This is a genomic window from Streptomyces sp. NPDC017225 (assembly GCF_044331465.1).
GTDB lineage: Bacteria > Actinomycetota > Actinomycetes > Streptomycetales > Streptomycetaceae > Streptomyces.
The window spans coordinates 15,327-124,238 of the sequence record NZ_JBIRNE010000010.1 but is presented as its reverse complement, the minus strand read 5'-3'; the positions used below and the strand labels follow the sequence as shown (position 1 = coordinate 124,238).

The 108,912-nt window shown below is 70.9% G+C and carries 89 protein-coding genes, 3 tRNA genes and 4 pseudogenes; 62 read left to right on the top strand and 34 right to left on the bottom strand.

Features of this window, described 5'->3' with window-relative positions:
* Positions 1-295: 295 nt before the first annotated feature.
* The 3 genes from ACH4NX_RS22475 (at position 296) to ACH4NX_RS22465 (ending at position 2,102) form a co-directional block, all read left to right on the top strand.
* Positions 296-577 (top strand): hypothetical protein, encoded by a 282-nt coding sequence (locus ACH4NX_RS22475; RefSeq protein WP_351401989.1) that lies wholly within the window; start codon positions 296-298, stop codon positions 575-577.
* Between the two features lie 114 nt (positions 578-691).
* On the top strand, positions 692-1,252 hold the full coding sequence (locus ACH4NX_RS22470) for a tyrosinase family oxidase copper chaperone (protein ID WP_398128630.1): 561 nt from the start codon (positions 692-694) through the stop codon (positions 1,250-1,252).
* The gene (locus tag ACH4NX_RS22465) at positions 1,236-2,102 is read left to right on the top strand and encodes a tyrosinase family protein (protein ID WP_351401994.1); all 867 of its coding nucleotides are present in this window, start codon (positions 1,236-1,238) and stop codon (positions 2,100-2,102) included. The genes ACH4NX_RS22470 and ACH4NX_RS22465 overlap by 17 nt, the downstream gene beginning before the upstream one ends.
* 78 nt (positions 2,103-2,180) lie before the next feature.
* Here the strand turns inward: ACH4NX_RS22465 and ACH4NX_RS22460 are convergent, their stop codons facing one another.
* Complete coding sequence (locus ACH4NX_RS22460; RefSeq protein WP_351401996.1) at positions 2,181-2,477, bottom strand: chaplin; 297 nt, start codon at positions 2,475-2,477, stop codon at positions 2,181-2,183.
* Positions 2,478-2,768: 291 nt separating this feature from the next.
* Between ACH4NX_RS22460 and ACH4NX_RS22455 the strand changes: the two genes are divergently transcribed.
* Complete coding sequence (locus ACH4NX_RS22455) at positions 2,769-3,398, top strand: DUF2087 domain-containing protein (protein WP_351401998.1); 630 nt, start codon at positions 2,769-2,771, stop codon at positions 3,396-3,398.
* A gap of 52 nt (positions 3,399-3,450) precedes the next feature.
* Here ACH4NX_RS22455 and ACH4NX_RS22450 read toward each other — a convergent pair whose 3' ends face one another.
* Together ACH4NX_RS22450 and ACH4NX_RS22445 are read right to left on the bottom strand one after the other, a co-directional pair.
* Complete coding sequence (locus tag ACH4NX_RS22450; RefSeq protein WP_398128631.1) at positions 3,451-4,410, bottom strand: D-2-hydroxyacid dehydrogenase family protein; 960 nt, start codon at positions 4,408-4,410, stop codon at positions 3,451-3,453.
* 30 nt (positions 4,411-4,440) lie between these two features.
* Positions 4,441-4,516, bottom strand: a tRNA-Arg gene (locus ACH4NX_RS22445).
* 321 nt (positions 4,517-4,837) lie between these two features.
* Between ACH4NX_RS22445 and ACH4NX_RS22440 the strand changes: the two genes are divergently transcribed.
* From ACH4NX_RS22440 to ACH4NX_RS22425, 4 genes are all read left to right on the top strand, one after another.
* A complete protein-coding gene (locus tag ACH4NX_RS22440) occupies positions 4,838-6,445 on the top strand; it encodes a dynamin family protein (RefSeq protein ID WP_351402003.1) in 1,608 nt (535 codons plus the stop codon).
* A 3-nt stretch (positions 6,446-6,448) separates the two neighbouring features.
* On the top strand, positions 6,449-8,716 hold the full coding sequence (locus ACH4NX_RS22435) for a GTPase (protein ID WP_398128632.1): 2,268 nt from the start codon (positions 6,449-6,451) through the stop codon (positions 8,714-8,716).
* Between the two features lie 220 nt (positions 8,717-8,936).
* Positions 8,937-9,413 carry a single-stranded DNA-binding protein gene (locus tag ACH4NX_RS22430; protein WP_351402007.1) on the top strand — a complete coding sequence of 159 codons (477 nt, stop codon included), beginning with the start codon at positions 8,937-8,939 and terminating at the stop codon, positions 9,411-9,413.
* Between the two features lie 314 nt (positions 9,414-9,727).
* Entirely contained in the window at positions 9,728-11,146 is a 1,419-nt protein-coding gene (locus tag ACH4NX_RS22425) for a TQXA domain-containing protein (RefSeq protein ID WP_398128633.1), read from the top strand.
* A 207-nt stretch (positions 11,147-11,353) separates the two neighbouring features.
* Here the strand turns inward: ACH4NX_RS22425 and ACH4NX_RS22420 are convergent, their stop codons facing one another.
* On the bottom strand, positions 11,354-11,815 hold the full coding sequence (locus ACH4NX_RS22420) for a MarR family transcriptional regulator (RefSeq protein ID WP_351402011.1): 462 nt from the start codon (positions 11,813-11,815) through the stop codon (positions 11,354-11,356).
* Positions 11,816-11,935: 120 nt separating this feature from the next.
* On the opposite strand from ACH4NX_RS22420, the gene ACH4NX_RS22415 reads away from it, so the two are divergent.
* The 4 genes from ACH4NX_RS22415 (at position 11,936) to ACH4NX_RS22400 (ending at position 15,967) form a co-directional block, all read left to right on the top strand.
* Positions 11,936-12,841 (top strand): NADP-dependent oxidoreductase, encoded by a 906-nt coding sequence (locus tag ACH4NX_RS22415; protein WP_351402013.1) that lies wholly within the window; start codon positions 11,936-11,938, stop codon positions 12,839-12,841.
* Between the two features lie 365 nt (positions 12,842-13,206).
* A complete protein-coding gene (ettA, locus tag ACH4NX_RS22410; RefSeq protein ID WP_351402016.1) occupies positions 13,207-14,871 on the top strand; it encodes an energy-dependent translational throttle protein EttA in 1,665 nt (554 codons plus the stop codon).
* 2 nt (positions 14,872-14,873) lie between these two features.
* On the top strand, positions 14,874-15,284 hold the full coding sequence (locus tag ACH4NX_RS22405) for a thioesterase family protein (protein ID WP_351402018.1): 411 nt from the start codon (positions 14,874-14,876) through the stop codon (positions 15,282-15,284).
* A complete protein-coding gene (locus ACH4NX_RS22400) occupies positions 15,281-15,967 on the top strand; it encodes a hypothetical protein (protein ID WP_398128634.1) in 687 nt (228 codons plus the stop codon). The genes ACH4NX_RS22405 and ACH4NX_RS22400 overlap by 4 nt, the downstream gene beginning before the upstream one ends.
* Positions 15,968-16,060: 93 nt before the next feature.
* Here ACH4NX_RS22400 and ACH4NX_RS22395 read toward each other — a convergent pair whose 3' ends face one another.
* Positions 16,061-16,474 (bottom strand): globin, encoded by a 414-nt coding sequence (locus ACH4NX_RS22395; RefSeq protein WP_351402022.1) that lies wholly within the window; start codon positions 16,472-16,474, stop codon positions 16,061-16,063.
* Positions 16,475-16,588: 114 nt separating this feature from the next.
* Between ACH4NX_RS22395 and ACH4NX_RS22390 the strand changes: the two genes are divergently transcribed.
* Positions 16,589-17,563 carry a methyltransferase domain-containing protein gene (locus ACH4NX_RS22390; protein ID WP_351402024.1) on the top strand — a complete coding sequence of 325 codons (975 nt, stop codon included), beginning with the start codon at positions 16,589-16,591 and terminating at the stop codon, positions 17,561-17,563.
* A gap of 12 nt (positions 17,564-17,575) precedes the next feature.
* Here ACH4NX_RS22390 and ACH4NX_RS22385 read toward each other — a convergent pair whose 3' ends face one another.
* The 10 genes and pseudogenes from ACH4NX_RS22385 to ACH4NX_RS22340 all read right to left on the bottom strand — a co-directional run bounded on the left by ACH4NX_RS22385 (position 17,576) and on the right by ACH4NX_RS22340 (position 31,199).
* Positions 17,576-19,060, bottom strand: a complete 1,485-nt coding sequence (locus ACH4NX_RS22385; protein WP_398128635.1) for an FHA domain-containing protein — start codon at positions 19,058-19,060, stop codon at positions 17,576-17,578.
* Between the two features lie 48 nt (positions 19,061-19,108).
* A complete protein-coding gene (locus tag ACH4NX_RS22380; protein WP_351402028.1) occupies positions 19,109-20,455 on the bottom strand; it encodes a VWA domain-containing protein in 1,347 nt (448 codons plus the stop codon).
* Between the two features lie 138 nt (positions 20,456-20,593).
* Positions 20,594-22,042, bottom strand: coding sequence for a PP2C family serine/threonine-protein phosphatase (locus ACH4NX_RS22375; protein ID WP_398128636.1), 1,449 nt, complete (start codon positions 22,040-22,042; stop codon positions 20,594-20,596).
* Between the two features lie 3 nt (positions 22,043-22,045).
* Complete coding sequence (locus ACH4NX_RS22370) at positions 22,046-24,766, bottom strand: tetratricopeptide repeat protein (RefSeq protein ID WP_398128637.1); 2,721 nt, start codon at positions 24,764-24,766, stop codon at positions 22,046-22,048.
* 22 nt (positions 24,767-24,788) lie between these two features.
* Positions 24,789-26,126: a hypothetical protein gene (locus ACH4NX_RS22365; protein ID WP_351387768.1), complete on the bottom strand. Its 1,338-nt coding sequence runs from the start codon at positions 26,124-26,126 to the stop codon at positions 24,789-24,791.
* A 92-nt stretch (positions 26,127-26,218) separates the two neighbouring features.
* A complete protein-coding gene (locus ACH4NX_RS22360; protein ID WP_398128638.1) occupies positions 26,219-27,268 on the bottom strand; it encodes a glutamate ABC transporter substrate-binding protein in 1,050 nt (349 codons plus the stop codon).
* A 59-nt stretch (positions 27,269-27,327) separates the two neighbouring features.
* A complete protein-coding gene (locus ACH4NX_RS22355; RefSeq protein WP_398128639.1) occupies positions 27,328-28,797 on the bottom strand; it encodes a hypothetical protein in 1,470 nt (489 codons plus the stop codon).
* A 233-nt stretch (positions 28,798-29,030) separates the two neighbouring features.
* Positions 29,031-29,369 (bottom strand): annotated as a pseudogene (locus ACH4NX_RS22350) (ATPase); the annotation flags it as partial.
* A 26-nt stretch (positions 29,370-29,395) separates the two neighbouring features.
* Positions 29,396-29,896: pseudogene (locus ACH4NX_RS22345) on the bottom strand (extracellular solute-binding protein); the annotation flags it as partial.
* Between the two features lie 85 nt (positions 29,897-29,981).
* Positions 29,982-31,199, bottom strand: a complete 1,218-nt coding sequence (locus ACH4NX_RS22340; protein ID WP_398128640.1) for an ROK family protein — start codon at positions 31,197-31,199, stop codon at positions 29,982-29,984.
* Between the two features lie 214 nt (positions 31,200-31,413).
* On the opposite strand from ACH4NX_RS22340, the gene ACH4NX_RS22335 reads away from it, so the two are divergent.
* From ACH4NX_RS22335 to ACH4NX_RS22325, 3 genes are read left to right on the top strand one after another with little or no spacing between them, the layout of a single operon-like run.
* Positions 31,414-31,866, top strand: coding sequence for a hypothetical protein (locus ACH4NX_RS22335; RefSeq protein ID WP_351387778.1), 453 nt, complete (start codon positions 31,414-31,416; stop codon positions 31,864-31,866).
* 47 nt (positions 31,867-31,913) lie between these two features.
* On the top strand, positions 31,914-34,043 hold the full coding sequence (locus ACH4NX_RS22330; RefSeq protein ID WP_398128641.1) for a hypothetical protein: 2,130 nt from the start codon (positions 31,914-31,916) through the stop codon (positions 34,041-34,043).
* A gap of 41 nt (positions 34,044-34,084) precedes the next feature.
* Positions 34,085-34,573, top strand: a complete 489-nt coding sequence (locus ACH4NX_RS22325; protein ID WP_398128642.1) for a hypothetical protein — start codon at positions 34,085-34,087, stop codon at positions 34,571-34,573.
* Between the two features lie 223 nt (positions 34,574-34,796).
* Here the strand turns inward: ACH4NX_RS22325 and ACH4NX_RS22320 are convergent, their stop codons facing one another.
* Complete coding sequence (locus tag ACH4NX_RS22320) at positions 34,797-35,894, bottom strand: mechanosensitive ion channel domain-containing protein (protein ID WP_351387784.1); 1,098 nt, start codon at positions 35,892-35,894, stop codon at positions 34,797-34,799.
* A 329-nt stretch (positions 35,895-36,223) separates the two neighbouring features.
* On the opposite strand from ACH4NX_RS22320, the gene ACH4NX_RS22315 reads away from it, so the two are divergent.
* The 4 genes from ACH4NX_RS22315 (at position 36,224) to ACH4NX_RS22300 (ending at position 39,893) form a co-directional block, all read left to right on the top strand.
* Complete coding sequence (locus ACH4NX_RS22315) at positions 36,224-36,760, top strand: HNH endonuclease (RefSeq protein WP_351387786.1); 537 nt, start codon at positions 36,224-36,226, stop codon at positions 36,758-36,760.
* 361 nt (positions 36,761-37,121) lie between these two features.
* On the top strand, positions 37,122-37,427 hold the full coding sequence (locus ACH4NX_RS22310; protein ID WP_351387788.1) for a hypothetical protein: 306 nt from the start codon (positions 37,122-37,124) through the stop codon (positions 37,425-37,427).
* A gap of 9 nt (positions 37,428-37,436) precedes the next feature.
* A complete protein-coding gene (gene malQ / locus ACH4NX_RS22305; RefSeq protein ID WP_398128643.1) occupies positions 37,437-39,539 on the top strand; it encodes a 4-alpha-glucanotransferase in 2,103 nt (700 codons plus the stop codon).
* Positions 39,540-39,611: 72 nt separating this feature from the next.
* Entirely contained in the window at positions 39,612-39,893 is a 282-nt protein-coding gene (locus ACH4NX_RS22300) for a hypothetical protein (RefSeq protein WP_351387791.1), read from the top strand.
* Positions 39,894-39,992: 99 nt separating this feature from the next.
* Here ACH4NX_RS22300 and ACH4NX_RS22295 read toward each other — a convergent pair whose 3' ends face one another.
* Positions 39,993-40,514: a MarR family transcriptional regulator gene (locus ACH4NX_RS22295; RefSeq protein WP_351387794.1), complete on the bottom strand. Its 522-nt coding sequence runs from the start codon at positions 40,512-40,514 to the stop codon at positions 39,993-39,995.
* Positions 40,515-40,640: 126 nt separating this feature from the next.
* Between ACH4NX_RS22295 and ACH4NX_RS22290 the strand changes: the two genes are divergently transcribed.
* From ACH4NX_RS22290 to ACH4NX_RS22280, 3 genes are read left to right on the top strand one after another with little or no spacing between them, the layout of a single operon-like run.
* Complete coding sequence (locus ACH4NX_RS22290; protein ID WP_398128644.1) at positions 40,641-41,591, top strand: EamA family transporter; 951 nt, start codon at positions 40,641-40,643, stop codon at positions 41,589-41,591.
* A 44-nt stretch (positions 41,592-41,635) separates the two neighbouring features.
* On the top strand, positions 41,636-42,586 hold the full coding sequence (locus tag ACH4NX_RS22285; protein WP_398128645.1) for a DMT family transporter: 951 nt from the start codon (positions 41,636-41,638) through the stop codon (positions 42,584-42,586).
* Positions 42,587-42,615: 29 nt separating this feature from the next.
* The gene (locus ACH4NX_RS22280; RefSeq protein ID WP_398128646.1) at positions 42,616-43,596 is read left to right on the top strand and encodes a LysR family transcriptional regulator; all 981 of its coding nucleotides are present in this window, start codon (positions 42,616-42,618) and stop codon (positions 43,594-43,596) included.
* 3 nt (positions 43,597-43,599) lie between these two features.
* On the opposite strand, the gene pepN (ACH4NX_RS22275) is transcribed toward ACH4NX_RS22280, so the two are convergent.
* On the bottom strand, positions 43,600-46,188 hold the full coding sequence (gene pepN / locus ACH4NX_RS22275; RefSeq protein ID WP_398128647.1) for an aminopeptidase N: 2,589 nt from the start codon (positions 46,186-46,188) through the stop codon (positions 43,600-43,602).
* A 112-nt stretch (positions 46,189-46,300) separates the two neighbouring features.
* Here pepN (ACH4NX_RS22275) and ACH4NX_RS22270 point away from each other — a divergent pair, with 112 nt between their 5' ends.
* On the top strand, positions 46,301-46,816 hold the full coding sequence (locus tag ACH4NX_RS22270; protein WP_351387803.1) for a DUF1203 domain-containing protein: 516 nt from the start codon (positions 46,301-46,303) through the stop codon (positions 46,814-46,816).
* On the opposite strand, the gene ACH4NX_RS22265 is transcribed toward ACH4NX_RS22270, so the two are convergent.
* Positions 46,813-47,829, bottom strand: coding sequence for an aspartate-semialdehyde dehydrogenase (locus tag ACH4NX_RS22265; protein WP_351387805.1), 1,017 nt, complete (start codon positions 47,827-47,829; stop codon positions 46,813-46,815). The two genes, ACH4NX_RS22270 and ACH4NX_RS22265, sit on opposite strands and share 4 nt — an antisense overlap.
* A gap of 357 nt (positions 47,830-48,186) precedes the next feature.
* Here ACH4NX_RS22265 and ACH4NX_RS22260 point away from each other — a divergent pair, with 357 nt between their 5' ends.
* Positions 48,187-48,717, top strand: a complete 531-nt coding sequence (locus ACH4NX_RS22260) for a sigma-70 family RNA polymerase sigma factor (RefSeq protein WP_351387808.1) — start codon at positions 48,187-48,189, stop codon at positions 48,715-48,717.
* A gap of 1 nt (position 48,718) precedes the next feature.
* Positions 48,719-49,465 carry a hypothetical protein gene (locus ACH4NX_RS22255; protein WP_351387810.1) on the top strand — a complete coding sequence of 249 codons (747 nt, stop codon included), beginning with the start codon at positions 48,719-48,721 and terminating at the stop codon, positions 49,463-49,465.
* 74 nt (positions 49,466-49,539) lie between these two features.
* On the opposite strand, the gene ACH4NX_RS22250 is transcribed toward ACH4NX_RS22255, so the two are convergent.
* Positions 49,540-52,848: a S8 family serine peptidase gene (locus ACH4NX_RS22250; RefSeq protein WP_398128648.1), complete on the bottom strand. Its 3,309-nt coding sequence runs from the start codon at positions 52,846-52,848 to the stop codon at positions 49,540-49,542.
* 250 nt (positions 52,849-53,098) lie between these two features.
* Between ACH4NX_RS22250 and ACH4NX_RS22245 the strand changes: the two genes are divergently transcribed.
* Together ACH4NX_RS22245 and ACH4NX_RS22240 are read left to right on the top strand one after the other, a co-directional pair.
* Positions 53,099-53,584, top strand: a complete 486-nt coding sequence (locus ACH4NX_RS22245) for an NUDIX domain-containing protein (protein ID WP_398128649.1) — start codon at positions 53,099-53,101, stop codon at positions 53,582-53,584.
* 110 nt (positions 53,585-53,694) lie between these two features.
* Entirely contained in the window at positions 53,695-54,831 is a 1,137-nt protein-coding gene (locus ACH4NX_RS22240; protein WP_398128650.1) for a serine hydrolase domain-containing protein, read from the top strand.
* Between the two features lie 86 nt (positions 54,832-54,917).
* Here the strand turns inward: ACH4NX_RS22240 and ACH4NX_RS22235 are convergent, their stop codons facing one another.
* The gene (locus ACH4NX_RS22235; RefSeq protein WP_398128651.1) at positions 54,918-56,021 is read right to left on the bottom strand and encodes a hypothetical protein; all 1,104 of its coding nucleotides are present in this window, start codon (positions 56,019-56,021) and stop codon (positions 54,918-54,920) included.
* 213 nt (positions 56,022-56,234) lie between these two features.
* A complete protein-coding gene (gene pepN, locus ACH4NX_RS22230; RefSeq protein ID WP_398128652.1) occupies positions 56,235-58,823 on the bottom strand; it encodes an aminopeptidase N in 2,589 nt (862 codons plus the stop codon).
* A 186-nt stretch (positions 58,824-59,009) separates the two neighbouring features.
* Between pepN (ACH4NX_RS22230) and ACH4NX_RS22225 the strand changes: the two genes are divergently transcribed.
* Positions 59,010-59,648: a DsbA family protein gene (locus ACH4NX_RS22225; RefSeq protein ID WP_351387823.1), complete on the top strand. Its 639-nt coding sequence runs from the start codon at positions 59,010-59,012 to the stop codon at positions 59,646-59,648.
* 33 nt (positions 59,649-59,681) lie between these two features.
* Here ACH4NX_RS22225 and ACH4NX_RS22220 read toward each other — a convergent pair whose 3' ends face one another.
* The 3 genes from ACH4NX_RS22220 to ACH4NX_RS22210 form a co-directional block, all read right to left on the bottom strand.
* Positions 59,682-59,909, bottom strand: coding sequence for a hypothetical protein (locus ACH4NX_RS22220; RefSeq protein WP_398128653.1), 228 nt, complete (start codon positions 59,907-59,909; stop codon positions 59,682-59,684).
* A gap of 260 nt (positions 59,910-60,169) precedes the next feature.
* On the bottom strand, positions 60,170-60,811 hold the full coding sequence (locus ACH4NX_RS22215; protein ID WP_351387827.1) for a superoxide dismutase: 642 nt from the start codon (positions 60,809-60,811) through the stop codon (positions 60,170-60,172).
* 199 nt (positions 60,812-61,010) lie between these two features.
* Positions 61,011-62,393 (bottom strand): amino acid permease, encoded by a 1,383-nt coding sequence (locus ACH4NX_RS22210; protein WP_351387830.1) that lies wholly within the window; start codon positions 62,391-62,393, stop codon positions 61,011-61,013.
* Between the two features lie 331 nt (positions 62,394-62,724).
* Here ACH4NX_RS22210 and ACH4NX_RS22205 point away from each other — a divergent pair, with 331 nt between their 5' ends.
* A complete protein-coding gene (locus ACH4NX_RS22205; protein WP_351387833.1) occupies positions 62,725-63,333 on the top strand; it encodes a biotin transporter BioY in 609 nt (202 codons plus the stop codon).
* 100 nt (positions 63,334-63,433) lie between these two features.
* On the opposite strand, the gene ACH4NX_RS22200 is transcribed toward ACH4NX_RS22205, so the two are convergent.
* A complete protein-coding gene (locus ACH4NX_RS22200) occupies positions 63,434-63,604 on the bottom strand; it encodes a hypothetical protein (protein WP_398128654.1) in 171 nt (56 codons plus the stop codon).
* Between the two features lie 41 nt (positions 63,605-63,645).
* Between ACH4NX_RS22200 and ACH4NX_RS22195 the strand changes: the two genes are divergently transcribed.
* Both ACH4NX_RS22195 and ACH4NX_RS22190 read left to right on the top strand, forming a co-directional pair.
* Complete coding sequence (locus ACH4NX_RS22195; RefSeq protein WP_351387838.1) at positions 63,646-64,131, top strand: ribose-5-phosphate isomerase; 486 nt, start codon at positions 63,646-63,648, stop codon at positions 64,129-64,131.
* Between the two features lie 139 nt (positions 64,132-64,270).
* Positions 64,271-65,134, top strand: coding sequence for a DNA-formamidopyrimidine glycosylase family protein (locus ACH4NX_RS22190; protein WP_351387840.1), 864 nt, complete (start codon positions 64,271-64,273; stop codon positions 65,132-65,134).
* Between the two features lie 10 nt (positions 65,135-65,144).
* Here ACH4NX_RS22190 and ACH4NX_RS22185 read toward each other — a convergent pair whose 3' ends face one another.
* Positions 65,145-66,410, bottom strand: coding sequence for a GNAT family N-acetyltransferase (locus ACH4NX_RS22185; RefSeq protein ID WP_351387842.1), 1,266 nt, complete (start codon positions 66,408-66,410; stop codon positions 65,145-65,147).
* Between the two features lie 164 nt (positions 66,411-66,574).
* On the opposite strand from ACH4NX_RS22185, the gene ACH4NX_RS22180 reads away from it, so the two are divergent.
* Positions 66,575-67,762: a PP2C family protein-serine/threonine phosphatase gene (locus tag ACH4NX_RS22180; protein ID WP_351387845.1), complete on the top strand. Its 1,188-nt coding sequence runs from the start codon at positions 66,575-66,577 to the stop codon at positions 67,760-67,762.
* 238 nt (positions 67,763-68,000) lie between these two features.
* The gene (locus ACH4NX_RS22175; protein ID WP_398128655.1) at positions 68,001-68,438 is read left to right on the top strand and encodes an HD domain-containing protein; all 438 of its coding nucleotides are present in this window, start codon (positions 68,001-68,003) and stop codon (positions 68,436-68,438) included.
* A gap of 26 nt (positions 68,439-68,464) precedes the next feature.
* Here ACH4NX_RS22175 and ACH4NX_RS22170 read toward each other — a convergent pair whose 3' ends face one another.
* Positions 68,465-69,688 carry an acyltransferase family protein gene (locus ACH4NX_RS22170; RefSeq protein ID WP_398128656.1) on the bottom strand — a complete coding sequence of 408 codons (1,224 nt, stop codon included), beginning with the start codon at positions 69,686-69,688 and terminating at the stop codon, positions 68,465-68,467.
* A 665-nt stretch (positions 69,689-70,353) separates the two neighbouring features.
* On the opposite strand from ACH4NX_RS22170, the gene ACH4NX_RS22165 reads away from it, so the two are divergent.
* The gene (locus ACH4NX_RS22165; RefSeq protein ID WP_351387852.1) at positions 70,354-70,548 is read left to right on the top strand and encodes a hypothetical protein; all 195 of its coding nucleotides are present in this window, start codon (positions 70,354-70,356) and stop codon (positions 70,546-70,548) included.
* Positions 70,549-70,607: 59 nt separating this feature from the next.
* Here ACH4NX_RS22165 and ACH4NX_RS22160 read toward each other — a convergent pair.
* A tRNA-Gly gene (locus tag ACH4NX_RS22160) sits at positions 70,608-70,681 on the bottom strand.
* 162 nt (positions 70,682-70,843) lie between these two features.
* Between ACH4NX_RS22160 and ACH4NX_RS22155 the strand changes: the two genes are divergently transcribed.
* From ACH4NX_RS22155 to clpX, 5 genes and pseudogenes are all read left to right on the top strand, one after another.
* Positions 70,844-70,920, top strand: a tRNA-Pro gene (locus ACH4NX_RS22155).
* Positions 70,921-71,310: 390 nt separating this feature from the next.
* A pseudogene (tig, locus tag ACH4NX_RS22150) lies at positions 71,311-72,714 on the top strand (trigger factor); the annotation flags it as partial.
* Between the two features lie 480 nt (positions 72,715-73,194).
* Positions 73,195-73,800 carry an ATP-dependent Clp protease proteolytic subunit gene (locus ACH4NX_RS22145; RefSeq protein ID WP_031040345.1) on the top strand — a complete coding sequence of 202 codons (606 nt, stop codon included), beginning with the start codon at positions 73,195-73,197 and terminating at the stop codon, positions 73,798-73,800.
* Between the two features lie 124 nt (positions 73,801-73,924).
* Positions 73,925-74,605: an ATP-dependent Clp protease proteolytic subunit gene (locus tag ACH4NX_RS22140; protein ID WP_351387857.1), complete on the top strand. Its 681-nt coding sequence runs from the start codon at positions 73,925-73,927 to the stop codon at positions 74,603-74,605.
* 181 nt (positions 74,606-74,786) lie between these two features.
* Positions 74,787-76,073 carry an ATP-dependent Clp protease ATP-binding subunit ClpX gene (gene clpX, locus ACH4NX_RS22135; RefSeq protein WP_351387859.1) on the top strand — a complete coding sequence of 429 codons (1,287 nt, stop codon included), beginning with the start codon at positions 74,787-74,789 and terminating at the stop codon, positions 76,071-76,073.
* Positions 76,074-76,145: 72 nt separating this feature from the next.
* Here clpX and ACH4NX_RS22130 read toward each other — a convergent pair whose 3' ends face one another.
* Positions 76,146-77,129, bottom strand: coding sequence for a hypothetical protein (locus ACH4NX_RS22130; protein WP_398128657.1), 984 nt, complete (start codon positions 77,127-77,129; stop codon positions 76,146-76,148).
* Between the two features lie 137 nt (positions 77,130-77,266).
* On the opposite strand from ACH4NX_RS22130, the gene ACH4NX_RS22125 reads away from it, so the two are divergent.
* From ACH4NX_RS22125 to ACH4NX_RS22060, 14 genes and pseudogenes are all read left to right on the top strand, one after another.
* Positions 77,267-79,891 carry a valine--tRNA ligase gene (locus ACH4NX_RS22125; protein WP_351387865.1) on the top strand — a complete coding sequence of 875 codons (2,625 nt, stop codon included), beginning with the start codon at positions 77,267-77,269 and terminating at the stop codon, positions 79,889-79,891.
* Between the two features lie 197 nt (positions 79,892-80,088).
* Complete coding sequence (locus ACH4NX_RS22120; RefSeq protein WP_398128658.1) at positions 80,089-81,609, top strand: bifunctional folylpolyglutamate synthase/dihydrofolate synthase; 1,521 nt, start codon at positions 80,089-80,091, stop codon at positions 81,607-81,609.
* A 4-nt stretch (positions 81,610-81,613) separates the two neighbouring features.
* Positions 81,614-81,970, top strand: coding sequence for a DUF4233 domain-containing protein (locus ACH4NX_RS22115; RefSeq protein WP_351387870.1), 357 nt, complete (start codon positions 81,614-81,616; stop codon positions 81,968-81,970).
* A 137-nt stretch (positions 81,971-82,107) separates the two neighbouring features.
* On the top strand, positions 82,108-82,521 hold the full coding sequence (gene ndk, locus ACH4NX_RS22110; protein WP_164251073.1) for a nucleoside-diphosphate kinase: 414 nt from the start codon (positions 82,108-82,110) through the stop codon (positions 82,519-82,521).
* A gap of 319 nt (positions 82,522-82,840) precedes the next feature.
* Positions 82,841-83,860: a rod shape-determining protein gene (locus ACH4NX_RS22105; protein ID WP_087809356.1), complete on the top strand. Its 1,020-nt coding sequence runs from the start codon at positions 82,841-82,843 to the stop codon at positions 83,858-83,860.
* Positions 83,861-84,080: 220 nt separating this feature from the next.
* Positions 84,081-85,091, top strand: a complete 1,011-nt coding sequence (gene mreC, locus ACH4NX_RS22100) for a rod shape-determining protein MreC (RefSeq protein WP_351387874.1) — start codon at positions 84,081-84,083, stop codon at positions 85,089-85,091.
* 13 nt (positions 85,092-85,104) lie between these two features.
* On the top strand, positions 85,105-85,776 hold the full coding sequence (mreD, locus tag ACH4NX_RS22095) for a rod shape-determining protein MreD (RefSeq protein WP_351387877.1): 672 nt from the start codon (positions 85,105-85,107) through the stop codon (positions 85,774-85,776).
* A gap of 177 nt (positions 85,777-85,953) precedes the next feature.
* Positions 85,954-88,275, top strand: coding sequence for a penicillin-binding protein 2 (mrdA, locus tag ACH4NX_RS22090; protein WP_351387879.1), 2,322 nt, complete (start codon positions 85,954-85,956; stop codon positions 88,273-88,275).
* Positions 88,272-89,471, top strand: coding sequence for a rod shape-determining protein RodA (gene rodA, locus ACH4NX_RS22085; protein WP_351387882.1), 1,200 nt, complete (start codon positions 88,272-88,274; stop codon positions 89,469-89,471). The genes mrdA and rodA overlap by 4 nt, the downstream gene beginning before the upstream one ends.
* A gap of 102 nt (positions 89,472-89,573) precedes the next feature.
* Positions 89,574-91,523 (top strand): TIGR03960 family B12-binding radical SAM protein, encoded by a 1,950-nt coding sequence (locus ACH4NX_RS22080; protein ID WP_398128659.1) that lies wholly within the window; start codon positions 89,574-89,576, stop codon positions 91,521-91,523.
* 22 nt (positions 91,524-91,545) lie between these two features.
* Positions 91,546-91,731: a hypothetical protein gene (locus tag ACH4NX_RS22075; RefSeq protein ID WP_398128660.1), complete on the top strand. Its 186-nt coding sequence runs from the start codon at positions 91,546-91,548 to the stop codon at positions 91,729-91,731.
* Between the two features lie 321 nt (positions 91,732-92,052).
* Positions 92,053-92,817 carry a class I SAM-dependent methyltransferase gene (locus ACH4NX_RS22070; protein WP_398128661.1) on the top strand — a complete coding sequence of 255 codons (765 nt, stop codon included), beginning with the start codon at positions 92,053-92,055 and terminating at the stop codon, positions 92,815-92,817.
* A 78-nt stretch (positions 92,818-92,895) separates the two neighbouring features.
* Positions 92,896-92,976 (top strand): annotated as a pseudogene (locus tag ACH4NX_RS22065) (IS5/IS1182 family transposase); the annotation flags it as partial.
* A gap of 225 nt (positions 92,977-93,201) precedes the next feature.
* Entirely contained in the window at positions 93,202-93,327 is a 126-nt protein-coding gene (locus tag ACH4NX_RS22060; RefSeq protein WP_398128662.1) for a hypothetical protein, read from the top strand.
* Positions 93,328-93,685: 358 nt separating this feature from the next.
* On the opposite strand, the gene ACH4NX_RS22055 is transcribed toward ACH4NX_RS22060, so the two are convergent.
* Positions 93,686-96,556: an NACHT domain-containing protein gene (locus ACH4NX_RS22055; RefSeq protein WP_398128663.1), complete on the bottom strand. Its 2,871-nt coding sequence runs from the start codon at positions 96,554-96,556 to the stop codon at positions 93,686-93,688.
* A gap of 225 nt (positions 96,557-96,781) precedes the next feature.
* On the opposite strand from ACH4NX_RS22055, the gene ACH4NX_RS22050 reads away from it, so the two are divergent.
* On the top strand, positions 96,782-97,696 hold the full coding sequence (locus ACH4NX_RS22050) for a phosphotransferase enzyme family protein (protein WP_398128664.1): 915 nt from the start codon (positions 96,782-96,784) through the stop codon (positions 97,694-97,696).
* 4 nt (positions 97,697-97,700) lie between these two features.
* Here the strand turns inward: ACH4NX_RS22050 and ACH4NX_RS22045 are convergent, their stop codons facing one another.
* Entirely contained in the window at positions 97,701-99,077 is a 1,377-nt protein-coding gene (locus ACH4NX_RS22045; RefSeq protein WP_398128676.1) for a sporulation protein, read from the bottom strand.
* Between the two features lie 210 nt (positions 99,078-99,287).
* Between ACH4NX_RS22045 and ACH4NX_RS22040 the strand changes: the two genes are divergently transcribed.
* The gene (locus tag ACH4NX_RS22040) at positions 99,288-99,854 is read left to right on the top strand and encodes an ATP-binding protein (RefSeq protein ID WP_115742098.1); all 567 of its coding nucleotides are present in this window, start codon (positions 99,288-99,290) and stop codon (positions 99,852-99,854) included.
* A gap of 323 nt (positions 99,855-100,177) precedes the next feature.
* Complete coding sequence (locus ACH4NX_RS22035) at positions 100,178-100,477, top strand: hypothetical protein (RefSeq protein ID WP_359465805.1); 300 nt, start codon at positions 100,178-100,180, stop codon at positions 100,475-100,477.
* Positions 100,478-100,887: 410 nt separating this feature from the next.
* Here ACH4NX_RS22035 and ACH4NX_RS22030 read toward each other — a convergent pair whose 3' ends face one another.
* Positions 100,888-101,667, bottom strand: a complete 780-nt coding sequence (locus ACH4NX_RS22030; protein ID WP_359465803.1) for a GntR family transcriptional regulator — start codon at positions 101,665-101,667, stop codon at positions 100,888-100,890.
* 165 nt (positions 101,668-101,832) lie between these two features.
* Between ACH4NX_RS22030 and ACH4NX_RS22025 the strand changes: the two genes are divergently transcribed.
* The 4 genes from ACH4NX_RS22025 (at position 101,833) to ACH4NX_RS22010 (ending at position 105,354) form a co-directional block, all read left to right on the top strand.
* Positions 101,833-102,183 carry a hypothetical protein gene (locus tag ACH4NX_RS22025; protein WP_031038351.1) on the top strand — a complete coding sequence of 117 codons (351 nt, stop codon included), beginning with the start codon at positions 101,833-101,835 and terminating at the stop codon, positions 102,181-102,183.
* Positions 102,183-103,484 (top strand): FtsK/SpoIIIE domain-containing protein, encoded by a 1,302-nt coding sequence (locus tag ACH4NX_RS22020; protein WP_398128665.1) that lies wholly within the window; start codon positions 102,183-102,185, stop codon positions 103,482-103,484. Before ACH4NX_RS22025 ends, ACH4NX_RS22020 begins: the two co-directional genes overlap by 1 nt.
* On the top strand, positions 103,481-103,678 hold the full coding sequence (locus ACH4NX_RS22015; protein WP_398128666.1) for a hypothetical protein: 198 nt from the start codon (positions 103,481-103,483) through the stop codon (positions 103,676-103,678). Before ACH4NX_RS22020 ends, ACH4NX_RS22015 begins: the two co-directional genes overlap by 4 nt.
* A 299-nt stretch (positions 103,679-103,977) precedes the next feature.
* Positions 103,978-105,354 (top strand): replication initiator, encoded by a 1,377-nt coding sequence (locus ACH4NX_RS22010; RefSeq protein WP_398128677.1) that lies wholly within the window; start codon positions 103,978-103,980, stop codon positions 105,352-105,354.
* A gap of 162 nt (positions 105,355-105,516) precedes the next feature.
* Here ACH4NX_RS22010 and ACH4NX_RS22005 read toward each other — a convergent pair whose 3' ends face one another.
* A complete protein-coding gene (locus tag ACH4NX_RS22005) occupies positions 105,517-107,079 on the bottom strand; it encodes a recombinase family protein (protein WP_398128678.1) in 1,563 nt (520 codons plus the stop codon).
* 579 nt (positions 107,080-107,658) lie between these two features.
* On the opposite strand from ACH4NX_RS22005, the gene ACH4NX_RS22000 reads away from it, so the two are divergent.
* Positions 107,659-108,912 (top strand): S1 family peptidase (locus ACH4NX_RS22000; protein ID WP_398128667.1); only part of this gene is annotated, 1,254 nt, incomplete at its 3' end.

Sequence of the window (108,912 nt, the reverse complement as noted above, 5' to 3'; positions counted from 1 at the left end):
CGTACCCCCCCCCCCCCCCCCCCCCCCCCCCCCCCCCCCCCCCCCCCCCCCCCCCGCCCCGCCGCCCCCCCCCCCCCCCCCCCCGGGGGGCCCCCCCCCACGGCCCTTTGCCATTCCCTTCTCCCTTTTCTCTCTTTCTCACGCTCTCGCTTTCCTTTCCGTTCCCCCGTCCCATTCCGCCCTCCGGAGATCTCATATGTCTTCCCGGGCGCGGGGTTTCCGCGCCCGGTGCAGGTCGTTAGGCAGGGCGTCAGCATTTCCGCCGGTGACACCAGTCGCCGAAGAAAGGAACACGATGAAGTCCCTCAAGGCCGCCGCTGTCGTCGCCGGATCTCTGGCCATCGCCGGCTCCGCCGCGCCCGCGTTCGCCCAAGACGCCGCCGACCTCTCGCCCAGCAGCCTCGGCAACGCCGTGAACGCGCTCACCGCGGAGCCCGCCAACGTCCTGCCGTCGAAGGACCGGTCGAAGGCGCTCGACACCGAGAACAAGGATTCCGTGCTGCACACCGTGAAGAAGGCGACCACCGAGCTGAACTCCAAGGGCGGACTGCTCGGCGGCCTCCCGCTGGGCGGCTGACCCGCCGCGCCCCGGCGCCGGCGGCCGGTGCTCCGTGTGGCCCTGCGTGTAGTGACCGCGGGGCCCGCCGCCCGGTTGACGGTACGGATCACCGAACCGGACGAGGAGCGAGCCATGACGGTCGACGTGGGTGGAGCAGGGCCCTGCGCGGAGCGGGAGCCGACGGACCCCGCCAGAGGAGGACCCGGACCCGCGCCCGGACACGAGACGCGGCGCCGGATGATGCGGAGACTGCTCGCCCCGGCCCTCGCCCTGACACTGGCGCCCCTGGTCGGGGCATCCCGGCCCTCCCCGGCATCCGACGCCGGCTCCGCCGCCGAGGGCGCCGGAAGCACCGGGCCCGCGCGCCCCGAGCCGCACGCGGCCGGGCCGGCCACCAGCGCCGGGTTCGACGAGACCTACCGGGGCCGCCGCATCCAGGGCGTCCGGGCCGCCGCGGGGCACGCCGTCGGCGCGGCCGACTGGCACGTCACCGTGGACGGCCGCCCGCTGCACCTGATGCGCAGGGCCGACGGCGGCTGGCTGAGCATGGTCGACCACTACAGGTCGTACCCCACCCCTCTCGCCGCCGCCCGCGGCGCCGTCGACGAACTCGGCCCCGGCGAACACCTGCACGACGCGCCGGCCGGTGACGGCCGGCACCACTTGGGGGAGCACCATGGCGTACACGCGTAAGGACGTCAGCACGCTGACCCGCACCGAGAAGCGGCGGTTCGTCGACGCGCTGCTGGAGACGAAACGGCGCGGTGAGTACGACGAGTTCGTCCGCACCCACATCGCGTACTACGTATCCGACGGCGAGAACGGACTGCGTACGGCCCACATGGCTCCGTCCTTCCTGCCCTGGCACCGCAGGTTCCTGCTGGACCTGGAGGAGGCGCTGCGCCGGATCGACTCGTCGGTGACGGTGCCGTACTGGGACTGGACGAAGGACCGCTCCACGTCGTCCGTGCCCTGGACCGCCGACCTCCTGGGCGGCACCGGGCGGCGCTCCGACCGCCGGGTCACCACCGGGCCGTTCGCCCACGCCGAGGGCAACTGGACCATCAAGGTGAACGTCACCGACACCGAGTACCTCACGCGGGACCTCGGACGTGCCGCCAATCCCCTCGACCTGCCGGCCAAGAGCGATGTGGAGTGGGCGCTCGACGACCCGGTGTACGACACCGCACCCTGGGACTCCACGGCCCGCAAGGGGTTCCGGAACAAGCTGGAGGGGTGGGGGACCGGCCGAGGCAGCGTCTCCTGGCGCAACCACAACCGGGTGCACCGCTGGGTCGGCGGGGCCATGGTCGGCGGCGCCTCCGTCAACGACCCGGTGTTCTGGCTGCACCACGCCTTCGTCGACCTTCAGTGGTCCCGCTGGCAGGCCCGGCACCGCGACACCCGCTACCTGCCCGCCGAGCCGCCCGGCGCAGGCGGCGCGCAGCACGGCCGTATCGTCGCGCGGCACGAGAGGCTGCCGCCCTGGGACGTGACGCCGGACGACCTGGAGGACCACAGCAGGATCTACCGCTACGCCTGAGCGAGAACGCCGGCGATCGACGCGGACGCGGGAGAGCCCCGGCTGGGAAGGCCGGGGCTCTCCTGGTGACTGCGGGACTCAGCGGCCGTGGCCGCCGTTCTTGCCGTCCTTGCTGTGCTTGTCGTTCTTCTCGACGTCACCGTTCACGCAGGTGTTGCCGAAGGCCGGGTTCAGCAGCCCGATCACATTGATGGTGTTGCCGCACACGTTGACCGGCACGTTGACCGGGACCTGGACGACGTTGCCGGACAGGACGCCGGGCGAGCCGACGGCTGCGGCCTCGGCGCCCGCGTCCGCCATGGCCAGGCCGGTGCCGCTGAGCATCACGGCACCGGTGCCGAGGGCGACGCCGGCGGCCTTCGCGATGCGAGACATCACGTTCTCCTTTTGACTCGGGGAGCACGGCGGCAGGACGCGCCACCGCACTGCTGGACCAACGCGACGGGTCGAGGAGGGGTCACGGGGAGAATGTGAGAATCACCCTTTTTGGGCCGGAGGGGTGGAGTGGGAGCGTCGGGGGCGGAACCCCGCAGACGGAGGCGGAGGGGAGGCGGGAAGGGGCGCAGCGGAAGCGGCGGGGGACGGCGGCGGGGGATGGCGCCAGGGGACGGCGCCGGGGGCGGAAAGTCGTTCCCCTCCCGGCGTGGTGTCCACTAGCGTCTCGGCATGGACAACGAGCAACCCGCCGGGCCGGACCGCCTCACCGACGCGTCGGAGCCGTCCGCGCTGACCGTGCTGACCGGTCTTTCAGGTCTGTTCGCCGAGGAGAACCGGCTGCGCGCCTTCGCGGCCGTGGCGCTGGGGGCGGGCAGCGACGCGCAGGTGGCCGAGGCGGCCGGCCTGTCCGCGAAGGAGACGGCCGCCGCGCTGCGGCGGCTGCGGGAGCACGGCGTGGTGACGTCCGAGGACGGCGGCGCGCTCGTCGTCGCGCATGACCGCTTCAGGGAACTGGCCCGCGCGGGCCGTCGGGCGGCGGAGGCCGCCGACGGCGCCGACGCGGGCGACGACCGGGCCGGTGTGATCGTGCGGACCTTCGTCAAGGACGGAAGGCTGGTCCGCCTCCCCGCCCGCTGGACGCGCAAGAAGGTGGTGCTGCGGCACATCGCCGAGCAGACCTTCGCACCCGGCGTGGAGTATCCGGAACGCGCCGTCGACGAGAAGCTGCGGGTGTGGTGTCAGGACGGCGACGTCGACCATGTGACGCTCCGGCGCCACCTGGTGGACCTCGACCACCTGCGCCGGAGCGGCGGTGTGTACTGGCGGCCGGCGGAGACGGACCGGGCGGGGATCGCCTGAGCGCCTGCCCCGGGAACGGGGGAGCCCGGCGCCGTCCAGGTGCGGGCGCCCCTCAGGGCAGACGGCGTACGGGCGAGCCCGCGAGGTGGGCACGGATCGCCTCGACCGCCTGGCCGTAGTACGTGGCGTAGTTGGCGCGCGTGACATAGCCGAGGTGCGGCGTCGCGAGCAGGCGCGGGGCGTCGCGCATCGGGTGACCGGCGGGCAGCGGCTCGGTGTCGAAGACGTCCACGCCCGCGCCGGCGATCCGGCCCTCGTGCAGCGCGGCGAGCAGGGCGTCCTGGTCGACGATCGCCGCGCGCGAGGTGTTGACCAGGTAGGCGGTCGGCTTGAGCAGGGCCAGTTCGGCGGGGCCGAGCAGGCCGCGGGTGCGGTCGCCGAGAGCGAGGTGGACGGAGACGAAGTCGGCCGTCGTGAGCAGTTCTTCCAGGGAGGCGGCGAGTTCGACGCCGGCCTCGTCGGCGCGCTCCCGGGTGAGGTTCTGGCTCCACGCGCTCACCCGCATGCCGAAGGCGAGACCGACCTGGGCCACCCGGCCGCCGATCTTGCCCAGGCCCAGCAGGCCCAGGCGGCGGCCGTGCAGGTCGGCGCCCACCGTCTGCTGCCAGGGGCCGCCCTCGCGCAGCGCGCCGCTCTCCTGGACGATGCCGCGGGCCAGGCCCAGGAGCAGGGCCCAGGTCAGTTCCACGGGCGGGGTCGACGAGGAGGCCGTACCGCACACGGTGACGCCGTGCGCGTCGGCGGCGGCGTAGTCGATGACGCTGTTGCGCATGCCGGAGGCGACGATCAGTTTCAGCCGGGGCAGCCGGGCGATCAGCGAACCGGGGAAGCGGACGCGTTCGCGCAGGGTGACCACGATGTCCGCCTCGGCGAGCGCCTCGGCGAGAGCGTCCTCGTCGTCGAAATGGGTGTCGAAGGACACAACGTCCACGTCGTCCGCGACCGGGGACCAGTCGGCGATCCCGGTCGCCACCTGCTGGAAGTCGTCGAGCACCGCACAGCGCAGTCGCACGTCGTCCGGTCCCTCCCGCCAAACGGGCAGTGGCGCCCCCGGCAGGACTCGAACCTGCGGCCAAGCGCTTAGAAGGCGCCTGCTCTATCCACTGAGCTACGGGGGCCTGGTGTGGTGGCCTCGGTCGTGGTGCCCGGGTGTGGGCTGATCCGTGACGCTGCCGGGGACAAGGATAGGGCTCCCGGCTCCATGTCCCTGATGCTTCGCCTCCGTGGCTCGATGTGGAGGTTCAGTGAAGCGGTCCTGATAATCGCAGGCAGGTACGAATCGTGCATCGCTTTTGGCGTCTCGCGCATCGGGTGTTGTGCACTCGTTATGCCTGGAGTCGCGTCGTGTCCCAGTAGTCCCTTCCGTCCGGAGTGTCCGGTCGGCGCGCAGACATGCTCATATGCTTCAGAATTCCCCTAAAATTGGGCATTCTTCACATGTGGTGACCTTGGACGTACGGCCTCAGCTGCTCGACGCACTCTCCGCCCTGCGCGACCGTGTCGCGGCCGCACGCTTCCCGCTGCCCCTGGCGGGGGCCCCACGCGCGCGTGCCAACCGCGACGAACTGCTCGCACAGCTAGACGACTACCTGGTGCCCCGCTTGAAGGAGCCCGAAGCGCCCCTGCTGGCCGTCGTCGGCGGATCCACCGGCGCCGGGAAGTCCACGCTGGTCAACTCCCTGGTGGGACGGCGGGTCAGCGAGGCGGGGGTGCTGCGGCCCACCACCAGGACGCCGGTGCTGGTCTGCCATCCGGAGGACCACCACTGGTTCAGCGGCATGCGGGTGCTGCCCGACCTCACGCGCGTGTGGGTGCCCCACCGGGAACCCGACGACGACCTGCTCCTGCCGGGCGAGAACCCCGCGCGCGTACTGCGCGTCGAGACCGCCGACACGCTGCCGCCCGGCATCGCCCTCCTCGACGCGCCCGACATCGACTCCCTCGTCGCCGACAACCGTGTCCTGGCGGCCGAACTGCTCTGCGCCGCCGACATCTGGGTGATGGTCACCACCGCCGCCCGGTACGCCGACGCCGTGCCCTGGCATCTGCTGCGCACCGCCAAGGAGTACGACGCCACCCTGGTCACCGTGCTCGACCGGGTGCCCCACCAGGTGGTGTCCGAGGTGGCGCGGCAGTACGGCGCGCTGCTCACCAAGGCCGGGCTGGGCGAGGTCCCCCGCTTCACCGTGCCCGAACTGCCCGAGTCGGCCTGGGGAGGCGGGCTGCTGCCGGCCACCGCCGTGGCGCCGCTGCGGTCCTGGCTCGTGCACCGGGCCCAGGACCTCGAAGCCCGGCACCACGCCATGGCCCGTACGGCCAACGGCATCCTGGACTCCCTCAAGTCCCGGATGCCCGAACTGGCCGGCGCCACCGCCGCGCAGTACGCCGCCGCGCTGCGCCTCACCGCGGCCGTCGACGGCGCCTACGACGGCGAGCACGCGCGCGTACGGGGGCGGTTGCAGGCGGGGGCCGTGCTCGCCGGGGACGCGCTGAAGCGGTGGCGGGCCTTCCCCCTCGACTGCTCACCCGAGGAACTCCTCGACTCGCTGGTGGAGAGCCTGGGCGCGCTGCTGCTGTGCGCCGTCACCGCCGCCGACGAACGCGTCGACGAGGCCTGGCGGCGCGAACCGGCGGCCACCGCACCGGAACTCGCCGACCGGGACCCGGCCCCGGAGAGCGCCGAGCACCGCATCGGGATGGCCGTACGGCGGTGGCGGCGGGAGCTGGAGGAGTACGCCGAGGAGGAGGTGGGCCGGCTCGACCGGAGCATGGCCCCGGACCCGGGAGTGGTCGCCGCCCTCGTCGCCACCGTGCTGCTGGGCGGGCGACGGGCGCGGGTCGCCGGGGAGCGGCTCGCCGAGCGGATCGGCGCCCACGGCGCGCTGCGGCTGCGCGACCGGGGCGGACGGCTGCTCGACGAACACGTCGACCGGGTCGTGCACGTCGAGCGCGAACGCAGGCTGGCGCCGCTCGACCGACTGGAGGTCCATCCCGAGCCGCAGGCCGAACTCATCGCCGCGCTGTCCGTACTGCAGAAGGAGAGGTGACCGGTGACCGCCGTCACTGACCAGGACCCCACCGAGCACACCGACCACACGACGGAGGAGGCGGGCCGGGGAGGTCCGGGGGACCAGGGAGACCAGGCGGGCCCCCGGGGCGGCCGTGGCCCGGAGCGGGCCGCCGAGGAGGACGCCGCGCGGGAGGCCGCCCCCGGTGACGCCGGGCAGGGGGCACGCCCGCAGGAACGCCCTGGCGGACGCGCACGCGACCCCCACGCGCGCGTGCCGGACGGCGGGGCGCCCCGCCGTCCGGACCGGGACCGGGCCCAGGACCGAGACCGAGACCGGGGGGGCGAGCGCAGGGATCGCGCGGAGCGCCTGGGCCGGACGGGGGACCCGGGCAATACGTCGGACCGGGGCCGTGGGGCGGACCGGGGCCGTACGGAGGGCGCGGTCGACCGGGAGCGCGCGGCGGGTCGGGAGCGCGCGGCCGGCGGTTCGTCCGTGTCCGGTTCTTCTGCCGCCTCCGGGCACGGTTCCTCATCCGCGTCCGTACCTGCCTCCGCGTCCGTGCCTGCCTCCGCCTCCGTGCCCGCGTCCGGTTCCGGGGACGCTGAGGGCGCCTGGGGTGACGGGCTGATCGCGCGGCGGGTGGACGAGAACGGCGGGCCGGAGCAGTTCGCCGTCCTGCCGAGCAGGCCCGCCTCCTCGGCCGCCCTGATGCCGCTCGCGTACGACGGACAGCTCAGGTCACGGCTCGACGCGCTGCGCGAGCTGGTGGGGCTCTCCCGTACCCGGCTCGACAGCGGGACACTGGCCGAGGCGGGCCGGGTCCTCGACGAGGCATCCGCGCGGCGCAGGCTGTCCGGGCAGCACACCGTCGTCGCCATCGCGGGCGCGACCGGCAGCGGCAAGTCACAGCTGTTCAACACACTCGCCGGGGTGACGATCTCCGAGACGGGCGTCCGCCGCCCGACCACCGCGGCACCCATCGCGTGCAGTTGGAGCGACGGCGCGGCCAGCCTCCTGGACCGGCTCGGCATCCCCGGCCGGCTGCGCCGCCGCCCGCTGCAGCACCCGGACGCCGACTCGCCGCTGCGCGGGCTGGTCCTGATCGACCTGCCCGACCACGACTCGGCCGCCGTGCAGCACCGCGAGCAGGTGGACCGCATCCTGGCGCTCGTCGACGCCGTCGTCTGGGTCGTCGACCCGGAGAAGTACGCCGACGCCGTGCTCCACGAGCGCTATCTGCGGCCGATGGCCGGCCACGCCGAGGTCACCTTCGTCGTCCTCAACCAGGTCGACCGGCTGCCCGGGGAGGCCGCCGAACAGGTCCTGGACGACCTGCGGCGGCTGCTCGACGAGGACGGCATCCCCCTCGGGGAGTACGACGAGCCCGGCGCCACCGTGCTCGCGCTGTCCGCGCTCACCGGGGAAGGCATCGCCGAACTGCGCGAGGTGCTCGGCCAGTTCGTCGCCGAGCGGCAGGCCCCGGCCCGCCGTATCGCGGCCGACGTGGACGCCGCGGCCTGGCGCCTGCGCCCCGTGTACGTCACCGGTCGGCGGACCGGGCTCAGCGAGGAGGCGCGGGAGGAGTTCGCGGACCGGCTCGCGGACGCGGTGGGCGCCACCGCGGCCGGCGAGGCCGCCGAACGCGCCTGGCTGCGCAACGCCAACCGCGCGTGCGGCACGCCCTGGCTGCGCCTGTGGCGCTGGCACCGCGACCGGCGCGAACCCCCCACGGGACGGATCTCACTGCGCGCCCAGGCGGACGAGGAGGCCACGGCCCGGCAGCGCGTCGAGCAGGCGGTGCGTACGGTGTCCGACCGGGCGTCGGCGGGCCTGCCGGCCCCGTGGGCGCAGGCGATGCGAGAGGCGGCCGTCCGGGGCGCCCAGGGGCTGCCGGAGGCCCTGGACGAGCTGGCGGTGCGCACCGGGCTGCCGCCGGGGCGTCCGCCGCGGCCGGGCTGGTGGCCGGTGGCCGTGCTGGCCCAGGCGTCCATGACCCTGCTGCAGGTGGTGGGCGGCCTGTGGCTGCTGGGCCAGATCATCGGCTTCCTGCCGCCGAACCTGGGCGTGCCGGTGCTGCTGATGGTGGCCGGCATCATCGGCGGACCCCTCATCGAGTGGAGCTGCCGCATCGCGGCACGCGGACCGGCACGGCGCTACGGCCACGAGGCGGAACGCCTGCTGCGGGAGGCCGCCGCGGGGTGCGGCCGGGCCAGGGTGCTGGATCCGCTGGCGGCGGAACTGCTGCGGTACCGGGAAGTGCGGGAGCAGTACGGGCGGGTCACCGGGGCGGGAGCGGCGGCGAGGTAACGGCGGGTGCGGGTCTCCCGCCCGAAGGGGTGGCGGAGTTCTCCACAGGCCGGGAGCCGGTCCACAGCCCTCAGCGGCCCGGCCCGGACGGAGGCAGTCTGGCCTCGCGGCGATCGCGACGGACGCGGTCGTCACGGGCAGCGGCGGCGTACGGGATCGGACGCGCGCCGCGCCGGAGGCAGCCGTACGGGAGACGCCCGTACGGGAGGGAGGACTCGCGATGAACGAGACGATGATCTGTGCCGTGGGCAACGTGGCGACGCAGCCGGTGTTCCGGGAACTGGCGAACGGACCGTCGGCGCGGTTCCGGCTGGCGGTGACCGCGCGCTACTGGGACCGGGAGAAGAGCGCGTGGGCGGACGGCCACACCAACTTCTTCACGGTCTGGGCCAACCGGCAGCTCGCCGGCAACGTGTCCGCGTCGTTGGCGGTGGGCGAACCCGTCGTGGTGCAGGGCCGTCTGAAGGTGCGCACGGACGTGCGCGAGGGGCAGAACTGGACCTCGGCGGACATCGACGCGGTGGCGATCGGACACGACCTCTCGCGCGGCACGGCGGCGTTCCGGCGCACCGGCAGGACGGAGACTGCGGCCTCCCCTCCGCGCCCCGAACCCAACTGGGAGACGGACGCCGGAGAGCCGCCCGCCACGGACACCGCCGAACAGCGGCCGGAACCCGCCGCCGCGGCGGCGGTGTGACACCGGCGGACAACCGGGGCTGACCACCGGGACCGGCGGCCGGGGCGGACCACCGGGACCGACCACCGGAGATGACCGAAGTGCGGCTTATCGATGAACCCGTCCCGAACAAACCCGGGTGGATTTGTCGATAAGCCCTGCTCACAGGCCCGTGAGCGATAACGATTCCGATTCGGATCACTGTGCGGACCAACATCACCCGCAAGCGCGGTGTGTCACGTCCTTAGGATGCCGAACGAGCCCTACGGGGCTGGTGATTCTGCTGGTGGGACCGTGCCCCCCACGTCAACGGGTCCTGCTCGAAGGGGAATTTGGTGTTTTCTTCGCTCACTGCGCTGTCTCTGCCCGGCCGGAAGGCGACGCGACTGGCCACCGCGGCACTGGTGTCCGCGCTCGCCGCCGCGGGCGTGGTGACCGGTGCCGGCCCGGCAGCCGCCGCCCAGGACGCGGCGGCGCGGGGGCAGGGCGGGGCGACGGCCACCATAGGCGGCCTCAAGACACACGGCCTCGCGGTCATCCACGGGGCGGACGGCGACCACGAGGTGCCGGCCGGCCTGTTCGAGATGTCCGTGGAGGGCGGCGGGATGCTGCAGACGTACTGCGTCGACATCCAGAACCCGACGCAGAAGGACGCCAAGTACCAGGAGACGCCCTGGAGCGGCACGTCACTGGGCACCAACAAGGACGCCGGCCGCATCCGCTGGATCCTTCAGAACTCCTACCCCCAGGTCAACGACCTCGCCGCGCTCGCCAAGAAGGCGGGGGTCCGCGGCGGACTCACCGAGCAGGACGCGGCGGCCGGCACCCAGGTGGCCATCTGGCGCTACTCGGACGACACGGACGTCGAGGCCGTCGACCCCCAGGCCGAGCGGCTCGCCGACCACCTCGAGAAGAGCGCCCGCGGCCTGGCGGAGCCCGCGGCGTCGCTCACCCTGGACCCGCCCGCGGTCTCGGGCCGCCCCGGTGAGCGGCTCGGCCCGGTGACGGTGCGCACCAACGCGGGCGGCGCGACGGTGACCCCGCCGGTGGACGCCACCACCGGCGGGGTGCGGATCGTCGACAAGAAGGGCGAGCCCGTCACCTCCGTCACCAACGGCTCCCAGATCTTCTTCGACGTGCCCGAGGACGCGGCGGCCGGCACCGCCGAACTGACGGTCCAGGCCTCGACCACCGTGCCGGTCGGCCGCGCCTTCGCCTCGGCGAGCCGCAGCCAGACCCAGATCCTGGCCGGCTCCAGCGAGTCCACGGTCTCGGCGACGGCGAGCGCCACATGGGCCGACCAGGGACCGATACCCGCCCTGTCCGCCACGAAGAACTGCGCCGAGGGCGCCCTGGACATCACCGCGGTCAACAAGGGCGACGAACCCTTCACCTTCGAGCTGCTGGACACCGACCACACCATCGCGGCCGGCGAGACCCGGACGGTGACGGTCCCGCTGCCGGAGGACCGGCCCTACGACTTCACCATCCGCGGCCCGGCCGGCTTCGAACAGCGCTTCACGGGCGTCCTCGACTGCCGCACCCAGAGCGCCGCACTGGCCGACACCCGCCCCCTCGGCGAACCGGCCCCCACCAAGGTCGTCACCCCCACCCCCACCCCGAACCCCAACCTCGCCGAAACCGGCAGCTCGGGCGCGACGCCCCTGATCGGCGGCGCGGCCATAGGCCTGGTCGTGATCGGCGGCGCGGTCCTCATCTTCCTCCGCAGGAAGAACGAGAAGAGCGAGCAGTGACAACGGAGTGACCCTCCGCGCGACGGGTCGCCGTATGTGACGGAGTCGAACCGCGTGTGGGCCGGAAAACCCTGGTGCTGCTGAAGAGGCTGAGGGCCGGATCCGCCGGGAACGGGCGCGACGACATCCACGGAGCCTTCCTCGGCCCGTCACCCACCTCATCGCACACCGCCACGTCCAACGCCCCTGAACGCCCTGTCGGGCCTCTCAGCCTGCGCGGGGATCGAGGGACTGCGCGATACGCGCGGTGATCCCGCGGAGCTGCCTGGTTTGCTCCTCGGTGAGCCGACCGAAGAGGTGTTCACGCAGGGTCGCGTAGTACCCCGGGGCCGACTCCGCGTACTTCAGGGACCCCGCCTCGGTCAGCGATGCGATCGTGACGCGGGCGTCCGAGGGGTCCTGCTCACGCACGAGCCAGCCCTGTTTCTCCAGCCGGGACGCGATACGGGACAGATGTGACGGGGTGACGCGGGACAGCTCCGCGAGTGAACTCATGGTGTGTGTGCGGTCCCGATGCTGCGTCAGGCACCACAGGATCAGAAACTCGTGGTGACTCAGGCCCTGCTGCTTGAGCCGCCCGTCCAGTGCCGCCGGAAGCCAGAGGAGCACCGACAGCAGCGACTCCCACGTTTCCACCTCGATCGGGGCAAGGTCATGATCCGCTTCCACGCGCGCAATCGTAACACGAAACACTTTCCATGGAAAGTGACTCACGGATACTTGCCACGGAAAGTAACTGGGCCTAGTTTAGTTTCCGAAGCAAGTAATCGCCCGATCAAGGAGCAACCCATGCGTGCTGCCCGCTACCACGACTACGGCCCCGCCGACGTGCTCGTCATCGAGGACATCCCGGAGCCGCACGCCGGTGCAGGCGAGATCCGCATCCGGGTCACCGCGGCCAGCGTCAACCCCGTCGACTGGAAACTGCGCTCGGGGGAGGTCCGCGAGCATTTCCCGGTCGACTTCCCGGCCGTCCCCGGCCGCGACGCCGCCGGTGTGGTGGACCAGGTCGGAGAGGGCGTCACTGGTGTCACCCTCGGTGACCGGATGTTCGGCCTCGGCGGCATATTCGGAGCGAGTGCGCAGTACGCCACGCTGACTGCCTGGGCCCCCGTGCCGGACCCGTGGACCCTGGAACAGGCAGCCGGTGCCGGCCTGGCCATCGCCACCGCGGGTCGGGGGCTCGACGCGCTCGGAGACCTGTCCGGCAGCACGCTGCTGATCGAAGGAGCCGCCGGCGGTGTGGGCAGCGCCGCCGTCGCGATGGCGGTGGCCCGCGGCGCCACCGTCATCGGTACGTCGAGCGCGGGCAAGCACGCCTATCTGCGCACGCTCGGAGCCCTGCCCACCACATACGGCCAAGGACTGGCCGATCGAGTCCGCGAACTTGCCCCCGCGGGAGTGGACGCCGTGCTCGACCTGGCAGCCTCCGGCTCACTCGCCGACCTCGTCGCCGTTGCCGGAGACGCGGACCGCGTCGTGACGGTCGCCGACGCGGCCCGCGCGGGCGAACTCGGAGTCCGGCATCTCTACGCGGAGAACGACTCCAACGTGCTCGCGGACGGTGCGGCACTGGGCAGCCGGGGGAAGTTCACACCCCACCTCGCCGCGACGTATCCGTTGGACAGGATCGCCGAGGCGCACCGGGAGGCCGAACGCGGACACACCCAGGGAAAGATCGTCGTCACCCTGTGACGACAGCCGCGGCAGGGCGGCGCCGCCCCGCCGCCGTCCCGTGGGTCGAGCAGGGCGAGCGACTGTCGCGGTGGCTTCCGCTTTGACTCCAGCACCTTGGACTGCCTCTCGTCGTCGATCACGTGGTGGGCGGCGAAAGCGGCATCCACGCGGTCACCCGGTAAAGCCAGAAGCGCGGATCGACGACGCGGCCGGGTGTCCGAGGCAGGCCGATGGCGACCGGCAGGGACAGGCGAGGTTCCGGCGGCACCGGGGAAAGCCCAGGTCAAAGGCCCCGCGCCGAACGCGTTTCCTCCCAGGGGTGGCGGTGCGGCAAGATGGGGTGTATCTGCCCACTGCCTGATCAAGCTGCCGGACGGTTTCTCTTGGCTGAGTACATTTACACCATGCGCAAGGCGCGCAAGGCGCACGGCGACAAGGTGATCCTCGATGACGTCACCCTGAGCTTCCTGCCCGGCGCGAAGATCGGTGTGGTCGGACCGAACGGCGCCGGTAAGTCGACCGTTCTGAAGATCATGGCGGGGCTGGAACAGCCTTCCAACGGCGACGCGTTCCTGTCGCCGGGTTACACGGTCGGCATCCTGCTCCAGGAGCCCCCGCTGAACGAGGAGAAGACCGTCCTGGAGAACGTCCAGGAGGGCGTCTCCGAGGTCAAGGGCAAGCTCGACCGGTTCAACGAGATCGCCGAGCAGATGGCGACCGACTACTCGGACGCCCTGCTCGAGGAGATGGGCAAGCTCCAGGAGGAGCTGGACCACGCCAACGCCTGGGACCTCGACGCCCAGCTCGAGCAGGCCATGGACGCGCTCGGCTGCCCGCCCGGCGACTGGCCCGTCGTGAACCTCTCCGGTGGTGAGAAGCGGCGTGTGGCGCTGTGCAAGCTCCTGCTGGAGGCCCCCGACCTGCTGCTGCTCGACGAGCCCACCAACCACCTCGACGCCGAGTCGGTGAACTGGCTGGAGCAGCACCTCGCCAAGTACGAGGGCACCGTCGTGGCCGTGACCCACGACCGGTACTTCCTGGACAACGTCGCCGGCTGGATCTGCGAGGTCGACCGCGGCCGGCTGCACGGCTACGAGGGCAACTACTCCAAGTACCTGGAGACCAAGCAGACCCGCCTCAAGGTCGAGGGCCAGAAGGACGCCAAGCGCGCCAAGCGGCTCAAGGACGAGCTGGAGTGGGTGCGGTCGAACGCCAAGGGGCGGCAGGCCAAGTCCAAGGCGCGTCTCGCGCGGTACGAGGAGATGGCCGCCGAGGCCGACAAGATGCGGAAGCTGGACTTCGAGGAGATCCAGATCCCGCCGGGCCCGCGCCTGGGCAGCGTCGTCGTCGAGGTCAGCAACCTCACCAAGGGCTTCGGCGACAAGGTCCTCATCGACGACCTCTCCTTCACGCTGCCGCGCAACGGCATCGTCGGTGTCATCGGCCCCAACGGCGCCGGCAAGACCACCCTCTTCAAGATGATCCAGGGCTTCGAGGAGCCGGACTCCGGTTCCATCAAGGTCGGCGAGACCGTCAAGATCTCCTACGTCGACCAGAGCCGCGCGAACATCGACCCGAAGAAGACGCTCTGGGCGGTCGTCTCCGACGAGATGGACTACATCAACGTCGGCCAGGTCGAGATGCCCTCGCGGGCGTACGTGTCCGCCTTCGGGTTCAAGGGACCGGACCAGCAGAAGCCGGCCGGCGTGCTCTCCGGCGGTGAGCGCAACCGGCTCAACCTCGCGCTCACCCTCAAGCAGGGCGGCAACCTGCTCCTCCTCGACGAGCCGACCAACGACCTCGACGTCGAGACCCTCAGCAGCCTCGAGAACGCCCTTCTCGAGTTCCCCGGGGCGGCCGTGGTCGTCTCCCACGACCGGTGGTTCCTGGACCGCGTCGCCACGCACATCCTCGCCTACGAGGGTGACTCCAAGTGGTTCTGGTTCGAGGGCAACTTCGACTCGTACGAGAAGAACAAGATCGAGCGGCTCGGCGCCGACGCCGCGCGTCCGCACCGCGCCACCTACAAGAAGCTGACCCGGGGCTGATCTTGCGGCACATCTACCGCTGCCCACTGCGCTGGGCGGACATGGACGCGTACGGCCACGTCAACAACGTGGTCTTCCTCCGCTACCTGGAGGAGGCGCGTATCGACTTCCTGTTCCGCCCGGAGAAGGACTTCAAGCAGGGGTCCGTGGTGGCGCGCCATGAGATCGACTACAAGCGGCAGCTCGTCCACCGGCACCACCCGGTCGACATCGAACTGTGGGTCACGGAGATAAGGGCCGCCTCCTTCACGCTCACCTACGAGGTCAAGGACGGCGACCAGGTCTACGTCCGCGCCTCGACGGTGATCGTGCCGTTCGACTTCGAGGGGCAGAGGCCGCGCCGGATCACCGAGGAGGAACGGGAGTTCCTTCAGGAGTACACGGACGACAAGGAGGGGGCCGTCGCCGCATGACGGTCCTCCACCTGGCCGACGAGGGGGAGGCCGCGGATCTCGCGGCCTTCCTCTCCCGCCTGCTCCACTACGACCGTTCGGCCGCGGTGCGGCTGCAGGCGGCGGGCACGGCCCTCGCCGTCTTCGGCCGGCCGCCCTCCTTCGAGGTGCTGGCCGTGCGCGCCGCGCGGCTGGCCAAGCCGTACGAGAACGGGCTCGACGCCACGCTGGACGTGACCGTGTCCGCCGGTGAGCTGCTGGAGACGGTGGACGAGGCGGCGGCCATCGCCGGTGTGCCGGGAGCGGTGACCGGGCCACCGTGGGCCGGGGTACTGCCCCCGCGCGGCGGCTGGCGGCCCGAGCCGGGGCTGCCCGCCCCGGACGCCCTGCGCGCGCTGGTCGCCGCGGCGGTGGCGGAGTTCCGCTCCCGCACGGCGGAGCTGGCGCCCGAGCGGCGCACCCGGAGCGAGCTCGACCGGATCGGCGGGGAGATATGGTCCCGGACGGCCGGGGACACCGGGCTGCCGGTGCGGGCCGTGCACGCGGCCCAGTCACTGGGGTTCCTGCGGGCCCCGGGGGGCTTCGACGCGGACGCGCCGAAGCTGTTCTCCTCGGGAGCGTGGCTGCGGCTGCGCACGCCCTACGGGTCCGTCGCCCTGCGCCGGGCGGGGGCTGCCGGGGCACTGGGCATCAGCGTTCGCTGAGCCCGCCGGGACGCCCGCGCCTCACCCCGGCCGCCCCGGTGCACCGCCGGGGCCGGTCGGCTCCGGTCGGGTCCGGTCCGGTGTGCCGGTCGGTCAGTCCGGCGCGTTGATCATCGAGGCCGCCGCGTACGTCAGGTACTTCCACAGCGTCTGCTCGTGCTCCTCGGAGAGCCCCAGCTCGTCGAGGGCGACCCGCATGTGCTTGAGCCAGGCGTCGTGCGCCGCCCGGTCGACGACGAAGGGCGCGTGGCGCATGCGCAGCCGCGGGTGGCCCCGGTTGTCGCTGTACGTCGTGGGGCCGCCCCAGTACTGCATCAGGAAGAGCGCGAAGCGCTCCTCGGCCGGGCCGAGGTCCTCCTCCGGGTACATCGGCCGCAGGATCGGGTCCTCGGCCACCCCCTCGTAGAAACGGTGGACGAGCCGACGGAAGGTCTCCTCCCCGCCGACCTGCTCGTAGAAGGTCTGCTCCTGAAGCGTGCCGCGCCGAATCTCAGTCACGTCGTCCATGGTCTCAGACGCGTGGACATAGGACTTGAGGCCTAGGACCGACCCGGGCCCCCGGCCGTTCTCCGCACCCGCGGACCCACCCGCCGTCCGCCGCCGGGCCCGTACTGTGGAGACATGGGCGGGCACCAGGACCTGGAAGCCCTCGCCGCCTCCGCGCGGGCGGAGCTGGTGCGGGAGATCGAGCTGAGCGGTGCCTGGGCGGCCGACCCGGTCTGGCGGGAGACGTTCGAGACGGTGCCGCGGCACCTCTTCGTGCCCTACTACTACGTCGGCGTCCGGGGCGGCTACGAGCGCCGGTGGGGCGAGCACCCCGACCGGGAGGCCCGCGAACGCTGGGTGCGCGGCGCCTACGCCGACGCCCCGCTGGCCACCCGGCTGCGAGACGGCGAACTGCTCTCCTCCAGCAGCCAGCCGTCGCTGATGGCGATGATGCTGGTGGAGCTGGGCGTGACGGAAGGCGACCGGGTCCTGGAGATCGGCGCCGGCACCGGCTACAACGCCGCCCTGCTCGCCCACCGGCTCGGCGACGACGATCTGGTCACCACCGTCGACCTGGACGCCGACATCACCGAGTCGGCCCGCCGGCACCTGGCCGCCGCCGGACACCACCCGGCCGTCGTCACCGGCGACGGCGCCCGCGGGGTGCCCGAACGCGCCCCCTACGACCGGATCCTCGCCACCTGCTCGCTGCCCTCGGTCCCGAGCGCCTGGCTCGCCCAGTGCCGCCCCGGCGGCCGGATCCTGACGCCGCTCGCCACCGGCCTGGCCGTCCTCACCGTCCGCGACGCCGGGCACGCCGAGGGGCGCTTCCTGCACACGCCCGCGTACTTCGTGCCGCTGCGCGGCGCGGACCGCTCCGAGCCCCAGACGCCGGGCCTGGGCGGAGTGCCGCGCCGGGCCCGGGAGGACGACCTGTTCCGCTTCCTGCTCGCGCTGAGCCGGGGCGGGCTCGATCCGCGGGAGGCGTACGCCCTGTGGGACCGCGAGGACGCGCCGCGGCGCGAGCGCTACGGCATCACCGTCCGCGGCGAACGGGCCTGGGCGTGGCTGGACGACCCCGAGGGCCCGTACGCCTGGCCCTTCGTCTGACGGGCCGCCCGGCTAGCCCCGGCGGACCGTGATCGTCGTCCAGGCGCCGACGTGCACCCGGTCGCCGTCCTGCAGCGGCACGGGCACGAAGGGCTGGATCGGCTCGTCGCCGCCGTTGACCGTCGTGCCGTTCGTCGAGTTCTGGTCGACGACCGCCCAGGTCCCGTCCGGCTGCTGCACCAGCACCGCGTGCTGGTGCGAGACGCCCGGGTCCTCCGGCGGCACCGCGAGGTCGATGTCCGGGGTGTCACCGGTGGAGTGCCGGCGGCGGCCGATGGTGATCTGGTTGCCGGTGAGCGTCCGCTGCTGCTCGGGCGAGTACGCGGGCAGGTTCAGACCGGCGGCCTCGGGGCCGGAGCGGTGCATCATCGCCATGAAGTACTCACGGTCCGGTCCGATGGTCGCCGTCCAGGTCGCCGGCTGCTGGGGCCGCTGGGGCTGCTGGGGCTGCTGGGGGAATCCGTAGCCGCCACCGGGCGGGGGCGGCGGGGCCTGGGCCGCGCCGGGCTGCGGGTAGCCGTAGCCGCCGCCCTGGGCCGGACCCGGGCCGTTCTGACCACCTGGACCACCGGGACCACCGGGACCGCCCGGCCCTCCGTGGCCGGTGGACGACGGCGGCGAGAGCACCCAGTCGTCCTCACCGCCGCCGAAGGACGGACCGCCCTGCTGCGGCCGGTTGGTCTCCTGCGGGAAGGCGGGCGGGGCCGGCGGACCGGACTGCTGGTACCCCTGCGGGGCGCCGCCGGGCCCACCCGGGCCGGGCGGCGGCGGAACAGGCCGGGACGGGTCGGTACCGAAGGCGGGCGGGGCCGGCGGCCCACCGGGACCGCCCGGGCCACCAGGGCCGCCACCGGGCCCACCGGGACCGCCACCGGGCCCACCGGGACCGCCCGGGCCACCGTATCCGCCGGGACCGTTCGGGCCGCCGGGGTTGAAGGGGCCGGAGGGGCCGTTTGGGCCACCGGGACCACCGGGACCTCTGCCCGGACCGCCCTGACCACCAGGACCGCCACCGGACCCGCCCTGGCCACCCTGGCCGCCCGGCCCCGAGGGGCCGCCGAAGGGCGGGCCCGGCGGGATCGGCTCGGCCGGCCGGTTCATCTGGGACGGGCGGGAGCCCTGGTAGTCGTACGAGTCACCGCCGCCGTACGACGGTGGCGCCGGCGGCTGCTGGAAGTGCGGAGCCGGACCGCCGGGCGCCGACGGGCGCGGGGCGGCCGGGGTGTACGAGGTGGCGGTGTTGGTGAGGAAGTTCCACCGGCACTCCTCGCAGAACGGCGCCGCGCCCTCACGCGGCGTGCGGCACTGCGGGCACAACTGCGGCTCGGCGCCCGGACCACCGGGGCCCTGGCCGGGACCGGCGGGCGGCGGGAAGCCGTAGCCGCCGCCCGGGGGCGGAGGCGGGGGAGGGGGCGGCACGGCACCGGCCATGCGGTGACCGCAGACCTCGCACCAGTCGTCGGAACCCGACTGGTGTCCGTTCGGGCAGGTCGGCATGTCGGTGCTTCCCCCTCTTGCGGGCTCGTGGAGCGCTGTTGTCCGGTGTCACTTCTTTACACGAACAGTCTTTGTCGACCGGGTCTCGAGAGTCATCTCGTCGGCTTCCTCGACCTTCGCTTTCAGTCGCACAGTACCTGCCGCCGCGTCGACCACGTCCACCACCTTCGCAAGCAGTTTCGCCGTATCGGCGTTTCCGGAGACTCCGGCGAGCTGAACCGCACGACCCAGTTTGGCCGTTGCTCCGTCGATGTCTCCCGCTTTGCGCAAATCCAACCCCTGTTGGATGACCTGTGCCAGTTCCGCCTGCCCCGTGTAGTGGGCGACCTGGGGGTTGATCGACGTGGAGGCGGCCATGTCGTCCGTCCACACGGCCCGTACGAGACCCTGCGCGCCGAGGTCGCGGACGCTGCCGTCGGACTCCGGGACGACCAGGGAGACGCGGGCGGCCAGCATCTCCTGGCCGAGGCCGGCGGCCGGGACCTCCACGCATACGTGGTAGTCGCGGGACTCGTCGCCCCAGGAACCGGTGGGGTAGTCCCCGGCGCGCGGGCCCGCCTCGGTGCGGCGCCCGGTCAGCTCCTCGACCGTGGGGGCGACCTGCTTGACGAACTTCACCGTGGTGCCGACCGGGGTCCACAGGCGCAGGGCGACGTCCGCGACCTCCTTGCCCATGGCCGTCTCCATCATCCGCGTGAAGTCGGCGGCGAGAGAGGCCGGGTCGGCGACGATGTCGGCGGTGCCGAGCAGGGCGGAGGCGAGGCCTGTGACTTCTTTCACTTCCCAGTCGGTGCCCACACCGCGGGCGTCGCAGGTGAAGCGCCCGGCGCAGGCGTCGAGCGCCGCCTTGAGGTCTTCCGGCGACTCGTGCTCGTTGCGGCCGTCGGTGAGCAGGATGCCGTGCCGGATGGCGACGTCCGCCGACGACAGCAGCCGGTCCGCCAGCCGGAGCCAGGTGCCGATGGCGGTGCCGCCGCCCGCGCTCAGCCCGCGCAGCGCCTGCTTGGCCCGCTCCCGGGTGGTGGCGTCGGCGACCGCGAGCCCGCCGCCGCCCGGGTAGACCTCCTTGGCCACGTGCGTGCCGCCGACCACCGCGAAGTGCACGCCGTCGCGCAGGGTGTCGACGGCGGCGGCCGTCGCGTCGCGTGCGTTGCGCATCTTGGTGGGCGGGTAGTCCATCGAGCCCGAGCAGTCGACCATGACCGCCACGGCCGCGGACGGTCCCTGGCCCGGCGAGTACAGGTGGGGCGCGGCGACCGCGCTCCCGACCGTGCCGCCGCCGGTCGCGGTGACCGTCACGATGGCGTTGACCTCACGGCCGCCGTCGGGCAGGTACTCGTTCTGGTAGACGTCCATCGAGAACTGCGGCACGTTCGACTTCGAGAAATTGGCCATGCCGGGTCGCATCCCCCTCTACGGCCCCACGGTGGTGGGGTGTCTGGCTGCCGGCGCGGACCGCCCCCTGCGGCCCGCGAGGCCGCCCCGCGCGCGCCACCCCGCCCGTGCGGGGGTTTCACGACCCGTGCGGGGGCCTCAGGCCGATCCTGCCCCCTGCGGCGGTGCCGGGAACGGCACGAGGGCCACTGTTACGTTGTCGTGGCCCCCGCCGTCCAGGGCGTGACCGACCAGTACGCGGGCGCTGTGCAGCGGACGCGAGGCGGCGTCGAGGGGCATGACCTCGGCCATCTCCTCGGCCGATTCGGCGTAGTTCCACAGGCCGTCCGAGCAGACCACGACCACTCCCGCGCGGTCCGGCTTGAACGACGCGGTGTGCGGCTCCAGTTCGTAGGCGTCGGCGCCTAGCCAGCCGGTGATCGCGTGGGCGCGTTCGTCGGCGTACGCCTCGGCCTCGCTCATCAGGTTGGCGGCGACCATCTGCGCGGCCCACGAGTCGTCCTCGGTGAGCCGGGCGGGCGGTGTGCTCCGGTCCACCGGCACCCAGTAGACGCGGCTGTCACCGACCCAGCCGACGACCAGCAGACCGGCGGTCACCACGGCGCCGACCAGGGTGCAGGCGGGCGCGTTCTGGTGCGGGGCCTGCTCGCGGGCGGTGGCGGGCTCGTCCGCCAGCGCGTTGACGGCGTGCGAGGCGGCGACGATGGCGTCGTGCATGGCCTGCTGCGGATGGGTGCCCCGCGGCAGGGCGCCCAGCAGCGACTCGCCTGCCGCCCGGGACGCGGCGAGCGAGGCGTCGTCGGGACGGGTCGCGGAGGACACGCCGTCGCAGACGATCGCCACGCTCGCGGGGGCGCCGTCGGGCAGCGCGGTGCAGCCGACGGAGAACGCGTCCTCGTTGCGGTGGTGGCGCAGTCCGCGGTCGCTGACCGCGGCGACGGGGCCGGACTCCTGCTCCATGTGGTCGCGTTCGCGGGGCTGGGCGTGCCCGCAGTTCTCGCAGTAGCCGTCGTCGTCGACCCGGCCCGCGCGGCAGGCCACGCAGACCTTGCCGTCGGCGGACGCGGACGCGGCCGGGGTGTCCCGGACCGTCGCGCCCGGGACCGCCGGGTCCGGGACCGGGACGCCCGGGACCGGCTCGGCGGCCAGTCGCGGGTCGGGCGCCTGCAGTGGGTACTCGTCGGCGTCCTGCGGACGGCCGGGCCGCCCGCCGGCCGCTTCCGGCTCCGGCGGCGTCACCGGCATCGGTGGTGCCGCGGGCGGGGGAGGGGGAACCGACGGACCCGGTTCCGTCGGCTGCAACGGTGAGCCGCCCGAGTCGGTGCCCGGCACCTCGGCCGCCGCGTGCACCGGGGCGGGCCGGCCGAAGCCGTCCGAGTCCCGGGCCACGGGCCAGTCCACACCGTCCGGCGGCGGCGCCGGCGCGGGCACCGAGCCGTTGACGGCGATCGTCGGGCTGTCCTCGGGCCGTGCGGGCACGGCTGACAGGTCGTATCCGCAAGCGCCGCAGAAACGGTCACCGGGCTCGAGGGGTTCCTCGCAGCTCGGGCACTTCGGCACAGCGGCCTGCTGGGGCATCTGCGACATCAACTACACCCACGTCCGGGGGCGGTAACGATTGGCACGTTCCACCAGGTCGATCCTCTCCTCGCCGCCCCGCGCCAGCCGAGCCAGCGTGCGGTACGAACGCTCCAGGCCGAAACGCAGGCCGCGTTCGTCCAGGCCGCTGCCGAGCAGCGTCCGTCCCCCGGCGGCGGGTGGGACGGAACCCCGACCTCCGGAGAGTACCCAGTCCAGCGCGCAACCGAGGACCTCGGCCGACAGCTGCTCGCGCCGTGCCGGATCCAGACCGTACACGTCCAGCGCCTCGACCTGCCGCGCGGCGGCGACCAGGTCGTCCAGGAACGCCACGTCGCCCGCGCCCGCGGTGCGGTGCCGCAGCCGTGCCCGCACGGCCGCGACGCGCGCGGCCGTGCAGTGTATGGACGACTCCGGCACCGACTCCAGCGTCCGTACGGCGCCGGTCCGGTCGCCGGCGGCGAGCTGGACCCGGGCCAGTCCGAACGCCGAGCTGACATGGCTCGGGTCGGACGCCCACACCAGGCGGTAGTACTCGGCGGCGTTGTCGAGCTGCCCCAGCACCTCCGCGCACAGGCCGAGCGCCAGCTTGGGCGCGATCTCGCCGGGGAAGGCGTCGTAGACCGCGTCGAAGGCCAGGGCGGCGCCCTCGTGGTCGCCGGTCACCAGTGCCGCGAGCCCCTGGTACCAGACCACCCGCCAGTCGTCGGGCCGCTCGCCCTCCAGCGTTGCCAGGGCCTCGAGCGCGCCGGGCGCGTCGCCGTTCTCCAGCCGCGCCCGGATCTGCCGCAGCCGGGTCTCGGTCGACGGTGCCGGCGCGGAGGCCAGCGCGGTCAGCAGCTCGGCCGGAGCGGACGCCATGAGGCCCGCGAGGAAGCCCGCGTTGGGGTCGCCGGCGTCGACCCGGGGGACCGGCAGCGCGAGGGCGGTGACGGGCGCGTCGGCGGACTTCACGAGCCCGGACGCACCATCACCCCCGACCGCCCCGACCGCCCCGACCGCGCCGACCGAGCCCGGTGGTGCGGAGCCCGCGCCCGTCACGCCGGCCACTGCCGGCCCCGCGTTCGTCCCGCCGGCCCCGCCGACACCCGTGCCCGTCCCGCCCGGTGCTCCGACGGCCGCGTTCGTCCCGCCCGGCAGCGCGGGGAGCGTGCCCCCGCCGCCCGGCAGTGCCGCGGCCGCGCCGGCGCCGCGCCGCTTCGTCCTCGGCGCCCGCGCCCCCAGCCGCGACACGTCACCGTCCAGCCGCGGGAACAACTCCGTGTCCGTCACCCGGGCCTCCGGCCCGAACAGTGTGGACACCGCGGGCCGGGCGCGGCCCGTCTGGAGCGAGACCACCTCGCGCAGCACCCCCGTCAGCTGCTCGGCCATCTCCTGCGCGGAGGCGAACCGGCGGGCCGGATCGGGGTCGGTGGCCCGCACCAGCAGCCGGTAGAACGACTCGTACCGCCGGAAGACGTCGATGGTGTCCGGGTCCGGCAGGGAGTCGGCGTAGACGGTGGTGTAGCCCTGGAAGTCGAACGTGAGCACGGCGAGCGTGCGGCCGACGGTGTACAGGTCGGACGCCACCGACGGGCCGACGTCGGCGACCTCCGGCGGCTGGTAGCCCACCGTGCCGTAGATGGCCGACTCGTCGTCGTCCATCCGGCGCACCGCGCCCATGTCGATCAGCTTGAGCTGGTCCTCGCTCTGGATGGCGTTGTCGACCTTGAAGTCGCAGTAGAGCAGGTTGCGGCTGTGCAGATGGCCGAGCGCCTCCAGCGCCTCGATGCCGTACGCGCAGGCCTGCTCGACGGGCAGTGGGTCGCGCCGCCCCTGGGGGCCGCGCCGGCCGTTGGCGATCTCCTTCAGCGACTTGCCGCCGACGTACTCCATGACGATGTACCCGTCCAGCGAACCCGTGCGCTGGTCGAGGTGCTCGACGAAGTTGTAGATCCGCACGATGTTGGCGTGCTCGATCTCGGCGAGGAACCGCCGCTCCGATATCGCCGCCGCCATCGCGTCCTGGTCGCCGGTGTCCAGCAGGCCCTTGAGGACCACCCAGCGGTCGGAGACCGCCTTGTCCACGGCGAGGTAGATCCAGCCGAGCCCGCCGTGCGCGAGGCAGCCGACCACCTCGTACTGGCCGTGCACGACGTCCCCGGTCCTCAGCTTGGGCACGAACGAGTACGGGTGGCCGCACTTGGTGCAGAAGCCCTCCGTGCGCCCGGGCCGCTCACCGCGGGCCCGCCCGACCGGAGCCCCGCAGTCCGAGCGTGAGCAGAACCGCTTCCGTTCGGGCACCTCGGGGTTGTCCAGCACCATCGAACGCGGGTCCGGCCGCGGGATCGCCGGAACCTCGACCAGGCCTGCGCCGAGGCGTCCGCGCCCGGAGGAACCGGCGGGGGAGCCCGAGCTGCGCACCGACACCGACCGGCTCGTCGACCGTCCCGAGACGGCCCGCGACAGCCGTCCCGACACCGAACGCCGGGACTTCGACGACTGCGACGACGTACGCGAACTGCGGCCGCTGGACCGCGAACTGCCGCTGCCCGCCGACCCGCGCGAACCGCGGGAGCCGCGTGAGCCCCGTCCGCCGCCTCCGGTGATCCCGGTCGGTGTCGAGCCGACCATGCCGTTGGAGGCGACGACCGGCGCGAGACCGCAGGTGTCGCAGTACAGCTCGCCGCCGCCCATGTCCTCGTAGGCCCCACCGCAGCCGGGACGCTGACACGTCCGCCCTGCCTCACTCATGACGCTGCCTCCCCCTCGTCGCTCACGCGCCGGGCCCCGTCCGGTCCACCGGCCCGCCCTGCCCGGGCACCCGCGGGGCCAGGGCGAGCACTTCGGCCGCCGCGTGCTGGTAGCGCAGTACGGCCTGCCCGGCCACGCGCAGGTCGCAGGGCGCGCTCCACAGCATGCGGCGCGCCTTCTCGTACTTCTCGACCAGCTCGGGATCCTCGGCGTGGCCGAGCCGGCCCATCTTCGCCTTGTACGCGTCCAGCCGGCCGCGCAGTTCGGCGCGGACCGCGAGTGGCGCGGTGACCGCCGTCAGGGACTCGCGGGCGCGCAGCAGTTCGTCCTCCGCCTTCTCCTCCAGGGACTCCAGGAGCGGGGACAGCCGGTGCCACTGCGCGTGTCTGCGGTACTCGGCGGCCGCCGCCAGCTGCTCCTGCAGCGCGGTCGGCGGTCCGCTGACCACGGGCACCTCCGTCGCGGCGATCTTCGCCAGCACCTCGCCGCGCGCGGTGCGGGCCTCGGCGAGCGTGCGGTCCGCGCGGGAGAGGACGTCCCGCAGCCGTACGATCCGCTGCTCGGCGTCCTGGCGTACGGCCAGCACGGCGTCGATCTCGCGGCGCACGTCCTCCAGGGCGCGCGCCTCCCGGTCGTACACCGTGGTGTCCGGCCGGCCACCGCCCGGCGCCGAACTGCCCTCGGTGGGCAGCCAGAAGGCCAGCGGGTCGGACACCACCTGCTCGCGCAGCCTCGTCAGGGTGCGGGTGATCCGCTCCAGGTCGTCGCCGGCCGGGTGCTCGCCGGGGCGGACGCCCACGGAGTGCGCGAGCCGGCGCGTGCGCTGGAGTTCGGCGGCGAGCAGATCGATCCGCGCGGGCAGCGCCGACCACACCGCGTCGGCGGCGACCACCATGTCGAGGGAGGTCGCGTACAACTGGTTCATCCGGTCCACCAGGGTGACCAGCGAGTACCGTTCGCTGAGGCGGGCCGGACCGCCGTGCGGGGTGGGCGCGTCGGCGGTGGCCACGGCGGCGCCGCCCGCCACGGTGACGGCCTCGCCGCGCAGCAGCTCGGTCAGCGCCACCAGGTCCTCACGGCTGGACCAGCGGCGCCGGGAGCGGATCTCCCGGGCGGTGCGCAGCGCGCCCGTGTACGCGTCGAAGTAGGTCCACAGCAGCGTGATCGACGCCTCGGCGGCGGCCCAGCGCTCGCCGGTCACCCCCGTGAGCTCGGCGCCTTCGAGGAGTCTGCGGCCCGCGTGGTCCTGGAGGGCGAGGAGCGAGGTCTCGACGGCCTCGTGCTCCGCGCCGAGCCGCGCCAGCGCACGGTCCACCTCGTCCCGGTCCATCACCGGCCCGGTGGGTCCCGTGTCGCCCATCGATCACCTCTCGCTGCCGCGGTCCCGTACGTGGTCCTGTGGTCTTTCCGTGTCTTTCCGTGTGTGCGTCTTTCCGTGTGTGCGACGGTCGTTCAGCTCGTGCGCAGGTAGTCCGGCTTCTGCGGTGGCTCCGACCCGGCCGCGTCTCCCATGGTCTGCGACAGCCACTGGTCGTACGAGTACTTCCAGCCCCTGGTGTCGTCCGCGCGCCACTCCACGAGGATCTGGTTGACCCGGCGTACCAGGTCGTCGGCGTCCTTCTTCATCGCCACGCCGTAGTACTCGTCGTCGGTGAAGGTGGTGCCCCGCAGTTCGACCGTGGGGTCCTGTGCGGCCTGGCTCGCGGCGAGCGCGCCGTCGGTGACGACCGCGTCGACCTCGCCGAGCTGGAGCCTTACCAGGCAGTCCAGTTGGTTGGGCACGGTGGTGCCGAGGTCGACGTCGGCGGCCAGGCCGCCCTCCTTCTGGCGCTGTTCCAGCGTGCTCAGCGCCGTCGAACCCGCCGCCGTGCAGATCTTCTTGCCGGCCAGCGTCCTGTCGTACCCGGTGATGTCCGAGGACTTGGGCGCCAGCACCTGCTGACCGGTCTTGAAGTAGGGCGCGGAGAAGGCGACGTCGGTCAGCCGGTCGCAGCTGATGGTCATGGTGCGGACGACCATGTCGACCCGGCCGTCCTGGATCGCGGGGATGCGCTGGTCGGTGGGGATCGCCTTGAACTGCACGGCGTCCCGGTCGCCGAGGATGTCCTCCGCGATACGGCGCACCAGGTCGATGTCGAAGCCCTCCAGCTCGGCGTCTCCGCCGCTGTTGGGGTCGCGGTAGCCCCAGCGGTAGCTGTTCTGGTCGACGCCGACGATCAGCTTCCGCTTCTCGCCGCGGCGGTTCTGGATCTCGTCGATGGTGGGGCCGTCGTCACCGGACGGGGACAGCGTCTGCTTCTCCGGGTCCTGGCACTCCTCGGCGGCGCGCGCCTGGCTGCCGTGGGCGACCCCGTGGCCGCCCGTGCCCGTGCCACCGCCCTCGCCGTGCGAGCGGACCACCGGCAGGAGCAGGGCGAAGAGCACGGCGAGAGCGCAGGCGAAGGCCATCGCCCCCACACCGCCCCAGCCCCTCAGGGCGCCCCGCAGTCGTCGTGCGCGCATTGTCGCGCCTCCTTCCATGGGTGTCCTCTCCCGCCCGTCCGCCGGGTCCGCGCCGTGCTTCACCGGTACTCCGAGAGCCTGCGGCCGATGCCCAGCAGCGCGCCCGCCGCGCCGAGACCGGCGAGGACGCCCGCGACCCGCGGCAGGTGGTCCATCGCGTCCAGGCCGTCGCCCGCCGCCAGCAGGAACTCCCGCTCCTCGTGCTCCAGGGCGTCGGTGAGCGAGGCGTCCACGCCGTCGAAGCACTCCACCGTGGCGCCCTCGCCGCCGATGACCAGGTCCAGCGCCTGCTGGTAGTTGCCGTTCTCGTCCTGCTCACGGGCCGACGCGTGGCGCTTCTTCCATTCCGTCATGTCGCGGTTCGCCGCGGCGACGGGCAGCCTGCCCGCCTCGTCGTCGGCGAGCCGCGTCGCCTCGGCCAGGCCCTTGCCGAGAGTGGCCATGTTCCGGCCGAAGTCGTAGTCGTAGGCGTCGTACGTCTCGCCGTCCACCTTCCTCGTCTCCGCGCCGCGCGCCACCAGGGTGAGGTTCTCGTTGCCCCGGGCCTTGAGGGAGGCGATGCGGGCGTCGTGCAGCACGTTCAGCGAGCGCACGCCGTGCTCGTAGGAGTCGCCCAGGTTCGACCGTGCGACGCTGTGGCCGACGACCAGCCAGAGCAGGACGATCGTGGTGGTGGCGGTGGCGGCGACCAGGCCCTGGTTCAGGACGCGGTTGGTACGCCGGTAGTTGCGGTGCTGCGCCCAGGCCAGGGCGGCGAGCGCGAGGACGCCGAGGGCCAGCGCGGCCCAGGGGTAGGGCTTGGCGTCGGCGTAGTCGGCGCGCAGCCGCTGGTTCTCCTTCTTGTAGAGGTCCTCCGCCGCCGGGAGCATCTCCTGCTGCATCTTCTCGTTGGCGTAGCGCAGATAGGCCCCGCCGACCGGGAAGCCCTGGCGGTTGTAGGTGCGGGCGCGCTCGATGAGGCCCTTGTACTCGGGCAGGAGGCGGTTGAGCCTGGTGATGGTCTTCGCGGAGGGGGAGTCCGCGTCCGAGCCGGCGGCGGCCTTCACGAGGCCTTCGGCGGCGGTGCGGATGCCCTTCTCGTACCGGTCGCGGGACGCCTTGGTCTCCTGGCCGCCGGCCAGGAACCCGCTGGACGCGGCGGTGTTGGCCTCCGCGAGGGAGCGGTAGATGTCCGCCGCGTCGGAGGTGAGCGGCTGGCTGCGGGTCAGCACGTCGTCGGCCGCCGTGGACCGCTCGTGCGTCTGCCAGGCGGCGACGGTGCCGAAGGCGACGACCAGCGCGGCGAGCAGCGCGCCGATGATGCGCAGCCGCCCCGGTTCGGTGACGGCCGCCGCGCGCAGCCGGTCCACGCCCTCGGCGAACGCGGTGCGGCGGGGCGACGCCGGAGGGGATGCGACGGGGACGCCGCCGCCCGACCGCTGCTGGGGCAACGGCTGTGGCTGTGGGTGCGGCCGCGGCGGTACGGCGGGCAGGGTGGGCACGCCCGGGCCCGGCGATGGCGCCGCGCTGCCCTTCGGCGGTTGAGTCACTGCTGACCTCCCCCATGGTCATCCGTCGCCGCAAGTATCGCTGCCCGCACCGGCATTCGCACCGGCCTTCACCCGATCTTGTACCGATCCGGGTGTTCCGCCGCCGGCGTTCCGGCCACGGCGTGCCGATCACGGTGCTCCGCACCACCCCTGCCCATGAACACGCCACCGGAACCGGCTCGGTTCCCCGCCGCGCCCTCGGGCCGGGGCTCCGGCCGCGGCCCGGCGGCCCCTCAGACGGTGAAGTGCGCCCGCGCCCGCGCGTGGGCCTCGGGGGCCGCCCCCGCCCGGTCCAGCCCCAGCAGCACCGCGCCCAGCACCGGCCGTGCCGTCACCACCCGCGGTACGGCCTCGGGGGCGACGTCCGCCAGCAGCTCCCGTATCCGGTCGTCGAGCTGCGGATGCCGTGCCGCCAGGACGCTGCCGCCCAGCAGGACCGGTGTCCGTCCGGCGAGCAGGTCCAGCCGGGCGAGCGCGACCGCGGCCATGGCCACCACCTCGTCGGCCTGCCGGTCGACGACCGCCCGGGCGAGCGGGTCGCCGTCGGCCGCCGTGGCGAACAGCACGGGGGTTGGTGAAGTCGATGATCCAGGCGTCCGGCGTCCTTGTCGTAGTAGAGGCCGTAGGCGTCGCCGAGCAGCGGCAGGGCGCAGCGGGTCCCCTCGAACTGCGTGTACTCCAGCATCGGCTCCGGGATGAGCGCGTCCAGATCGAGCTTCGACTTCTAGATGAACGGCTTCAGGTCGAGGAAGGCGCCCGAGGAGCAGAACTTGCCGATGTTGGAGGTCGTGAACGACGACACCACGTCCGGCCCGCTCGAACCGCCCGCGCGCAGAGCCTGGTCGAGCTTGTCGTCGTTGATGTTGCCGACGACCTTCACCTTGATGTTGGGGTGCGCCTTCTCGAAGCGGTCCACGTTCTCCTGTACGGCCTTCACCTCGGCGGGCGCGCTCCAGCCGTGCCAGAAGGTGATGGTCGTCTCGGCGTTCGGATCGTCCGTGGCGCCGGTGCCGGACTGACCGGTGCAGGCGGTGGCGAGGAGGGTGAGGGAGGCGGAGGCGACGACCGCGAGAGCTGCTTTTCTGGATATTCCGGGCATGACGGATCTCCCTGAGGCAGGCGTGGCGGGACGGGGCGGTGGTGCGGGACGTGGGTGCGCGGAGTGGAACCGAGGGGGCGCGGGGTCAGCGGGAGGTGTCGAAGACCTCGTCGCGGGTGGCAGCCAGCGCGCTCTCCAGCGCGCCGCGCAGTACGGGGTGTCCGGTCACCTCACCGACGACGAGCCGGGGCCTGGACGCGGCCAGCTCCTCCAGCTCGTCCTGGACCAGGGCGCGCAGCGCCTCACCGCCGGCGGTGAGCGAGGTGCCGCTCAGGACCACGAGCTCGGGGTCCAGGACGGAGACGAGGGAGGCCAGGCCGGTGGCCAGGCGGGTGGCGTAGGTCCGCAGCAGGCGGCGGTGCGGGTCGTTGTCGTCGTCGGCCCGCGCGCCCCGGGCGACCAGGGCGGCGGCGGCCTCGGGGTACGAGCCGGAGGGCACCGGCGCGACGCCGAACTCCCGGGCCAGCCCCGGCAGGGCCTGGGAGCCGGCCAGCTCCTGGAAGCCACCGCTTCCCGTACGGCTGACCTTGCGGACCAGCGGGGCGCCCGGTACGGGCAGGAACCCGACCTCGCCGGCGCCGCCGGTCCAGCCGCGGTGCAGCCGGCCGCCGAGGACCAGGGCGGCGCCGAGCCCCTCCTGGTTCCACAGCAGGACGAAGTCCTCGTGGCCCCGGGCCGCGCCGAGGCGCTGCTCGGCCACGGCGGCGAGGTTCACGTCGTTCTCGTACTCGAGTGGCATCGGCAGGGCGGCGGCGAGTTCGTCGAGGAGGGTCGGGGAGTGCCAGCCCGGCAGGTGGGAGGCGTAGCGCAGCCGCCCGGTGCCCGGGTCGAAGGCGCCCGGGGTGCCGATGACGACGCGGTGGACGTCGTCCCTGGCGAGCCCGGCCGCCTTCACCGCGCCGTCGAGGGCGTCGGTGACCTGCTGGACGACCGGGACGGCGGCACGCCGGCCCGGGGTGGGCAGCTCGTGCCGGCCGACCGTGCGCCCGGTGACGTCGGCGACCGCGGCGAGCACGCGGTCCGGGGTGACGTCGACCCCGGCGGCGTACGCGGCGGCCGGGTTGACCTCGTAGAGCTGGGCGCCGGGCCCCGGGCGGCCCTCGGTCGTACCGCCCGCCAGGACCAGCCCCGCCGCCTCCAGGCGGGCCAGCAGCTGGGAGGCGGTCGGCTTAGACAGCCCGGTGAGTTTGCCGATCCGGGTGCGGGACAGCGGTCCGTGCTCCAGCAGGAGGCCCAGGGCGGCCCGGTCGTTCATGGCGCGCAGGACGCGCGGGGTGCCCGGCGTGCCGGCGGTTCCTGCCATGCGTGTCCACACCTGCCTCTCGGCCGCTCAGCTTTTCCTCGCAAGGACGAGCGCGACGCCCGCTGCCCGGTGACGCTCGGAGCCCGGGTGCCACCGCCTTTCGAAGGAGAGCCCAGGCGGCGCGAGTAGCACATGGTAGGAATGTTCGAGGTGTTGGGGCGCAGGCACGGAACCGCCAGGCCCATCGCGAACGCGTACGGGGAGGAAGTGCCGGATGGCGTGGGACGAGTGGGAGCGCGTCAAGAGCGAGGCTGCTCAGGGTCAGTCGGCGCACATGCAGTTGAACCAGGCGCCGGCCAATGTCGGCGGCGACACCGCACCGGGCGACCTGGTGGTGCACGACGACGAGTTGGGCAAACTGGGCAACATGGCGTACGACCTGCTGTCGCAGGTGTCGACGGATGGTGACCTCGCACGGCCGAGCACGTTCACCGCGTCCAACTCCCTCTTCAACGACGGATTGGACATGGGAGCAGCGCTGCTCGAGGTTCACGACGGGTGGAACACCCAGCTCGGCACGTTGAAACAGGCCTGCGCGCACATCTCCAATCACCTGGACTTCACCCGGGCCCAACACTCGAAGGACGAGGCCTACGTGGAGGCGGGCATGAGAAACGCGGCAGGCGACCTGTTGACACCCTCGCGCATCAACGACTACTTCCACTGACGCCTGCCGGCGGAACACCACGCACGGACAACGGGGACTGATCACACGTGGCGGACACGCTCACCGTCCAAGAGCTCACCGATCTGAGGCTGGGCGGTCTGAAGACTGCCGTGGACGACTGGAAGACCATGACCGGTCGGCTGGAGAAACTCGCCACCGGGGGTGACGGCGGCCAGGTCAGCGGCGAGGGCCTGAGGAGCAAGGCGAACGCGGCGACTTGGAAGGGCGTCAACGCCACCGTCTCGCGGGAGTTCGTCACCAAGACGGCGAAGCAGTTCTCGGACGCCGCCGCGGAAGCGAAGAGCGTGCACGGCCTGCTCCAAGGCGCTCACTCCGATTTCGTCAAGCACAAGGCGGACCTGCGCACCGCCATCGACGACCTGGCGAAACGGAACATCTACGTCAACGGGAACGGCAGCGTCATCGCGTCGGTTCCCTCCGGCGCGGCGGCCGGGAGCAGCGACGACATCCACAAGCCGACCGACGAGGAGCTCGACGTCGCCCAGCGCAGGATCAACAAGATCCTCACGGAGGCGAGTGAGACCGACCGGATCGTCGCCCGCGCCCTGCGTGCCCTGGTGAAGAACAAGTACGACTTCACGGAGAAGGGCGCCGACTCGGTCGAGGAGGCGGACCGCGCACAAGGCAGAGCGGACGCCGAGTACTGGAAGAGGGAGATCGGCAAGGGGCACGTGGACGAGTGGAGTGAGGAGAAACTGGCCCGCTTCAACGAGATGTTGGAGGACCAGCGGGACAACCCCGGTTTCACCGAAACCTTCGCCACCGGCCTCGGGGCGGACGGGACCCTCCAGTTCTGGCGCGACCTGGCCGACCCGGGCCAGGGCAACACGCCCGAGGGGGAGCGGGCCAAGCTGCTGGGGCAGGCGCAACAGAACCTCAGCATGTCCTTGGCGAACGCGTCACACAGCCACTCCCCGGAGATGGAGGCGTGGAAGCGGGACATCATCGCCGCCGGCGGCAAGCAGTTCGGGCACGAGGGCATCATGGTCAAGCCGTACGGCTTCCAGATCATGAGCAACCTCATGGTGAAGGGGAAGTTCGACAGCGACTTCCTGAACGAGTACGGCGACGCCCTGCGCACCTTCGAGGAGAAGAAGAAGCCCTTCGAGCCGGGGGCGATCTGGGGCAACCCCGGAATCGCGGCCCAACTCGACTACACGGGCAAGGACGCCGACGGGGACTTCGGCCGGCCGGGCACCGATCCCATGGGCGGATACCTCAAGGCGGTCTCCCACAACCCCGACGTCGCGACAAAGCTCTTCAACGACGACGACTGGGCCGACTACCTCCTCAAGGACCGCGAGTTCTACGACGAGGACGACCCGTTCGGTCAGGGCGACGGCACGACACAGTCCCGCGACGCGCTGGGCAAGGCGCTGCTGGCGGCGGGAACCGGCCTCAACCCGGACCAGCCGCACGTCCTCACCTCGTACGAGCACACCGACCCGCAGCGGCAGGTTCTGGAGGGCACTCTGGGGCGCCTGTCCGGCAAGGGCGACGACTTTCCGCCCGAACTGCGGGACGACATGGCGCTGCTCCTGGGGAACTGGGGAGACGAAGTCCACCAGTCGGCGAGTTCCCTGGACACCGCGGCGAGCCCGCTGAACTACGAGGACCTGTTGGAAGTGTCCAAGCAGGTCTCTCGGGATCAGAACGCCTACGGTCTCCTGACGGAGGGCGTGAACCAGGCGATCATCACCGATATCCATGCCGAGCACCAAGGCGATCCCGAGGAAGAGCTCAAGCGGGCGGGGCAAACGGTCGGTTTCATGGAATCCGCCCGTTACCAGGCGATCGACACCGACAAGGACGACCCGTCCTGGCCCGCCAAGTGGGGCTATCACGGGTTCGGTGGAGCGGCGAACTTTGTTCCGGTGGTGGGTGACGCGCTCCAGCGCGGTGTGGACTCGGCGGCCTATGCCTGGCAGCTGGAGGAACAGCAGCGCATCGACGACAAGGCGGCCATCGACAACACTCAGAATTTCCAGTCGCGGCAAGGCTACTTGCAGGCCCTGGGGGACGAGTGGAGCGCGGAGCATCCTGACCATCGACTCTCGCAGGAAGGGAACGAGTATCTGCGTCAGGATTCCATCGGAAACTCCGCCTTCAACGGAAACAGCACCGCCAACAGGATTGCAGGTATTGGGCCTCAATGAGCGTTAGGGTATTCCGCAGAATCGTGCTCTCGGGGGCGTCGGTGGCGGTCCTGGCCGTCGGTATGTCGGCATGCGGCAACGACAAGAGCAACGCGATTCCCGAGCAGCTCTGCGGTGTCGCGATCACGCCCGAACTCACGGCTCCATTGCTGCCGGACGGCGATGACGTGAAGACCGAGCCCCAGTCCCCGAGAAAGGACGAGTACGCGCAGTGCACGGTGTCGGTGGGCGGAAAGGCCGCTCTTTACATCGTGGAATACAGTGGTCAAAACTCGTTCGACGCGCTTGAGCACGCGCGGGGTGCGAGTGCTTTCCGGAATCCGCAGAAGGCCAAGGGTGTGACCAATGCGGTCATCGCCGACGGGAAATTCATCGCCGTCACTCCGTGCGGGGAGGGGAAGAAGAGTCATGTGCTCGACATCGATATGAACATGCCGAGCAGTGAGGCCATGGATCTGCGAGACGAGCTGGAACGCTTTGCGACGTCGTATTTGCCGGTCGGTAAGAAGGTAATAGGCTGCGAGAAGTAGACGGGGAGAGGCGGATGTCATGACTCAGTACGGGTGGACACACCGGCCGACCACCCGCCCGAGGGTGGCCGCCCTCGACATCGCCCTCGGCGTTGTGCTCGCGGCGGCCGAGGTCGGTTGAGGCTCCGGCGGGTCCTCCGCCGCGGCGCGGATCGAGGTTCATGGAGTTCGGCGCGCAGGCCGCGAGGAGGGATGACCACCGTGAGCGGTCCGTCCGGGGCCGCTACTTGGCGGTGCTCGGCGGCGGGATCGGAGACGCCGCGATGGACTGCGGGGACACCGTGCTGGCGTAGGCGGAGGGTGCCGCGACACCCGCCGTCGGGTCGGCGGCGGCCGGGGCGCCCTCCAGCGGGACCGTGGCGCCGCCGACGATCGCGATGCCGGCCGCGTCGAAGGCCCGCTTGATGCGCCAGCGCAGTTCGCGCTCGACGGTGAGGGCCTTGCCGGGCATGGTCTTCGCGGAGACCCGCACCACCATGGAGTCGAGCAGTACGGAGTCCAGGCCGAGCACCTCGATCGGGCCCCAGAGCATCTCGTTCCAGGGCTCTTCCTTGCTCATCCGTTCGCCGACCGCGGCGATGGTCTCCTTGACCTTGTCGAGGTCCTCGTCGGAGCGGACGGTGACGTCCACGCCGGCCGTCGACCAGCCCTGGGAGAGGTTGCCGATCCGCTTGACCTCGCCGTTGCGGACGTACCAGATCTCTCCGTTGTCACCACGCAGCTTGGTCACCCGCAGGCCGACCTCGATGACCTCACCCGAGGCGACGCCCGCGTCGATGCTGTCGCCGACGCCGTACTGGTCCTCCAGGATCATGAAGACGCCGGAGAGGAAGTCGGTGACCAGGTTGCGGGCGCCGAAGCCGATCGCCACGCCCGCCACACCGGCGGACGCCAGCAGCGGCGCCAGGTTGATCTGGAAGGTGCCCAGCACCATCAGCGCCGCGGTGCCGAGGATGACGAAGCTGGCCACCGAGCGCAGTACGGACCCGATGGCCTCCGAGCGCTGACGGCGTCGCTCGGCGTTGACCAGCAGTCCGCTCAGCGCGGTGCCGCCGCCCGACCCGGGCCTGCGGTTCATCCGGTCTATCAGCTTGGTGATCGCCCGCCGCACCACCGCCCTGAGCACCGTCGCGATCACCACGATCAGCAGCACCCGCAGCCCGATCGCCAGCCACGTCGACCAGTTCTCCTCGACCCAGCCGGCGGCGTTCGTCGCGCTCTCGTGGGCCTCCTGGAGCGAGGGCATCGCCGGGGCCGTCGGGGACGGCGTCGGGGACGGCGACGAACCGGCGGCCATCAGGACGGCGGCGGACAGGGACACGGCGGATACCTCCAGAAGCGGCGGCCCGTCCTCACGGGTCCGGTCCAAGGTCAGCCCGAGGCCCCGGCCCAAGGTCACGGAAAGGTCACCGGACGGGCAGATGCACCACACTAACGGGGCACCGGGCGCGGATCGCCCCGAAATGCGCGGGAGAGACGGTGCTCACCCGCGCTTGAACAGGTCACGGTCCTGGGGATGAATCCCATGTGGTCGAAAACACTCCCAGCCCGTTACCGGGACATGGTGGCGCTTCCACCAGGCATGAGGGGAGACTGACTACGGATCGTCCCGGCGCGAGCCACGCGCCGCCGGCGTACAAGGAGGCATCCGTGCCGCATGTCCTGGTTCTCAACGCGTCGTACGAGCCACTCGGCGTCGTACCGCTCCGCCGCGCGCTCGTCCTCGTCCTCGAGAACAAGGCCGTATGCCTTGAGGAGTCCGGCGCCTATCTGCACAGCGCGACCGTCACCGTGCCCGCACCCAGCGTGGTCCGGCTCAAGCGGTTCGTGCGGGTCCCCTACCGGGGGCCCGTCCCGCTCACCAGGCGGGCGCTCTTCGCCCGCGACGGGGGGCGCTGCATGTACTGCGGTGCCGCCGCCACCAGCGTCGACCACGTCATCCCGCGCAGTCGCGGGGGCCTGCACGCGTGGGACAACGTGGTGGCGTCCTGCCGCCGCTGCAACCACGTCAAGGCCGACCGCCACCTCGGCGAGATCGGCTGGCGCCTGCGCCACAAACCCGCCCCGCCCACCGGTCTGGCCTGGCGCATCATCGGCACGGGCCACCGGGACCCGCGCTGGCTGCCGTACTTGCAGCCGTACGGCGCGGAGGACGCGATGGCCCGGATCGACGGCATCTCCGCCTGACGGTCCGGGCCTTCGCGTACGCCGGGCCGGGCCTCTGTCCGCCGTGGGCTCCCGCATCCGCCCGCCCCATGTGGGCGGCGCGCTGGGCCGGCAGGTAGGCGCTCACCTGATCCTCGCGAGGAGGCCCCGGCGTCGACGACGCTCGCCCGCGTGACCGGTTTGCGTGATCTCCGAACGGGTTAGGTGACTGTTCTGTCCGCATTCGAAGCGAGTTCACCGGGATGGAGTGTGACCAGCGGCACGTTGTCGGCGCTGGGGCGTCTGACCTCGCGCGGACTGGGTAGGGGCCTGCCGTAACCCGCCAAAAGCGTGCTCGACAGAAGTCGACGAATCTCGACGAAGTTCTACGAAGGAGACCCCCGTGGTTGCACTGGCACCGCTTCTGCTCCCGGCCCCGTCCAAACCCGTGGCGGAGCCGTCCAGCCCATGGGCGGAGCCCTCCGCCGCCTCCGACACCCCGCACTACTGCGTCTTCGGCGCCACCGGCAGCTGCGCCGAGACCCCGCTCACCAGCGAACCGCCGCTGCCCGACGCCGAGCCCCTCACCAGCGAGTCGCCGTTCGCCGACGCCGTACCGCTGACCAGCGAGTCCTCGCCCGAACTCACGGCGGACGTGCCGGAGCAGGGCGGCCCCTCCTTCGCCGTCCCGGAACCCACGAGGTCGTAGAGGTCACAGATGCCAGCAGCCAGGCCGGCCGAGCCCCCCACCGAGGACCTTCCCGAGGATCTGACCCGGCTCGCCGCCCTGCACGGCGTCGCCACCTCCTACAGCCCGTCCCCGGACCGCACCGTCGCGGCCTCGGCCACCGCCGTCACCCTGGCCCTGGCCGCCCTCGGCGTGGACACGAGCACCCCGCAGGCCGTACGCGCCGCGCTCGCCGCCCGTGAGAGCGAGCTGCGCGAACGCCTGCTGCCGCCCACCGTGGTCGCCCGGCCCGACGGCGGGACGCCGGCCGCCCTGGCCGCTCTCCCCGAGGGCACCCGGCTGCGCGTCGACACGGAGCAGGGCGAGACGTGTGCCGGCACCGGGCCGCTGCCGCCCGGCGTCCACCGCCTGACCGCCACCGCGCCCGACGGCCGGACCGCCCGCGCCCACCTGATCGTCGCGCCCGCCGGGCTGCCCGTGTTGCCCACACGCTCCTACGGACTCCTCGTCCAGCTCTACTCCCTCCTCTCCCGACGCTCCTGGGGCATGGGCGACCTCGGCGACCTCGGCGAACTGGCCGCCTGGGCCGGGCGCGACCTCGGCGCCGGATTCGTCCAGGTCAACCCGCTGCACGCGGCCGTGCCCGGCGCCCCCACCGACCCCTCCCCGTACCGGCCCTCCTCCCGTCGCTTCCCCGACCCCGTGCACCTGCGGATCGAGGACGTGCCCGAGTTCGCGTACGTCACCGACCACGCGCGCGTCCGGGCCCTCACGGAGCGGGCCGGGCGGCTGCGCGAGGCCGTACTGGAGAAGGACGCCCTGATCGACCGGGACGCCGTGTGGGAGCTCAAGCGCGCGGCCCTCGAAATGCTGTGCGAGGTCCCTCTCGGGCCCGGCCGCCGCGCCGCCTACTGCGACTACCTCGCCGAACAGGGCGGCGCGCTGGAAGACCACGCCACCTGGTGCGCGCTCGCCGAGGTCCACGGCTCCGACTGGCACCAGTGGCCCGAGGGGCTGCGCGACCCCCGTTCGGCCGACACCGACCGTGCCCGCACCGAGCTGAGGGACCGCGTCGACTTCCACTCCCGCCTGACCTGGCTCACCGACACCCAGCTCACCGCCGCGCAGCTCACCGCCCGAGAGGCCGGCATGCCGGTCGGGATCGTCCACGACCTCGCCGTGGGCGTGCATCCGCGAGGCGCCGACTCCTGGGCGCAGCGGGAGTACTTCGCCGCCGGCATGTCGGTGGGCGCGCCGCCCGACGCCTTCAACGCCCGGGGCCAGGACTGGGGCCTGCCGCCCTGGCGCCCCGACCGGCTCGCCGAGACCGGCTACACACCCTTCCGGAGCCTGCTGCGAGGCCTGTTCCGCTACGCCGGGGCCCTGCGCATCGACCACGTCATGGGCCTGTTCCGCCTGTGGTGGGTCCCCGAGGGCCACCCGCCCACCGAGGGCACCTACGTCCGCTACGACGCCGAGGCCATGCTCGCCGTACTCGTCCTGGAGGCCACCCGGGCCGGCGCCGTGGTCATCGGTGAGGACCTGGGCACCGTGGAGCCCGGCGTACGCGAGGCGCTGCGCGAAAGCGGGGTGCTCGGTACCTCGGTGCTGTGGTTCGAGCGCGACTGGGCGGGCGACGGCCGCCCCCTGCCGCCCGAGCGGTGGCGCGCCGACTGCCTGGCCACCGCCACCACCCACGACCTGCCGTCCACCGCGGCCCGCCTCACCGGTGAACACGTCGAACTCCGCGACCGCCTCGGCCTGCTCACCCGCCCGCTGGAGGAGGAGCGGGCCCAGGCGTCGGCGGACACCGCCGAGTGGCTGGAGGTACTGGCCCGGCTCGGCCTGCTGCACGGCACCGGCGGCGACACCGGCGGCCCTTCCGAGGAGGCCGGCATCCAGGCCGTCCACCGCTTCCTGCTGCGCACCCCCGCCCGCATGGCCGGCATCTGGCTCCCGGACGCCGTGGGCGACCGACGCCCGCAGAACCTCCCCGGCACCTGGGACCAGTACCCGAACTGGCGCCTGCCCGTCGCCGACGCCGAGGGCCGCCCCGTGACCCTGGAGGACCTGGCCCTCTCCCCCAGGCTGCACGCCCTGATCGACGCCGTACGGGACCGCGCCGACGGCTGAGCGGCACGTACCCGGGCCCTCGTACGGCACCCCGGGCGCGCGCCCGCTCCGGCCGTTCGCTAACTTTGCACCGTGGACAAGAAGAACGCCCTGCGCGCCGGCGCCCTGGCAGCCGGTACGACGCTGATGATGCTGCTCATGTCGTCCCCCGCGCTCGCGCTGACCCGCGACGACGGCGACGACCCCGGTACCGGTCTCAGCGTCATCGAGACGGTGGGCCTGTTCGTCGTGGCCCCGATCGCGCTGTTCGTGGTCATCACGGCCCTGGTGATGGTTCTGGACAAGTCCAAGGAGGAGCACCGCGTGACCTCCCGAAACATCAGGACCAAGGCGAAGGCCGACGCCAAGGCCTGACGGCCCGCCTCAGCTTCACCGAGGGCGCCGGTCCCACCGCACGTGCGCGCGTCAGCGCGTGTACGGGCGGGGGACCGGCGCCCTCGGCGCTTTCCCCGCCTACTTCTCGGTTCCGGCGAGGAGATCCCGCAGCAGGACGGCCAGTTGGCCCGCCCGTTCGTCGTCGAGGACGGACAGGGCCTCCGTCTGGACGGCCAGTCCCGCGCCGACGGCCTCGTCGATCAGTTCCAGCCCCCGGTCGGTGAGCGTGACCTGAAGTCCCCGCCGGTCGTGCGGGTCGGGGGAGCGGCGCAGCAGTCCGGCCCGTTCGAGCTTGTCCAGCCGGCCGGTCATGCCGCCCGTGGTGAGCATCAGGGTGGCCGAGAGCTGCCGGGGGGAGAGCGTGTAGGGCTCACCGGAGCGGCGCAGGGTGGCCAGGGCGTCGAACTCCCCGCGGGAGATCCCGAAGCGCGTGTACGCCTTCTCCATCCGGTCGCCCATCGCGCGCGCGAGCCGGAAGACGCGACCGAACACCTCCATGGCGGCCGTGTCCAGGTCGGGCCGCACCTCCGCCCACTGCTCGATGATCGCGTCGACGGGGTCCTTGCGCGGCTCGGGGCGCTGTCCGGGGCGTTCAGTCATGGCACGAGTATCGAGGCCGGGCATGTTCGGTCGCAAGAAAGTAGCTTGCCGTAAACTTGCTTAGGACTAAGCTACTATCTACCGAGCTTCCCGGCTTCGCCTCCGCCTCCCGGAAGGGGGCCCGCCATGCCCGCCGGCCGTCCCGCCCTCATCGCGCTCACCGCCCTGGCGCCCGTCTCCTGGGGCACCACCTACGCCGTGACCACCGAGTTCCTGCCGCCCGACCGGCCGCTGTTCACCGGGCTGGCGCGCGCCCTGCCTGCCGGTCTGCTGCTGCTCGCCCTCGCCCGGGTGCTGCCGCGCGGCACCTGGTGGTGGAAGGCGGCGGTGCTGGGCGCGCTGAACATTGGGGCCTTCTTCCCGCTGCTGTTCCTCTCCGCCTACCGGCTGCCGGGCGGGACGGCCGCCGCGGTCGGCTCGGTCGGCCCGCTGTTCGTCGTCGGGCTCTCGGCGCTGCTGCTCGGACAGCGGCCCACCGTCCGGTCCGTGCTCACCGGCGTCGTCGCCGCGACCGGCGTCAGCCTGGTGGTGCTGGAGGCGGCCGGGGCACTGGACGCGCCCGGCGTGGCGGCGGCCCTCGCGTCCACCGCCTCCATGTCGGCCGGCACCGTGCTCACCAAGCGGTGGGGCCGCCCCGACGGTGTCGGCCCGCTCGCGCTCACCGGCTGGCAGCTGACCGCCGGCGGCCTGCTCATCGCGCCGCTCGCCCTCCTGGCCGAGGGCGCCCCGCCCGCCCTGGACGCCCCGGCGGTCGGCGGCTACCTCTACCTGGCCCTGGCCAACACGGCGCTGGCGTACTGGCTCTGGTTCCGCGGCATCGGACGGCTCTCCGCCACCCAGGTCACCTTCCTCGGCCCGCTCTCCCCGCTGACCGCCGCAGTCGTCGGCCGGGCGGCGCTCGGCGAGACGCTGACGCCGGTGCAGCTGGCCGGCATGGCGCTGGCGTTCGGGGCGACGACCGCGGGACAGCTCGTGTCACGGGCGCGGACGGCCGAGCCCTCCGCACCTTTCAGTTCTCCTTCAAGGAACGGTCGAAAAGATTCGATGGACCTGACGGGTCCGGCACTGCGACGGTAGACCGGCAGGACCACCGTGACCGTCGCCCCGCCGAGAGGACCTCCGTGGCCGTAGCCGACCGCCGGACCAACACTCCCGCACCCACTCCCGCCGTCGGCCCGGCCGCCCCCGTCGGCCCCGCTGCCCCCGTCGCCCTCGGAATCGGGCTCGCCGTACTCGCCACCCTCGTCTGGTCCGGCAGCTTCGTCACCTCCCGCGCCCTCGGTGACAGCGTGCCCCCCGTCCAGCACGCCTTCTGGCGCTGGGTGGTGGCGCTCGCCGTCGTCGCTCCCTTCGGCGCCCGGCGGGCCTGGCGGCAACGGGCGCTGATCCGGCGTCACCTCGGCTTCGTCCTCCTCGCCTCCCTGCTCGGCGTGACCGTCTACAACACCCTGGTCAACCAGGCCGGAGTCACCACCCCCGCCGCCAACATGGGCATGATCATGGCGGCGTCCCCGGTGCTGATGGCGGTCTTCGAACGGGCGGGCGGCGTACGGCTCGGCGCCCGCCGGGTCGCCGGGCTGCTCATCGCCTGCGCGGGCGTGCTGCTGCTGGTCGGAGGCGGGGCGTCGTTGTCGGCCGGCGACCTGTGGATGATCGCCGCCGCCTGCTGCTTCGGGTCGTACAGCGCGCTGCTGCGCCGCAGGCCCGCCGGTCTGGACGGAGTCGGGTTCCTCTTCACCACGTTCCTGTTCGGCACCGTCCTGCTGCTGCCCGCCCAGGGCGTAAGCCTCGCCGTCCAGGGCGGCTTCAGCCCGGCCCCGGGCAACGTCCTGCCGCTCCTCTACGTCGGCGTGGCCTCCTCCGCGGTCGCCTTCTTCGCCTGGAACAAGGCGATCTCCCTGATCGGTCCCTCCCGGGCCGGGGTCGTCTACTACCTCCAGCCGGTGTGCGTCGCCCTGCTGTCCTGGGCCCTGCTGTCCGAGCCGACCGGCTGGGCGCAGGCCGGGTGCATGGCGCTGATCCTCGGCGGCGTCGTCCTCGGTGCCGCCTCGGGGGCCGGGCCGCGTCGGTGACGAGGGCGGTCCGCGGATAGGTTGCCGCCATGGCCGACTGGGACATCCGCAAGCTGCGCATCCTGCGGACGCTGCGGGAACGGGGCACGGTGACCGCGACGGCCGAGGCGCTGCGCATGACGCCGTCCGCCGTGTCGCAACAGCTGACGAACCTCTCCAGGCAGCTCGGGGTGGAGCTGCTCCAGGCCCAGGGCAGACGGGTCCGGCTGACGGACGCGGCCCGCCTGGTGCTGCGGCACGCCGAGGCGGTGTTCGAGCAACTGGAACGGGCCGACGCCGAGTTGGCGGCCTACGTCCACGGGGACGCCGGCGAGGTGCGGGTCGGCGCCTTCTCCACCGCCGTACCCGCCCTCGTCGTACCGGCCGTGACCGCGCTGCGGGCGACGCACCCGCGGATCGCGGTGCGGGTGCGGGAGGCCGAGGCGCAGGAGGCGTACGAGCTGCTGGCCGCCGGGGAGGTGGACCTCGCGCTGTCGCTGGCCGCGCAGGCGCCGAGCGCCGTCGACCCGCGCTTCACCCGCGTCCCGCTCCTCACCGACCCGCTGGACGTCGCCCTGCCCGGCGACCACCCGCTGGCCCGCGCGGACGGGCTGCGGCTGGCCGAGCTCGCCGCCGAACCGTGGATCTTCGGGGGCAGCGGGCCCTGGTCCGACATCACGCGAGCAGCGTGCGAGACGGCAGGGTTCCGGCCCCACCAGGGCCACGCGGCGGCCGGCTGGACGGCGATCCTCGCGATGGTGGAGGCGGGCATGGGCGTGGCCCTGGTGCCGCGCATGGCGGCCGTGCCGCGGGACGGGGTCGTCATGCGCGAGCTGCGCGCGGACCGCCCCGTGCGGCACGTGGTCGCGGCGGTGCGCAAGGGGGCACAGGAGAGTGCGGCGGTGGGCCGGGTACTGGACGCCCTGCGCACGGCCGCGACTCCCACCTCCGACGGCCCGCGGGCGCCCTCCGACGGCAAAGGGGAGGGGGCGCCCGGCGCGACGAGCACCGGACGCCCCCCGGAGAGGTAGCGCCTACTCGCCGGAGGCGGCCGCGTCCGCGGCCTGCGCCTTCAGCGCGCGCTCGACGCCCGAGCGGGACTCCGAGACCAGCCGCCGCAGGGCCGCGTTCGGCTCGGCGGAGGACAGCCAGGCGTCCGTGCGGTCCAGGGTCTCCTGGGACACCTGCACCGCCGGGTACAGGCCGATGGCGATCTGCTGAGCCATCTCGTGCGAGCGGGACTCCCAGGCGCCCTTGAGCGCCTCGAAGTACCGCTCCGTGTACGGCGCCAGCAGCTCACGCTGGTCGGTCTGGACGAAGCCGGCGATGACCGCCTCCTGCACGGCGTTCGGCAGCTTGTCGGATTCCACGACCGACTCCCAGGCCTCCGCCTTGGCCGCCTCGGTCGGACGGGCGGCCCGCGCGGTGGCGGCGTGCCGCTCACCGGCGGCGGTCCTGTCCCGCTCGTACTCGCCCGCGATCTCCGACCCGCCGAACCGGCCCACGGCCGCGAGCCGCTGCACGAACGTCCAGCGCAGCTCGGTGTCGACGGCCAGGCCCTCGATCGTCGTCGTGCCGTCCAGCAGTGCGTCCAGCAGGTCCAGCTGCTCCGGCGTCCTGGCCGTGGCCGCGAACGCGCGCGCCCACGCCAGCTGGTGGTCGCTGCCCGCCTCGGCGGCCCGCAGATGGGCCAGCGTGGCCTCCGTCCAGCGGGTGAGCAGCGCCTCGCGGGCGGTCGGGGCGGCGTACTGGTCGATGGCCAGCTTCACCTGCCGGTGCAGCGACTGCACCACGCCGATGTCGGACTCCTTGCCGATGCCGGACAGCACCAGCGCCAGGTAGTCGCGGGTCGCGAGCTCCGCGTCCCGGGTCATGTCCCACGCCGACGCCCAGCACAGGGCGCGCGGCAGCGACTCGGTGAAGTCGCCGAGGTGCTCGGTGACGACGGCCAGCGACTGCTCGTCCAGTCGGACCTTGGCGTACGACAGGTCGTCGTCGTTGAGCAGCACGACCGCCGGGCGGCGCTTGCCGACCAGCTGCGGTACGGCCGTCAGTTCGCCGTCGACGTCCAGCTCGACGCGCTCCCCGCGCACCAGCTTGCCGTCCGCGTCGAGGTCGTAGGCGCCGATCGCGATGCGGTGCGGGCGCAGCGTCGGCTCGCCCTTCGCGCCGACGGGCAGGGCGGGGGCCTCCTGGCGGATCGCGAAGGCCGTGATGACCCCGTCCGCGTCCGTCTCGATCTCCGGGCGCAGGACGTTGATGCCGGCCGTCTCCAGCCACGCCTTCGACCAGGTCCTCAGGTCGCGGCCGGAGGTCTCCTCCAGGGCGCCCAGCAGGTCGGACAGGCGCGTGTTGCCGAACGCGTGCCGCTTGAAGTACGCCTGCACGCCCTTGAAGAACGCGTCCTCACCGACGTACGCCACGAGCTGCTTGAGCACCGAGGCGCCCTTGGCGTACGTGATGCCGTCGAAGTTGACGAGCACGTCGTCCAGGTCGTTGATGTCCGCCATGATCGGGTGCGTGGACGGCAGCTGGTCCTGCCGGTACGCCCAGGTCTTCATCTGGTTGGCGAACGTCGTCCACGAGTGCGGCCACTTCGAGCCGGGCGCGTCGGCCTGGCAGGCGGCCTCCGCGTAGGTGGCGAACGACTCGTTCAGCCACAGGTCGTTCCACCACTCCATGGTGACCAGGTCGCCGAACCACATGTGCGCCAGCTCGTGCAGGATCGTGGCGGCCCGCACCTCGTACGCGGCGTCCGTCACCTTCGAACGGAACACGTACTGGTCGCGGATGGTCACCGCGCCCGCGTTCTCCATCGCGCCCGCGTTGAACTCGGGCACGAACAGCTGGTCGTACTTCGCGAATGGGTACGGGTAGTCGAACTTCTCCTGGAACCACTCGAAGCCCTGCCGGGTCACCTCGAAGATGGCGTCCGAGTCGAGGTGCTCGGCCAGCGAGGGACGGCAGTAGATGCCGAGCGGGACCGACTGGCCGTCCTTCTCGTACACGCTGTGCACGGAGTGGTACGGGCCGACGATCAGCGCCGTGATGTACGACGAGATGCGCGGGGTCGGCTCGAAGACCCAGACGTTGTCCTGGGGCTCAGGGGTGGGCGAGTTGGAGATGACCGTCCAGCCCTCGGGCGCCTTCACGGTGAACTGGAAGGTCGCCTTCAGGTCCGGCTGCTCGAAGCTCGCGAAGACGCGCCGCGCGTCCGGCACCTCGAACTGCGTGTACAGGTAGGCCTGGTCGTCGACCGGGTCGACGAACCGGTGCAGCCCCTCGCCGGTGTTGGTGTACGCGCAGTCGGCGACCACGCGCAGGATGTTGCGTCCCGGCAGCAGCCCCGGCAGGGCGATGCGGGAGTCCTGGAACACCTCGGCGGCGTCGAGGGAGTCGCCGTTCAGCGTCACCTCGTGGACCGTCGGCGCGACCAGGTCGATGAAGGACTCGCCGCCGCTCCCGTCGCCGGTGTCCGCGACGTCGAAGCGCACCGTGGTCACGGACCGGTAGGTGCCGCCCTCCTGCGCGCCGGTGAGGTCGAGATCGATCTCGTACGAGTCAACGGTCAGCAGCGTCGCCCGCTGCCGCGCCTCTTCGCGAGTCAGGTTTGTGCCAGGCACGCGGTCATCTCCTCGTTATGTGTGGGTTGCGCCATCCTTCCACGTGGCCCGTACCCGACGCGATGTCCATTTCCCGCCGGTGCGCGGGCCGGGCGGGCGCGAGCCTGGGTTCATGCAGCACTACACCGCACGGCCGATCCCGCCGTCCGCCCTGAAGGAACTGCGCACCACCGACGACGCGGGCCGCGTACCCGCCCCGTACACCGACGACGAGGGCGGGGCGCCTCTGCGCTGCTGCCTGCGCCGCAGCACGCCGGGGGAGAGGATCGCCCTGGTCTCCTACGCCCCGCTGCGGCGCTGGGCGGCCGGGACGGGCGCCGACCCGGGCGCGTACGACGAGCGGGGGCCGGTCTTCGTCCACGCCGACAAGTGCGCGGGGCCCGAGGCGGACGGCCTCGCCTTCACGAACGCGCACCGCGTCCTGCGCCGCTACTCGGCCGACGGGCGCATCCTGGGCGGGCGGCTGGTCGAGGGCGCCGGCGCCTTCGCACCCGCGCTCCGGGAAGCGCTCGACGACCCGGCCGTGGCGTTCGTCCACGTCCGGGCCGTCGAGTACGGCTGCTTCCTCTACGAGGTGAGGCGAGGCCAGTCCCCGGGCCCAGCCCTGGGTCCCGGCCCTGCGGACTAGCCCTTCAGCTCCGCCGCCACCAGCTCCGCGATCTGCACCGCGTTCAGGGCCGCGCCCTTGCGCAGGTTGTCGTTGGAGACGAACAGGGCGAGGCCGTTGTCCACGGTCTCGTCCTGGCGGATACGGCCCACGTACGACGGGTCCTGGCCGGCCGCCTCCAGCGGGGTCGGCACCTCGGTGAGCGCGACGCCGGGGGCGCCGGCCAGCAGCTCCTTGGCGCGCTCCACGCTGATCGGGCGGGCGAAACGGGCGTTGATCTGGAGGGAGTGGCCGCTGAAGACGGGCACGCGCACGCAGGTGCCGGACACCTTCAGCCCCGGGATCTCCAGGATCTTGCGGGACTCGTTGCGGAGCTTCTGCTCCTCGTCCGTCTCGTGCAGACCGTCGTCCACGATGGAGCCCGCCAGCGGCAGCACGTTGTACGCGATCGGCGCGACGTACTTCTCCGGCTTCGGGAACTCGACCGCCGCACCGTCGTGGGCGAGCTTGGGCGCGTCCGCGCCGACCTTCTGGACCTGCTCGAACAGCTCGTCCACGCCGGCCACGCCGGAGCCGGACACGGCCTGGTAGGTGGCGACGACCAGCGCTTCGAGGCCCGCCTCCGCGTGCAGCGGACGCAGGACCGGCATCGCGGCCATCGTCGTGCAGTTCGGGTTGGCGATGATGCCCTTGGGGCGGTCGGCGATCGCGTGCGGGTTCACCTCGGAGACGACCAGCGGGACCTCGGGGTCACGGCGCCAGGCGGAGGAGTTGTCGATCACGACGGCACCCTGGGAGGCGACCTTCTCGGCCAGCGCCTTCGAGGTGGCGCCGCCCGCGGAGAACAGCACGATGTCCAGGCCCGAGTAGTCGGCGGTGGCCGCGTCCTCCACCGTCACGCCGTCCAGCTCCTTGCCGGCGCTGCGGGCGGAGGCGAACAGGCGCAGCTCGGTGACCGGGAAGTCGCGTTCCGTGAGGATTCCGCGCATGACCGTGCCGACCTGACCGGTGGCTCCGACGATTCCGACCCTCACGGTGACTCCTTCTCCGTTTGTGCGCGTGTCTTCACGCGCGCTTTGCTCGGCCGAGACTTTTCCATCATGGGGCGAAGTCCGGCCCGCCTGTCCAGTTCTTTGCGCGGGATGCCCGCACCCTGGGACGCGGCGGCTCGCACAGCGGGCGCGGTCCTTTGCTGGAAACCCCTGCTGAGCTGCAGGAATTCACCTCCACCGGGCCTCGCGCCGCAAGCTGTGCTGTTCCGGCCCCTGCCCATCCTTTCCCGCCCCACACGACGATGTGACGTACGCCTCGCACCACGGGGCCGCCGGCCGGGCGAACGTTTCGGGCCCCGCCGGCGTCGTAGGGGAAACGTGGCTGGGGGAGGGGTGGCTGTGCTGCGCGGAAAGGCCCGCCGCGGGCAGGGGGACGGCGTACTCGACGACCCTCTGGACGCGGCTCAGGAACGCCGGGTGCGGGCGGTGCTCGCGCTGGGCGGGGTGCCGCAGGCGGACCTGCCGGACGGGGTGCAGCAGGTCCGCCTGCGGCTGCTGGAGCGGACGGCGAGCGGACGGGAGGCGCCGCGCGACGTGTCCGCGTGGGCGGCGGTCGTCGCCTCCAACCTGGCCATGGACTGGCACCGGGCCAGGCGCCGCCAGGACCGGCTCGGCGAGCGCCTGGCCGCGCTGCGCCAGTCCGAGCAGCCCTCCGGCGAGGAGACCAGTCTGCTCTCCCTCGCCGTGGCCCAGGGCCTGGACGAGCTGCCCGACGCCCAGCGCCAGGTCCTGGTCCTGCGTTTCTTCGCCGACCTGCCGGTGCGCGGCATCGCCGAGGAGCTCGGCGTCCCCGAGGGCACGGTCAAGAGCAGGCTGCACACGGCGGTACGGGCGCTGCGGGCCCGCCTGCACGAGGACGAGGTGGTGTGAGATGGCCGCCGAACAGCAGCCCGGTGCGCACGACGCGCTGATGGCCGCGATCACGGGCGAGCCGCTGCCCCCCGGAACGGGCGCGGACAGGGACGCCGGTGCCGATGCCGAGTACCGGTCGGCGGTGGCCGACGTGGCGCTGCTGCGGGAGCAGCTGGGGATCATCGGGCGGTCGCTGGGCGAGCCGCTTCCCGGCCCCGGGGTCCGCCCGGTGCGGGAGCCCGCTCGCCGCCCCCGGCGCCGTCCGCTCGCCGTCGCCTTCGGCGCCCTCGCGGTGGCGTGCGCCGGCGTGCTGGTGACGGGGCTCGGCTGGCTGGTGGCGCAGGGCGGGAACGGGGCCGAGGACGCGGCGAGCGGCAAGGCCGCGGCGAGCGACGGGCAGGCGGACTCCGCCGAGTCCGGTGGCGTCGCCTTCGGCAGCCCCCGCTACCTCGCCTGCGCCCGTCTGGTGGCCGAGGGCACGGTGACCGGCGCGGAGACGGTGCCGGGGGCCGGGCGGCACCGGATCACCCTGGACGTGACCCGCTCCTACAAGCCGCGGGAACGTCCCGGGAAGGCGGGCGAGCGGATCACGTTCGTCCTGGACGACACCACCGCCCGGCTCGCCGTGGGCGACCGCGCGCTGATCGGCGTCCCCGTGCACGGTGACAGCCCGGACGTCGTGGTCACCGGAGCGGAGGCCGTCGCCGCCGAACGCGCCTGGATCACCGCGTCCCTGCCCCGATCCCGCGCCCTCACCTGCGACTGACCCCCGGCACGCGGAAAGGGCGGGCGCCCCGCGGAGCGCCCGCCCTTTGGGGCCTGCCCCAGCACCGCACCGGACTACGGCACGACCGTGCCGATCCGTACGCTGCCGAGGCCCGCGGCCGTGCCGTGGGCGTTGACCAGCTGGACCTGCCCGAAGAACTCACGGCCCTCCGGAGCGGCGGCCAGCGCCGTGACGCTGCCCGAGACCGTCGCGGAGTCGCCCGTGCCGAGCTCGACGGGAGCCGAGCCGTCCACGGTGACCGAGCCGAGGGACGCGGCGAAGTACACGTCCCGGTAGTCGTACTCCGTCGTGCCCGACGGCACCGAGTAGCCCACGACCTCGACGGTGTAGGTACCGGCGGCCGGCTTCGGCACGGAGACCGACTCCTGAGAGTCGCCGTCGGCGGACTGGCCGACGACGTTGCCGTCCTTGTCGTAGACCGTCAGGTCCAGGTCGGAGGCCGTGTCGGAGACGCCCCCGATGGCCACGTCCAGCGACTCGGCGCCCTCGGGCACCTCCACCGTGGAGGTGGTGGTCCCACCCTGCTCGATCGACGGGCGGGACGTCTCGGCCGAGCCGAGCGGGCCGCCGACGAGCTGGCCCTCGATCGGGCCGTACTGGTTCGTCACCTTCCAGGAGGCGTCGGCCGGGGTGCCCACCTTCGCCTCGGGCACGGTCACGACCTCCGGGTCGAAGGTGGCGCCGAGCACGGTGACGTCCAGCTTGTACGGGTTGTCCAGCAGCGGCGAGGTGCGCCGCGACTCGACCTCGATCTCCCAGACGCCGGGCTGCGGGTCGGCGTACGCACGCACGTCGGGGCGGCAGCCGTTGCCGTCGAGGTAGTTGTTGTAGCAGTACGGGGTGGACGTGTTGTCGACCGGGACGCCGTACGGGTGGAGGGCGATGAACCGGGTCTGGCTCCCGTCCTTCAGCCCGCTCATCGCCACCTCGAGCGACTTCGCGCCCTCGGGGACGGTCACGAAGTACGACTCGGTGTCGTTGCGCTGCACGGAGTCCTTCGCGGAGAAGTCGTACTCCAGCGGGGCCGAGGCCACGACCGTGGTCAGGACCAGCTTGTCGGTGCCCTCGGTGCGCGGGTCATCGACCTCGAGGATCGCGCTCTTGAGGCCCTCGGAGCGCGGCTTGGCCTGCACCTTGACGGTCACCGGCTCGTTCAGCGGCAGCCGCACCTCGTCGGAGCCGACGATGCGGAAGGTGCGCCCGGCGTTGTTCTCGAAGTGCAGCTCGTGCCGGATCGCGCGGTCCTCGCCGGAGGTGCGGGTGAGCGTGATCTCGTACGTCTTCTTCTCGCCGGCCTCCAGGCCGCCCTCGCGGTCGTAGAGGCCGGTGCCGTGGCCCGGGGTCTTGAGGAACTGGTCGATCGCGGTGTCGACCGGCGCCTTGACCGTGTACTCGTGGGCGGTGGCGCCCTTGCGGATCGACCGCCAGGCGTCGGGGATGTTGATCAGGCCCGCGCCCTCCTCGTACGCCTGCACGCCCTTGATGTGGTCGGCGGTGGAGGTCAGCGCCGTGCGCAGCTTCGCCGGGGGCAGGTCGATGTCCGCCTGCTTCGCCGCCGAGAGGAGCAGCGCCGAGGCGCCGGCGGCCTGCGGGGAGGCCATCGAGGTGCCCTGGAGCATGCCGTAGCCGGCCGGGAGGTCGTAGCCCGCCTCCGGGACCGGGGCGCCGGGCGCCCAGGTCTGGATGGTGTTGACCGCCGCGCCGGGCGCGGTCAGCGTCGGCGTGAAGCCGCCGTCCTCACGCGGGCCGCGCGAGGAGAACGGCATCATGGCGTACTTGGTCTTCACCGCGGAGCCGTAGTTGGCGGCCCAGGTCTCGCGGGAGATGGACGCGCCGACCGAGATCACCTTGTCGGCCAGCGACGGGTCGCCGATGGTGTTGGCGCCGGGGCCGGAGTTGCCCGCGGAGATCACCAGCTGGACGCCGTAGGTGTCGATGAGGCGCGTGTACAGCTCGGCGCGCGCGTTGTTGCCGTCGTTGAGCGCGGGCAGGCCGCCGATCGACATGTTGACGATGTCGACGCCGCGGTTGACGACGAGGTCGATCATGCCCTCGGTGAGCGCGACGTTGGTGCAGCCGCCGCTCCAGGTGCAGGCGCGGGACGAGACGATCTTCGCGCCCGGGGCCGCACCGTCCATCCGGCCGCCGAACAGGCCGTTGGCGGCGGCGAGTCCGGCCACGTGCGAGCCGTGCGAGCCCTCGATGACGCCGATGTTGACGAAGTCGGCCTTCGCGCCGGCCGCGTCGAGGACGACGTCCTCGCGGATCTCGACGACGAACGGCTGGCGCTCGGCCACGTCCGTCTCGGGGTCGTCGGTGCCGAAGTACCCGATCTGGAAGCCGTCCTTGTACGGCTTCATCGGGGTGTCGTCGGCGAAGTCGTGGTTGTCGTTCAGGTCGACGCGGACCGTGCCGGCCTGCGCGTCGTAGAGGACGCCCCAGGAGTCGGTGGTGTCGCCGTCCCGGTTGGCGTCGCCGCCGGCGTCACCACCGGTGGTGTACGACTCCAGGAAGGTGCTGACCTGGTACGAGCCGGCGGGCGCCGTCCACGTCTCGCCGCCGTAGGTGAAGGTGGGTCCGGAGACGGAGGTGGTCATCGGGCGCCAGGTCCGGTCGCCGTCGACGACCGGGTCGGTGGCGGTGACCCAGTCGACGATCTTGCGCTCGCCGGTGGTGGTCTTCTGCAGCGCCGGGTGGGCGAGGTCGACGCCCGAGTCGAGGACGCCGATGGTGACGCCGCGGCCGTCCGCCTTCGGGTACTTCTTCACGAAGTCGACGGCGCCCGTCTCGAAGGACGGGTTGTACGGGTTCTCGGCGGGGGTCCGGCGGTCCGGCGCGGGGTAGGCGCGGCCCTTGTGGTGCGTGGCGCCCTTCGCCCGGTCCGCGCCCGGCGTCGGGTCGTCCAGCGGGATCTCGTCGCGCAGGTCGATGCCGTGCACGGAGGAGAGCTTGGCGGCGGCGGCGATGGCCGAGTCCGCCTTCGCGGTGGGGACGGTGGCGCGGACGTAGCCGAGCTCGTCGTAGGTCCGGCCGACGGAGCCGCCGCCGACCGCGTCCAGCTTCTTCGCCACCTGCTCGGTCTCGCCCGGCGCGGTGGCGACCATCATCGTGACGTTCTTCGTGCCGTCGGCCTTCGCCTCGGCGAGCAGGTCGGCGTCGTGCGAACCGAGCTTGTCGTGCGCGGACTTGACGGAGGCGCCGGCCGGGGCGTCGACGGGGGGAGTCGTCCCCGGACCGTCGGCGGCCAGGGCCACGGGTATCGGTCCGACCGCGCAGAGCGCGGCGACGAGGCCCGTGGCCACGGCCATGCGGGCCGCGCGTCTCGCGCCCGGTATCGGTTCGCGCTGGGGGCTGTGGGTCATCGGCATCCCTTGTAGGTGAGGGAACGTGCGAGAACGACCGGGTCCGATCGGTCCCGGCCGGAGCAGTCCGGAATCCGATCCCGGACGACCGCTCAGCTTTACGCAAGGGTTCACTGTTTGGGGAGAGTTGTCCGTGACGGGATGGAGTCATGGCGTACTTCCGCCATACGCCACCGGGGACACAAGGGGCGGGCTGTGACAATCCTGTGAGCCGCGCCGCACCCGGCGCCCGGCGGGCTAACGTCTCGGAGTGCGCCGAAAGCTGAGGGTGGCGGCCTACGCCATATGCGTTCGTGACGGACAGGTCCTGCTCGCCCGCTCACCGGGCCCCGGCAAGGTCCCCGAGTGGGTGCTGCCGGGCGGCGGCACGGAACACGGCGAGGACCCCCACGACACCGTGGTGCGCGAGGTCGAGGAGGAGACCGGCTACCGCGTCGAGCCCACCGCCCTGCTCGGCGTCGGCTCCCACCGCGTCACCCGCCCGAGCCGCGTCGGGCCCGGAGGGTTCCTGCGGCGGACCACCGACCATCACGCCGTACAGCTCGTCTACGAGGTCCGGGTCACCGGCGGTGACCTGCGGTTCGAGGTCGGCGGCTCCACGGACCTGGCGGCCTGGCAGGACCTGACCGCCGTCCGGGGGCTCACCAGGGTGCCGATGGTCGACATCGGCCTGCGGCTGTGGCGGGAGAGGCCGCGGTCGGGACGGGTGGAACGCCCGCGGGCCGAGGAGGGCTGAATCGCGCTCAACCGTCCCGGGGGGCGGCAACCTTCACACCGCCCGTCCGGTCCCTCCCCCCGACCGAGCAGGACAGAGAACGCACAGGACACCGGACGATGGGGGAAGACATGACCGCACGCGTACGAACCACCCTGGTCACGGCCACCGCCGTGGCACTGTCGCTGGCGGTGGCGGGTCCCGCCGTGGCGGCGCCCGGCACCGGCGGCCACGACGCGACCCGCCGCGCCATGGAGGCCGCGGTCGAGGACGGCGTGCCCGGCGTGACCGCGAGCGCCCGGGACGGACACCGCACGTGGTCCGGGACCGCCGGGGTGGGCGACCGCAGGACCGGCGAGCCGCGTTCCGAGCGGGACCGCTACCGGGTCGGCAGCATCACCAAGACCTTCGTGGCCACGGTCCTGCTCCAGCTGGAGGCCGAGGGCCGGCTCTCGCTGGACGACACGGTGGACGAGTGGCTGCCGGGCGTGGTCGAGGGCAACGGCCACGACGGCGGCCGCATCACTTTGCGCCAACTCCTCAACCACACCAGCGGCGTCTACGACTACACGGTCGACGAGGAGTTCACCCGCACCTACTTCGCCAAGGACGGCTTCTTCGAGCACCGCTACGACACGGTGACACCGCGGGAACTGGTGGAGATCGCCACGGCCCACGAACCGGACTTCGCGCCGGGCACCGATTGGAACTACTCCAACACCAACTACGTCCTGGCCGGCATGGTGATCGAGGAGGTCACCGGTCGCCCGTACGGCGACGAGGTGCGCCGCCGCGTCATCGAGCCGCTGAAGCTGCGCGCCACGTCGGTGCCGGGCACCAGGGTCTCCATGCCGGAGCCCAGCAGCCGTGCCTACTCCAAGCTGGCCAGGACGGACACGGGGCCGACGTACGACGTCACGCGGCTCAACCCGTCCGTCGCCGGTTCGGCGGGCGAGATGATCTCCAGCTCCGCCGACCTGAACCGCTTCTACACCGCGCTGCTCCGCGGCAGGCTGCTGCCCGCCGAGCAGCTGGCCGAGATGACGACCACGGTCTCCGTGGAGCCGGGCGCCGGCTACGGCCTCGGCCTGATGAAGCGGGAACTCGACTGCGGAGTGACCGTCTGGGGCCACGGCGGCGGCATCCACGGCTCCTCGTCGGAGGCGGTGGCGACGGAGGACGGCCGGCACGCGCTCGCCTTCAACTTCAACGGCGACTGGTCGGGCGACAGCAAGGCGGTGATCGAGGCGGAGTTCTGCGCCGAGTAGACCCGCCGTGCACGAGGAGGGGCTCCGGCACAACGGTGGCCCGGTGGCCCCTCCTCTCCCCTCCTGGCGACCGCTCCGGTCCGTCACTACCGGGGCAGCGCCACGACGTACGCGGCGGGTTCCCGGTCCCCGGCCGCCATCAACGCCGTACGGACGACGGTCGCCTGGTGTTCCGGACAGTCCCGCAGCCCGCGCGGGGTGAGGTGCACGACCGTGATGCCCAGCCGTTCCAGGTGCTCGCGCTTGCGGGCGTACTCCGCCCAGAGCGCGTCGTCCTCCCGCTGCCGGTGGGCGCGGGTGTCCAGCTCCAGCGCCACCGAGTGCTCGGGCCAGAAGGCGTCGACGGCGCCGAGGCCGGGGCCGCCGGGCAGGCGCAGATCGACGTTCCAGACCGGTTCCGGCAGGCCGTGCTCGCGCACCATCCGGTACAGGCGCTGCTCGGCCAGCGCCCGCCCCTCGGCGACCAGCGAGTCCACTGCGTCCACCACGTGCGGGCGGCTGAGCAGCCGGGCCCGGTTCAGCTCCCGTACCACCGAGGCCGGTTCGCAGTGCCCCCCGCGCACCGCCTCCGTCAGCAGCCGGCGGACGGCGCCCGCGTCCGCCAGCTCCGCCACCGCGTCGGCCAGGGCCCGCGCCACCGGAGCCACCGGAACGCCGGTGACCCGCACGGAGGTGGGCAGCGCGGTCGTGCGGACGATCCGTGCGCAGCCCGTCGTACGCAGCCGGCGCAGTCGGGGGACCAGGACGTCGATGACGTCCAGGGACGGCAGCGGGGGAGCGGCGGCGAAGCCGTGCAGCGTCAGCGCGGCCAGGCCCGTGATCATCGCCTCCGCGTAGGCGGGGACGGGCGGCGTCTCCTCCGGGCCCGGCTGGACCGGTACCGAGGCGGTCACACCGACCGGGACACCGGCGGCCGCACCGCCGTTCCCGCCGCCGTTTACGGCGACGGTCCGCTCCCGTGCCGCGTACAGCAGCACCGCGTGCAGGCGCTCTTCACTGGTCGGCGGGCCCTGGTGGAGCAGGACGACGTCCGGGAGGAGCTGCTGCCAGGGCCCCCCGGGCCGGCACTGCTCGCCGGTCTGGGCGGCGGAGACACCGTGCGCCCGCAACTGAGCGGCCGTCATCAGCCGGCGCCGGCCGACGGCCAGGTGGTGGAGCGGGCGGGGGGAGAGCGGGGTGTTGTGCGTCATGACCGGGGACTTTCCCGTGTCCGATCCGTCCTTTAACCCCTGTTACAAGTCCATCGCCAAACCCGGACAGGCTCGCCCTGAAGGACGGGTGTTCGGATGGTGAAAACCCCTGGTCCGCCGGGTGCGGACCAGAGGTTACGGCTGCTGTTGACTGAATTCCGTAACAGTGACGGAACGCCCAATCATTGGCCATGGATGGGGGTGGGGCGGGGGCTAGCGTCCGGCGGCCGCCGACGCCGCGTCACACGCCTGGCCGCGCAGCGCCCGCGCCAGGTCGTCCCGTGCCTCCAGCACCAGCCGGCGCAGCGCGGGCGCGGCGTCCTCGTGCGCGGACAGCCACGCGTCCGTCGCGTCGAGCGTGTCCTGGGAGTCCCGCAGGGACGGGAACAGACCCCGGACCACGTCCATCCCGATCTGGATCGACCGCTCGGCCCACACCCGCTCGATCACCGCGAAGTACTTCTCGGCGTACGGGGCGATCAGCTCCCGCTGCGAGGCCTGCTCGAAGCCCGCGATCGTCGCCTCCACCAGGGCGTTCGACAGCGCGTCCGACTCCACGACCTGTGCCCAGGCCTGCGCCTTCACCGCCGCCGACGGGCGGGCCGCCAGGCAGCGCACCTGGTGGCGCTTGCCGGAGGCCGTGTCGTCACGGGCCAGCTCGGCGGCCAGCACGCCCTCGTCGGCGTCGCCGTGCGCGGCGAGCGGCCCGAGGAACGCCCAGCGCAGCTCCTGGTCCACGTCCAGGCCGTCGACCTTCTCGGTGCCCTCCAGCAGCCCGCGCAGCAACCGCAGCTCCGCCTCGTCACAGGCCACCGCGGCGAAGAACCTCGCCCACGCCAGCTGCTGCTCGCTGCCCGGCACCGCGTCCCGCAGTTCCCGCAGCGCGCCCTCGCCGAGCAGCCGGCCGCCGGCCCGACGCCAGTCGGGGGCCACGTAGTGGGTCAGCGCCGAGTCCGCCCAGGCGTGCAGCATCTGGAGCACGCCGATGTCCGACTCGCGCCCCGCGAACCGCAGCACCAGGCCGACGAAGTCCCGCGCCGGGAGCAGCGCGTCCCGGGTCATGTTCCACAGCGCCGACCAGCACAGGGCACGGGCCAGCGGGTCGGTCAGCGCTCCCAGGTGGTCGCGCAGCGTCGCCAGCGACGTCTCGTCGAAGCGGGTCTTGCAGTACGTCAGGTCGTCGTCGTTGACCAGCACCAGCTCGGGCGCCTCGGCGCCGGCCAGTTCCGCCACCACCGTGCGCGGCCCGTCGACGTCCACCTCGGCGCGCGCGTACCGCTCCAGGGAGCCCTCGCCCGTACGCCGGTACAGGCCCACCGCCACCCGGTGCGGGCGCAGTTCGGGGTGCGACTCGGCGGCCTCCTGCACCACCGCCAGTTCGTCGACGCGGCCCTCGGCGCCCAGCAGCACCTGCGGGGTCAGCGAGTTGACGCCCGCCGTCTGGAGCCAGGAGCGCGCCCAGGCCGCCATGTCGCGCCCGCTGGTCTCCTCCAGCACCGACAGCAGGTCGGCGAGGCGCGTGTTGCCGTACGCGTGCCGCTTGAAGTAGCGCCGGGCGCCCTCCAGGAACGCGTCCTGGCCGACGTACGCCACCAGCTGCTTCAGTACGGAAGCGCCCTTGGCGTACGTGATGCCGTCGAAGTTGAGCTTGGCGTCCTGGAGGTCGCGGATGTCGGCGGTGATCGGGTGCGTGGAGGGCAGCTGGTCCGCGCGGTAGGCCCACGCCTTGCGGCGGTTGGCGAAGGTGATCCAGCCGTCGGTGAAGCGGGTCGCGCCGACCAGCGAGAAGGCGCCCATGAAGTCGGCGAACGACTCCTTCAGCCAGAGGTCGTCCCACCACTCCATGGTGACCAGGTCGCCGAACCACATGTGCGCCATCTCGTGCAGGATGACGTTGGCGCGGCCCTCGTAGGACGCCCGCGTCACCTTGCCCCGGAAGACGAACTCCTCCCGGAAGGTCACCAGTCCCGGGTTCTCCATCGCGCCGAGGTTGTACTCGGGCACGAACGCCTGGTCGTACTTCCCGAAGGGGTACGGGTAGTCGAAGTGGTCGTGGAAGAAGTCCAGGCCCTGCTTGGTGACCAGGAAGACGTCGTCCGCGTCGAAGTGCGGGGCCAGCCCCTTGCGGCACATCGCGCCGAGCGGGATCTCCAGCCGCGTACCGTCCTCGAACACGCGCTCGTAGGAGTCCGTCACGTAGTGGTACGGACCGGCGACGACACACGTGATGTACGTCGAGATCGGCTTCGTCCCCGCGAACCGCCACACGCCGTCGGCGTGTTCGCCGGCGCCGTTGCTCCACACCGTCCACTCCTCGGGCGCCCGCACCTCGAAGCGGAAGGGCGCCTTGAGGTCCGGCTGCTCGAAGCCCGCGAAGACCCGGCGGGAGTCGGCCGGCTCGTACTGGGTGTACAGGTACACCTCGCCGTCCTCGGGGTCGACGAAGCGGTGCAGGCCCTCGCCGGTGCGGGAGTAGGCGCACTGGGCGTCGACGACCAGCTCGTTGTCGGCGGCCAGGTCCTCCAGGGCGATCCGGGAGCCGTCGAAGACCTCGCTCGGGTCGAGGTCGCGGCCGTTGAGGGAGAGGGCGGTGACGCTCGGTGCGACCAGGTCGGCGAAGCTGCTCGCGCCGGGTTCGTTGCAGCGGAAGCGGATCGTGGTGACGGACCGGAAGGTGCGCGGGCCGTCGCCCTGGGCGTCACCGATGGCCGAGCGCACGTCGAGGGACACCTTGTACCCGTCGACGGACAGCAGGGCGGCCCGCTCCCGGGCCTCGTCGCGGGACAGATTCTCACCGGGCACGGGCGGCACTCCCTCGGATGGTGTTCAGTATGCGGACAGCACCGATCCTGCCACGTGCCCCTGACGCGCGGCAGCCGGGAAGGGCCGGGAAGAAGCGGCAGGAGCCGGGGCGGACCGGGAATGGCCGGAGGGACCGGCCGGTTGGCTGGAGAAACGCTCGGTTGCGCCGCCTCATCGAGGAGAGACATGTCGGAGAAGACCCCCGTCGACTTCTGGTTCGACCCGCTGTGCCCCTGGGCATGGATGACCTCCCGCTGGGTCCTGGAAGTGGAGAAGGTCCGGGACATCGAGGTCCGCTGGCACGTGATGAGCCTCGCCGTCCTGAACGAGGACAAGCTCGACGAGCTGCCCGAGGAGTACCGCGAGCTGCTCGAGACCAAGGCCTGGGGTCCGGTCCGGATCGTCATCGCGGCCCAGGAGGAGCACGGCGCCGAGGTCCTCGGCGACCTCTACACGGCGCTCGGCACCCGCTTCCACAACCAGGGCGAGGGCTCGGAGAAGGAGACGGTCGCCGCCGCCCTGAAGGACGTCGGCCTGCCCGAGTCGCTCATGGACCACTGGGACTCCACCCCGTACGAGCCCCAGCTGCGCGCCTCCCACAAGGAGGGCATCGACAAGGTCGGCCAGGAGGTCGGCACCCCGGTCATCGCCGTCCCCGGCGCCGACGGTGAGCAGCTCGCCTTCTTCGGTCCGGTCGTCACCCCGGCCCCCAAGGGCGAGGACGCCGCCAGGCTCTGGGACGGCACCCTCGCGGTCGCCTCGGTCCCCGGTTTCTACGAGATCAAGCGCACCCGCACCAAGGGCCCGGACTTCAGCAACCTGTAGCGGGCAGGGAGGATCGGCGAGGGCCGGCGAGGATCACTTCTCCCCGTCGGCGGCCTGCCCGCGGAACCTCTCCGGCAGCAGGCCGCCGTCGCGCCGCTTGTCCCAGCGCTGGAACCGCAGGCAGCCGGCGACGTCGCAGCGCCAGTAGTCGTGCACGTACGGGATCTTCAGCTGTTCCCTCACGGCCGCCCGCTCGGCGTCGTCGAGCGGGCGGAAGTCCTGCATCCCCCCGCAGGTGGGACAGGCCAGGCTCTTCCTCATCGCATCCTCCGCGGTGCCCTGGGACGGGGACGGCAGTACAGCGCGCCGCCCGCGCGCCGCGCCAGAGGAGGGAGAGGGGGAAACGGGAGGAACCGGAGCCCGTACGGCGCGCGCGGCGGACCCGCGCGCCGGTGAACAGGCCGGTGTGCACGGAGAAGCCCCCGCGAGTCACGTCCTCGCGGGGGCTTCCCTTCTTCCGCCTGCCGCCGTGAAGGGTGAGAAGACGATCACGAGGCAGGACGACCCGGGTACTCAGCAGGTCAAGGCGCCAGCAGCAGTGTGTTCGTACGGGACCTGGCGGCTTCGTACCGCTTCGCCACGTCCTGCCAGTCGACGACGGCCCACATGGCGTCGATGAAGTCGACCTTCTGGTTCTTGTACTGGAGGTAGAAGGCGTGCTCCCAGGCGTCGAAGACCAGGATCGGGGTGGCGCCCTGGCCGACGTTGCCCTGGTGGTCGTAGACCTGCTCGACGATCAGGCGACCGCTCAGCGGTTCGTACGCCAGCACGCCCCAGCCGGAGCCCTGCGTGGTCGCGGCGGCCTTGGTGAGCTGCGCCTTGAAGCCCGCGAAGGAGCCGAACGACTCGGCGATCGCGCCGGCCAGCTCGCCCACGCCGTCCGCCTCCAGCGGCTCGCCGCCGCCGTCGCCGGTCATGTTGTGCCAGTAGATCGAGTGCAGGATGTGCCCGGAGAGGTGGAAGGCCAGGTTCTTCTCCAGGCCGTTGACCGAACCCCACGTCTCCTTGTCGCGCGCCTCGGCGAGCTGCTCCAGCGTGTCGTTGGCGCCCTTCACGTAGGCGGCGTGGTGCTTGTCGTGGTGCAGCTCGATGATCTCGGGGCTGATCACGGGGGCCAGCGCGGAGTAGTCGTACGGCAGTTCAGGAAGCGTGTAGACGGACATGGCGGATCCCCTCCGACCTCTTATTGCAAAAGGCTTGCAAGTGCACGCTAGCAGCAAGAGTGCTCCGGGGGGCCGAAGGGCGGGCGGGCGCGCCGGGGCATGCGCAAGGACGCGAGAGAGGGCACGAGGGGGCATGAGAGAGGGCCCCCGCACGGATCCGTGTCCGTGCGGGGGCCCTCGGGGTGTGTCCGGGCGGTGGCTAGCCGCGCGCCCGCCGCCGCTGCCACGCGTAGCCGACGGCCGCCAGGACCAGCGTCATCCCGCCCGTCGAGTACAGCTGCACCCGGGTGTCCGGCTCGCGGGCCATCAGCACGAAGACCGTGGCCATGGCCGCCAGCGCGACCCACGTCAGCCACGGGAAGCCCCACATGCGCACGACCAGCTTCTCGGGTGCCTCGCGCTCCAACCGGCGCCGCAGCCGCAGCTGGGAGACGGCGATGAAGATCCAGACGACCAGGATGACCGCGCCGATCATGTTCAGCAGCCAGGAGAAGACGTCGTCCGGCCGCCAGTAGCTGAGCAGCACACAGCCGAAGCCGAAGAGGGAGGAGACGAGCACCGCGATCCGCGGCACCCCGCCCGACACCCGGCCCAGCGCCTTCGGGCCCTGGCCGCGCTCGACCAGCGAGTAGCCGATGCGCGAGGCGCCGTAGATGTTGGCGTTCATGGCGCTCAGCAGCGCGACCAGCACGACGACGTTCATGAGCTCGCCGGCGCCCGGGATGCCGAGCTCGTCGAGGGCGGCGACGTACGGGCCCTTCTCCACGACCTCCGGGGAGTCCCACGGCACCAGGGTGACGATGACCGCCATCGAGCCGATGTAGAACAGCGCGATCCGCCACATCGCCGTCCGCACGGCGCTCGCCACGCCCTTGACCGGGTTCTCCGACTCGGCCGCCGCGATGGTCACCGTCTCCAGGCCGCCGTAGGCGAACACCGAGGCGAGCAGGCCGATGATCAGACCGTTGCCGCCGTTCGGCAGGAAGTCGCTCAGGTGCGAGGTGCCGGGGGAGTCGGTGCCCGGCAGGACGCCGGTGATCGCCAGCACGCCCAGCACCAGGAACAGCGAGATCGCGCCGACCTTGAGGGCGGCGAACCAGAACTCGAACTCGCCGAAGTTCTTCACGGCGGCCAGGTTCGTCCCGCAGAACACCACCATGAACAGCGCCACCCACGCCCACTCCGGGGTGCCCGGCAGCCAGCCGCTGACGATCTGCGCGGCACCGATGCCCTCCAGGCCGACGGCCGTGCACAGCAGCACCCAGAAGGCCCAGCCGGCGGTGAAACCGGCCCAGGGGCCGATCGCCCGCTCGGCGTGCGCGGAGAACGAACCCGACGACGGATAGGCGGCCGACATCTCGCCCAGCATCCGCATCACCAGCATCACGAGGAGACCGGAGAGGGTGTAGGCGACGACGATCGACGGCCCGGCGGCGGCGATACCGGCCCCGGAGCCGACGAACAGCCCGGCGCCGATCACACCGCCGAGGGCGATCATCGACAGGTGGCGCTGCTTGAGGCCGTGGGAGAGGGAGGCGTCGTCCGACTGCGGTGGCCTACCGGTGGTGGTGCTGTTGGACATGGAGCGACTCGTCCGATGCGTGGGGGGCGGGGGGCAGGGCAAAAACGCCCACAGTCTCCGGGGTCGCGCGGGCCGGCGACAGCGGTCGCCCACGATGCGGACGCTCCCGATACGGAACGTGATCGTCCGAATGCGCGATTCCGTTTCGGGTGACGCCCGCCTCCCCGCCTCGGTGACCGGTCTCACGCGCGACCACGTGTATCCGGTCTCCTTTGTCGGGAGCCCACCAAGGCGTCGAACGCGCCTTTGTCGAGCGCTGCCGGTGATCGGGCCCGGTCCGCTGGGATAGCGTCGCGGTGATCCGACATGTCCACACCACCGCGGAGTCCCCATGAGCACCGCTGCCGTCCCCGCCCTCCCCCACTCTTCGAGCGGGGGGACCCCCACCGGGCAGGTCCTCGCCGACCTCATCCCCTCCTCCCGAGTCCGGGACGTCGCACTGGTGGCCGGCGGTGCCGTTCTCACCGGCCTCGCGGCCCAGATCGCGCTGCCCGTGCCCGGCTCCCCGGTGCCGGTGACCGGCCAGACCTTCGCGGCGCTGCTCGTCGGCACCTCGCTCGGCGCCCGCCGCGGCCTGCTCTCGCTCGCGCTGTACGCGCTGGTCGGCATGGCGGGCGTGCCGTGGTTCGCGGAGGGCGGCTCCGGCACCGGCGCCCCGTCGCTGGGCTACGTCTTCGGCATGCTGCTCGCCGTCACCGTCGTGGGCGCCCTGGCCCGCCGCGGCGCCGACCGCTCGATGCTGCGCACGGCCGGCACGATCCTGCTGGGCGAGGCGGTCATCTACGCCGTCGGCGTCCCGTACCTGGCCCTCGCCGCCGACATGTCCCTCACCGCCGCGATCGCGGCCGGCCTCACCCCGTTCCTGATCGGGGACGCGCTGAAGGCCGCCCTGGCGATGGGCGTACTGCCCACGGCGTGGAAGCTGGTCGACAAGCGGTAGTACCGCGGCAGCGCCACCGAAAGAGGTTCGCCTGATCGCAACAGCGACCCGGCGAGCCTCTTTCGCGTCCCGGCGAGCGCCTCTCGCGTCCCGGCGGCCGTCAGTCCTCACCGGCGGTGGCCCGCTGCTCGCCGGCCCGCCGCGCGGTGGCCTTCCGCCCGACGGCCCTCTGCTTGACGGCCCTCTGCTTGACGAAGGCGACGCCGAGGACGAGCGCCGCGACGAGCAGTGGCAGCAGCGCGGTCGTACGCCCGTTGACTCGGTGTCGCACCCGACGCTGCCGCCCCCGGACCCGCGTGTCACACTCGACGCATGCGCGTGTATCTCGGCTCCGACCATGCGGGCTACGAACTCAAGAACCACCTCGTCGAGTGGCTCGGGGCGGCGGGCCACGAGCCCGTCGACTGCGGCCCGCACATCTACGACGCCCAGGACGACTACCCGCCCTTCTGCCTGCGCGCCGCCGAGCGTACGGCCGCGGACCCCGACGCCCTCGGCATCGTGATCGGCGGCTCCGGCAACGGTGAGCAGATCGCGGCGAACAAGGTGAAGGGCGTGCGCGCGGCGCTGGCCTGGAGCGAGGAGACGGCGTCCCTCGGCAGGCAGCACAACGACGCCAACGTCGTCGCCGTCGGCGCCCGCATGCACACGCGGGAGGAGGCGACGAAGTTCGTCGAGACCTTCCTCGCCACCCCGTTCTCCGGCGACGAACGCCACATCCGCCGCATCGACATGCTGACGTCCTACGAGACGACGGGCGACCTTCCCCCCGTCCCGCCGCACCACCCCCAGCAGTAGGTCTGCCCCCCGGTGTTTCCCTCCCCTCCCCGGTGCGCGAGCGCTGGGGAGGGCCGGAGACGACACCCGGGGCGCGGCCCGTGGGGCTCGGAGGGCGGCCGAGCCGGGCGGGTGGGCAGAACGCAGGAAGGACGACCCCGTGCCAGAAGGGCACACGATCCACAGACTGGCCAAGGACTACGCCGCGGCCTTCGCCGGCAGGCCGGTGCACGCCTCCAGCCCCCAGGGCAAGTTCTCCGACGCCGCCGCCCTCCTCAACGGCACCCCGCTCACCCGCACCGAGGCCCACGGCAAACACCTCTTCCTCGGCTTCGGCGCCGCCGAGCCCGTGTGCGCCGAGCCCGAGCCCGCCGGTCCCCCCGAGCCCGCCGACTGGGTCCACATCCATCTCGGCCTCTTCGGCAAGGTCTCCTTCGGAGCCACCCCGGCACCGCCCCCCACGGACACCGTCCGCCTCCGCCTCCTCAACGAGACGGCCTGCGTCGACCTCCGCGGCCCCACCGCCTGCGCCCTGATCACGGAGCCCGAGAAGCAGGCGATACACGACCGCCTCGGCCCCGACCCGCTGCGCCCGGACGCCGACCCTCGGGCCGCGTACCGCCGCGTCTCCCGCAGCCGCACCACCGTCGCCGCCCTGCTCATGGACCAGAAGGTCATCGCCGGCGTCGGCAACGTCTACCGCGCCGAGGTCCTCTTCCGCCACGGCATCGACCCGTACCGCCCCGGCCGGGACATCACTCCCACCGAGTGGGACGCGATCTGGCGGGACCTGACGGAACTCATGCGCGAGGGCGTCCGGAACAACCGCATCGACACCGTCCGCCCCGAACACACCCCCGAGGCCATGGGCCGCCCGCCCCGCGTCGACGACCACGGCGGCGAGGTCTACGTCTACCGCCGGGCGAACCAGCCCTGCCACCTCTGCGGCGAGACCGTCCGCACCGCCGGCCTCGCCGCCCGCAACCTCTTCTGGTGCCCGTCCTGCCAGCGCGGGGCGACATAGGCGCCGGCCGTCAGAAGCCGTGCGGCAACCACGGCGCGACGTCCGACCCGAACCCCACCGACGCCTCCGCCAGCGCCCCGCGCCGCACCTCCCGCACCCGCCCGGCCGCGCCCAGCGAAGCCAGGCTCACGCCGCCGAGATACGCCGCCCCCAACTCCCGCACCGACAGGGCGAGATCCGCCGCGTCGGACGTACGCTCGCAGGACGCCCCCTTCGCGTCCCCGGACAGCCGCCAACGCCCCGCGTTCCAGGGACAGAAGGCGTCCTCCACCTCGAAGACGACGTCCACGGGCGCCTGGTAGGTCCGCGCCGTGAGCGCGGCCCCCACGTCCACCAGCCGTACGTACAGCGCGTCCCGCAGCCCCGGCCGGCACCGCCGGATGTCCGACACCTGGTGCTGCCACGCCTCGTCGACCGGCCGCCCGCGCACGGCCAGCGTCGTCGTCAGGTCGATGCCGAACAGGAAGCGCCACAGCGCCGCGTCGGTCGCCGGGTCGAGCCCGGCCAGATCCTCCAGCACCACCGTGCCGGCCGGCCCCTCGGCCCCCCAGCCCGGCCGCACCCGGAACCGCGCGTACCCCGTGACCTCGCCGTCCCGCCGGGCGACCACGCACTGCAGCGGCGAGGCCCCCTCCCGTTTGCTCTCCGGATCCAGCAGCCCCACCCGCTCCCAGCCGGGCCGACGGGCCAGCATCCCGGGCCGGCCGGGCACCAGCCGCGCGTACACCGCCTCGCACGCGTCGAGGACGTCCGCGGGCTCCGCGTACCGCAGCCGTACGTCATCCGTGCCGTCCGGTACCGACAGACGCACCCGGTCCGTATCGATCTCGGCGTTGACCTGGAAGGTCGCGGCGCCGTACCCGAACCTGCCGTAGATCGCCGGTTCGGAGGCCGTCAGCACGGCCAACGGCTCACCCCAGGACCGTACGTCGTCCAGCTGCCGTCGCATCATCGACGACAGCACCCCCCGACGGCGGTGCGTGCCGGCGACGGAGACCATCGTCACGCCCGCCGCGGGCACCTGAGCACCGCCCGGCACGGTCATCCGGAAGCCGAACGCCCCGGCCGTCCCGACGCACTCGTCGCCCTCCCAGGCGCCGAGCGAGCGGTCGACCTCGGTCAGCGCGTTGTACAGCTCCAACTCCTCGGCCGACTCCGGAACGCCGCTGAAGGCACGGATCAGCGTCCCGTACCACTTGTTCCACTCGTCCCGCTCCAGTACCCGCAGCTCGGTCCTCGTGCCGCCGTCACCGTCATCACCCACACCAATGCCCATGGGCCATGCGTACCAGGGCCCCGGGGAGCGGGCGAGGGAATTTCCGGCAGGTGGCGGCGCGACGGCCGTTCGTGAAGTTCACTGTGAAGTCATGGGCCCCGGACGGGGGACAAGTAGGACCTCCCGTGCCAAGCGCCCGGTCCGATGGATAGGGTCCCGAACTAATGGCAGCAGGACGACAGCGGCGCGCGGAAGCCGACACGTTCACGGCCCGGTGGAAGAAGCAATGGCACCGGGCCCGCGTCGGCGTGCGCAGATCCGCCGTCGACTACTTCCGCGGCGACGGCTCCGACTGGATCGCCCTGGCCGGACTGCTGGCCATGATCCCCGTCATCGCGGCCACCACGATGGCGAACTCGGTGTGGTGCTCACCGGCCGCTCTGGTCCTGCCGATCGTCGCGGGCGGCCTGCTGCTGCGCCCGGCGAGCCTGCTCGGCCTGTACGCGGCGGCGGCCACGGCGCTGATCGTGGAGTCGGTGCAACTGGGCCCCTACACCGAGGGCCCCTCCCGGGTCACCCCCGGCGTGGTCCTGGTCGTCGCGGCCTGCGGTTTCTTCGGGCTGCTGGTCGCCCAGTTCCGCAGCCGGGTCGGCGTGCCCTGGCGGCGCGGCGGCACCATGCTCTTCGACCTGCGCGAACGCATCCGCGTCCAGAGCAAGTTGCCCCAGCTGCCGCCGGGCTGGCACCGGGAGATGGCGCTGCGCCCGGCCGGCGGACAGTCCTTCTCGGGGGACTTCGTCGTCGCCGCCCGTACCAACGGCGGCCGGACGCTCGAGGTGGTCCTCACCGACGTCTCCGGCAAGGGCATGGACGCGGGCTCGCGCGCCCTGCTGCTGTCGGGGGCGTTCGGCGGGCTGCTGGGCAGCCTGCCCCCGCACGCGTTCCTGCCGGCGGCCAACGGCTACCTGCTCCGCCAGGACTGGGACGAGGGCTTCGCCACCTCCATCCACCTCGTCCTGGAACTCGACTCCGGGGACTACGAGCTGTACTCCGCCGGACATCCGCCGGGCCTCCAGCTCAGCGCGGGCACGGGCCGTTGGGAGGAGAAGTCGGCCGAGGGACCGCTGCTGGGTGTGTACGACGGGGCGCAGTTCGACCCGGTGAAGGGCTCACTGCGCCCCGGAGACGTGCTGATGCTGTTCACGGACGGCCTGGTGGAGACCTCCGAGCGGGACATCACCGAGGGCATCGACCGCCTCACCGGCGAGGCCGACCGCTATGTCGCGGGCGGCTTCCACGGCGCCGCCTGGCATCTGATCGAGGCGGTGGCCAAGGACGTCAACGACGACCGGGCGCTTCTGCTGATCTGCCGGGAGGGCCCGACGGCCCAGTCCCAGACGGCGGCGGACTGACACACTGGACCGCGTGTCCCACACCCCTTCCCACACGCCCGAGCCCCTTCCGGAGCCAGCCTCCGAGCCCCTTCCGGAGCCAGCCTCCGAGCCCCTTCCGGAGCCAGCCTCCGGGCCCCTTCCGGAGCCAGCCTCCGAGCCCCTTCCCAAGCCAGCCTCCGGGCCCGCTGCTGAATCCGCCTCCGAGACCGCTTCCGAGCCTGCCTCCGGGCCCGCCCGGTGGCTCTCCCTCGCCGAGGTGGAGGCAGTCGCCCGTGCCGCCCACGCCGGCCGGACCGACAAGGCGGGCCGGCCGTACGCCGAGCACCTGCGGGCCGTCGCCGAGGGCGTGCGACGGCGTGGCGGGGGCGACGGGCAGATCGCGGCGGCCTGGCTGCACGACGCGGTCGAGGACGACGCGCTGTCCGAGCGATGGCTGCGGGAGGCCGCGCTGAGCCCTCGTACCAAGGACATCGTCCTCGCCCTCACCAAGCGGGCCGGGGAGCCGCCCGAGGCGTACGCCGCACGCGTCCTCGGAACGCCCGGCGCGCCGCTGGTCAAGGAGGCGGACCTGGCGCACAACGCCGATCCCGTACGACTCGCGGTCCTCGACGAGGCCACCCGCACACGGCTGACCGAGAAGTACGCGCGGATGCGCGTACTTCTCGGCCTGGTCGATCCGGGAACGGACACCTGAAGCGAGTCGCTCGGAGCGGACGGGGCCTAGACCGAGACCTTCTCGCCGGTCTCGCTCGGCACTCGCGCCTCAGGGGCCTCAGGAGCCGCATGCGCCTCGGTCTTCTCCCGCCGCTCGCGGTCCCGGGCGTCCTGGCCCGGATCCCGCTTGAAGGCCCAGTCCATCCTCGGCTCCACCACGCACCGCAGGACCCGCTGGACGGGTTTGGTGCACAGCAGGGTGATGACGGCGGCCGCGAGGACGGTCAACAGCACCGCACCGAGCGGCTCGTCCCACGCGGGGTCGTGGAACCAGCCCGCGAAGGTGCCTTCCTTCGACAGGAAGCCGTGCAGCAGGTAGCCGTAGATCGTGCCCGCGCCGAGCGCGGTGAACCACATGCGCCGGCCCGGCACCCAGGCGAAGAAGCACGCGGTCAGCACCAGCGAGCAGCCGAAGAGCGCGAGCGTCAGGACCGGCCCGGACCACCAGGGGGCGCCCGTGTCCTGCACGGCCGCGTTGCGGTAGAACCAGCCGGTCTCCATGCGCGGCACCGACCACCAGCCGATGACCACGGCCGCCGCGACCACCGGTACGGACAGGATCCGCACCGAGCGGCGCCGGACCAGCTGGAAGTGCTCGGGGCGCAGTACCAGGCCCAGCACGAAGCACGGCAGGAACTGCAGCACCCGCTGCATGTTCAGGTCGTTGCCGATCGTGGGGGTCACGGAGGCCAGCGCGGCGATGCCCAGGGCGATCGGCAGCGGCCAGCGGACGGTCTGCCAGATCGGGGTGGTCAGCCGCCAGACGAACAGCGCGCACAGGAACCACAGAAGGTAGGTGGGGTCCAGCAGGCTGATGTCGTTGGAGGGGTCCTCGCTGAAGCGGCGGTGCAGCGCGTAGGCGACCTCGAAGACGACGTAGGGCACGGCGACACCGGTAATCAGCCGTTTGACGCGCTTGGGGCTCAGATCGAAGCTGCGCGAGAAGTAGCCGGAGATGATGATGAAGGCCGGCATGTGGAACGTGTACAGGACCCGGTACAGGGTCTCCACGGTCCGGTTGCCGTCCAGGATCTGGCCCCAGGCGTGACCCACACCGACCAGCACGATCGCCAGGTACTTGGCGTTGTCGAAGAAGGCGTCGCGCTGCCGGTTCGGCTGGGTCCGCCGGCCGGACCGCGTCTGCTGGGAGGCAGTCCGCTGGTCCGGTGTCTGCTGGTCCGGTGGGGACGGCGTCTTCCGGTCGCCGTGCGGTCGCAGCGAGCTCGTCATGCGACCCCCCGCCACATAATCGGCGGGACGTCGCAGGACCTCACTGCTCTGGTGGGGGACGAGGCAGCGTAGAACATCTGAGGCACCCTAGCGTTCTCCGTGGGATTCCGTAAAACCTTCGAAGTCATTCCCGTATTCGCGTCCCGAGTGCCTTGCGAGTACCCCGCATTTCGGGGAACCCGGCCTCTCCAACCGGGTGACGGCCCCCACATCGCCGGGTGTGGCCGGGCGTCGTAGCGGCTACTGGGCCATCCGACGTGTCATGACTCATCATGACCAATCCGCGCATAAGGCCGGTGGGCGACTCCGCTGCAATGTCCGCTTCAATGTGCCCGCGGGGGCTTGCGGGGCGACCCTGTGATTTCCCTGTGATGTACCGGCGGTGTGCGTCCCGCGACAATTCGAAATATCTACGAACGCGTTGTGTGGACATCGAAACGAAGCGGTCGGAATTCCACGAGCGGGCGTCGTCTCGAATTTCTGTGCGGGGCGCGATGGAGGGGTACGTCCGCGTGTGCGGGGGAGTGCGCCACCCGGGATCCGGCCGGATGATGTGTCACCAGCCGCATAGCGGGGCCCGGTTGGTGGCACGATGGTCCTGGCGGAGGTGTGCGGCGCTGCACCTCCGGGCCGGGAGAGCGGACCGATCGAGGGTGTGATCAGTTGTGGCCATTTCACTGTCAGTGGTGCTGCTGTTGGCAATCATCCTGGTGGTGCTGCTGCGAGGAGGCTCCATCAAGGCGGGCCCGGCGCTCGTCGCGGTCCTCTTCGGCTTCTTCCTGGCCTCGACCGGCATGGCCGACGACATCCAGCGGTTCCTGGACTCGATAGCGGACACGCTCAACTCCATCCAGTTCTAGCCCGGGCCGCACAAAGGCCTCCGGCCCGGTCCCTTGGCGGGACCGGGCCGGAGGCCTCTTGGAGCGGGCGACGGGAATCGAACCCGCGTAGCTAGTTTGGAAGACTAGGGCTCTACCATTGAGCTACGCCCGCACAGCGCGCGCCGCGGGTCGGTGACCGCGGCACTCCAGGCATCTTAGCGGGTCGTCCCCCCTCGCCGCACACCCCTTCCGGACCGCGCCGCGTACGCACGGACGCTCGGGAAACCCGGCGGCCCCCGCTGCCCGGGGCATGTACCCTACGTGTCGCACCAGACGGGGTGTGGCGCAGCTTGGTAGCGCGTCCGCTTTGGGAGCGGAAGGCCGTGGGTTCAAATCCCGCCACCCCGACCAATCGCCGGCCACCGCGGTCGCGGCCCACCGGCCACCGCGGGTCCTGACCCACCGGCCACCGCGAGTGCCGACTCACCGGTCACCGGGAGTCCCGACTCACCCGCCACGGGGAGTCCCGACGCACCGGCCGTCGCGGACCCGGCCCCCGGCCGCGCCGACCCGGCCCACACCGGCGACCCCGGCCCCCGCCGGTCCGTCCGGCCGACCCGCCCCGGGTGATCGACCGGTGGTTCCGGTGATCGCCTTTTGGGCCGTGTAGTCGCTGCCGTTACTATGCAAGCTGCACGCCCGTGCGTCATCAGCGTCTGAAGTCTCCGGGCGGCGAAACCTGCCGGATGCCTCTCTGGCTCCGGCAGAACCCAAGAAGTCAGCCACCAAGGAGACCGAACCGTGAAGAGCGCCGTGGAGACCCTGAACCCGACCCGGGTTCGGCTCACTGTCGAGGTGCCCTTCGAGGAGCTCAAGGACAGCCTCGACGCGGCGTACAAGAAGATCAACCAGCAGGTCACGGTGAAGGGCTTCCGCAAGGGCAAGATCCCCGCCCGGGTCATCGACCAGCGGTTCGGCCGCGGTGCGGTTCTGGAGGAGGCGGTCAACGACGCGCTTCCGAAGTTCTACACCGACGCGGTCAACGAGGCCGAGCTGAACCCGCTCGGCCAGCCCGAGGTCGACATCACGGAGCTGAAGGACGGCGAGACGCTGAACTTCACCGCCGAGGTCGACATCCGCCCGGCCATCGAGATCCCGGACTACTCCGGCATCGAGGTCGAGGTCGACGCCATCGAGGTCAGCGACGAGGACGTCGAGAAGGCGGTGGAGCAGCTGCGCGAGCGCTTCGCCTCCACCTCCCCGGTCGAGCGTGCCGCCGAGGAGGGTGACGTCGTCACCCTCGACCTCCAGGCCAAGGTCGACGGCGAGGTCCTCGAGGACGGCGTCGCCGACGGCGTCTCCTACACCATTGGCTCCGGTGAGCTGCTGGAAGGCATCGACGACGCCGTGAAGGGCGTGGAGGCCGGTGGCGAGGCCACCTTCACCTCCGAGCTCAAGGGCGGCTCGGCGGCCGGCAAGGAGGCCGAGGTCACCGTCAAGGTCACCCAGGTCGCCAAGCGTGAGCTGCCCGAGCTGGACGACGACTTCGCGCAGCTCGCGTCGGAGTTCGACACGCTGGAGGAGCTGCAGGCCGACAGCCGCAAGCGCCTGGCCAACACCAAGCAGTACGACCAGGCCACGCAGGCCCAGGAGCGCGTGCTCGACAAGCTCCTCGAGCTGGTCGAGGTCCCCGTCCCCGAGAAGCTCCTCGAGGACGAGGTCAACACCCGCAAGCACAACCTGGAGCACCACCAGCTCGGCCAGATGGGTCTGGACCTCGAGAAGTACCTGGAGCTCCAGGGCAAGACCGCCGAGGAGTTCGAGACCGAGACCCGCGAGGCCGCGGTCAAGGGCATCAAGACCCAGTTCGTCCTCGATGAGCTGGTCAAGCAGGAGAACCTGAACGTCAGCCAGGAGGAGCTCACCGAGCACCTCATGCGCCGCGCCGCCTCCTCCGGCATGTCCCCCGACCAGTTCGCCCAGGCCGTCGTCGAGCAGGGCCAGGTCCCGCTCCTCGTCGGTGAGGTCGCCCGCGGCAAGGCCCTGGCCGTCGTGGTCGAGAAGGCCACGGTCAAGGACACCAACGGCGAGGTCGTCGACCTGGAGGACGAGGAGGACGAGGCGGACGAGGCGGAGACCACGGAGGCCGCCGCCGAGCCCACCGACGCCGCCGAGGCCACCGAGTCCGGTGACGAGAAGGCCGACGCCAAGGCCGACGCCAAGGCCGACGCCAAGGCCGACGCCAAGGCCGACGCCAAGGCCGACGAGAAGACCGAGGGCTGAGCCCTCACCCGGCACCTGTGACGCCGTAACGACGGGCCCCGAGACGCACGCGCTTCTCGGGGCCCGTCGGCATCTGCCCCAGGAGCCCCGTCGGCATACGCCGGGGCGGCACCGGCGGGCGGGTCCGCCGCCGTGGGCGCGCTCGGCCCACGGGGCACCCGGGGCCGCCCACGACCGGCGTCGCCACGGGCGCGCCGCACCCCGCTCACCCAGCGGAGCGACATGCGCTCACAGCGAACACCCGCGGAACCGGGATGGCACCGCAGGGCCTGCGCGTTAGGGTCCATGAATACGAGGGCAGGGGAGTCCCCGAAACCGGCCGGACGGCCCCGAGCCCCGGCAGAACACGTGAGACGGCCCGGCGCCGTCGTAAGACGAGCAGGTGGATACGTGACGAATCTGATGCCCTCCGCCGCCGGCGAGCCCTCCATCGGTGGTGGCCTCGGCGACCAGGTCTACAACCGGCTGCTCGGCGAGCGGATCATCTTCCTCGGCCAGCCGGTCGACGACGACATTGCCAACAAGATCACCGCACAGCTGCTGCTCCTTGCCGCCGACCCGGACAAGGACATCTTCCTGTACATCAACAGCCCCGGCGGTTCGATCACGGCCGGCATGGCGATCTACGACACCATGCAGTACATCAAGAACGACGTGGTGACGATCGCGATGGGCCTGGCGGCCTCGATGGGCCAGTTCCTGCTCAGCGCCGGCACCCCGGGCAAGCGCTTCGCGCTCCCGAACGCCGAGATCCTGATCCACCAGCCCTCCGCCGGCCTGGCCGGCTCCGCCTCGGACATCAAGATCCACGCCGAGCGGCTGCTGCACACCAAGAAGCGCATGGCGGAGCTCACGTCCCAGCACACCGGTCAGACGATCGAGCAGATCACCCGCGACTCGGACCGTGACCGCTGGTTCGACGCCTTCGAGGCCAAGGAGTACGGCCTCGTCGACGACGTCATCACCACGGCCGCCGGCATGCCGGGCGGCGGCGGCACGGGGGCCTGAGCCGCTCCCCGCGGGCCTCCGGGGTCTCCCGGGCCCCGCGGAGCCGAGCCCAGCCCTCCGCGGGCCCAGCGCGCCCGCCCAGCCGGCCCCGAGCCGACCGCCTCAGCTTCTTCCAGGAGACACTGTGAACGACTTCCCCGGCAGCGGCCTGCACGACCGCATGCGTGCCGAGTACACCGGCCCCTCCGCCGAGTCCCGCTACGTGATCCCGCGCTTCGTCGAGCGCACCTCCCAGGGCGTCCGCGAGTACGACCCGTACGCGAAGCTCTTCGAAGAGCGCGTGATCTTCCTGGGCGTCCAGATCGACGACGCCTCCGCCAACGACGTCATGGCGCAGCTGCTGTGCCTGGAGTCGATGGACCCCGACCGGGACATCTCGATCTACATCAACAGCCCCGGCGGCTCCTTCACGGCGCTCACGGCCATCTACGACACGATGCAGTTCGTGAAGCCGGACATCCAGACGGTGTGCATGGGCCAGGCGGCCTCCGCCGCCGCGATCCTGCTGGCCGCGGGCACGCCGGGCAAGCGCATGGCGCTGCCCAACGCCCGCGTCCTGATCCACCAGCCCTACAGCGAGACGGGCCGCGGTCAGGTCTCCGACCTGGAGATCGCCGCCAACGAGATCCTCCGGATGCGCGCGCAGCTCGAGGACATGCTGGCCAGGCACTCCACCACGCCGGTCGAGAAGATCCGCGAGGACATCGAGCGCGACAAGATCCTCACGGCCGAGGACGCCCTGGCCTACGGCCTGGTCGACCAGATCATCTCCACCCGGAAGATGAACAACGAGTCGGTTCGCTGACACGGAGCGGGTATCGTCTGCTGCTCCTTGGCACGGTCCACGTCAAAGTGAACCGTGCCAAGGGGGGCCCGGACGGGGGGCCCGGCAAGGTACCGTCGGACATAAGGCAGCACCAGGAGTCCGCCGGCCGTTGACGTGACGTCGACGGCCGGGAGTCTCCCAGGCGAAGGGGAAGCACACCGTGGCACGCATCGGTGACGGCGGCGATCTGCTCAAGTGCTCGTTCTGCGGCAAGAGCCAGAAGCAGGTCAAGAAGCTCATCGCAGGGCCCGGTGTGTACATCTGCGACGAGTGCATCGACCTCTGCAACGAGATCATCGAGGAGGAGCTGGCGGAGACCAGCGAGGTGCGCTGGGAGGAGCTCCCCAAGCCCCGCGAGATCTACGAGTTCCTCGACGGCTACGTCGTCGGCCAGGAAGCGGCCAAGAAGGCGCTCTCCGTAGCGGTGTACAACCACTACAAGCGGGTCCAGGCCGGTGAGAACGGCGGCGCCCAAGGCCGCGAGGACGCCATCGAGTTGGCGAAGTCCAACATCCTGCTGCTGGGCCCCACCGGCTCCGGCAAGACCCTCCTCGCCCAGACCCTGGCGCGCATGCTGAACGTCCCGTTCGCGATCGCCGACGCCACGGCGCTCACCGAGGCCGGGTACGTCGGCGAGGACGTCGAGAACATCCTGCTCAAGCTGATCCAGGCGGCCGACTACGACGTCAAGAAGGCCGAGACCGGGATCATCTACATCGACGAGATCGACAAGGTCGCGCGGAAGAGCGAGAACCCGTCGATCACGCGCGACGTCAGCGGCGAAGGCGTCCAGCAGGCCCTGCTGAAGATCCTCGAGGGCACCACGGCCTCGGTCCCGCCGCAGGGCGGCCGCAAGCACCCGCATCAGGAGTTCATCCAGATCGACACGACGAACGTGCTGTTCATCGTGGGCGGTGCGTTCTCGGGCCTGGAGAAGATCATCGAGGGCCGGGCCGGCGCCAAGGGCATCGGCTTCGGCGCGACGATCCGGTCCAAGCGGGAGCTGGAGTCGACGGACCAGTTCCAGGCCGTCATGCCCGAGGACCTGGTCAAGTTCGGCATGATCCCCGAGTTCATCGGGCGGCTCCCCGTCATCACCTCGGTCCACAACCTCGACCGCGAGGCCCTGCTCCAGATCCTGGTCGAGCCGCGCAACGCGCTCGTCAAGCAGTACGAGCGCCTCTTCGAACTCGACGGCGTCGAGCTGGACTTCGAGCGCGAGGCCCTGGAGGCCATCGCCGACCAGGCCATCCTCCGCCAGACCGGCGCCCGCGGCCTGCGGGCCATCATGGAGGAAGTCCTCCAGGGCGTGATGTACGAGGTCCCGTCCCGCAAGGACGTCGCCCGCGTCGTCGTCACGGCCGACGTGGTCCTCTCCAACGTCAACCCGACGCTGATCCCGCGCGATTCGCGGGGGCGCGGTCCGGGCGAGCAGAAGACGGCGTAGTCGCAGCCACCGTACGAACGCGGAAGGGGCCCGGTCGACCGACCGGGCCCCTTCCGCTTTGCCGTTCCGGCGTCAGGCCTTGACGCGGACTTCCTTGCGGAGCTTGGCGGTGATGTCGGCCGCCGCGGCCGGGTCGGTCTTCTTGCCGGCCGCGATGTCCAGAATGCTCATCGGCATGGCGAAGCCGATCGTGCTGTGGTCGCCCCAGGCGCAGTACGTCATGGTCATCGACTTGGGCTCGTTCGGCCCGCCGTCGGAGTTGTCGACCTTGGCGTCCTGGCACTTGATGACGGCGCCGTCGAGGGAATCGGGCTTGTACTCCTTCGGCTCCCCGACGAAACTCACGTCCTCGTCGTTGCCGCCCTCCTGGCTCTCCTTCTTCATGTGGGCGAACATCGCGTCGAGGGCCTTCTCCGGCTCGTCGATCGTGCCGTAGACGCCCAGGAACATGAGCTGCTTACTCGCCAGCGGGTTCTCCGCGTTCTCCGCCGCGTACGAGGCGCTCACGTCCTTGGCGTCCTTCACGCCCCACTTCTCGGCGTCCTTCATGTCTGCGGCGTCCATGCTGCCGCTTTCGCTCTCGGCCTTCTTGTACTCACCGAGTACCGTCGCCGGAGTCGTCAGCTTGTGCGGGCCGTCGTCGGCGATGCCCGAGCCGCCGGCGCCCCCGCCGCCACCGATCACGAAGTAAGCCCCCACGCCGATCGCCGCCACGACGGCGACCGCGCCGATGATCAGGCCCGCCTTCTTCTTGCCGCCACCCGGGGCCGGGGGCTGGGGCATGCCGTACGGGGGCTGGCCGGGCGGCTGCTGCCCGTACGGAGGCTGCTGGCCGTAGGGCGGCTGCGGCTGGCCGTACGGGGGAGTCTGCGGCGGGACACCGCCCTGCTGGGGCGGGTAGCCGTAGCCCGGCTGGGCGGGCGGCGGCGTCTGCTGGGGGTAGCCATAGCCGGGCTGGGGAGCCTGCGGCGGCTGCTGGCCGTACGGCCCCGGCTGGCCGTACGGTCCGGGCTGCTGGGGCTGCCCGCCGTACGGGCCCGGCTGGTTGTGACTCATTACTGGGTTCCCCTCCAGATGCTTACGTGATGCTGACATCCTCACCCAGACCTGGCGTGCGCAGGTCACCGGGGGCCGCACCGTTACAAAGGAAACGCGTTTCGGGACAGGGTCGTGACGGCCGTAAACTGACCCCCGTGACCGAGAACTCTCAGCAGCCGCAGCCCGCACCCACCACCGAACTGCCGACCCAGTACACGCCGGCCGAGGTAGAGGGGAAGCTGTACGAGCGCTGGGTGGAACGGGGTTACTTCGAGGCGGACGCGGACAGCGACAAGCCGCCGTACACCGTCGTCATCCCCCCGCCGAACGTCACGGGCAGCCTGCACCTCGGGCACGCCTTCGAGCACACGCTCATCGACGCCCTGACCCGCCGCAAGCGGATGCAGGGGTACGAGACGCTGTGGCAGCCCGGCATGGACCACGCCGGCATCGCCACGCAGAACGTCGTCGAGCGGGAACTGGCCAAGGAGGGCAAGTCCCGGCACGACCTCGGCCGTGAGGCCTTCGTCGAGCGGGTCTGGCAGTGGAAGGGCGAGTCCGGCGGGCAGATCAGCGGGCAGATGCGCCGCCTCGGCGACGGCGTCGCCTGGTCGCGGGAGCGGTTCACCATGGACGAGGGCCTGTCCCAGGCCGTCCAGACCATCTTCAAGCGGCTCTACGACGACGAGCTGATCTACCGTGCCGAGCGCATCATCAACTGGTGCCCCAGGTGTCTGACGGCCATCTCGGACATCGAGGTCGAGTACCAGGACGACGACGGCGAGCTCGTCTCCATGAAGTACGGCGACGGGGACGACACCATCGTCGTCGCCACCACCCGTGCCGAGACGATGCTCGGTGACACGGCCGTCGCCGTCCACCCCGACGACGAGCGGTACCAGCACCTGATCGGCAAGCTCATCAGGCTGCCGCTCACCGACCGGTCCATCCCGGTCGTCGCCGACACGCACGTCGACCCCGAGTTCGGCACCGGCGCCGTCAAGGTGACGCCCGCCCACGACCCGAACGACTTCGAGATCGGCCGGCGCCACGACCTGCCCGCCATCACGGTCATGGACGAGCACGCCGTCATCACCGCCCACGGCCCCTTCCAGGGCCTGGACCGGCTGGAGGCCCGCTCCGCCATCGTCGCCGCGCTGCGCGCCGAGGGCCGGATCGTCGCCGAGAAGCGGCCCTACGTCCACTCCGTCGGCCACTGCTCGCGCTGCAAGACCACCGTCGAGCCGCGTCTGTCGATGCAGTGGTGGGTCAAGGTCGGCCCGCTGGCGAAGGCCGCCGGTGACGCCGTCCGCGACGGCCGCGTCAAGATCCACCCGCAGGAGATGGAGAAGCGGTACTTCGACTGGGTCGACAACCTCCACGACTGGTGCATCTCGCGCCAGCTGTGGTGGGGGCACCGCATCCCGGTCTGGTACGGCCCCGAGGGCGAGGTCGTCTGCGTCGGGCCCGACGAGGAGCCGCCGAGCGGCGAGGGCTGGCGTCAGGACTCCGACGTCCTGGACACCTGGTTCTCGTCCGGCCTGTGGCCGTTCTCCACGCTGGGCTGGCCCGAGCAGACCGACTCGCTGGCGAAGTTCTACCCGAACTCCGTCCTGGTCACCGGCTACGACATCCTCTTCTTCTGGGTCGCCCGGATGATGATGTTCGGCCTCTACGCGATGGACGGCACCCCGCCGTTCCACACCATCGCCCTGCACGGCATGGTCCGTGACCAGAACGGCAAGAAGATGTCCAAGTCGTTCGGGAACGTCGTGAATCCGCTCGACTGGATGGACAAGTACGGCTCCGACGCGCTCCGCTTCACCCTCGCGCGCGGCGCCAACCCGGGCGTCGACGTCCCGATCGGCGAGGACTGGGTCCAGGGCTCCCGGAACTTCACCAACAAGATCTGGAACGCCACCCGCTTCGCGCTGATGAACGGCGCGACGGTCGAGGGCCCGCTGCCGGACGCGTCGAGGATGTCCTCGACCGACCGCTGGATCCTCTCCCGGCTCAACTCGGTGGTCGCCGAGGTCGACGCGTACTACGAGGACTACCAGTTCGCGAAGCTCTCCGACGCCCTGTTCCACTTCGCCTGGGACGAGGTCTTCGACTGGTACGTCGAGCTGTCCAAGACGACGTTCCAGGCGGGCGGCGAGGCGGCCGAGGTCAGCAAGCGCGTCCTGGGCGAGGTCCTCGACGTGACGCTGAGGCTGCTGCACCCCGTCGTCCCGTTCGTCGCCGACACGCTGTGGACCACGCTCACCGGCGGTGAGTCGGTCGTCATCGCCCAGTGGCCGTCCGACTCGGGCTTCCGGGACGCGGGCGCCGAGCGGGAGATCGAGACCGTCCAGTCCGTCGTCACCGAGGTCCGCCGCTTCCGTCACGAGCAGGGTCTGCAGCCCGGCCAGCGGGTCCCGGCCCGGCTGACCCTCGACGGCACGGCGCTGGCCGCGCACGAGGCGGCCGTCCGGCAGCTGCTGCGCCTCCAGCCGGAGGGCGACGCCTTCACGGCCACGGCGACCCTGCCGGTGGCGGGTGTCGAGGTCGCCCTCGACCTCTCCGGCGTGATCGACGTCGAGGCGGAGCGCAAGCGCCTCGCCAAGGACCTCGCCGCCGCCGAGAAGGAGAAGGCCCAGGCCACGGCCAAGCTGGGCAACGAGGCGTTCCTGGCGAAGGCGCCGGACAACGTCGTGGAGAAGATCCGGGGGCGGCTGGCCAAGGCGGACGAGGACATCGCCCGCATCCAGGCGCAGCTGGAGAAACTGCCGCAGGCGTAGCCGCCGGTACGTCGGCAAAGGCTCCCGGTGCTGTCTCGGCACCGGGAGCCTTCAGGTCCGCAGGGGCGCGGGGCCGCATCGATGTGCGGCTCCGCCGCGTGGGCGCGACCAGCCACGACGCGCGTGCACTCGCCCCAGGACATCAGCCACCCCACTCCGTGGGCGCCCCGTCGGCCGACCTCCGTAGACTGGTCCCCGTGAGTGAGCTCCCCCCGCACGACAGCAGCGAGCAGCCCGACCCCGGTGACCCCTTCGAGGAGATCGTCGCCGCCGAGACCACCCGCGATCCCGATCTCGCCGTGATCGAGGCCGGCAGCCGCACCCTCCGCACCCAGGGCGGCCCGCCGGAGGCCGACGTGCCCGCGCGGCCCGAGGATCCCGAGGTGGACAAGGCCCTGCGCGAGGTGGAGGCCGAGCTCTCCACCCGCTGGGGCGAGACCAAGCTCGAGCCGTCCGTCGCCCGGATCGCCGCGCTGATGGACGTGCTGGGCGAGCCGCAGCGGTCGTACCCCTCCATCCACATCACGGGGACCAACGGCAAGACCACCACCGCCCGCATGATCGAGGCCCTGCTCGGCGCCTTCGAGCTGCGCACCGGGCGGTACACCTCGCCGCACGTGCAGTCGGTCACCGAGCGCGTCAGCCTGGACGGGGCGCCGATCTCCGCCGAGCGGTTCATCGAGACGTACGAGGACATCAAGCCGTACGTCGAGATGGTCGACGCCCGGCAGGAGTACCGGCTGTCCTTCTTCGAGGTGCTGACCGGCATGGCGTACGCCGCCTTCGCCGACGCGCCCGTGGACGTGGCCGTCGTCGAGGTCGGGATGGGCGGCTCCTGGGACGCCACCAACGTCATCGACGGGGACGTCGCCGTCGTCACCCCCATCGACCTGGACCACACCGACCGGCTCGGCTCGACGCCCGGCGCGATCGCGACCGAGAAGGCCGGCATCGTCAAGCAGGACGCCACCGTGATCATGGCCCAGCAACCGGTGGACGCGGCACAGGTGCTGCTGAAGAAGGCCGTGGACGTGAACGCCACCGTGGCGCGCGAAGGGCTGGAGTTCGGGGTCGTCGCCCGGCAGGTCGCCGTCGGCGGCCAGCTGATGACCCTGCGCGGGCTCGGCGGCGAGTACACCGAGGTCTACCTGCCGCTGCACGGCGCCCATCAGGCGCACAACGCGGCCGTCGCCCTCGCCGCCGTCGAGGCGTTCTTCGGCGTCGGGGCGCAGCGTCCCGAGCCGCTGGACATCGACACCGTGCGCAAGGCCTTCGCCGCCGTGGCCTCGCCGGGACGGATGGAGGTGGTGCGGCGCTCGCCGACCGTGGTGCTGGACGCCGCCCACAACCCGGCCGGCGCGCGGGTCACCGCGGAGGCGGTCGGGGAGGCCTTCCAGTTCAGCCGGCTCATCGGCGTGGTCGGCGCGAGCGGCGACAAGGACGTGCGGGGGCTGCTGGAGGCCTTCGAGCCGGTCTTCGCCGAGATCGTCGTCACCCAGAACTCCGGCCTGCGCGCGATGGACGCCGACGCGCTGGCGGGCATCGCCGTCGAGGTCTTCGGCGAGGACCGCGTCCAGGTCGAGCCGCGGCTGCCGGACGCCCTGGAGGCCGCGATCACGCTGGCCGAGGAGGAGGGCGAGTACTCGGGCGGCGGGGTGCTCGTCACCGGCTCCATCTACACCGTCGGCGAGGCCCGACTGCTCCTCGGGAGGGGCTGAGAACGTGCGTACGCTCTGTGCTTCTACGCTGATCGGCGAGGTCTTCGTGATCGGCTTCGCCGGTCTGGTCGCCATGAAGGACCCCGACCTGGCCATGGGGACGGTGTGGACGGTCAGCGGCATCGCGATGTTCCTGTGCGTGGCGCTGTGCGGCTTCGTGACCCGGCCCGGCGGCATCGCCTTCGGCTGGGCCCTGCAGATCGCCCTGATCGCCTCCGGGTTCGTCGTGCCGACCATGTTCTTCCTGGGGGCGATCTTCGCCGCCCTCTGGTGGGCCTCCGTGCACTACGGGCGGAAGATCGACGAGGCGAAGGCCAGGTTCGCCGCCCAGGCGGACGCCTCCGCGCCCGAGGCCGCCTGACCCCGCCCGACGCTGCGTGACAGGCGCTGCGACACGCCCGGTAACCTCAGTCATCACTTCGCACCACCGCACGTTCGCAACGCCGTACCACCGCACGTTCGCACAACAGCACACACGCATATTCCAAGGAGCCCGTCGTGACCCAGCGCAGCCTCGTCCTCCTCAAGCCCGACGCCGTCCGTCGTGGCCTGACCGGCGAGATCATCAGCCGTATCGAGCGCAAGGCCGGCTGGCAGATCACCGCGCTGGAACTGCGCACCCTGGACTCCGAGACCCTGGAGCAGCACTACGGCGAGCACAAGGGCAAGCCCTTCTACGAGCCGCTGGTCGAGTTCATGGCGTCCGGTCCGGTCGTCGCCATGGTCGTCGAGGGTGAGCGGGTCATCGAGGGCGTGCGTGCGCTGGCCGGCCCGACCGACCCGATCGCCGCCGCTCCCGGATCCATCCGCGGGGACTTCGGCGTGATCGTCCGGGAGAACCTGATCCACGCCTCCGACTCCGAGGAGTCCGCCGAGCGTGAGCTGAAGATCTTCTTCCCGGGCCGGGTGTGAGCCTCCTTCCGGACACGCCGGACACGTCTTTTTTCTGACGCCGCGTCAGCCGAATGGCCCGCGGTGGACCGGGGCGGTCGCGTAGAAGCGACCGCCCTGTGGCATATGCGCGCCTGATCGGGGGAACGGATGCCTCCGTTGGCCCGTCTCCACAAGCGAGGCGCTGCGCCATCTGCTGACAATGGCGAAGACCCTCGCACAGTGTTCGCGAAAGCGCGTCTACGATGGAAGCCTCCACGCGCCACTGCGCCCACCTCGCCTACCTGAAAAGCCCTCAAAAGCTCCTGGGAAGGCCAGTCGAATCCTGATGGGGAACTCAATGTCGTTCATCGGCCGTGACATGGCTGTCGACCTCGGGACCGCCAACACGCTGGTGTACGTCAGGGGTCGCGGGATCGTACTCAACGAGCCGTCCGTCGTCGCGATCAACACCAACACCGGTGGCATCCTCGCGGTCGGCGCCGAAGCGAAGAAGATGATCGGGCGCACGCCCGGCAACATCGTTGCCGTGCGCCCGCTGAAGGACGGCGTCATCGCCGACTTCGAGATCACCGAGCGGATGCTCCGCTACTTCATTCTGAAGATCCACAAGCGGCGTTATCTGGCTCGTCCGCGGGTCGTCGTCTGTGTGCCCTCGGGTATCACCGGCGTCGAGCGCCGTGCCGTCATCGAGGCGTCGTCCCAGGCCGGCGCCCGCCAGGTGCACATCATCGAGGAGCCCATGGCCGCGGCCATCGGCTCCGGCCTGCCGGTCCACGAGGCCACGGGCAACATGGTGGTGGACATCGGCGGCGGCACCACGGAGGTCGCGGTCATCTCGCTCGGCGGCATCGTCACCGCCCAGTCCATCCGCGTCGCGGGTGACGAGCTGGACAACGCGATCATCCAGCATGTGAAGAAGGAGTACAGCCTTCTGCTGGGTGAGCGCACGGCCGAACAGATCAAGATCACGATCGGTTCGGCGTACGACCTCGACGCCGACGAGCACACCGAAATCCGTGGCCGGGACCTGGTGTCCGGGCTGCCCAAGACCGTCGTCATCTCCGCCGGCGAAGTACGCAAGGCGATCGAGGAGCCGGTCAACGCGATCGTCGACGCGGTCAAGACGACCCTCGACAAGTGTCCGCCCGAGCTGTCCGGCGACATCATGGACCGGGGCATCGTCCTCACCGGCGGCGGCGCGCTGCTGCGCGGGCTCGACGAGCGGCTGCGCCGGGAGACCGGAATGCCGATCCATATCGCCGAGGACCCGCTGGACAGCGTGGCACTCGGCTCCGGCAAGTGCGTCGAGGAGTTCGAGGCGCTCCAGCAGGTGCTGGACGCCTCGCCCCGCAGATGACGTAACACTTCGGTTCCGCCGTACGAGACGATCTCCTCTCGTGCGGCGGATCGTTGATATAGAGACTTCAGTAACACAACCGCCGCAACCGCCGAGACGACCGCGGGAACCACCGCGGCCACCGCAGTACCGCGCGTGTACCCCAGGTACCGAATCACCTGAATTCCTGAACACCGCCACGTAATTCCCGAATTCGACGAGGAAGGCACGGCCGCCGCACGTGAGGGACACGAAAGAGAGCCGGCTGCTCCTGGTGCTGCTGATCGCCATCGCGTTCGCGCTGATCACGGTGGACATCCGCGGTGGGGAGGACTCACCGGTCGACGGTGCCCGGCAGGCCGCGGCCACCGTCTTCGGCCCGATCGAGAACGGGGTGTCGTCCGCGGTCGACCCGGTCGGCAACGCGGTCTCCGCGATCCGCGACTCCGGCGACCGGCACGACCGCCTCGCCGAACTGGAGACGCAGAACGCGGCCCTGAAGGCGAAGCTCGGCAGCGACGAGCGCGGCCGCAGCCGCCTGAGGCAGTTCGACAAGATGCTCGGGCTCGCCGGCGCCGGCCAGTACGGCATCAAGGGCGCCCAGGTCATCGCCATAGGAGCGGCGCAGGGCTTCTCCTGGACCATCACCATCGACGCCGGTGCCAATGACGGCATCAAGCGCGACATGACCGTCCTCAACGGCGACGGCCTCGTCGGCCGCGTGACCACCGTCGGCCCGAACACCGCCACCGTGCTGCTCGCCAACGACCCCGACTTCACCGTCGGCGCACGGATGGAGGCCGGTGACGAACTCGGCTTCGCCTCCGGCCAGGGCGGCCGCCCGCTGCGCGTCGAACTCCTCAACGGCAAGGCCGACGTCAAGAAGGGCGACCGCCTGGTCACCTTCGGCTCCCAGGCCGACAAGCCGTTCGTGCCCGGCGTCCCGGTCGGCTACGTCTCCCGCGTCGACCCCTCCGGCGGCGACCTGACCCGCACCCTCGACGTCACGCCCTTCGTCAGCTTCACCAAGCTCGACATCGTCGGCGTCGTCGTCCAGGCCCCGCAGAAGGACCCGCGGGACACCGTGCTCCCGGACAAGCCGAAGCCGGAACCCAGGCCGACCGTGACGGTGACGGTGACCCCGTCCCCCGGGGCCCCCGTCGACGGCCGGCCGCAGAACGAGGCGAACGAGCAGGAGCAGCAGGGGCAGCAGGGGCAGCAGGACCAACAGAACCAGCAGACCGAGCAGTAGGAGCTTTCACCCCATGCGCGTCAACCGGATCCTGCTGTCCGTCTCCCTGGTCGTCGTCGCCCTGGTCATCCAGGTGAGCGTCCTCGCCCGCCTCCACCTGCCCGGCGCCGTCCCCGACCTGCTGCTCCTCACCGTCCTCGGCCTCGCCATGGTCTACGGCCACGTCGGCGGCGCCCTCGTCGGCTTCGGCGCCGGACTGCTCGCCGACCTCGCCCCGCCCGCCGACCACGCCGCCGGGCGCTACGCCCTCGTGCTCTGCGTCGTCGGCTACCTCGCCGGCCTCGCCAAACCGGAGAACGGCCGGCTCAGGTCGGCCACCGGCCCGATGGCCGTCGTGGTCGTCGCCGCCATCGGCACCACCCTGCTGTACGCCGGCGTGGGCGCACTCGTCGGCGACACCGCCGCCCGCCATGTCGGCCTGCCCAGCCTGCTGTTCACGGCCTCCCTGTACGACCTGCTGCTCGCGCCCTTCGTCGTCCCCGGCGTCATGGCCCTGGCCAGACGCGCCGACAACGACCCGCTGGCCGAGACCAACTCCGCGGGCCAGAAGACCGACATCGCCTCCGGCTGGCTCTCCGGCGGCACCGGGCTGCGCATCGGCGGCCAGCGCAACGGACTGCGGGCCAAGGCGGCGCGGGCGCGGGTCGCCCGGGCCGGACGCATCAAGGGGGTCAAGCGGCTGTGACGACGCCCCCCTGCCGGCCGTACGGCCGCCACGACACGTACGGCCGCCACGACACGTACGGCCGCCACGACACGTACGACTGCTTCGACACGTACACACACTGAGCGGGGGAGGCAGCCGCAGTGACCAACTCCCACCCGTCGCCCACCACCACCCTCAACGGAATGGGCTGCGCCCATGAGTAACATTCCGGAGACCGGCCGCAGCACCCGCGTCCAGACCCGGCTCGTCGTCATCCAGATCCTCGTCCTCTCCCTCCTCGCCACCCTCGGTGGCCGGCTCTGGTACCTCCAGATCCGCCAGGGCGACGAGTACGCCGAGGAGGCGTCTGGCAACCACGTCCAGCAGGTCGTCCAGCCCGCACCCCGCGGCTCGATCCTGGACGCCCGCGGCGTGGCGCTCGCCGACAACGAGACCCGGCTCGTCGTCTCCGCCTCCCGCACCGACCTGCTGAAGATGAAGGACGACGGCAAGGCCGTCCTCACCAAGCTCGCCGGCGTCCTCGGCATGAAGCCCCAGGAGGTCATGGACAAGGTCCGGCTGTGCGACGCCGAGACCCCCCAGCCCTGCTGGAACGGTTCGCCCTACCAGCCGATCCCCGTCACCGACGAGGCCACCCCCAAGCAGGCCCTCCAGATCCGCGAACGCGCCGAGGACTTCCCCGGCATCACCGCCGAGCCCGAGGCCATGCGCCGCTACGCCGCCCCCGGCGGGTCCCGGACCGCCCAGGTCCTCGGCTACCTCTCGCCGGTCACCGACGAGGAGATCCAGAAGGCCGAGGACACCGACTCGCCCTTCCTGCGCTCGGACCAGGTCGGCCGCTCCGGCCTGGAACGCCAGTACGACAAGGCGCTGCGCGGCAAGGCCGGCGTCACCCGCTACGAGGTCGACAACCTCGGCCGCGTCATCGGAGAGGCCGAGTCCGACCCCGGCGTGCCCGGCTCCAACCTCGTCACCAGCATCGACGCCCGCGTCCAGCGGGTCGCCGAGTACGAGCTGAACGAGGCGATGAAGGAAGCCCGCAAGCAGTACGACGACAACACCGGCGAGAACTACAAGGCCGACGCCGGCGCGGTCGTGGTGATGGAGGCCAAGACCGGCCGCGTCGTCGCCATGGCCTCCAACCCGGCCTACGACCCCAACGCCTGGGTCGGCGGCATCTCCGCCGCCGACTACAAGAAGCTCACCGGCAAGGAGTCCAACTACCCGCTGCTCAACCGGGCCACCCAGGGCCAGGCCGCCCCCGGCTCGATCTTCAAGGTGATCTCCACGTCCGCCGCGGTGGAGGCCGGTTACGACTTCGACGGCAGCTACGAGTGCTCCAGCTCCTACTCCGTCGGCGGACAGGTCTTCAAGAACTACGAGTCCGCCAGCTACGGCGCGATCGACCTCGGCCGCGCCCTGGAACTCTCCTGCGACACCGTCTACTACCGCCTGGCCCACCAGGAGTGGAAGAAGGACGGCGGCAACAAGCCGAAGAACCCCAACGACTACTTCTACAAGGCCGCCCACGAGTTCGGCCTCGGCGAGAAGACCGGCATCGACCTCCCCAACGAGGTCTCCGGCCGCGTCCCCGACCGGGCGTGGAAGCAGGACTACTGGGAGGCCAACAAGGACGCCTGGTGCAAGTCCGGCAAGAAGGACGGCTCCTACGTCGAGAAGCTCGCGTACGAGGGCTGCCTCGAGGGCAACAGGATGCGCGCCGGTGACGCCATCAACTACTCCATCGGCCAGGGCGACACCCTCACCACCCCCATCCAGATGGCCACCATCTACGCGGCCATCTCCAACGGCGGCACCCTCTACGACCCCAGCATCGGCAAGGCGATCGTCAGCCCCGACGGCAAGGAGATCCGTCCGATCGAGCCCGAGGCGCACGGCAAGCTGCCGATAAGCAAGACCACACTGGCCAAGATGGACGGCGCCCTGGAGGGCGTCGCCACCCGCGGCACCGCCGCCTGGCGCTTCGCCCAGGTCGGCTGGCCCCAGGACGAGATCCCGATGCACGCCAAGACCGGTACGGCCGAGGTCCACGGCAAGCAGACCACCTCCTGGTTCGCCACCTACACCGACGAGTACGCGATCGTCATGACGATCTCCCAGGGCGGTACGGGCTCGGGCGCCTCCGGTCCCGCCGTCCGCAACATCTACGACGCGCTGTACGGCGTCTCGGACGACGGGGAGATCGACAGCAGGAAGGCGCTGCTGCCCAAGCCGCAGGCCAAGCTGCCGACGATCAAGACCGACGGGACCATCCCCGCGCCGAAGATGCCCAAGGACGTCGTCAAGGAACTGCTCCCGACGGAGAAGGCCGCCCCGGAGGACGAGTACGCCCCCGTCGACGGACAGGAACAGGGCGCGACCACGCCGGCCCAGAACGGCGAGAACCGCGACACCCGCCGCCACCGACGACGCGGCGCAGGCCGGCGCGGCGGCGGAACCCGCGGCGGTACGAGCCCCGGCGCGGGCAGAAGCGGAAACCGGAGGACGCGCGCATGACCGGAGCCAACAGCTTCCAGGTCTCCGGGTACGGACCCGAGAAGGCCGGCTGGACCCGGCTCTTCGCCCGGGACTCGATGGCACGGCGCCTCGACTGGCCGATACTGCTGGCCGCCGTCGCGCTCTCGCTGATGGGCTCCCTGCTCGTCTACTCCGCGACCCGCAACCGCACCGAGCTCAACCAGGGCGACCCGTACTACTTCCTGACCCGGCACCTGCTGAACACCGGCATCGGGCTCGCCCTGATGGTCGCCACCGTCTGGCTCGGCCACCGCACCCTGCGCACGGCCGTGCCGGTCCTGTACGGCTTCTCCGTGTTCCTGATCCTGCTGGTGCTCACCCCCCTCGGCTCGACCATCAACGGCGCCCACTCCTGGATCAAGCTCCCCGGCGGCTTCTCCCTGCAGCCCTCGGAGTTCGTGAAGATCACCATCATCCTCGGCATGGCGATGCTGCTGGCCGCACGCGTCGACGCGGGGGACCGGCCGAACCCGGACCACCGGACCGTGCTCCAGGCGCTGGGCCTGGCCACCGTGCCGATGCTGATCGTGATGCTCATGCCCGACCTCGGCTCGGTCATGGTCATGGTCATCATCGTGCTGGGGGTGCTGCTCGCCTCCGGAGCCTCCAACCGGTGGGTGTTCGGCCTGATCGGCGCCGGAACCGCCGGCGCGCTAGCCGTCTGGCAGCTCGGCATCCTCGACGACTACCAGATCGCCCGCTTCGCCGCCTTCGCCAACCCGGAGCTCGACCCCGCGGGCGTCGGCTACAACACCAACCAGGCGCGCATCGCGATCGGCTCCGGCGGCCTGACCGGCTCCGGCCTCTTCAACGGCTCGCAGACCACCGGGCAGTTCGTGCCGGAGCAGCAGACCGACTTCGTCTTCACGGTGGCCGGCGAGGAGCTGGGCTTCCTCGGCGCCGGCCTCATCATCGCCCTGCTCGGCGTGGTGCTCTGGCGCGCCTGCAGGATCGCCCGCGAGACCACCGACCTGTACGGGACGGTCGTCGCCGCCGGGATCGTCGCCTGGTTCGCCTTCCAGACCTTCGAGAACATCGGCATGACGCTCGGCATCATGCCGGTCACCGGTCTGCCCCTGCCCTTCGTGTCGTACGGCGGCTCCTCCATGTTCGCCGTGTGGATAGCGGTGGGCCTGCTCCAGTCGATCACGGTGCAGAGACCGTTGTCGGCGTAACCGGGACCGGCCCCCCGCGGTACGGGGACCGGCGGTACGGGGGACCGACCGCGCCGGGTTAGGCTGGATGGTCCCCCTTGTCAGCAACGAAGGTTCCGTGAGATGCCTGCCGAAGCCGCCGAGTCTGTGTCCTCCGTGTTTCCACAGCTCGAAGCTCTGCTCCCGCATGTGCAGAAGCCGATCCAGTACGTCGGCGGAGAGCTCAACTCCACGGTCAAGGACTGGGAATCCTGCGACGTCCGCTGGGCCCTGATGTACCCCGACGCCTACGAGGTCGGTCTGCCCAACCAGGGCGTCATGATCCTCTACGAGGTACTCAACGAGCAGCAGGGCGTCCTCGCCGAACGCACCTACAGCGTCTGGCCGGACCTGGAGGAGCTGATGCGGGAGCACTCCGTCCCGCAGTTCACCGTCGACGGCCACCGCCCGGTGGGCGCCTTCGACGTGTTCGGCCTCTCCTTCTCCACGGAGCTCGGCTACACCAACATGCTGACCGCCCTGGACCTGGCCGGCATCCCGCTGGAGTCCAAGGACCGCGGCATCGACGACCCGGTCGTCCTGGCCGGCGGACACGCGGCCTTCAACCCCGAGCCGATCGCCGACTTCATCGACTGCGCGGTCATCGGCGACGGCGAGCAGGCCGTCCTGGAGATCACCGCGATCATCCGCGCCTGGAAGGCCGAGGGCCGCCCCGGCGGCCGCGAGGAACTCCTCCTCCGCCTGGCGAAGACCGGCGGCGTGTACGTCCCCGGCTTCTACGACGTCGAGTACCTCCCCGACGGCCGTATCGCCCGCGTCGTCCCCAACCGCTCGGGCGTCCCGTGGCGCGTCTCCAAGCACACCGTCATGGACCTCGACGAGTGGCCCTACCCCAAGCAGCCCCTCGTCCCGCTCGCCGAGACCGTCCACGAGCGCATGTCCGTGGAGATCTTCCGAGGCTGCACCCGCGGCTGCCGCTTCTGCCAGGCCGGCATGATCACCCGCCCGGTCCGCGAGCGCTCCATCACCGGCATCGGCGACATGGTCGAGAAGGGCCTGAAGGCCACCGGCTTCGAGGAGGTCGGCCTGCTCTCCCTCTCCTCCGCCGACCACTCGGAGATCGGCGACGTCGCCAAGGGCCTCGCCGACCGGTACGAGGAGGACAAGATCGGCCTGTCCCTCCCCTCCACCCGCGTCGACGCCTTCAACATCGACCTCGCCAACGAGCTGACCCGCAACGGCCGCCGCTCCGGCCTCACCTTCGCCCCCGAGGGCGGCTCCGAGCGCATCCGCAAGGTCATCAACAAGATGGTCTCGGAAGAGGACCTGATCCGCACCGTCGCCACCGCGTACGGCAACGGCTGGCGCCAGGTGAAGCTCTACTTCATGTGCGGCCTGCCCACCGAGACCGACGACGACGTCCTCCAGATCGCCGACATGGCCACCCGCGTGATCGCCAAGGGCCGCGAGGTCTCCGGCTCCGGCGACATCCGCTGCACGGTCTCGATCGGCGGCTTCGTCCCCAAGCCCCACACCCCCTTCCAGTGGTCGCCGCAGCTCTCCGCCGAGGAGACCGACGCCCGCCTGCAGAAGCTCCGCGACAAGATCCGCGGCGACAAGAAGTACGGCCGCTCCATCGGCTTCCGCTACCACGACGGCAAGCCCGGCATCGTCGAGGGTCTCCTCTCCCGCGGCGACCGCCGCACCGGTGCCGTCATCCGCGCCGTCTACGAGGACGGCGGCCGCTTCGACGGCTGGCGCGAGCACTTCTCCTACGACCGCTGGATGGCCTGCGCCGACAAGGCCCTGGAGCCGTTCGGCGTGGACGTCGACTGGTACACCACCCGCGAGCGCGGCTACGAGGAGGTCCTCCCCTGGGACCACCTCGACTCCGGCCTCGACAAGGAGTGGCTCTGGGAGGACTGGCAGGACGCCCTCGACGAGACCGAGGTCGACGACTGCCGCTGGACACCGTGCTTCGACTGCGGCGTGTGCCCCCAGTTCGACACATGGCCACAAACGGGCCCGACGGGCAAGAAGCTGCTGCCTCTGACGGTCAAGAAGTCCGACTGACCAGCGGAAACGGGGCTGTGGGATGAGCGATCCGCTCCACCGCATCGCTGACGCTGTGGCTGACGTCACAGAGTCGGATGCGGTGGCGGTGCTGACCGCGCTCGGCTTGCAGAAGGATCGGCGGCAGTCGGCGAAGAAGGCACTGAGAACGCCACTGCCGCCGCTTGGTGCATCTTCGGACGTATCGCTGGACGTGGAGTGGGTGTGAGGCCGAAGAGGGGCCTGCGGTGCCCTGACGGCAGGATCTCGGTTTGGTGGCCCTGTCCCCAGGGCGGGGGAGACGCTACCTGAACGCGCGGTTGCCGGCCGCGGCCCTCTCATCGTGGCCCGATGGGGCGCCGGTGAAGTGGGGACCTGCGTCGGTGCGGCGCGTCGCGGTTTCCCACGAAATCCGGTGGAGCCCCAGCGGGCGGAAGTGGTTGGGTCCTGCTCAATGCTTCGCTGACACGGCGCGGCACAGTGCGAGGCGCAAGGCCCGAATCGCAGGCGCGGTCCCGCCCGCGTGCCGTCGAGTGATGGAGGTATCGCTGTGGCTGGTTATGGGGCGCTTTCCGACGTATACGAGTGGCTGCTCGGGGACGACAGATTGACCCCCGCCAAGGCAGCCGCGGTCTACTACAGCGATGTTGTGGGCTCTCTGCCGCCCAGCGCGCGCGTCCTCGACTGTGCGTGTGGAACCGGCCAGCTCGCCGTCGGTCTGGCGAGTCTTGGCCTTGACGTGGTCGCCGCAGATGCCAGCAGTGGGATGGTTCGCCGGACCGAGAAGGCCGCCGACGAGCAGGGTGTCTCGCTTCGAGCCATCCGTGCGAGCTGGGACGAATTGCCTGACCACCTGGAGGACTCCACTTTCGATCTGGTGTTCTGCGTCGGCAACTCGCTCGGGCACGCCGAGGGTGCAGCCGGGCGCCTGACCGCCCTGGAAGCGATGTGGCGGCTGCTGAATCCGGGCGGACGCCTTGTGCTCCACTCACGCAACTGGGAGCTCGTGCGCTCCGCCGGCTCGCGGGTAGACGTCCGCGATCGACTCATCCGCCGCAACGACCGCGATGCGGTCGTCAGCTACTACTGGCAGATCCCGCAGGGCTGGGAGCAGGAACACTTCCTCGAGATCGTGGTCGCCCAGATCGAGCCGGATGGGGCAGTGAGGGCCTGCTCGGAACGGTTGTCCATCTGGCCCTACCGGTACGAGGACCTCGTGGTGCAGTTGCGCAGTGTCGGGCTCACGGTGCAGTCCACCACCTTCGACCCCGAGAGCGATGGATACCTGGTGGTCGCCGGCCGCGACCAGGCGTGATGCATGTCTGAGCCGGTGCGCTGATCCGCCTTTCGTCGTTGCCGACCTGCCGGCTCGCGACCGCCTGCGCGGGTTCGTCGCGCCTTTCGGCTCCTGCGCAAGCTGCGATGTTCCACGACCCGCATCACCAGCCTCGTTCAGGCCGTCCTCACCCTGTAACTGACCTGAGGTTGGAAAGAGCTCAGTGACGACGGCAGTCCAACGGATTGGGGGTGGCGTATGCCCCCAGTTCGACACATGGCCACAAAGAGGCCCGACGGGCAAGAAGCTGCTGCCTCTGACGGTCAAGAAGTCCGACTGACCAGCGGAAACGTGAGGCCTGGGACGAGCGAGCCGCTCCACCGCATCGCTGACGCTGTGGCTGACGTCACAGAGTCGGATGCGGTGACGGTGCTGACCTCGCTCGACTTCCAGCAGGATCGGCGGCAGTCGGCGAAGGAGACACTGAGAACGCCGCTGCCGCCGCCTGGTATCCCTTCGGACGTCTCGTCGGACGTGGAGTGGGTGTGAGGATGGAGAGCGGGCTGCGGTGACCTGACCGCAAGATCACTTGGTCCGGGTGCTGTCCGCAGGCGGGGAGACTGACCGACTGAAGGTGATCACGTCCCTCACCACTCTCTGACGGGGCCAGTGAGTGGTGAGAACGCTCTAGACGGTCCCCCAGAGCCGCGGGACCCGCTGCACTCTCGTCGTCATCGGTTGATCACCTGGAAAGCTGTCAGAGGCCAGCCCCATGGGCCGCAGGCCCAGAGGTTCGGCGATGCATTGATGTGTGTAGCGGTTCACACGCGAGCCCCTCGATGCCCCTGAGGTTCAATTTGCTACGGGCTGCCAACGCCTGTTACCCGAAGGTTGGGAATTGGCGGCCTTAATGGGGTTCAGGAATGAGGGTGGTGTCACCCCGACACCATTCCGCGTACCACGCGGGCAGCTCTTTTTGCTGAGAATCGTGTCGAAGTTCATGAGACGTAAAAGGGGCCGGCTCTCCCGCTGGGCTTTTCTGTCCGACACCGTAAAGACGCGTAGCGGTAACGCGCCCGAACCAGGACTTTCCATAGGAAAAGTCAACGAGATCATGAAAGGGGTGATAGCTGGGCGCATAGATCTCGTAGAGAGCCAAGCAGGACCAGACCAGGAACTGCATAACGATTGGGTCGGCGGCCTTTTCTTGCACTTGCTCGGTCGACAGATCGAGATGTCCGGAGGCGACAGCTTCGTAGAGGTCGCTGTAGAACCTGTCAGTGTAAGGAGTGCGCTGAACAGGCCTCATGACGTCAGTGGCGAACCGCTTGACAATTTCTCCCGCGTCCTCAATGTCGTCATACCAGAGCAGCTCTTCCAGATCCCTAAGGAGGGGACCCACCACGAGCTCACCGAAAGCTTGGAAACCCAACAGCCAGCTCCGCTCTCTTCCGTCGAGAGATGAAGCAGCCCTAAGTTTATTCCTAAGAAGATAGGCCATGAGTGGGGGGTCGTAGCTGCCGCCCTCCTGCAAATTGGCAGCCAGCTGATAAGCCTCTTCGTCCCACTGTGGGTCAAACATCGTCGTCTCACTGCGCCAATAGAAGCGGGCCCATCGACGCAGCACTCGCACAGCTTCCACGTCATTCGTTCGGACCTTGCTGATCATCCTATTGCGAGGATCTCTTGATAGTTCGAATAGCCCCAGGGAGGTGCTGTAGGTATCCTCGGGTTCAGCTCTTTCCCAGTACGAGAGCAGGGCATCGAAAATCGCATCGGTAGAATGAGGGGGAAGAGGGGCCGAGTTCATGATTCTAAGACAAAGAGCGAGATACTTTGCCTCATGTTGCCGCCCGAGGCTACGAGACTTTTCCATCAGACCAGCCACGATCTCCTTGGCCCCGCCGTCGTACTTGTCATCTGCACATTGGAAGATGACGTCAGCAAGCACGGAACTGGTATCAAGTTCGTAGGCTTTTGCCACCTCTTGCGCGATCTCTCCGATGGAGCGAGAGCGCCTTACGATAGCTTCTGCGGCGAAGTACTCCATGAACGTTCGGTGAGTGAAGCCGAAGAGTCGTTGGTCAGAGCTATCGGTCCCTTGATAGGACAGGAGCCATGCCCTGTCCGCGCAGAAATCAAGGAAATCTTGAGCCCGAGATCGGGCATCATGTTCCTCTACGGAGGCCGTGTCAGTGAAGAATTGGGAGATTAGCTTTCGAAGCTGTCGTTCTTGTACACCCGCTTGTGCAGCCTGACTCTTGTAGAAGAACAGAGCCAGTTCTTGCATCAATCGAGTTCCATATTGGCGGTGGTCAACCGGTTGCTCAATGTGGCGCATGGCATCCCACCGCTGGAACAGCAGGTCTGCGCATGACTCGTAGACGGTTCGTCGGTTGCGCGGAATGTATCCTCGCGCTCGGTATAGAACGCATAGCAGAGACAGCATGAGTGGGTTTGTTCTTACGTCGGGAACGTTTTCAGTCTCCCGGAGGAATGCCTCGCGTTCCTGCTCGCTGCGTTCTGTGACAGAGAACCACTTGTGCGTGTACTCGACTACTTGAGCGTCTGAAAAATCATCGAGTTCGTACAGCGCGAATTCTTTAGGGCTGAGGCGTGCTTTGCTATACCCCACCCGCCGTGCCGTAACAAGGACAGGGATTAGTGGGTAGCGATTAGCGAACGCCTCCACAGTCCTCACGAAGTTCTGCCTTCGCGCTATGTTGATGATCTCATCGACGCCATCAAAGATGACAAAGGTCCGACCCAGGGTTGCGAGATCGTTGATCACCTCTGACTGAATATCAAGTTGAAGGCTCTCGCGCAAAGAGCGAACGATGTGATCCAGGATGAAAGCGTTGCCCTCTGTGTTGGGAACGTCTTTACACGAGATTACGATAGGTGCGTAAGTGCTCGCAGAATCGTCTGCCACGGAGAGTCGATGCACGAGGTGTTGAGTCATCGTGCTCTTGCCTACGCCGGGATTTCCAATCACAACGCATCGAGGTCTAGTGACTGGAGACGCTAGGAAATCATCATTGCGGGAGCCTTCGACGTTTTGAGCGCGCAGGCTCCTTGCTACATACAGATCGGCTCGATCAAATCGAAAGTCTTCGGCGGCGTGGCTAAGAGTGTGTGAAAGGTTGAGCTCGGAATAGCGCCGTTCTGATGCTGCCCGAATATCGGAAATTGCTTCCCTGGATTTGCGATACCGGTCGGGGTTTCCAAGGATATCCACTACATCGCGGAAAGCGATATTAGGGGGCCGCAGCGTTCCGGAAAGTTGCGGCGCGGAACCTACGTAGGCAGTAACCCGCTCCACCTCTGCTCCGCTGAGCAGCGAGGTGAGTTCATGCAGTGGGAAAAATTCCTCCGTGTACGCGACTAGCAACTGCCAAATGTTATCAGCGAGGTTTGCCCAGTTGTACCCATGCTCTTCGCAAAACTCTTCCGCCTGAATGGAGAAGGATTCCATATAGTCATGAGACAGTTCCGATAGGAACTTTTCATCCTTCATTCCAATTCGGGCGATGAACATGAATTGGCAGAGTGTCACGGACTCAGGTCGCATGACGAATTCGCTGATTTGGGCGACCTGGTCCTGAGTTAGTACTGTGAGTGCTTCTCCTGCGGTGCCCTTTAGGATCAGACCACCGCGTTCGTCAGTCTCCTCATCCCAATCAGGTCGCTCGGGAGTCGCCCCCGTAACTGGTGCTGAGCTTCGCGTCATCACGGCTGCGGCGACTCTTCCGAATGCGCCAATCACAGCAGGTTCCACAGGCCCTCCGTCCCTGGTCGGAACCTCACATCTTGCCAGTTACTCTCCAGTCGTAGCAGGTCTTGCTGAGAACTGGCCTCCCAAGCCTCTCCGATACTGCGACAGAGTCTCGTTGTGTCGGGAGCTTGTTGGGTACGGTCTCTACCGTGTCCGGTGCACACCGGGGTTGGTCGCCCGTGGGCGTGCGCTGGTTGATCGCGCGCGACTAGGGGAGCGGGTACGGGCATGGCGGTTGACGCTGCTCGATCGGATGAGGGGTTCACCTCGGCGACGGCTACGCGGGTGATGGTCGCCGCGTGCCGGGCTGCTGGGCTCGACGGCAACGGAGCGGAGTTGATCCGGCTCGGAGAGAACGCGTTGTTCCGGCTGGTTTCCGTGCCGGTGATTGTGCGTGTTGCCAGGGGACGCGAGTGGCTGTCCACCGCGCGTAAGGAGGTGGCTGTTTCCCGGTGGCTGGTAGGGGAGGGGTTCTCCGCGGCGCGCATCGTGGAGGATCTTGAACAACCCTTGTTGATCGATGGCTATCCGGTGACCTTCTGGCACCAGATCGTCGAGGGTGGTCGCAAGCCTGACTACGGGGAACTGGGTGCGGTGTTGCGTGACCTCCACACGCTCACGATCCCAGCTGGTCTTGAGCTGCCTCGGTTCCAGCCGTTCGACAAGCAGGAACTCCGGATCGACCGCGCGCAGATTCCGGAGGATGACCGGTCGTTCCTGCGGAAGCGGTGGCGTGAGCTTCAAGATCGCTACGCGGAGCTGCGGTTCGAGACGGCCAAAGGACCGGTGCACGGAGATGCCCATGTGCAGAACCTCATGGTGGACGACCGTGGGCAGGTGATCCTGATCGACTTCGAGGCGTTCTGCTACGACCATCCCGAGTGGGATTTGATGGTCACGGCCGTTGAGCATCACAGCCTGGGGTGGCAGAGCGACGAGCAGTACGCCGACTTCGTGAGTGCGTATGGGCGGGACCTGTACGACTGGCCCGGTTACGAGACGCTGCGCGGTCTTCAAGAGTTCGGCATGACGACGTGGCTCATGCAGAACATCCGGGAGGACGAGAGGACGGCTGCGGAGTACCGCCGGCGCATTGCGGCGCTTCGTGATGATGCTGCTCCGCGGGACTGGCGTCCCTGGTAGAGGGCTAATCGTCGTCGTCCAGGCGGGCCAGTGCATCGCGTACTTGGTCGTTGAAGGCGGCCACCACGGGGTTGCCCCCGTGTCCGCTGACCTCGGCCTGGAAGTCTGTGACGTAGCGCTGGAAGCGGTTTGACTGGAGGCTGTCGCCGCCGTCCACGGCCAGGCTGGCTGTCTGGACGGCGGCTTCGAGGTCGCCGTTAAGTAGCTGGCTCTGGGCGAGCACCATGCGGCAGAACCCGAGCGTGCGGGCGTACTTCGGGTCGGTGCTGTCTACGGCTCGTTGTGCCTGCTCGACGGCTTCGCGGCGCATCTTGAGGTCGCGGAAGCAATGGCAGAGTTCGCCCATGAGTTCCGCTGAGTCGAAGTAGCCCAGCCAAGCCGGGTCTTCTCCGGTGTCTGCGCGCTCGAAGTGGCGTTCCGCTTCGTTCATGGCGCGTCCGGCGGCGATTCGGTCGCCTGCGTTCGACAGGGCGCGCGCTTCCATGGCGGCGTAGTTCGCCATGGCACGTGGGGTGGCTCTCCCCTTGGCTCCCTCGACGGCGGCTCGGGCCAGTTGGATGGCCTGGGTGTGGTGGCCGAGGTAGTTGGCCTGGTGGCTGAGGTTGCCGAGGATGCGGGCGCCGAACATGCGGTCGTCGATGACCTGGGACAGGCGCAATGTGGAAGTCAGGTAGCGGTGGGCGAGCCGGTGGTTGCCGGTGTCGTACGCGGTCCAGGCGAGGAGCTGGGATACCTCGGCGGCTGCGCCGTAGAGCGCGGTGCCAACCTTCTGGCTGTAGCTCGCGCTGAGCAGGGGAAGGACTTCGTGCCGGAAATAGTGGCGTAAGGCGCGGTGGCCGTGGCCGCCTCCGTACTTGAAGTCGAGCTGCATGAACATGTCCGCTGCGTCTCGGATTGCCCGGACGTCGCGCATGCCGATTCGCTGGTGTGCCGGCCTGTCGGCCTGGATGCCGTCGGGCCTACTGATCAGCCACGACAGGACGGTGGAACTCAGGTCTGTGTCGGCGACGATCAGACCTCCGTCGTCCGGTGTGTCTTCGGCGCGTTCCTGGGCCAGGCCGTCAAGCATGGACAGCGCGTCGGGGACAGTGCTCGGGTAACCGACAGAGTCCGGGGTGGGTCGCCTTGCGTGATCGAAGAATCCGAGATCGCCGGGCGTGACGCGACGGTTCAGCTTGGCACTGAGGACATCGGCCATGATCGCTGCCGTCTGAGGCTGGATGCCTGCGCCGTCGCGCCAACGCTGGACGGCGACGTGAGTGGTTCCCAGGGGCACGCCGCGTTGGGTTGCGGCGTCCTTCATTCGTTTCGCAAGCCCTTTGTTCGAGACCTGCGCTTCGTTCATGACGGCGATCAGTTGCGCGTTCGGCTCTCGGCTCATGCTCCCCTGCCAACCCGAGAAATGACGGCGAGTGTTCATCGTGTCACAACGTGAGGGATTGGGGGGTTCATTGGTGAACCCCCGCAGGCTTTGCCGGTGTTCATCTGAACCCCCCGGTGGACACTCCCGGTCAGACGCCCGTCGCCGTGTACTGGCTTCCGCGTAGCAGGTGGTCCGGGAAGGGGCCGTCGAAGCTGACAAGGGGACGTCATGGACGCGAGGAAAACGCGGCAGCGCGAGCACGTGGGTGCGGAGATCGAGGCGTTCGCCCATTGGTTCGCGAAGCCTGATCTCTCCGCAGGGCACTTCTTGACGGTGACCCTCTTTGCGGAGGCAGCCGACTCGGCTCGCGTGGCGCGAGACATGACGGCCGTGTTCCTGCGGGGCGCAGGTGCGGATGCCATGGTGGACGACGCTCGGTTGATCGTCTCGGAGCTGGTCGGCAACGTGGTGAATCACGTGGTGCCGGAACCTGCTCTGGCTCAGCCTGGCGGGTCCCGTCGTATGGACGTGAGCTTCAAGCTGTGGCCGAAGTGGCTCTTCATCGGGGTCACGGATGAGGACTCGACGCCGCCGCTCCTCCCTGTGGGAGATGTCTTCTCGCCTGGGCTGATGGGTGAGCTGTCAGAGGCAGTGCTGCCCGACAACGGTCGAGGTCTGCTGATCGTTCAGCGGCTGGCGTCCGCTGTCTGGTGGACGCCGGGAGAGGGCGGTGGCAAGACGGTGTGGTGCCGCATGGATGTGGCCCCAGGAGCAGAGGCCGGCTCGCCTCGTTGATCTCCGGGCCGTTGCCTTCCGAACACTCCTTCGCGATCAGGAGCGGAGCGACGGCCCGGACACCGGCCGGAGTCTGACCTCTCCGGCCCACGGGGCGCGGTCCCTTGCGAACTGTCTACCGGGTTCCCCACCCGGCCAAGGGGCCGCGCTTCACAACCTCATACCGAGACCGGACCACCCCCGCGCCTGGCAGCAACCGGGGTGGTCCGGGAGGGGACACAGCGTTCCCCGGTGCCCGATGGTACCGGGGTCGCTGTGCTGTCTACACGCCCCGGGCCACGAAGAGTTGACGATCCGTCGGTTAAGCGGATGGGAGTGGCCAAGTGACTGGCGCGGGTGAGGATTGGCTTCGTGACGGCCTCGACGACATCGCGGACGCGGAGTCGGGTCTGTGGGTGCGTGGGGTCGATTACGTCGGGGGCTGGCGGTCGGCGCGTGAGTCTGCGGATCGGCTGAATCGTGCGCTCTTGGGCGCGGGCTTCGAGTTGTCCGCGGTGCGGGCCGTGGCGTCGGCGGACGAGACGGGGCACGGTGTGGTGCGCCTGGCGGGCTGGCCGGAGACGGCGGACCGGCTCGCCGTGCTCCTGGAGGCGCTGGCTGACCGTGACGGCGGTGCGCGGTGATGGGCGCCGTGGCGGGTGAGCGGTGCGGGTGGGCACGTCGTCGGGTGGAGAGACTTTGGGCGGGAGCTGCCATGGGGCGAGTGAACAGGGGGCCTTACGCTCGCCCGGCGAATCGGGCAGGCACGGGTCCTGCCCGCGTTTGTGCCCGATGGGCCCCCTGTTCTTCGAGGCTCGCCCCATGGTGGCTGCCTAAAGTCTCGGAGCCCGGCGACCCCCAGCCGACCACGCCTCAGCCTCCGGCGGGCGGGTGTCGCCTCGACTCCTCGGGCGGGCTGCGGTGTGGGGCGTCGGGCGACCGGCCGGGACCGGCGGTCACGCCGCATGCCCGGTCGGGGCGGCCGGGCGCCCCGGCGCGCCGCAGGCGCGCCCTTGAGGAAGTGAAGGTAGTTTCGACCGATCGTCGTTGCTGGTCAGGTCTGGCGGCGTCGGGTGGGCTGTTTGTCGGCGGTGATTCGGTAGGCGGTTTCGGCGCGGTCGGCTCCGATGCGGAGTTCTTCGAGGATCAGCGGGCGGTCGTCGGTGCCGTGCGTGATGCGGGACAGGTGCAGGATCGGCGTCGCGTCCGGGAGCTGGAGCGTGGCGCGCTCGTCCGGCACCGGCATGCGGGCGCGCACGGTCTCCGACCACCACAGCTTGTGCCCGGCCTTGGCCAAGACGGCGTAGACGGCTGTCGGCTGCTGGCCAGGCTCCTCGGCGAGTGCCGGCACACTCTCGGCGATCTCGAAGGGGATCAGCGTCCGGTGCATCGCCCGGGTGCCCGTGGCGGCGTTGGTCAGGAGGCGGTCACAGCCGAACAGCTCCTCTTCCTCGCCCAGACCGAGGAGTCGCCCGGTCGCCTTCGTCGTGCGGGTGCGGTGCACGCTCGGTTCCTCGGCCTCGTCCCAGACGTCGCCGCCGGGCATGACGAATGTCCCGCCGGGGGCGTGCTGGATGCGGCGGTCAAGGGCGAGTGTGGGGTGTCCGTCGGCGCGTACGAAGCTGCCCTTGCCGTGCCGGACGTCGATCAGCCCTTCTGCCCGCAGGGCTGCGATGGCGTTGCGGACGGTGGGGCGGGAGACCTGGTAGCGGGTCATGAGCTGGGCTTCGGACGGCAGCAGGGACTCGGGGGCGAACTCGCCCGACAGGATCGCTTCCCGGATGGCGGCTGCGACCTGTTGGTAGAGGGCTCCGGGGCGCTGGATCTCCGTCATCTCGGTATCTCCGGTCTGGTGTCGTAGGCACGTCGCACGCGCGACATCACTCGTCAGCATAAGTAGTTGCGCTCTCGCCGTACAGAACTCCATAGTCATAACTCGTAAGGACAAGGGACGTCCGAATGTGTCGGGCGTCCTCGACGGCCAGGGAGGCCACAGAACATGCAGTCCATTCCCGTGGACACGACGCGGCTCGGCGTACTGCGCTGCGCCATCGCGCCGGAAGCAAAGCTCAGCAACCCCGAGACACAGGAGGTGAAGAAGGACCGGGACGGCAACCCGGTCTACACCGTCGCCGTGACCGTGCGGCAGGACCGGCGGCGGATCTCCGTCATCGAGATCGCCGTGAGCGGTGAACCCAAGGGCATCCAAGAGGGCCAGATCGTCAAGGTCACCGGCCTGACCGCGTTCGCCTGGGCGATGGGCGACCGTCACGGCATCAGCTTCCGCGCCGACGCCATCACCCCCATCTCCGGTACGGCGACGGCGCACGGCAAGGGCGGTGACGCCTGATGGGACCCCTCCTCCTCGCCTTCACCCTCGCTGTGGTCGCCTGGCTGCTGGTCGTCGGTGACCTGGTACGGCGGCACCGTCCGGCCTGGCACTGGTACCTCACCGGATACCCGGCGGCGGCCTGGCGGGTGGTGTTCACCTGGCACCGGGTCGCCCTGCTCAACGACCTCGCCGTATCCCGGCTCCCGGCCCGCACGTTGGTCGGGCATCTGCTGGTCAAGGGCGACCCGGTGCGGCCGGTGGCTCCGCGGATCTCGTTCCCGCGCGCCACCCGCATGGGGCTGAGCGTGGTGGTGCGGTTGCACGCGGGCCAGACCCCGGCGACGTACATGCAGGCGGCTGACGCCCTGGTCCACGCGTGGAAGGTCCACGCCGTCCGGGTGACCTCGCCGGAACGCGGCCTCGTGCTGCTGACCGCCACCGCCACAGACCCACTGGAACGCCCCGGCTTAGCCAGCGCACCGGCCGAACTGCTCTCCGCCCTCATCGGCGCGCTGGAGACAGGCGGGGCGTGGGTGATGAACCTGCGCTTGGTCCCGCACTGGCTCATCGCCGGGGCCACCCGCTCCGGCAAGTCCACCCTGCTCGCCCGGCTCATCACCCAACTCGCACCCCAACCCATCGCCCTTGTCGGCATCGACTGCAAAGGCGGCATGGAACTCGGCCTCTTCACCCAACGGCTCAGTGCACTCGCCACATGCAGGCGCGAAGCCGTCGCCGTACTGACCGCCCTCGTCGTCGACATGCAGGACCGCATGAACGCCTGCCGCACCGCTGGAGTTCGCTCGATCTGGGAGCTGCCGGACAAGCTCCGTCCGGTGCCGGTCGTGGTCCTGGTCGACGAGATCGCGGAACTGTACCTGTCCGACGGCACTCGCCAGAGCAAGGCGGAAGCAGAGCAGTGCTCCACGCTCCTGCTGCGGCTGGCGCAGCTCGGCGCCGCGCTCGGCCTGCACGTGGTCGTGGCCGGCCAACGTGTCGGCTCCGACCTTGGCCCCGGCGTCACCGCCCTGCGCGCCCAGCTCGGCGGCCGGATCTGTCACCGCGTCAACGACCCTGGCACGGCAGAAATGACCCTCGGCGACCTCAACAAGGACGCCGTAACCGTGGCGCAAGCCATCACGGCCCAGGAACGCGGCGTGGCTGTCTGCACTGGACCTGACGGCGGCTGGGCGCGTGCCCGCTCCCACCTCACCCCGACCGATGAGGCCGTGGCCACGGCCCGGAAGCACTCCGGCATGACCCCCGAACTCCCGGCCATAGAGCGCGCCCTGGCGGCGCTGGAAGGAGACGGCAAGTGATCAGGGAAGGTACGGCGTTCACGTTCGCGGTGGTCTTCGGGATCATCACCGTCCTCCTCGTCCGCTCCCGCGACGTACGCGGCTGGGAAGCGGTCTGCGTCGGCCTCTTCGGCCTCTACCTCGGACAGACCCCCGTCCTGTTCACCATCCATGGCCTCGTCACCTGGGTCATCAGCGGCTTCTCCCACACCTGAGAGACAAGGACCCCATCGCATGACCATGCGCCGCGTGAGGTGCCCCCACTGCAAGGGCGACGGAGCCCGCAAAACCTGGACCGGACGACTGCGCCGCTGCCGCGTCTGCCGGGGCACCGGCACCATCCGCTAACCCCACCACCCCGACCGACCCGACCAGGAGTAATCCCCATGAACGACAACGCGCCACCACCCACCATCCCGGCCGCTGCGGCGGCCCACCCCGGAAGGTCACCCCCATCACCCCGCACCCCACCACCCCGGCTGACCGGCGCGCCGCCCTCGACCACGCGGCGCGCCTGCGTCACCTCCCCGAAGCAGACCGAGACGCCCTCCGTATCGCCCAAGACCCCGACTTCCCCCGCTGGCTGCAACAGATCACCGCCACCGGCGGCTGCGCCCACCCCGTCCACCTCTCCGGCCACACCACCACCCTGGACAACGCGACCGGCGAGATCCTCCACCACTACGACACCCGCAACGAACCCGGCGAACGCCTCCTAGTCCGCTGCCGCAACCGCCGCGCCACCGTCTGTCCCGCCTGCTCCCGCCTTCACGCGGGAGACACCTTCCACCTGGTCCGCACGGGACTGACCGGGGGCAAGAACGTGCCCGCCACTGTGCGCACGCGGCCTCGCCTCTTCGTCACCCTCACCGCCCCGTCCTTCGGACTGGTACACCGCGTGGGCACAACGTGCCGCCCCCGCCGTGGCGGCGGTGCCTGCGAGCACGGCCGTCCCCTCGGCTGCCACACCGTCCACGCCCCGGCTGACCCGCTGGTCGGCCAACCTGTCTGCCCGGACTGCTACGACTACACCGGCCACGTCCTCTGGCACGCGCACGCTGCCAAGCTGTGGGACCGGTTCGTCATCGACGTCCGCCGCCGCCTCGCCTCCTCGGCCGGCATCGTGCAGTCGCGCTTCGCCCGGCACGCCCGGTTGTCCTTCGCTCGTATCGCCGAGTACCAGAAGCGAGCGGCAGTCCACGTGCACGCTGTGATCCGCCTCGACGGCCCGGACGGCCCCACCGACGAACCCCCGCCCTGGGGCACCCCGGACCAACTCACCCGCGCCGTGCACGCGTCCGCCCAGCGGGTGACCGTCCACACTCCCTACAGCCCAGCCGTAGGCGAACTGGAACTGAGCTGGGGCATACAGACCGACGTCCGTGCCCTGCACGCCGACGGTGACGGCCCCGACGACGACGCCGTGGCCGCGTACGTCGCGAAGTACGTCACCAAAGGCACCAACGAGACCGGCGCCGGCACCGACCATAAGGTCACCACCAGGGACGACATCGACGCGGCCCCCGTCAGCCGACACGTCCGCGCCCTCATGCACACCTGTTGGCGACTCGGCGGCCTCCCCGAATACGCACCGCTGCGCCTACGTACCTGGACCCACACCCTCGGCTACCGGGGCCACATCCTCACGAAATCCCGCGTCTACTCCACCACCTACGCCGCACTACGTGCCGAACGTGCCCACCACGTCGGCCACACCGACATCCCCGACGCGATCAGAGACGCGCACTGGCGCTATATCGGCTCCGGCCACACACCGGGCGCCGCTCTCATCGCTGCCGGAGTCGCTGAAGACCTCGCGGAGTCTCGGCGGCTCAGTGCAGAAGCCAGCCAACAGGGGGGTGGGGTCGATGACTCCGCTGCCCAAGCCTGAGCCTGCGAACGACGAAGCGATGCCTCTGATCGACAGCGAGATTGTGATTGTGGGTGAGGACGGTGCGGAAGAACCGTTTGACCCTGCCGCATGGTTCGAGTAACCGACGAAGCCGCCTCCCTCAGATGACGGGAAGGCGGCTTCGTTCGTGCGCGGGCTGGATTAGAAGGCTTGCGCGAAGTCGTCCTCTCGGATCACGAGTCGCTCGCGTACGTCCTTCGGGATCAGTAGGCGGAGGTGCACCTTCGGGGCTCGGACCTTCGGCACCTTCGTGCGGGTCACCTCGCAGCGAATCCCGACCCGGTACAGGTCCGCGGACATGGCCTCCATGCCGCCTTCCTGCCAGTGCTCACGGAACGTCTTGCCGCCGTGGACGTTGACCCATCGATCCTTTGCTGTCTCGGGGTCGATCGCTTCGAGCTCACTGATGAGCTTGTCCAACGTCGTCTCCGCCTGCTCCTTCGTGAACCGCGTCTTGGTGTACCGGCCCCCGGGTTCGAGATCCTTCATGTACAGCGCGATGGTCTCATGAAGGCGCTTGATCTCCTTGCGGGCCTCGGCGCCCTCTGCGTACTGGCGGACCTGCACGGGGAAGTCTCCGAGGACCTTGAGCACGTCCTGCACCAGGCGCTCGTAGACCCGCTCGGGGTTGGGCGCTCCCAGCCCGCCGCTCTTGCAGTTGCGGCACCGCAGGTACTGGTACGTCCCGTGCGTGTTGTTCGTGATCTGCACGGTCATGTTCGTCTTGCAGTCGGCGCACAGCAGGACTCCGAGGAACTGGGTCGCTCCTCCGACACGACGCGGCGGCTGGCTCTTCCTGCGCTTGTCGAGGGCAGCGCCGAGGGTCTCGAACTCCTCCTCAGTAAAGAGGGGCGGGGCGACTTTGATCGGCCTACCGTCCTTGCCGAGGAGCGGCTTCGATCGTCGCTGGCCGCCGTTCTTGTCCTCTTCTACCCGGTAGCCGAGGAGCGCAGGGTTGCGCAGGCGGCGGTGAAGCGTTGCCACGGTGAGCCCTTGGGTCATCAGGCCGGACCGCTTCAGGCAGCGGACCATGAAACCGGCGGAGCGCCCCCGCAACGCCATGCGACGGGCCCAGCGCAGCGCCTTGGCCGCCTCGGGGTCGATGACGAGAACGACCTTCCCCGTGTCGTCCTCGTCCGTGACGTATCCGTACGCCGGCTTCCCGATGATCCAGTCTTCCTGCGACTTCGCGTAGTCCCACAGGCTCGCGACGCGCGTCGAGGTGTTGGCCGCCTCGATCTCGGCAATGCCGCCGATGATCGTGACCATGATCTTTCCGGCGGTCGTCGTAAGGTCAAGGCTGTCGTTCTTCGAGACCAGGTTCTTCCCGCGCTTCAGGCTCCACTCGATCATCGTCGAGAGATCGGAGAGGCGCCGTACGAAGCGGTCGAGCTTCCAGAACAGGAGCTCGTCGAACTCGGGGGACCGGTTGTTCAGCCACTCCCCGAGCTCCTTCCGCTTCCACGGCGGGACCTTCGTCGCCGACACGTTCAGGTCGGAGGCGACACCGACGACTCGGCTCCCGCGCTCCCTTGCCAGGATGCGGAGATCGAGCTCCTGCCGTACCGGCGACGTCGTGTCGTCCGTCAGTACGGACAGGCGGATGGATAAGAGCGCCCGGGGCGCGTCCTGGGGGAGTAGGGCCTCAGCCCGTTTGAGCTCCTCCAACAGGGCAAGGTCGGCTTCGGTCCACTCGGCTTCCACGCTGTAGGCCGCTCGGTCTGCTGCGAGCCGCCGCTGTCCTCGTTTCCTCATGTCAGACAGCGTGGCGCAGTTCGCGCGCAGTTTTAGGCGCTTTTCCATATGCCCGGCGATGCAGACCGAGATCCAGGTCGGCCCCACCGGCCAGAAGCTGCTGCCTCTGACGGTCAAGAACAACGCTCCGACCGGCTGAAACGGGGGAGCGGCGGATGACAGAGCCACTGCGGCGCATCGCTGAGGCTGTGGCGGACGCCGCAGAGGAGGAGGTGGCCGCGGGCTCGGGTCGGTGAAGGTACGGTCGGCGGCCCGGTACGCAGCCGTGTGTCACAAGTCACGTTCAGTGTGTGACGTACGGTCAGTTTGCCTGAGATCAGCCGGTGGACGAGATCATGTGCATGATCTTGAATGTCCGGAGTTGCGGTGTCGCGTGCGTGTCTTCCGGCGACCGGGGGCCCTCGGCGGGCCGCATCCTTCGGTCCAGTTCCGCTCGAACCGATCCCTAGGACGGCGATGAAGGCACGCGGCACCCGCTCGAACCCAGCACACCCGAAGAGATCCAGACGGCACGCCGCCGGAGCCGCCGTGGTCAGGGCCGCTGCCCTGCTCGGTGCGGCGCCGTTGCTGCTCGTGACCGCCTCGCCGGGACAGGCGGTGGTCGGCGATCCCGTCGAAGGCACCGCCTACGGATTCACCGCCCGGCTGCTCGTCGGCGACTACGAGCGAGGCTGCTCCGGTGCGTTGATATCACCCGAGTGGGTACTCACGGCGGCCAGTTGCTTCGTCGAGGACCCGGTCGCCGATCTCACGGTGCCGGCCGGCGCACCCAAGCTCAGGACCGTCGTGACCGTCGGCGGCGACCAGACCCGGACCGTGGCGGAACTGCGCCCGCACGACGAGCGCGATCTCGTCCTGGCCCGCCTCGCCCAGCCCGTGCGCGGCGTGACCCCGGTGGCCGTCGCCGCCGCGGTGCCCGCCGCCGGGCAGGAACTCACCGTGGCCGGGCACGGCCGTACGGCCGAGGAATGGGCGCCGCTCGACCAGCACACCGGGACGTTCGCCGTCGACGCGGTCACCGGCGGCGACCTCACTCTCAGTGGGCAGGACGGTGCCTCGGTCTGCCAGGGCGACGCCGGAGGCCCGGCCGTCCGCACCGTCGACGGCAAGCCGGCGCTCGTCGCGATCAGCAGCCGCTCCAACCAGGCGGGCTGCTTCGGCAACGATGCCCCGGCGGGCACTCCCAGCAGCGCGATCAGCACCCGTGTCGACGACGTCCGGGACTGGATCACGGCCAACGCCCGGTCCACTCCCGGCTCCGACTTCAACGGTGACGGCCGGAGCGACGTAGGCGTGTTCTACGACAACGGCGCCCTCGCGGGTGGCGGGTTCCGGTCGTCGCTGTGGTCGCTCACCAGCACGGGGTCCGGGATCGCCGAGCCGCAGCTGAAGTGGGACAGCCCGGACTTCGGAAGCTGGAACGCGAGCCGCTCGAAGACGTTCTCCGGTGACTTCAATGGTGACGGCCGCAGCGATGTCGGTGTGCTGTACGACAACGGTGCGCGGGCGGACGGTACCGGCAGCCGCACGGCGCTGTGGACGTTCACGAGCACCGGGTCCGGCTTCGGCAAGCCGGTCAAGGTCTGGGACAGCGCGGACGGCGGCAGCTGGAGCTGGAGCCATTCCAAGGTGGTCGCCGGTGACTTCGACGGTGACGGCCGCGACGACGTCGGTGTGCTGTACGACTACGGTGCGCGGGCGGACGGTACCGGCAGCCGCACGGCGCTGTGGACGTTCACGAGCACCGGGTCCGGCTTCGGCAAGCCGGTCAAGGTCTGGGAC

Coding starts and splice junctions, on each gene's coding strand:
- ACH4NX_RS22390 (WP_351402024.1), top strand. CDS start 16,589: ATGGGCGGGCACCAGGACCTGGAAGCCCTCGCCGCCTCCGCGCGGGCG.
- ACH4NX_RS22210 (WP_351387830.1), bottom strand. CDS start 62,393: ATGTCCAACAGCACCACCACCGGTAGGCCACCGCAGTCGGACGACGCC.
- ACH4NX_RS22430 (WP_351402007.1), top strand. CDS start 8,937: ATGAACGAGACGATGATCTGTGCCGTGGGCAACGTGGCGACGCAGCCG.
- ACH4NX_RS22415 (WP_351402013.1), top strand. CDS start 11,936: ATGCGTGCTGCCCGCTACCACGACTACGGCCCCGCCGACGTGCTCGTC.
- ACH4NX_RS22290 (WP_398128644.1), top strand. CDS start 40,641: ATGCCCGCCGGCCGTCCCGCCCTCATCGCGCTCACCGCCCTGGCGCCC.
- ACH4NX_RS22080 (WP_398128659.1), top strand. CDS start 89,574: ATGCCTGCCGAAGCCGCCGAGTCTGTGTCCTCCGTGTTTCCACAGCTC.
- ACH4NX_RS22280 (WP_398128646.1), top strand. CDS start 42,616: ATGGCCGACTGGGACATCCGCAAGCTGCGCATCCTGCGGACGCTGCGG.
- ACH4NX_RS22460 (WP_351401996.1), bottom strand. CDS start 2,477: ATGTCTCGCATCGCGAAGGCCGCCGGCGTCGCCCTCGGCACCGGTGCC.
- ACH4NX_RS22385 (WP_398128635.1), bottom strand. CDS start 19,060: ATGCCGACCTGCCCGAACGGACACCAGTCGGGTTCCGACGACTGGTGC.
- ACH4NX_RS22205 (WP_351387833.1), top strand. CDS start 62,725: ATGAGCACCGCTGCCGTCCCCGCCCTCCCCCACTCTTCGAGCGGGGGG.
- ACH4NX_RS22050 (WP_398128664.1), top strand. CDS start 96,782: ATGGCGGTTGACGCTGCTCGATCGGATGAGGGGTTCACCTCGGCGACG.
- ACH4NX_RS22045 (WP_398128676.1), bottom strand. CDS start 99,077: ATGAGCCGAGAGCCGAACGCGCAACTGATCGCCGTCATGAACGAAGCG.
- ACH4NX_RS22040 (WP_115742098.1), top strand. CDS start 99,288: ATGGACGCGAGGAAAACGCGGCAGCGCGAGCACGTGGGTGCGGAGATC.
- ACH4NX_RS22465 (WP_351401994.1), top strand. CDS start 1,236: ATGGCGTACACGCGTAAGGACGTCAGCACGCTGACCCGCACCGAGAAG.
- ACH4NX_RS22270 (WP_351387803.1), top strand. CDS start 46,301: ATGCAGCACTACACCGCACGGCCGATCCCGCCGTCCGCCCTGAAGGAA.
- ACH4NX_RS22375 (WP_398128636.1), bottom strand. CDS start 22,042: ATGTCGCAGATGCCCCAGCAGGCCGCTGTGCCGAAGTGCCCGAGCTGC.
- ACH4NX_RS22235 (WP_398128651.1), bottom strand. CDS start 56,021: ATGACGCACAACACCCCGCTCTCCCCCCGCCCGCTCCACCACCTGGCC.
- ACH4NX_RS22370 (WP_398128637.1), bottom strand. CDS start 24,766: ATGAGTGAGGCAGGGCGGACGTGTCAGCGTCCCGGCTGCGGTGGGGCC.
- ACH4NX_RS22250 (WP_398128648.1), bottom strand. CDS start 52,848: ATGACCCACAGCCCCCAGCGCGAACCGATACCGGGCGCGAGACGCGCG.
- ACH4NX_RS22400 (WP_398128634.1), top strand. CDS start 15,281: ATGACGGTCCTCCACCTGGCCGACGAGGGGGAGGCCGCGGATCTCGCG.
- ACH4NX_RS22025 (WP_031038351.1), top strand. CDS start 101,833: ATGCAGTCCATTCCCGTGGACACGACGCGGCTCGGCGTACTGCGCTGC.
- ACH4NX_RS22180 (WP_351387845.1), top strand. CDS start 66,575: ATGGCAGCAGGACGACAGCGGCGCGCGGAAGCCGACACGTTCACGGCC.
- ACH4NX_RS22185 (WP_351387842.1), bottom strand. CDS start 66,410: ATGGGCATTGGTGTGGGTGATGACGGTGACGGCGGCACGAGGACCGAG.
- ACH4NX_RS22170 (WP_398128656.1), bottom strand. CDS start 69,688: ATGACGAGCTCGCTGCGACCGCACGGCGACCGGAAGACGCCGTCCCCA.
- ACH4NX_RS22365 (WP_351387768.1), bottom strand. CDS start 26,126: ATGGGCGACACGGGACCCACCGGGCCGGTGATGGACCGGGACGAGGTG.
- ACH4NX_RS22195 (WP_351387838.1), top strand. CDS start 63,646: ATGCGCGTGTATCTCGGCTCCGACCATGCGGGCTACGAACTCAAGAAC.
- ACH4NX_RS22030 (WP_359465803.1), bottom strand. CDS start 101,667: ATGACGGAGATCCAGCGCCCCGGAGCCCTCTACCAACAGGTCGCAGCC.
- ACH4NX_RS22075 (WP_398128660.1), top strand. CDS start 91,546: ATGAGCGATCCGCTCCACCGCATCGCTGACGCTGTGGCTGACGTCACA.
- ACH4NX_RS22340 (WP_398128640.1), bottom strand. CDS start 31,199: ATGGCAGGAACCGCCGGCACGCCGGGCACCCCGCGCGTCCTGCGCGCC.
- ACH4NX_RS22020 (WP_398128665.1), top strand. CDS start 102,183: ATGGGACCCCTCCTCCTCGCCTTCACCCTCGCTGTGGTCGCCTGGCTG.
- ACH4NX_RS22470 (WP_398128630.1), top strand. CDS start 692: ATGACGGTCGACGTGGGTGGAGCAGGGCCCTGCGCGGAGCGGGAGCCG.
- malQ (WP_398128643.1), top strand. CDS start 37,437: ATGCCAGCAGCCAGGCCGGCCGAGCCCCCCACCGAGGACCTTCCCGAG.
- ACH4NX_RS22295 (WP_351387794.1), bottom strand. CDS start 40,514: ATGACTGAACGCCCCGGACAGCGCCCCGAGCCGCGCAAGGACCCCGTC.
- ACH4NX_RS22360 (WP_398128638.1), bottom strand. CDS start 27,268: ATGCGCGCACGACGACTGCGGGGCGCCCTGAGGGGCTGGGGCGGTGTG.
- ACH4NX_RS22395 (WP_351402022.1), bottom strand. CDS start 16,474: ATGGACGACGTGACTGAGATTCGGCGCGGCACGCTTCAGGAGCAGACC.
- ACH4NX_RS22255 (WP_351387810.1), top strand. CDS start 48,719: ATGGCCGCCGAACAGCAGCCCGGTGCGCACGACGCGCTGATGGCCGCG.
- ACH4NX_RS22225 (WP_351387823.1), top strand. CDS start 59,010: ATGTCGGAGAAGACCCCCGTCGACTTCTGGTTCGACCCGCTGTGCCCC.
- ACH4NX_RS22220 (WP_398128653.1), bottom strand. CDS start 59,909: ATGAGGAAGAGCCTGGCCTGTCCCACCTGCGGGGGGATGCAGGACTTC.
- ACH4NX_RS22215 (WP_351387827.1), bottom strand. CDS start 60,811: ATGTCCGTCTACACGCTTCCTGAACTGCCGTACGACTACTCCGCGCTG.
- ACH4NX_RS22335 (WP_351387778.1), top strand. CDS start 31,414: ATGGCGTGGGACGAGTGGGAGCGCGTCAAGAGCGAGGCTGCTCAGGGT.
- ACH4NX_RS22455 (WP_351401998.1), top strand. CDS start 2,769: ATGGACAACGAGCAACCCGCCGGGCCGGACCGCCTCACCGACGCGTCG.
- ACH4NX_RS22380 (WP_351402028.1), bottom strand. CDS start 20,455: ATGGCCAATTTCTCGAAGTCGAACGTGCCGCAGTTCTCGATGGACGTC.
- ACH4NX_RS22105 (WP_087809356.1), top strand. CDS start 82,841: ATGTCGTTCATCGGCCGTGACATGGCTGTCGACCTCGGGACCGCCAAC.
- mrdA (WP_351387879.1), top strand. CDS start 85,954: ATGAGTAACATTCCGGAGACCGGCCGCAGCACCCGCGTCCAGACCCGG.
- ACH4NX_RS22240 (WP_398128650.1), top strand. CDS start 53,695: ATGACCGCACGCGTACGAACCACCCTGGTCACGGCCACCGCCGTGGCA.
- rodA (WP_351387882.1), top strand. CDS start 88,272: ATGACCGGAGCCAACAGCTTCCAGGTCTCCGGGTACGGACCCGAGAAG.
- ACH4NX_RS22130 (WP_398128657.1), bottom strand. CDS start 77,129: ATGAGTCACAACCAGCCGGGCCCGTACGGCGGGCAGCCCCAGCAGCCC.
- ACH4NX_RS22475 (WP_351401989.1), top strand. CDS start 296: ATGAAGTCCCTCAAGGCCGCCGCTGTCGTCGCCGGATCTCTGGCCATC.
- ACH4NX_RS22145 (WP_031040345.1), top strand. CDS start 73,195: ATGCCCTCCGCCGCCGGCGAGCCCTCCATCGGTGGTGGCCTCGGCGAC.
- mreD (WP_351387877.1), top strand. CDS start 85,105: ATGCGCGTCAACCGGATCCTGCTGTCCGTCTCCCTGGTCGTCGTCGCC.